81 protein-coding genes and 1 pseudogene are annotated in these 94,481 nt (G+C 59.8%); 43 read left to right on the forward strand and 39 right to left on the reverse strand.

Annotation, left to right across the window (positions count from 1 at the left end):
- Nucleotides 1-105 (forward strand): annotated as a pseudogene (locus tag ACLD1X_RS24310) (co-regulatory protein PtrA N-terminal domain-containing protein); the annotation flags it as partial.
- 278 nt (nucleotides 106-383) lie between these two features.
- Here the strand turns inward: ACLD1X_RS24310 and ACLD1X_RS24315 are convergent.
- On the reverse strand, nucleotides 384-1,340 hold the full coding sequence (locus ACLD1X_RS24315) for a GlxA family transcriptional regulator (RefSeq protein WP_429372044.1): 957 nt from the start codon (nucleotides 1,338-1,340) through the stop codon (nucleotides 384-386).
- 115 nt (nucleotides 1,341-1,455) lie between these two features.
- Here ACLD1X_RS24315 and ACLD1X_RS24320 point away from each other — a divergent pair, with 115 nt between their 5' ends.
- From ACLD1X_RS24320 to ACLD1X_RS24345, 6 genes are all read left to right on the forward strand, one after another.
- A complete protein-coding gene (locus ACLD1X_RS24320; RefSeq protein ID WP_429372046.1) occupies nucleotides 1,456-2,457 on the forward strand; it encodes an SLAC1 anion channel family protein in 1,002 nt (333 codons plus the stop codon).
- A gap of 66 nt (nucleotides 2,458-2,523) precedes the next feature.
- Nucleotides 2,524-2,850 carry a DMT family transporter gene (locus tag ACLD1X_RS24325; protein ID WP_429372048.1) on the forward strand — a complete coding sequence of 109 codons (327 nt, stop codon included), beginning with the start codon at nucleotides 2,524-2,526 and terminating at the stop codon, nucleotides 2,848-2,850.
- Nucleotides 2,851-2,945: 95 nt separating this feature from the next.
- Nucleotides 2,946-5,072, forward strand: a complete 2,127-nt coding sequence (locus ACLD1X_RS24330; protein WP_429372050.1) for a TonB-dependent receptor family protein — start codon at nucleotides 2,946-2,948, stop codon at nucleotides 5,070-5,072.
- 143 nt (nucleotides 5,073-5,215) lie between these two features.
- Nucleotides 5,216-5,680, forward strand: coding sequence for a MarR family winged helix-turn-helix transcriptional regulator (locus ACLD1X_RS24335; RefSeq protein ID WP_429372052.1), 465 nt, complete (start codon nucleotides 5,216-5,218; stop codon nucleotides 5,678-5,680).
- Complete coding sequence (locus ACLD1X_RS24340) at nucleotides 5,673-6,752, forward strand: HlyD family secretion protein (RefSeq protein WP_429372054.1); 1,080 nt, start codon at nucleotides 5,673-5,675, stop codon at nucleotides 6,750-6,752. Before ACLD1X_RS24335 ends, ACLD1X_RS24340 begins: the two co-directional genes overlap by 8 nt.
- Nucleotides 6,745-8,283, forward strand: a complete 1,539-nt coding sequence (locus ACLD1X_RS24345; protein ID WP_429372056.1) for a DHA2 family efflux MFS transporter permease subunit — start codon at nucleotides 6,745-6,747, stop codon at nucleotides 8,281-8,283. Before ACLD1X_RS24340 ends, ACLD1X_RS24345 begins: the two co-directional genes overlap by 8 nt.
- Nucleotides 8,284-8,372: 89 nt before the next feature.
- Here ACLD1X_RS24345 and ACLD1X_RS24350 read toward each other — a convergent pair whose 3' ends face one another.
- Nucleotides 8,373-9,203, reverse strand: coding sequence for an oxidoreductase (locus ACLD1X_RS24350; protein ID WP_429372058.1), 831 nt, complete (start codon nucleotides 9,201-9,203; stop codon nucleotides 8,373-8,375).
- A 130-nt stretch (nucleotides 9,204-9,333) separates the two neighbouring features.
- On the opposite strand from ACLD1X_RS24350, the gene ACLD1X_RS24355 reads away from it, so the two are divergent.
- The 4 genes from ACLD1X_RS24355 (at nucleotide 9,334) to ACLD1X_RS24370 (ending at nucleotide 14,232) form a co-directional block, all read left to right on the forward strand.
- Entirely contained in the window at nucleotides 9,334-10,236 is a 903-nt protein-coding gene (locus ACLD1X_RS24355) for a LysR family transcriptional regulator (protein WP_429372060.1), read from the forward strand.
- A gap of 55 nt (nucleotides 10,237-10,291) precedes the next feature.
- Nucleotides 10,292-11,569, forward strand: coding sequence for a flavohemoglobin expression-modulating QEGLA motif protein (locus ACLD1X_RS24360; protein ID WP_429372062.1), 1,278 nt, complete (start codon nucleotides 10,292-10,294; stop codon nucleotides 11,567-11,569).
- Between the two features lie 159 nt (nucleotides 11,570-11,728).
- Nucleotides 11,729-13,309 (forward strand): DUF3300 domain-containing protein, encoded by a 1,581-nt coding sequence (locus ACLD1X_RS24365; RefSeq protein WP_429372064.1) that lies wholly within the window; start codon nucleotides 11,729-11,731, stop codon nucleotides 13,307-13,309.
- A gap of 80 nt (nucleotides 13,310-13,389) precedes the next feature.
- Nucleotides 13,390-14,232 carry a DUF2950 domain-containing protein gene (locus tag ACLD1X_RS24370; protein WP_429372066.1) on the forward strand — a complete coding sequence of 281 codons (843 nt, stop codon included), beginning with the start codon at nucleotides 13,390-13,392 and terminating at the stop codon, nucleotides 14,230-14,232.
- Nucleotides 14,233-14,244: 12 nt separating this feature from the next.
- Here the strand turns inward: ACLD1X_RS24370 and ACLD1X_RS24375 are convergent, their stop codons facing one another.
- The gene (locus ACLD1X_RS24375; protein WP_429372068.1) at nucleotides 14,245-14,745 is read right to left on the reverse strand and encodes a GNAT family N-acetyltransferase; all 501 of its coding nucleotides are present in this window, start codon (nucleotides 14,743-14,745) and stop codon (nucleotides 14,245-14,247) included.
- 159 nt (nucleotides 14,746-14,904) lie between these two features.
- Here ACLD1X_RS24375 and ACLD1X_RS24380 point away from each other — a divergent pair, with 159 nt between their 5' ends.
- Genes ACLD1X_RS24380 through arsH form a run of 4 tightly spaced genes read left to right on the forward strand, consistent with a single transcriptional unit; the run spans nucleotide 14,905 to nucleotide 17,765 of the window.
- Entirely contained in the window at nucleotides 14,905-15,252 is a 348-nt protein-coding gene (locus ACLD1X_RS24380) for a metalloregulator ArsR/SmtB family transcription factor (protein ID WP_429372070.1), read from the forward strand.
- A gap of 22 nt (nucleotides 15,253-15,274) precedes the next feature.
- Nucleotides 15,275-16,558, forward strand: a complete 1,284-nt coding sequence (locus ACLD1X_RS24385) for an arsenic transporter (protein WP_429372072.1) — start codon at nucleotides 15,275-15,277, stop codon at nucleotides 16,556-16,558.
- Nucleotides 16,559-16,587: 29 nt separating this feature from the next.
- Nucleotides 16,588-17,058 (forward strand): arsenate reductase ArsC, encoded by a 471-nt coding sequence (locus ACLD1X_RS24390; protein ID WP_429372074.1) that lies wholly within the window; start codon nucleotides 16,588-16,590, stop codon nucleotides 17,056-17,058.
- Between the two features lie 11 nt (nucleotides 17,059-17,069).
- Nucleotides 17,070-17,765, forward strand: coding sequence for an arsenical resistance protein ArsH (gene arsH / locus ACLD1X_RS24395; protein WP_429372076.1), 696 nt, complete (start codon nucleotides 17,070-17,072; stop codon nucleotides 17,763-17,765).
- A 150-nt stretch (nucleotides 17,766-17,915) separates the two neighbouring features.
- Here the strand turns inward: arsH and ACLD1X_RS24400 are convergent, their stop codons facing one another.
- The 3 genes from ACLD1X_RS24400 to merR all read right to left on the reverse strand — a co-directional run bounded on the left by ACLD1X_RS24400 (nucleotide 17,916) and on the right by merR (nucleotide 24,066).
- On the reverse strand, nucleotides 17,916-22,313 hold the full coding sequence (locus tag ACLD1X_RS24400) for a response regulator (protein ID WP_429372078.1): 4,398 nt from the start codon (nucleotides 22,311-22,313) through the stop codon (nucleotides 17,916-17,918).
- Between the two features lie 47 nt (nucleotides 22,314-22,360).
- The gene (locus ACLD1X_RS24405; protein ID WP_429372080.1) at nucleotides 22,361-23,518 is read right to left on the reverse strand and encodes an HD-GYP domain-containing protein; all 1,158 of its coding nucleotides are present in this window, start codon (nucleotides 23,516-23,518) and stop codon (nucleotides 22,361-22,363) included.
- A gap of 149 nt (nucleotides 23,519-23,667) precedes the next feature.
- Nucleotides 23,668-24,066: an Hg(II)-responsive transcriptional regulator gene (gene merR / locus ACLD1X_RS24410; protein WP_429372082.1), complete on the reverse strand. Its 399-nt coding sequence runs from the start codon at nucleotides 24,064-24,066 to the stop codon at nucleotides 23,668-23,670.
- 184 nt (nucleotides 24,067-24,250) lie between these two features.
- Between merR and ACLD1X_RS24415 the strand changes: the two genes are divergently transcribed.
- Nucleotides 24,251-24,469, forward strand: coding sequence for a GDCCVxC domain-containing (seleno)protein (locus ACLD1X_RS24415; protein WP_429372084.1), 219 nt, complete (start codon nucleotides 24,251-24,253; stop codon nucleotides 24,467-24,469).
- A 246-nt stretch (nucleotides 24,470-24,715) separates the two neighbouring features.
- Here the strand turns inward: ACLD1X_RS24415 and ACLD1X_RS24420 are convergent, their stop codons facing one another.
- Nucleotides 24,716-25,102, reverse strand: coding sequence for a YkvA family protein (locus ACLD1X_RS24420; RefSeq protein ID WP_429372086.1), 387 nt, complete (start codon nucleotides 25,100-25,102; stop codon nucleotides 24,716-24,718).
- 137 nt (nucleotides 25,103-25,239) lie between these two features.
- Nucleotides 25,240-25,860, reverse strand: coding sequence for a hypothetical protein (locus tag ACLD1X_RS24425; RefSeq protein WP_429372088.1), 621 nt, complete (start codon nucleotides 25,858-25,860; stop codon nucleotides 25,240-25,242).
- A 581-nt stretch (nucleotides 25,861-26,441) separates the two neighbouring features.
- Here ACLD1X_RS24425 and ACLD1X_RS24430 point away from each other — a divergent pair.
- The 7 genes from ACLD1X_RS24430 (at nucleotide 26,442) to ACLD1X_RS24460 (ending at nucleotide 32,078) form a co-directional block, all read left to right on the forward strand.
- Nucleotides 26,442-27,407, forward strand: coding sequence for an amino acid ABC transporter permease (locus tag ACLD1X_RS24430; RefSeq protein ID WP_429372090.1), 966 nt, complete (start codon nucleotides 26,442-26,444; stop codon nucleotides 27,405-27,407).
- A 15-nt stretch (nucleotides 27,408-27,422) separates the two neighbouring features.
- Nucleotides 27,423-28,193 carry an amino acid ABC transporter ATP-binding protein gene (locus ACLD1X_RS24435; protein ID WP_429372092.1) on the forward strand — a complete coding sequence of 257 codons (771 nt, stop codon included), beginning with the start codon at nucleotides 27,423-27,425 and terminating at the stop codon, nucleotides 28,191-28,193.
- A 76-nt stretch (nucleotides 28,194-28,269) separates the two neighbouring features.
- Nucleotides 28,270-29,109 carry a transporter substrate-binding domain-containing protein gene (locus ACLD1X_RS24440; RefSeq protein ID WP_429372094.1) on the forward strand — a complete coding sequence of 280 codons (840 nt, stop codon included), beginning with the start codon at nucleotides 28,270-28,272 and terminating at the stop codon, nucleotides 29,107-29,109.
- A 104-nt stretch (nucleotides 29,110-29,213) separates the two neighbouring features.
- Complete coding sequence (locus ACLD1X_RS24445; RefSeq protein ID WP_429372096.1) at nucleotides 29,214-30,521, forward strand: NAD(P)/FAD-dependent oxidoreductase; 1,308 nt, start codon at nucleotides 29,214-29,216, stop codon at nucleotides 30,519-30,521.
- Nucleotides 30,522-30,548: 27 nt separating this feature from the next.
- Nucleotides 30,549-31,019 carry an Lrp/AsnC family transcriptional regulator gene (locus ACLD1X_RS24450; protein ID WP_429372098.1) on the forward strand — a complete coding sequence of 157 codons (471 nt, stop codon included), beginning with the start codon at nucleotides 30,549-30,551 and terminating at the stop codon, nucleotides 31,017-31,019.
- Between the two features lie 85 nt (nucleotides 31,020-31,104).
- Nucleotides 31,105-31,581 carry a DUF6130 family protein gene (locus ACLD1X_RS24455; RefSeq protein WP_429372100.1) on the forward strand — a complete coding sequence of 159 codons (477 nt, stop codon included), beginning with the start codon at nucleotides 31,105-31,107 and terminating at the stop codon, nucleotides 31,579-31,581.
- A 71-nt stretch (nucleotides 31,582-31,652) separates the two neighbouring features.
- Nucleotides 31,653-32,078 carry a GNAT family N-acetyltransferase gene (locus ACLD1X_RS24460; protein ID WP_429372102.1) on the forward strand — a complete coding sequence of 142 codons (426 nt, stop codon included), beginning with the start codon at nucleotides 31,653-31,655 and terminating at the stop codon, nucleotides 32,076-32,078.
- 184 nt (nucleotides 32,079-32,262) lie between these two features.
- Here the strand turns inward: ACLD1X_RS24460 and ACLD1X_RS24465 are convergent, their stop codons facing one another.
- Entirely contained in the window at nucleotides 32,263-33,666 is a 1,404-nt protein-coding gene (locus ACLD1X_RS24465; RefSeq protein WP_429372104.1) for an MATE family efflux transporter, read from the reverse strand.
- Between the two features lie 113 nt (nucleotides 33,667-33,779).
- Nucleotides 33,780-34,712 carry a LysR substrate-binding domain-containing protein gene (locus ACLD1X_RS24470; protein WP_429372106.1) on the reverse strand — a complete coding sequence of 311 codons (933 nt, stop codon included), beginning with the start codon at nucleotides 34,710-34,712 and terminating at the stop codon, nucleotides 33,780-33,782.
- A gap of 85 nt (nucleotides 34,713-34,797) precedes the next feature.
- Between ACLD1X_RS24470 and ACLD1X_RS24475 the strand changes: the two genes are divergently transcribed.
- The 6 genes from ACLD1X_RS24475 (at nucleotide 34,798) to ACLD1X_RS24500 (ending at nucleotide 41,702) form a co-directional block, all read left to right on the forward strand.
- Nucleotides 34,798-35,859 (forward strand): LLM class flavin-dependent oxidoreductase, encoded by a 1,062-nt coding sequence (locus ACLD1X_RS24475; protein WP_429372108.1) that lies wholly within the window; start codon nucleotides 34,798-34,800, stop codon nucleotides 35,857-35,859.
- Between the two features lie 66 nt (nucleotides 35,860-35,925).
- On the forward strand, nucleotides 35,926-36,924 hold the full coding sequence (locus ACLD1X_RS24480) for a flavin reductase (protein WP_429372110.1): 999 nt from the start codon (nucleotides 35,926-35,928) through the stop codon (nucleotides 36,922-36,924).
- 77 nt (nucleotides 36,925-37,001) lie between these two features.
- The gene (locus ACLD1X_RS24485) at nucleotides 37,002-38,405 is read left to right on the forward strand and encodes an MFS transporter (RefSeq protein WP_429372112.1); all 1,404 of its coding nucleotides are present in this window, start codon (nucleotides 37,002-37,004) and stop codon (nucleotides 38,403-38,405) included.
- An 8-nt stretch (nucleotides 38,406-38,413) separates the two neighbouring features.
- Nucleotides 38,414-38,827, forward strand: a complete 414-nt coding sequence (locus ACLD1X_RS24490; RefSeq protein ID WP_429372114.1) for a GFA family protein — start codon at nucleotides 38,414-38,416, stop codon at nucleotides 38,825-38,827.
- 201 nt (nucleotides 38,828-39,028) lie between these two features.
- Nucleotides 39,029-40,402 (forward strand): DUF1329 domain-containing protein, encoded by a 1,374-nt coding sequence (locus tag ACLD1X_RS24495; RefSeq protein ID WP_429372116.1) that lies wholly within the window; start codon nucleotides 39,029-39,031, stop codon nucleotides 40,400-40,402.
- Between the two features lie 367 nt (nucleotides 40,403-40,769).
- A complete protein-coding gene (locus ACLD1X_RS24500) occupies nucleotides 40,770-41,702 on the forward strand; it encodes a transporter (RefSeq protein WP_429372118.1) in 933 nt (310 codons plus the stop codon).
- A gap of 80 nt (nucleotides 41,703-41,782) precedes the next feature.
- Here ACLD1X_RS24500 and ACLD1X_RS24505 read toward each other — a convergent pair whose 3' ends face one another.
- From ACLD1X_RS24505 to ACLD1X_RS24535, 7 genes are all read right to left on the reverse strand, one after another.
- Nucleotides 41,783-43,261, reverse strand: a complete 1,479-nt coding sequence (locus ACLD1X_RS24505; RefSeq protein ID WP_429372120.1) for a DASS family sodium-coupled anion symporter — start codon at nucleotides 43,259-43,261, stop codon at nucleotides 41,783-41,785.
- Between the two features lie 54 nt (nucleotides 43,262-43,315).
- Nucleotides 43,316-44,263 (reverse strand): lactate/malate family dehydrogenase, encoded by a 948-nt coding sequence (locus ACLD1X_RS24510; RefSeq protein ID WP_429372122.1) that lies wholly within the window; start codon nucleotides 44,261-44,263, stop codon nucleotides 43,316-43,318.
- Nucleotides 44,264-44,880: 617 nt separating this feature from the next.
- On the reverse strand, nucleotides 44,881-45,600 hold the full coding sequence (locus ACLD1X_RS24515) for an amino acid ABC transporter ATP-binding protein (protein WP_429372201.1): 720 nt from the start codon (nucleotides 45,598-45,600) through the stop codon (nucleotides 44,881-44,883).
- A 68-nt stretch (nucleotides 45,601-45,668) separates the two neighbouring features.
- Nucleotides 45,669-46,631, reverse strand: coding sequence for an agmatinase (locus tag ACLD1X_RS24520; RefSeq protein WP_429372124.1), 963 nt, complete (start codon nucleotides 46,629-46,631; stop codon nucleotides 45,669-45,671).
- 26 nt (nucleotides 46,632-46,657) lie between these two features.
- The gene (locus tag ACLD1X_RS24525) at nucleotides 46,658-47,320 is read right to left on the reverse strand and encodes an amino acid ABC transporter permease (protein WP_429372126.1); all 663 of its coding nucleotides are present in this window, start codon (nucleotides 47,318-47,320) and stop codon (nucleotides 46,658-46,660) included.
- Nucleotides 47,310-47,990: an amino acid ABC transporter permease gene (locus tag ACLD1X_RS24530; RefSeq protein ID WP_429372128.1), complete on the reverse strand. Its 681-nt coding sequence runs from the start codon at nucleotides 47,988-47,990 to the stop codon at nucleotides 47,310-47,312. The genes ACLD1X_RS24525 and ACLD1X_RS24530 overlap by 11 nt, the downstream gene beginning before the upstream one ends.
- 15 nt (nucleotides 47,991-48,005) lie before the next feature.
- Nucleotides 48,006-48,857 (reverse strand): transporter substrate-binding domain-containing protein, encoded by an 852-nt coding sequence (locus tag ACLD1X_RS24535; RefSeq protein WP_429372130.1) that lies wholly within the window; start codon nucleotides 48,855-48,857, stop codon nucleotides 48,006-48,008.
- Between the two features lie 128 nt (nucleotides 48,858-48,985).
- Between ACLD1X_RS24535 and ACLD1X_RS24540 the strand changes: the two genes are divergently transcribed.
- Nucleotides 48,986-49,891: a LysR family transcriptional regulator gene (locus ACLD1X_RS24540; RefSeq protein WP_429372132.1), complete on the forward strand. Its 906-nt coding sequence runs from the start codon at nucleotides 48,986-48,988 to the stop codon at nucleotides 49,889-49,891.
- A gap of 167 nt (nucleotides 49,892-50,058) precedes the next feature.
- Here the strand turns inward: ACLD1X_RS24540 and ACLD1X_RS24545 are convergent, their stop codons facing one another.
- The 7 genes from ACLD1X_RS24545 to ACLD1X_RS24575 all read right to left on the reverse strand — a co-directional run bounded on the left by ACLD1X_RS24545 (nucleotide 50,059) and on the right by ACLD1X_RS24575 (nucleotide 58,282).
- Nucleotides 50,059-50,583 carry a hypothetical protein gene (locus ACLD1X_RS24545; RefSeq protein ID WP_429372134.1) on the reverse strand — a complete coding sequence of 175 codons (525 nt, stop codon included), beginning with the start codon at nucleotides 50,581-50,583 and terminating at the stop codon, nucleotides 50,059-50,061.
- A 66-nt stretch (nucleotides 50,584-50,649) separates the two neighbouring features.
- Nucleotides 50,650-51,441: an alpha/beta fold hydrolase gene (locus ACLD1X_RS24550; RefSeq protein WP_429372136.1), complete on the reverse strand. Its 792-nt coding sequence runs from the start codon at nucleotides 51,439-51,441 to the stop codon at nucleotides 50,650-50,652.
- Nucleotides 51,442-51,589: 148 nt separating this feature from the next.
- Nucleotides 51,590-51,940, reverse strand: a complete 351-nt coding sequence (locus ACLD1X_RS24555; protein ID WP_429372138.1) for a copper-binding protein — start codon at nucleotides 51,938-51,940, stop codon at nucleotides 51,590-51,592.
- Entirely contained in the window at nucleotides 51,937-55,107 is a 3,171-nt protein-coding gene (locus ACLD1X_RS24560) for an efflux RND transporter permease subunit (RefSeq protein WP_429372140.1), read from the reverse strand. The genes ACLD1X_RS24555 and ACLD1X_RS24560 overlap by 4 nt, the downstream gene beginning before the upstream one ends.
- On the reverse strand, nucleotides 55,104-56,588 hold the full coding sequence (locus ACLD1X_RS24565; RefSeq protein WP_429372142.1) for an efflux RND transporter periplasmic adaptor subunit: 1,485 nt from the start codon (nucleotides 56,586-56,588) through the stop codon (nucleotides 55,104-55,106). Before ACLD1X_RS24565 ends, ACLD1X_RS24560 begins: the two co-directional genes overlap by 4 nt.
- Entirely contained in the window at nucleotides 56,585-57,841 is a 1,257-nt protein-coding gene (locus ACLD1X_RS24570) for a TolC family protein (RefSeq protein ID WP_429372144.1), read from the reverse strand. The genes ACLD1X_RS24565 and ACLD1X_RS24570 overlap by 4 nt, the downstream gene beginning before the upstream one ends.
- Nucleotides 57,842-57,940: 99 nt before the next feature.
- Nucleotides 57,941-58,282, reverse strand: coding sequence for a hypothetical protein (locus tag ACLD1X_RS24575; RefSeq protein WP_429372146.1), 342 nt, complete (start codon nucleotides 58,280-58,282; stop codon nucleotides 57,941-57,943).
- Nucleotides 58,283-58,629: 347 nt separating this feature from the next.
- Here ACLD1X_RS24575 and ACLD1X_RS24580 point away from each other — a divergent pair, with 347 nt between their 5' ends.
- The 4 genes from ACLD1X_RS24580 (at nucleotide 58,630) to ACLD1X_RS24595 (ending at nucleotide 64,480) form a co-directional block, all read left to right on the forward strand.
- The gene (locus ACLD1X_RS24580) at nucleotides 58,630-59,307 is read left to right on the forward strand and encodes a DUF3313 domain-containing protein (protein WP_429372148.1); all 678 of its coding nucleotides are present in this window, start codon (nucleotides 58,630-58,632) and stop codon (nucleotides 59,305-59,307) included.
- Between the two features lie 417 nt (nucleotides 59,308-59,724).
- Nucleotides 59,725-63,114, forward strand: coding sequence for an Ig-like domain-containing protein (locus ACLD1X_RS24585; protein ID WP_429372203.1), 3,390 nt, complete (start codon nucleotides 59,725-59,727; stop codon nucleotides 63,112-63,114).
- Nucleotides 63,115-63,192: 78 nt separating this feature from the next.
- The gene (locus ACLD1X_RS24590) at nucleotides 63,193-64,236 is read left to right on the forward strand and encodes an SCO family protein (protein ID WP_429372205.1); all 1,044 of its coding nucleotides are present in this window, start codon (nucleotides 63,193-63,195) and stop codon (nucleotides 64,234-64,236) included.
- Nucleotides 64,187-64,480: a hypothetical protein gene (locus ACLD1X_RS24595; RefSeq protein ID WP_429372150.1), complete on the forward strand. Its 294-nt coding sequence runs from the start codon at nucleotides 64,187-64,189 to the stop codon at nucleotides 64,478-64,480. Before ACLD1X_RS24590 ends, ACLD1X_RS24595 begins: the two co-directional genes overlap by 50 nt.
- 184 nt (nucleotides 64,481-64,664) lie before the next feature.
- On the opposite strand, the gene ACLD1X_RS24600 is transcribed toward ACLD1X_RS24595, so the two are convergent.
- The 4 genes from ACLD1X_RS24600 to ACLD1X_RS24615 form a co-directional block, all read right to left on the reverse strand.
- A complete protein-coding gene (locus ACLD1X_RS24600) occupies nucleotides 64,665-65,048 on the reverse strand; it encodes a VOC family protein (RefSeq protein WP_429372152.1) in 384 nt (127 codons plus the stop codon).
- A gap of 92 nt (nucleotides 65,049-65,140) precedes the next feature.
- Nucleotides 65,141-66,259, reverse strand: coding sequence for an S-(hydroxymethyl)glutathione dehydrogenase/class III alcohol dehydrogenase (locus ACLD1X_RS24605; RefSeq protein ID WP_429372154.1), 1,119 nt, complete (start codon nucleotides 66,257-66,259; stop codon nucleotides 65,141-65,143).
- Nucleotides 66,260-66,367: 108 nt separating this feature from the next.
- Nucleotides 66,368-67,336 (reverse strand): ABC transporter substrate-binding protein, encoded by a 969-nt coding sequence (locus ACLD1X_RS24610; protein ID WP_429372156.1) that lies wholly within the window; start codon nucleotides 67,334-67,336, stop codon nucleotides 66,368-66,370.
- Nucleotides 67,337-67,490: 154 nt separating this feature from the next.
- Nucleotides 67,491-68,330 carry a HalD/BesD family halogenase gene (locus tag ACLD1X_RS24615; protein WP_429372158.1) on the reverse strand — a complete coding sequence of 280 codons (840 nt, stop codon included), beginning with the start codon at nucleotides 68,328-68,330 and terminating at the stop codon, nucleotides 67,491-67,493.
- A 109-nt stretch (nucleotides 68,331-68,439) separates the two neighbouring features.
- Here ACLD1X_RS24615 and ACLD1X_RS24620 point away from each other — a divergent pair, with 109 nt between their 5' ends.
- Nucleotides 68,440-69,351, forward strand: a complete 912-nt coding sequence (locus ACLD1X_RS24620) for a LysR family transcriptional regulator (RefSeq protein WP_429372160.1) — start codon at nucleotides 68,440-68,442, stop codon at nucleotides 69,349-69,351.
- A gap of 63 nt (nucleotides 69,352-69,414) precedes the next feature.
- Here the strand turns inward: ACLD1X_RS24620 and ACLD1X_RS24625 are convergent, their stop codons facing one another.
- On the reverse strand, nucleotides 69,415-70,113 hold the full coding sequence (locus tag ACLD1X_RS24625) for a potassium channel family protein (protein WP_429372162.1): 699 nt from the start codon (nucleotides 70,111-70,113) through the stop codon (nucleotides 69,415-69,417).
- Nucleotides 70,114-70,337: 224 nt separating this feature from the next.
- Here ACLD1X_RS24625 and ACLD1X_RS24630 point away from each other — a divergent pair, with 224 nt between their 5' ends.
- Entirely contained in the window at nucleotides 70,338-70,772 is a 435-nt protein-coding gene (locus ACLD1X_RS24630) for a VOC family protein (RefSeq protein ID WP_429372164.1), read from the forward strand.
- 165 nt (nucleotides 70,773-70,937) lie between these two features.
- On the opposite strand, the gene ACLD1X_RS24635 is transcribed toward ACLD1X_RS24630, so the two are convergent.
- Nucleotides 70,938-73,421, reverse strand: a complete 2,484-nt coding sequence (locus ACLD1X_RS24635; protein WP_429372166.1) for a hypothetical protein — start codon at nucleotides 73,419-73,421, stop codon at nucleotides 70,938-70,940.
- 552 nt (nucleotides 73,422-73,973) lie between these two features.
- Between ACLD1X_RS24635 and ACLD1X_RS24640 the strand changes: the two genes are divergently transcribed.
- From ACLD1X_RS24640 to ACLD1X_RS24660, 5 genes are all read left to right on the forward strand, one after another.
- Nucleotides 73,974-74,252, forward strand: coding sequence for a DUF2790 domain-containing protein (locus tag ACLD1X_RS24640; protein ID WP_429372168.1), 279 nt, complete (start codon nucleotides 73,974-73,976; stop codon nucleotides 74,250-74,252).
- Between the two features lie 276 nt (nucleotides 74,253-74,528).
- Nucleotides 74,529-75,176, forward strand: a complete 648-nt coding sequence (locus tag ACLD1X_RS24645) for a hypothetical protein (protein ID WP_429372170.1) — start codon at nucleotides 74,529-74,531, stop codon at nucleotides 75,174-75,176.
- A gap of 106 nt (nucleotides 75,177-75,282) precedes the next feature.
- Nucleotides 75,283-75,489, forward strand: a complete 207-nt coding sequence (locus ACLD1X_RS24650) for a co-regulatory protein PtrA N-terminal domain-containing protein (RefSeq protein ID WP_429372172.1) — start codon at nucleotides 75,283-75,285, stop codon at nucleotides 75,487-75,489.
- 190 nt (nucleotides 75,490-75,679) lie between these two features.
- Nucleotides 75,680-76,132, forward strand: a complete 453-nt coding sequence (locus ACLD1X_RS24655) for a thiol-disulfide oxidoreductase DCC family protein (RefSeq protein WP_429372174.1) — start codon at nucleotides 75,680-75,682, stop codon at nucleotides 76,130-76,132.
- Between the two features lie 227 nt (nucleotides 76,133-76,359).
- On the forward strand, nucleotides 76,360-76,845 hold the full coding sequence (locus ACLD1X_RS24660; protein ID WP_429372176.1) for an adenosine-specific kinase: 486 nt from the start codon (nucleotides 76,360-76,362) through the stop codon (nucleotides 76,843-76,845).
- A gap of 96 nt (nucleotides 76,846-76,941) precedes the next feature.
- Here the strand turns inward: ACLD1X_RS24660 and ACLD1X_RS24665 are convergent, their stop codons facing one another.
- Nucleotides 76,942-78,372 (reverse strand): aldehyde dehydrogenase family protein, encoded by a 1,431-nt coding sequence (locus tag ACLD1X_RS24665; RefSeq protein WP_429372178.1) that lies wholly within the window; start codon nucleotides 78,370-78,372, stop codon nucleotides 76,942-76,944.
- A 124-nt stretch (nucleotides 78,373-78,496) separates the two neighbouring features.
- On the opposite strand from ACLD1X_RS24665, the gene ACLD1X_RS24670 reads away from it, so the two are divergent.
- Both ACLD1X_RS24670 and ACLD1X_RS24675 read left to right on the forward strand, forming a co-directional pair.
- Nucleotides 78,497-79,396, forward strand: coding sequence for a LysR family transcriptional regulator (locus ACLD1X_RS24670; RefSeq protein ID WP_429372180.1), 900 nt, complete (start codon nucleotides 78,497-78,499; stop codon nucleotides 79,394-79,396).
- Between the two features lie 175 nt (nucleotides 79,397-79,571).
- Nucleotides 79,572-80,378 (forward strand): lytic transglycosylase domain-containing protein, encoded by an 807-nt coding sequence (locus tag ACLD1X_RS24675; protein WP_429372182.1) that lies wholly within the window; start codon nucleotides 79,572-79,574, stop codon nucleotides 80,376-80,378.
- A gap of 480 nt (nucleotides 80,379-80,858) precedes the next feature.
- On the opposite strand, the gene ACLD1X_RS24680 is transcribed toward ACLD1X_RS24675, so the two are convergent.
- The 8 genes from ACLD1X_RS24680 to ACLD1X_RS24715 form a co-directional block, all read right to left on the reverse strand.
- Nucleotides 80,859-82,178, reverse strand: coding sequence for an outer membrane protein transport protein (locus ACLD1X_RS24680; protein WP_429372184.1), 1,320 nt, complete (start codon nucleotides 82,176-82,178; stop codon nucleotides 80,859-80,861).
- 151 nt (nucleotides 82,179-82,329) lie between these two features.
- Nucleotides 82,330-84,231 carry an acyl-CoA synthetase gene (locus ACLD1X_RS24685; protein ID WP_429372186.1) on the reverse strand — a complete coding sequence of 634 codons (1,902 nt, stop codon included), beginning with the start codon at nucleotides 84,229-84,231 and terminating at the stop codon, nucleotides 82,330-82,332.
- A gap of 2 nt (nucleotides 84,232-84,233) precedes the next feature.
- Nucleotides 84,234-85,190 carry a fumarylacetoacetate hydrolase family protein gene (locus ACLD1X_RS24690; RefSeq protein ID WP_429372189.1) on the reverse strand — a complete coding sequence of 319 codons (957 nt, stop codon included), beginning with the start codon at nucleotides 85,188-85,190 and terminating at the stop codon, nucleotides 84,234-84,236.
- Nucleotides 85,191-85,330: 140 nt separating this feature from the next.
- On the reverse strand, nucleotides 85,331-86,422 hold the full coding sequence (locus ACLD1X_RS24695) for a VOC family protein (RefSeq protein ID WP_429372191.1): 1,092 nt from the start codon (nucleotides 86,420-86,422) through the stop codon (nucleotides 85,331-85,333).
- Nucleotides 86,423-86,509: 87 nt separating this feature from the next.
- Nucleotides 86,510-87,124, reverse strand: a complete 615-nt coding sequence (locus ACLD1X_RS24700; protein ID WP_429372193.1) for a TetR/AcrR family transcriptional regulator — start codon at nucleotides 87,122-87,124, stop codon at nucleotides 86,510-86,512.
- Nucleotides 87,125-87,524: 400 nt separating this feature from the next.
- Nucleotides 87,525-88,172 (reverse strand): TetR/AcrR family transcriptional regulator, encoded by a 648-nt coding sequence (locus tag ACLD1X_RS24705; protein WP_429372195.1) that lies wholly within the window; start codon nucleotides 88,170-88,172, stop codon nucleotides 87,525-87,527.
- 2 nt (nucleotides 88,173-88,174) lie between these two features.
- On the reverse strand, nucleotides 88,175-89,833 hold the full coding sequence (locus tag ACLD1X_RS24710) for a bifunctional 3-(3-hydroxy-phenyl)propionate/3-hydroxycinnamic acid hydroxylase (RefSeq protein WP_429372197.1): 1,659 nt from the start codon (nucleotides 89,831-89,833) through the stop codon (nucleotides 88,175-88,177).
- 351 nt (nucleotides 89,834-90,184) lie between these two features.
- Nucleotides 90,185-94,481, reverse strand: a 4,297-nt coding sequence (locus ACLD1X_RS24715) for a beta strand repeat-containing protein (RefSeq protein ID WP_429372199.1), incomplete at its 5' end; no start/stop codon positions are given.

Consider the following 94,481-nt stretch of genomic DNA (forward strand, 5'->3'; position numbering starts at 1 on the left):
GCCCGGAAAGTCTCGATGGAAGCCTTCCAGGTTGCCCAGAAACAGAAAGCTGAAGCCGGTGTAGCTCAAAGCAAAGCCAAAGCGGCCGATCGCACCAACAGCTGATCGCTGTAGCGCACCCCGAGGCCGCCAGCAATGTGCGGCCTCAAACCTCAAATGCAGCACCCTCAGTGCTGCTGGCGCTGATTTGAACCAGGTCCTGGTTACCAGAGTCCGCCTGTTGCACCGACCAACTGAATCCACATCGTAAGCAATGCGCGGGAAACCAAAGCCCGCGACGCCAGGCCATTGTCAATCCCCCTGCTCAATGGCAATAACCACGCCCGAACGGGCATCAGACACCGAACAGTCCGATGACCTTTTGACGATGGGCGCCCTGCCCGTCATCCAGATGAAAACCGCTTCCGATAGTCACTCGGCCCAACCCCGAGACGCCGCATGAAGGCCCTTCTAAACCCATCCGTATTGGCATAGCCGACGTTATCGGCCAAGCGCTTGAGCGGTACGTCCGAATCCTCGATCAGTCGCCTGGCCGCATCGATGCGGGCCAGCTCGACAAACTCGGCCGGCGTCGAGCCGGCTTCGGCCTTGAACGTGCGGGCAAAGTTGCGCTCGCTCATGCCTGCGCGAGCGGCCAGGGTGGGTACGCTCAGGTCGGCCTTCAGGTGCTGCACGACATACTCCTGTACATCCCTGATCACACTGCGCTCGGCGGTTTGCGCGGCCAGCTGCGCGCTGAACTGTGATTGCCCGCCAGGTCGCTTGAAGAACATCACCATTTCACGGGCAACGCTGAGCGCCAGCTCCCTGCCGTGATCCTCTTCGACGAGCGCCAGGGCCAGGTCCATGCCGGCCGTGACGCCCGCGGAGGTATAGAGGTTGCCGTCCTTGATGAAGATGCTATCGGGGTCGACGTGGGCATCGGGATGTTCCCTTGCGAGTTTCGCGCTGGAATTCCAGTGAGTGGTGACACGCCGCCCGTCAAGCAAGCCCGCGGCGGCCAGCAGGAAGGCACCGCTGCAGACCGAGCCGATTCGGCGCACTGATTTCGCCTGTTTGCGCAGCCACTCCTGCAGCGCGGGGTTCAGGGCAATCTCGTCGATGTGCGGGCTGCCGGCCACGAGCAACGTGTCAATCCGGCCTTTATAGGTTTCGAAGGTCTCGTCGACGCCGAGCTTCAAACCGCTTGAGCCTTTGATCATGCCTTTGTCGGTACCGATGACTTCAACCCGGTAGGCACGTGGATTGCCAAGTTGTCTGGCGGCCTCGGCGAAAACGTCTGCCGGGCCGACCACATCCAGCAGCTGCACGCGGGGGAATGCCAGGAGGGTTATGCGCATGATGTCTGTCCTCGTCGAATCATTGGCTGAATATGTCGTTACCAGCATATTTCAGCCAACGCCTGTTTGGCTGAAAATAGCTCCAACAGCAAATTCAGTCAAACGGGAGATTGCCATGAACACTGCATACACCCCCAACGTCGCTGCAGCTCAATCGGTACCGACCAGCACGATGTCCATCAAGAACCTGCCCATCAATCTGTTCGGTTCGGTCATGGGCCTGGCCGGTCTGGGCCTCGCCTGGCGCCTGAGCGGTCAGCACTACGGCATCGGTGGCATGCTGGGCGAAGCGATTGGCGCATTTGCCGGCCTGGTATTCGTGTTGCTGACCCTGGGCTACCTGGGCAAGTGGGTGAAGCACCCTGAAGCGGTACGGGCCGAATTCAACCATCCGGTCGCCAGCAACTTTTTCGGCACCGTCACCATCGCCCTGCTGCTGCTTTCCGCAGTGGCAGCGCCCCACAGCCCGTTGCTTGGACAGGCACTCTGGATACTGGGCAGCGTATCGACCGTGTTGCTTGCCGGCCTGGTGGTATCGCGCCTGTTGTCGGGCGGTCAGGATCCATTGAATGCCGTACCCGCCTGGTTGATCCCGGGTGTTGCCACCCTCGATATCGCAGTAACCGGTGCGCACATGCCCATGGCCTGGGCTGGGGAGTTCAACCTGTTTGCGCTTGCCGTGGGTGCGGTGGTGGCCCTGGTTTTCTATACCCGGATCTTTTCGCGACTGGTGCATCAGGCCGCCCTGGCCAAAGGCATGGTGCCTTCACTGATGGTCTTGATTGCACCCTTTGAAGTGGGCTTCCTGGCGTACACCAACGTGTTCGGCGAGATCGACCGGTTTGCCAGCGTGCTGTTCTACTTCGGCCTGTTCCTGTTCGTGGTGCTGAGCTTCAAGGTGTTCCGTCGCGATGTGCCCTTTGCCCCTTCGTGGTGGGCGATCAGCTTTCCCATCGCGGCCCTGAGCAATGCGGCGCTCAAATATGCACATGCCCAGGACAGCATGCTGTTGATGGTCATCGCGGCGCTGATCCTGCTGTTCCTCACTGTGGCATTGAGCGTGTTGACCGTGAAAACCCTGGCCAGTCTGTTCAGCGGAAAATTGTTGGCCAACTGACGTGTTACCTCCCTTTGGCGAGCCTTGACCGGCTCGCTTTTTTTTTGCCATCACAGGTCTTGTCGCATGACTTACACCACTTCCTGGTTACTTCTGATCGTCGCCGGACTCCTGGAAATCGCCTTTGCGGTCGGATTGAAATCCGCAAACGGACTGGAACGGCCCTGGCTGCTCGCCGGCACATTCGTGGTATTGGCCGGCAGCTTGTCCTTGTTGACGATGGCATTGCGGACTCTGCCCGTCGGCACCGCCTATGCCGTCTGGACCGGCATCGGCGCTGCCGGTACAGCCCTTGTCGGCATGTATTGGCTGGGTGACGGCGTATCGCTCGGGCGGTTGTTCTGGATCGGCTTGATTCTGCTGAGTGTCGCCGGACTGCGTTGGGCGGCCTGAACAAAGCAACAACTACAAAATTGCCATGTGTTTCCTTCGTCCTTTCTTGCGTCGCACTGTTCCTTGCCCGTTTCCGTCTGTCTGGAGTTTCCCCAATGCCCTCGCCTGAATACTTGCCCGCCGCGTTGCTGGGCATGGCCCTTGTTTGCCCGGCCATGACCGAGGCTCAGGGCCTGGAACTGGGACAAGTGCTGATCGGGGCCGAAGACCAGAGCGACGAAGACCGGACGATCGAGGACGCCAAGGCTCGGCTGGCCCAGGTGCCCGGCGGCACCAACGTGGTCGACCTGCGCCGCCCGTTGCAGGGGCGCGTGGCCAGCAACCAGGATGTGCTGGCTTACCAGCCCGGGATCTATGCCCAGTCGGCGGGCAACGAGGGAGTGAAGATCTCGATCCGCGGTTCGGGCATCAACCGCGCACCAGGCGCCCATGCCTCGGGGCTGTACACCCTGCTCGACGGCCTGCCGCTGACCGGCCCCGGCGGCACGCCCTATGAATTGCTGGAACCGCTGTGGCTCGACCATGTGGAAGTGCTGCGCGGCGCCAACGGTTTCGACCGGGGCGCGCTGGCCCTGGGCGGGGCCATCGATTACGTCAGCCACACCGGCTACGACTCACCGTTGTTGCAGGTGCGCTACGCGACCGGCAGCCACGGCTACCTGCAGCGCCAGGTCAGCTCCGGGCAAGTGCTCGGCGACTTCGATTACTACGTGGCCATGACCGACGCCAACGCCGACGGCTACCAGGACCATACGGCCAGCGAGAGCCAGGGCGTCATCGCCAACTTCGGTTATCGCCTCAATCCCGACCTGGAAACCCGCTTCTACCTGCGCCACCGCCAGACCGACAACGAGCTTGCGGGGCGCGTGACCAAGCACTCCATCGAGCACGACCCACGGGCGGCCAACCCCGCCTACGTGGCGCGCAACGACCGCCGCGACGAGCCGGGCAGCACGTTTATCGGCAACAAGACCACCTGGTACATCGATGACGATTCGAGCCTCCAGACCGGCCTGGTCTACCACGACTACCCCATGGACTTGAGCGAGGGGCCCAACCGCCTGAAGGTCGCGTACACGGACGTCAGCGGCACGTTCGACTACAAGCGTCGCGACACGCTCTGGGGTCTGCAAAGCCAAAGCACGCTGGGCCTGCGCGTGACCAGACACCTGCCCAATGATGGCGCCAGCGAGTTCGTGCGCATCCCCACCGGCAACACTGCCGGCTACGCGCCGGGCACGCTGATTCGCAACTTCACCTATCAGGGCTCGGACACGGTGCTGCATGCCGGCAACGACCTGGAGATCGCCGACGACCTGTGGCTGACCACCGGCCTCGCCGCGATCTACACCCGCCGTGAAAGCGATGTCACCTACCCGCAGGCAGGCGGCAAGACCAGCCTGCACGACTGGGACTACGCCCCGCGCGTGGGCCTGCGCTATCAAGTGACGCCCGACCTGCAACTGTTCGGCAATCTCAGTCGCTCGGTCGAGGCGCCACACCCGTGGTCGCTGATCTATAGTTCCAATGTTCGCTTCCCCGCCGGCAGCGGCGTTGCCACCGGTGCCCAGCGCGATCCGGTCAAGCTGCAAAACCAGACCGCCACCACCCTGGAAATCGGTGGCCGCGGTGACAGCACCCTGGGGCAGTGGAGCCTGGCCTGGTACTACGCCCAGGTACGCCATGAATTGCTTTCGGTGTTGCCGGACGCCAACGCCACCACGCCCTACGAACTCAACGCCAGCCCCACCGTGCACCAGGGCGTGGAAGCCAGCCTGCTGAGCCCCCTCTGGTCACCGGACGATGGCGGCCAATTGAGCCTGCGCCAGAGCTATACCTTCAGCGACTTCCACTATCGCGACGATGAGCGCTTTGGCGACAACCGCCTGCCGGGCCTGCCGATGCACTATTACCAGGGCGAACTGCGCTACGACTGGCCACAAGGCTTTTTCGCCGCGTTCAATACGCAATGGGTGTCCAAAGTGGCGGTCGATTACGCCAACAGTTACTACGCCGATCCCTACGCCATATTCGGCGCAACCCTGGGCTACAACGCGCCCAAGGGCGACTGGCAGACCTGGCTGGACCTGCGCAACCTGACCGACAAGCACTATGCCGCCACGGTCACGCCGGGCTACGACGACAAAGGACTGGACGCGGCACGCTCCACGCCCGGCGAGGGCATGGCGATGTACGTCGGGGTGTCCTGGAGCCTGCTCTGAGGTAGGGGTTACCCACCGAAAGGCACGTCGAAAAGCAGGTTCACGGGGAGAATCGATTCACCTGAACAATCCCGAAATTTTAGATAGCTTACTAATTACAAGCTAAACTATGATGAGCTAACTCCCCTGCGGCAGATTTCACCATGACCGACGCATTGACCCTTGGTTTTGCCCTGCATGACAGCGCCCGGCTGATGCGCAAGCGGTTTGAACAACGCGCGCGGCATGTCGGCCTCACTCGCTCGCAGTGGCAGGTGCTGGCCATGCTGTCGACCCATGAAGGCATTCATCAAAAAGGACTCGCGGATCTACTGGAGCTCGAATCAATTACCCTCGTGCGTCTGCTGGACAAGATGGCCGAGCGCGGCTTGGTCGAGCGACGTCGCCACCCTACAGATCGACGCCTGTCCCTGCTGTTTTTGACCGAGCAGGCCCATCCGCTGCTGCAACTCATGCGGGATATGGGCCGGGTTACCCGTCAGGAAGCCACGCGCGGATTCTCTGCCGAGGAGGAACAACTGCTACTGCAGATGATGAAGCGGATGAGGTCCAACCTGATCGAAGCCTGCAGTCTTCCTGTTGAAGAACAGGAGCATCGTCATGATTGAGAGACGGCAACTCGTGCGCACCTCGCTCTTCGCCTTGCTCCCCATCGTGCTGGTGGTCGGCGGCTATCTGTATGTAACAGGCGGGCAGATCGTTGCCACCGACAATGCGTACATCCAGGCCGATCATGTCGGTGTCTCCACCGATGTCTCGGGCCTGGTCGCCTCGGTTGACGTCAAGGACAACCAGCGGGTGGTCAAGGGCCAGGTCCTGTTCACCCTCAAGCCCGAGCCCTTTGAAATCGCATTGGCCAGTGCCAGGGCGCAGTTGAGCAATGTGCGCAACCAGATCCTCAACCTCCAGGCCAATTACCAGCAGGCGCTGGCCGAAATCGACCAGGCACAGATCGACCTCGCGTACTACCAGGCCAGCTTCCAGCGCCAGCAAACCCTGGTCAGCGTTGCTGCGGTGTCCAGAACCAACTACGACGATGCCAGGCATGCACTGGACAGCACCCGGCAAAAAATCACCGTGGCCAGGGCCACGGCACAAATGGTCCTGGCGCAACTGGGCGGAAATATCGGCACCCCCGTCGAACAACAGCCTGCGTACCGGGTTGCCCAGGCCGCCGTCGACGAAGCGCAGCGCAACCTCGACAACTCGGTGGTCAGGGCGTCGTTTGACGGTATCGTGACCAACGTCGACTCGCTGCAGGTCGGCTCGTACCTGCAACCACCGCAATCGGGCATCAGCCTCGTGTCGGCCGACCACCTGTGGGTCGCGGCGTCGCCCAAGGAAACCGAACTGACCCACATGAAACCCGGTCAGCCGGTCGATATCAGCGTCGACAGCTATCCCGGCGTGCAGTGGCACGGCACCGTCGACAGCATCAGCCCGGCGTCGGGTTCAAGCTTCTCGTTGCTGCCGGCGCAAAACACCACGGGCAACTGGGTCAAGGTCGTGCAACGGATTCCCGTGCGCATCAGCATCGATGATGCCGGGGGAAAACCGCCGCTGCGCACCGGCATGAGTGTGCAGGCCGAGATCGATACCGGCTCGGCCCGTGGCCTGCCGCACCTGTTCTCGGGGTTGCTGGCGGACAAGGTCTCTGCCCCGGCTCTGGCCCATGAATGACCCGGCCGCGACCGAACCGGTGGCCCATCGCGGGATGATCACCGCGTGCGTCGTGCTGGCGGTGATCATGCAAGCGCTCGACACCACCATCGCGAACGTCGCCCTGCCCTACATGCAAGGCAGCATCTCGGCCAGTTCCGACCAGATCAACTGGGTGCTGACGTCCTACATTGTCGCCGCCGCGATCATGACGCCGCCGTCTGCCTTTCTGGCCCGGCGCTTCGGGCGCAAACGCGTATTGTTATGGGCGATTGTCGGCTTCGTGGTCTCGTCGATCCTTTGCGGCCTGGCGCAGTCGCTGGAAGAAATCATCCTCGCCCGCCTGTTGCAGGGCCTGGCGGGTGCGGCGCTGGTGCCTCTGTCCCAGGGTATTCTGCTGGACATCTACAGCCTCAAGGAGCGCGGTTCGGCCATGGCGCTGTTCGGCGTGTCGGTCATGGTCGGCCCTGTGCTGGGGCCGATGCTCGGTGGCTGGCTGACCGAGAGTTTCAGCTGGCGCTGGGTGTTCTTCATCAATTTGCCCATTGGATTGCTGGCGCTGGCCGGGATCGTCTATTACGTCAGCGAAACGAGCACCGACACCACGACCCGCCTGGACTGGCTCGGCTTCTGCTCGCTGAGCGTGGCGATCATGGCCTTGCAACTGTTCCTGGACCGGGGTGAGCAACTGGGCTGGTTCGCGTCCGGTGAAATCCTCGTCGAAGCGATCGTGGCCGCTGTCGCCCTGTACGTGTTTGTGGTTCACACCTTCACCACCGATGCCCCCTTCATCAGCCCGAAGCTGTTCAAGGATCGCAATTTTTCCATCAGCGTCATCTTCATTTTCATTGTCGGCATTACCTACCTGGCCTCACTGGCATTGATGACGCCCTACCTGCAAACCCTGATGGGCTACCCGGTGCTGACCGCCGGCATGGTGATGGGCCCGCGTGGCCTGGGCACGATGCTGACCATGTTCCTCGCCGGGCGCCTGTTGGGCAAAGTCGATACCCGCCTGTTACTGCTGACGGGCCTGGGGTTGTCAGCGCTGTCGATGGGGCTGATGACCGGCTGGACGCCGGACGTGTCGATGCAAACCGTCATCTGGGTCGGCTTCATCCAGGGCACCAGCCTGGGCATGTTGTTTGTGCCACTGACCACGGTTGCCTTCGCGACCCTGCCAGCCTCCTTGCGCGCCGAAGGCACCGGGCTCTACAGCCTGTCGCGCAATGTCGGTTCCAGCGTCGGGATTTCCATCGTGACCGTGCTGCTCACCCAGAACATCCAGGCCAACCACGAGCAGATCGGTGCCTACATCACGCCCTTCAACCGCGCCTTCGACGCCGCGGTGATCAAGAGCTTCCTGGACCCGATGGCCGCCTCCGGCCGCGCCACTCTCGACGCCATGGTCAACGTGCAAGCCAGCTGGATCGCCTACGTGGACGACTTCAAGCTGCTGATGCTGTTGTCACTGGCGGTCATGCCGTTGTTGCTGATTATCAAGGCCCCAAGCCCGCATTCACAGGAAGAGCCGCCAGCGGTCATGGAATAAACACCGGCGTGAGCTTGCCTGCACAAACGCAAGAACCGGGACTCGCCCGGTTCTTGCGCACCTGTTGAAACCGGCGTTGGGCCGCCGCGTCAGACCTTGAAGTCGGTGGACAGCGCCAGCGCTTTCCACTCACTCAGTTCCGCTTGCACAAAGCGGTTCTTCGCCTCGATTCGAGCCACCGTGTCGCTGCCCAGCGCCAGCCGTTGTGGTGGCTCCGGGGCGTTGACCAGCGCGAGCATCGCTTCGGCAAACTTCACCGGGTCGCCAGGCTGCGCATGGTTGGCGCCTTCGGCAAACTGGCGCATCTTGCCCACGGTTTCCTCGTAGTCCGGCAGTTCCAGGGCGGTCTTGACCAGCGACTGCTCGTCCAGGAAATCGGTACGAAAGAACCCGGGTTCGACAACGGTCGCATGGATGCCCAAGGGCGCCAGTTCCTGATGCAGCGCTTCGGTAATGCCCTCCACGGCAAACTTGGTGGCACCGTAGACGCCCCAGCCCATGTAGGCCTGATAGCCGCCGATCGACGAGATGTTGATGACATGACCGCTACGCTGGCGACGCATGTGCGGCAGCACGGCGCGGGTGACGTTGAGCACGCCGAACACATTGGTGGCGAACAGACGCTCCGTTTCGCTGGCACTGGTTTCTTCCACCGCACCCAGCACACCGAAACCGGCGTTGTTGATCAGCACGTCAATGCGCCCGAAACGCTTGATGCCTTCGGCGACCGCCTGATGCGCTTCTTCCTCGCGGGTGACGTCCAGCCGCACCGCGAGCAGGTTCGGGTGATGACCCAGACGGTCAGTGATGTCTTGTGGTTTGCGGGCAGTGGCGATAACGGCGTCGCCGGCACGCAGGGCGTGTTCTGCGATGAGGGTGCCAAAACCACGGGAAGCGCCAGTAATGAACCAGGTACGCATTTCAACTCCTCCTGTCAGCGACCCGTGCGACATTGCCGGGCCTTCTCGATGAGTTGATGCGACTTTAAGCCCGTGCTACTGATGTGATAATCCCAGCAAATTTACATGGCTTAGTGAAAGGCGCTCACAAATGAAATCCCCCTCCACCGCCGACCTGTCGTTGTTCCTGTGCATTGCCCGGCACCTGAACTTCAGCCGTGCGGCCGTGGAGCTCGGCCTCACGCCTTCGGCCTTGAGCCACTCATTGCGCGCCCTGGAGAATCGCCTGGGCGTACGGCTGTTCAACCGCACCACCCGCAGCGTGGCCTTGACCGACGCAGGGGAACGCCTTTACGCCCGGCTGAAACCGGCCTTTCGCGACATCGACGATGCACTGGAAGACCTCAACAACTTTCGCGACAAGCCCTCCGGCAACCTGCGCCTGACAGCGGGTCGACAGGCCTGCGAGCTGGTGTTGCTGCCGATCGTCAGCCAGTTCTTGCAGGCGTACCCGGATATCCGCGTGGAGATCGTCGAGAGCGACGCCCTGGTGGACGTGGTCGCCGGTGGTTTTGACGCGGGGGTACGCTTTGGCAATCGCCTGGAAGCCGACATGGTTTCACTGCCCATCGGGCCGAACATGCGCTCGGTGGTCGTGGGCTCACCGGCATTCTTCGAACGGCATGCTCCGCCACGCAAACCCGAGGACTTGCATGGCTTGCCGTGCATCCGCCATCGCTTTCCCAGCGGCGCGATGTACCGATGGGAATTCGAACGCGGCGCGATCGCCCAGGAAATCGAAGTCAGCGGCCCGCTCACGCTCGGCGATGTCAGCCTGATGATCGGCCCGGCCTTGCAAGGTGTGGGTCTGGCCTATGTGTTCGAGGACATGGTCAGCGGGCACCTGGCGGATGCCCGCTTGATCCAGGTGCTGGCCGACTGGTGCCCTTACTATCCGGGCCTGCACCTGTATTACCCGAGTCGCCGCCATGTGCCGGCAGCGCTCAAGGCGTTCATCGACTTTGCCCGTGCGGCCCGCCAACTCAAAACGTAACCGCGCACGACGGCTAAGCTTTTGTAACGTCACTTCGTCCCTCAAGGAGCTGTCCATGAGCGCCGCCGCCCTGTCCGAGCTCGATGCCGCCCTGCCCGGCCTGACCCGCAAGATCCGCGTGCTCGATGCCCTGTCCTGGCCGGACGGGGTCGAGGAAGACTTCCTGGCGAAATGGCGCGGCGGGCGGGCGGCGTTACCCAAAGTCGAGTTGCAGCCCCGCGACCACAGCGCCGACATCGCCGCCCTGGAAACCTTTATCCGCCGTTGCGATGTGGGGCATCCGGCCGGCAATTACCTCGCCATGACCGCCCGTAGCTATGCCACGGCCGGGCACATGCTGGGGGCCATTGGCACCCCGGCGTTTACCCACTATTCGTCGGCGCTGTACCGGCGCCCGGACTTCTATTACACGCGCTTGCAACTGAGCATGCTCGACGCGGCGCATTTCTTCCTCAAGACCACCGACGCCCTGCTCGGTGGAGCGCAGATCCCACCGAGCCCGGCCGAGATTCCGGCCAAGGCGTTCGCCGACTGGCTTCGACCGGAACTGGACCGTTTCTTTGGCGTCGGGCAGATCACGGTCGTGCTCGATCCGAACCTGGCCGCCAAGGCCATCGCCGGATCGAGCCGCATTCGCCTGCGCGCCAGCGCACTGTTCACCGAGCTGGACAAGAATCAGCTTTTGCAACACGAGGCCTTCGTCCATGTCGCCACGGCACAAAACGGTGCGCGGCAGCCCAACCTCACCAGCCTGGGCCTGGGAGCGCCCCGCACGACCCAGACCCAGGAAGGCATTGCCACCCTGGCCGAACTGTTCACCGGCAGCATGGACATCAACCGCCTGCGTCGCCTGGCCCTGCGCGTGCTCGCCGTCCAGCAGGCGCTGGAAGGCGCCGACTTCATCCAGGTGTTCGAAAGTTTTCTGGCGGCCGGGCAGTCGCAAGAGGAATCCTTCCGCTCGACCCAACGGGTGTTCCGCGGCGTCGATCTGCGGGGCGGTTCGGCGTTTACCAAGGACGCCGCTTACCTGACCGGGCTGCTCGGCGTGCACACCCTGCTGCGCATAGCCATCCGCGATAACCGGCCGGAACTGATCGGGCATTTGTTTGCAGGGCGCCTCAGCCTGGCGGACACCCTGCGCCTGGCGCCACTGTTCGACTCCGGCTGGCTCAAGGCACCGGTCTATCTTCCGGCCTGGGCCTCGGACCTGCGTATCCTGGCCGCCAACCTGGCGTTCTCGGCGTTCATCGCCCAGATCAAGCTGGATGTGCTGGACCTGAAGGTCTTCATGGCATTCGCCGAGGAACACGAAAGCGATGCCAGCGCACATTGAACAGGATCACACCTTTTTAAACACAACCGGGATCCTTGAAATCAGCTGCTACGCTTAGGAAGCGGTGTCCAGGCTGAGCTCTGTGGCTTGCAAAGCCGGCTTGCACCTGCAAGGGATTGTTCCACTCATTTCAAGCCTGCCTGATCACATGGGGGTGCAATGCACATTCCATTACTTTACGCGCTGTCGGCCGTACTGCTTTTGAGCGGATCGTCCTGCCTGGCACTGGGCACGGAAGGGACCGCCGCCGCACCGGCTCCGACCGGCGCGGCCAATGCAGCACCCGCCACGGCGGCGACCAAGGATCCCGTGTTTACCCAGGAACAGCTGGATCAAATGCTGGCGCCCATTGCGCTTTACCCGGACCCCTTGCTGGCCCAGGTACTGATGGCTACCACGTACCCCGGGGAAGTCGGTGAGGCGGTAAGCTGGTCCAAGGCGCACCCCGACGCCAAGGGCGACGACGCGGTCAAACAAGTGGCAAGCCAGCCCTGGGATCCGAGCGTGCAGGCGCTGGTCGCCTTCCCTCAGGTCCTGGCAACGCTGGGGCAGGATCCCGTCTGGGTACAACGCCTGGGCGACGCCTTCCTGGCGCAGCCCGACGATGTCATGAACGGCGTACAACGCTTGCGTCGTCAGGCCCAGGCCGCTGGCAACCTGGAGAGCAACCAGTATCAGAACGTGACGATTCAGAACGTCGCGGCGCCGGCTCCAGCGGCCACGTCCACAACTCAGGCAGCGGCGCCAGCCCCTGCTCCGCAAGCGGCACCGGCCAGCAGCTCGACCATCATCATCCAGCCTTCCGATCCGCAGGTGGTGTACGTCCCCACCTATAACCCGACGACCACCTACGGCACCTGGCCCTACCCGGCTTCGCCTCCCGTGTACTATCCACCGCCACCCGCCTATTACCCGGGCCAGGCCTTGATGGCCGGGCTGGCGTTTGGTACCGGCGTGGCCATCGTCGGGGCATTGTGGGGGGAATGTGACTGGGGCAATAACGACGTCGACATCGACGTCAACCGCTACAACAACATCAACGCCAACAACCGCATCACCAACAACCAGAACAAATGGCAGCACAACCCGGTGCACCGCAATGGCGTTCCCTATCGCGACAACAAAAGCCGCGAACAGTACGGCCGCCAATTGAACGGTGCCAGCCAGCGTGAAGCCTACCGAGGGGATAATCCCCAGCGCGCCCAGGCCCGTGAAAATGCCCGCAACTCAATGGACAAGCACGGTATCGAACGACCTGCCACCAGCAACCGTGAAGCCCGTGACCAAGCGCGCAAACTCGAGTCCGGAGCCGCGGGCGGCAACCGGTTACAGGCCGGTGCAGACAGACCCAAGGCGGCTGACAGAGGCCAGGGGACTGCCAGGAACACCCGGGACAACCAGCAGCCCCGGAACGCGAACCGTCAGGCCGATCAGCAACCCAGGAACCAGAATCGCCAGGCCAGCCAGCAACCGAGGAACCAGGCCTCCCAGCTCAATCAGCGCAAAGAAGGCGGCGCACAGGCGCGTCAAGGAACCAGCAAACGGCCGGCCGCCAGTGCCGGCAGTGCCCGCAACAACGCGTTCGCTGGCGCGCGCTCGCCGTCCCAGGCCAACCTCCAGGCCAATCGTGGCCGGGCGAGCCAGGCATCCGCCCATCGTCCCAATGCCTCGCGATCGGCCGGTCAACAGATCAGTCGGCCGTCCAGTCCACCAGCGCGTCAAAGGGGGGGCCGCCGTTGAAAAACCATCCTCGAATGAAGGGACTCACGGGATTGCTCCCTCATGTCCTTGCGATATCTGCCGGCCTGGCGTGGTCGTGCATGGCGATGGCACAACAGGCCTTTCCAACGCCGGAAAAGGCCGCGGAAGCGTTCGTTGCAGCACTGGGCACGGAACATTCCGACCAGGCTCGCCTGACCGAACTGCTGGGCAGTGACTGGCACACTTACATCCCGCGTGAAGGTGTACAGCGCGAAGATGTCGATGCGTTTTTGCAGCAATACCGCGAGCAACATCACATTGAAAACACCGGCGACCGCAAGGCCGTCCTGGCGGTCGGCAGCAAGAACTGGACACTGCCCATCCCCATGACAAAAGCCGCTGACGGTTGGCGCTTTGACCTGAAGGCTGGCAGTGCCGAGATCCGTGCACGGCAAATCGGCCGCAATGAACTCGCCGCGGTGCAATCGGTGCTGGCCTACCACGACGCCCAGATGGACTATGCGTCGGTGGATCGAGACGGTGATGGCGCACTCGAGTATGCGCAGAAAATCTTCAGCACCCCCGGCAAGCACGACGGACTCTACTGGGAAGAAGACGATAGCGGCCAGATCAGCCCGCTGGGGCCTTTGTTCGGCAAAGCCATTGCCGACGAAGACTGGCATGGTTACCGCTTCCGCATCCTTGATGGCCAGGGGCCTTCAGCACCGGGTGGCGCCTACAGTTACCTGATCGGCGACAAGATGAGCCGCGGCTTTGCGTTGATCGCCTGGCCGGCGAAATACAACGACACCGGGGTGATGAGTTTCATGATCAGCCATGATGGCCAGGTGTTCGAGAAAGACCTGGGGCCCGGTGGTGAAAAACTCGCCAAAGCCATGAAGCGCTTTGATCCGGATGACAGCTGGAAAGAGGTGGATGAAGATCAGGCGCAGCAGGAGTGACCGGGGGCTTGTCTAAAGCGGCAGGACGAATCGCCGTTCGTTCCCCGTGCTTTTGTTGCAGGAGGGTTGTTCCAGCTGGAAGCCGCACCGATCGAGGACTTTTCTTGAGCCCAGGTTTTCCTTGTAGGCAAAGGCTACCAGTTGCGTAAGCCCCCAACGCACCTGTGCCTGCTCGATCAGATGCCTCAGCGCCAACGTTGCCAGCCCCTGCCCGCACGCGCGCTGATCGATCCGATAGCCCACTTCAGCAGAACCTGACGCCAGGTCGATGTTTTTCAGATTGGCGCGGCCAACGATTGCCTGACGGCAATCCACAATGACAAACGGATGCCAGGCGCCGATGGCAAAGTCGGACAAATAGCCTGCGATATGATCGGCGACACCCTGCAACGAGTAAAAAGCCGGATCGCGCGCGTCAATATGGGATTCGAACCATTCACGGTTACGGGTTTCGAAAGCCAACAATGCTTCAGTGTCCGTTGTTCTCAGCTCGCGAACGCTAAACGATTCCATTGATCACCTCTCCTTTGTCCAGCGCCGATGTGGCGCACGTTTATCTCATACCCGGACAACCTTGCCGAGCCTGACTTTCTCCTTCCAGAGTCCGAACGGCTTGCTTACAACATATGGATAATCGTATATTCGTATTTCCATATGTATCGAGCTTCGCTCATGCTCAATCCTGCCGCCGTATTCAAATGCCTGTCCGACGAAACCCGCGTTCGGGCCACCTTGCTCATCGCCCGTGAAGGCGAGTTATGCGTTTGTGAGCTGGTCTGCGCCCTGGACGACAGCCAACCCAAGATTTCCCGCCACCTTGCACAGCTTCGCGGATGCGGACTGCTGCTCGATCGCCGCCAGGGGCAGTGGGTGTATTACCGGCTCAATCCTGACCTGCCGACGTGGGTTCGTGACGTACTCGAGACAACGTTACAGGCAAACGCCGATTGGCTTGAGGGCAACAGCACTCGCCTGAACGCGATGGGCGACCGTCCTCTCAACACTTCCGCCTGCTGCTAAACCTCATTCGTCGAGACTGTGCATGTTGACTGCATTTAGTATTTTCCTGCTCACCATGGTGCTGGTCATCTGGCAACCCAAGGGCCTGGGCGTCGGCTGGAGCGCCTCCCTGGGAGCCGTTCTGGCCCTGCTTGCGGGCGTCGTGACACCGGGCGATATCCCACTGGTGTGGCACATTGTCTGGAACGCCACCGCGACATTCATCTCTCTGATCATCATCTGCTTGTTGCTCGATGAGGCCGGGTTTTTCCAGTGGGCCGCTTTGCATGTGGCGCGCTGGGCCAAGGGTGACGGACGTCGCCTGTTCGTCTTCACGATACTGCTGGGGGCCGGCGTGTCCGCGCTGTTTGCCAATGACGGCGCAGCGCTGATCCTGACCCCCATCGTTGTGTCGATCCTGCTCGCGTTGCGTTTTTCACCGGCATCTACCCTGGCGTTCGTCATGGCGGCCGGCTTTATTGCCGACACGGCGAGCTTGCCGCTGGTGGTGTCCAACCTGGTCAACATCGTTTCGGCGGACTACTTCGGCCTGGGTTTCAGCGAATACGCCTCGATCATGGTGCCGGTCAATGTCGTTGCCGTGGCGACCACGCTTGCGGTGTTGTACTGGTTTTTCCGGCGTGACATTCCCAGGCACTACTCGCTGGACGATGTGCTGGACCCGCGACGTGCCGTGCGCGATCCCCTGACTTTCCGCGTCGGCTGGATTGTCTTGGCCTTGTTGCTGATCGGGCTGTTTGCGCTGGAACCCCTGGGCATTCCAATCAGCGCAATCGCAGCGGTCTGTGCCGCGATGCTGTTCGCCGTGGCTGCGCGCGGGCATGTGATTTCCACCCGCCGCGTGCTGCGTGAAGCGCCCTGGCAAGTCGTGATTTTCTCGCTGGGCATGTACCTGGTGGTTTATGGATTGAAAAATGCCGGGCTGACAACCTCCATGACCATGGCCCTGAACCACCTGGCCGAATTCGGCATCTGGGGCGCCGCGCTGGGTACCGGCCTGCTCACGGCTTTGCTGTCATCGGGCATGAACAACATGCCCACGGTGCTGGTGGGTGCCCTGTCGATTCAAGCCAGTGACGCCACGGGCGTAGTACGTGAAGCCATGATCTACGCCAATGTCATCGGCTCTGACCTGGGCCCCAAGATCACCCCCATCGGCAGCCTGGCCACCCTGCTCTGGCTGCATGTCCTGGAGCGCAAGGGCATCCGCATTACCTGGAGTTACTACTTCAGGGTCGGCGTGGTCCTGACGCTGCCGATCCTGTTCATCACCTTGTCTGCCCTGGCCCTGCGCCTGAGCGTTTAGCCCCTGAGCGACTGCAAAGAGGAGTCACCATGCGCGTCCTGTTTATGTGTACCGCCAATAGCTGTCGCAGCATCCTGTCCGAAGCCATGTTCAACCATCTCGCCCCGGAGGGTTTTCAGGCGATCAGTGCCGGCAGCTTCCCCAAGGGGCAGGTGCTGCCTCGCAGCCTGAGCACGCTGCAAGAAGCCGGCATTGCCATTGACGGCTTGAGCAGCAAAGGCAATGACGCTTTCGAAACCAACCCGCCGGATATCGTCATCACGGTTTGCGACAAGGCCGCCGGCGAGACGTGCCCCGTGTACTTCGGGCCGGCACTCAAAGCGCATTGGGGACTGGAAGATCCATCAGACATAAAGGGCGATGAAGAAACGGTATCGGCGGCGTTCCACGCGACCCTGGCGCACATTGAAATGCGCTGCCGGGCATTCCTGGACCTGCCCTTTACCCAACTTGACCGCGATGCGCTGAAGCGGGAACTCGACCGCATCGGCACGCTGTAACCGGAGCCTCCATGACCCATCCGCTGCCCAATCTCGACACCTCACTGACTCAACCCATCGCCAATGGCCGCGATGACCAGCACAAGCCGCGCATCCTGTTGCTATACGGCTCCACTCGCGCGCGCTCGTTCAGCCGCCTGCTGGTCGAAGAAGCCGCCCGGTTGCTCGAACACTTCGGCGCCGAGACGCGGATCTTCAATCCATCAGGCCTGCCACTGCCGGACGACGCACCCACCGATCACCCGAAAGTCCAGGAACTGCTCGAACTGATGCAATGGTCTGAAGGACAGGTCTGGTGCTCGCCAGAGCGCCACGGCGCCATGTCCGCCGTATTCAAGGCACAGATAGACTGGGTGCCATTGGCCTTGGGGGCCGTTCGCCCAACCCAGGGAAAAACCCTCGCTGTCATGCAAGTCTGCGGCGGTTCCCAGTCCTTCAACGTGGTCAATCAACTGCGTGTGCTGGGGCGCTGGATGCGCATGTTCACGATCCCCAATCAATCTTCCGTGCCCAAGGCATTTCTGGAGTTTGACGAGGCCAACCGCATGAAGCCCTCGTCACTGTACGACCGGGTGGTGGACGTGATGGAGGAGCTGGTGAAATTTACCCTGTTGCTGCGCGATCGCCCCGATCTGGTTGACCGCTACTCGGAAAGAAAGGAATCAGCGCAGGAGCTGACTCAACGCGTGAATCAGCGGTCGATCTGAAGGCAGGGATGTTGCCCTTGACCCAATAGCCGAAAAAAGCCGCAAACCCCGACGTCTCGGGCCTTGCGACTGTTTGCCAATACGTCCCTCAAGCTCCCGGGACGTATTTTCCGGGTATGCCTGCCGTGCGCATTGCGCAAAGTGCAGGCCTCACTCCTCTACCGCGTCCTGCAACAACGCCAGGGCACGGTCAAAGTCGAAGCGTTCGACCTGCTGCGCCACAAGGCTCAGGCGCCTGGCCAGGTCCAGGTCAAGCGACAAACCACGCAACTCGTCAAGCACAGACACGGCAGCGGTGTCGCTCTCGGCCAACAGGTACTTGAGCCTGGCAAGCCGCCCCTGCAGATCCGCCCCGGCCTGCCGAACCTCAATCACCGGTGCAGGGACTGTTTCACCGAGACGGCTCAGGTCAAACAATACCGGTGCCAGGCACTGCTCCACTTCGGCCAGGCGGGCCTGCACCCCATCGCCGGATTCGCCTGTCTGGCAGGCTGTCTCCAGTTGCGCAGCGGCCTGCGCCACGGCCTTGGCCCCGATGTTCCCGGCGCTACCGCACAAACTGTGGGCCAATCGAGCAGCGGTCGTGGGGTCAGGATCGGCGAGCGCCAGCCGGAACTGCTCGGCGAAATTCGTCTGGGCGGCGTGGAACATGCGCAACAGGCGCAGGTAAAGCTCGCGCTTGCCCATACAGGTGGCCAGCCCGGCAGCCAGATCGATGCCATCCAGCCCGGCGGGCAGCGAATCGCCGGCCACTGGCGCACTCGCCATCGCGGTAATACCCCGTCGCCCGGCGCGCGGGTTGACCCATCTGGCAAGGGTGGCGAACATGCCGGCTACATCCAGGGGCTTGGAAATGTGGTCGTTCATGCCACAGGCCAGGGCCCGCTCGCGATCGCCAGCCATGGCGTTGGCGGTCATGGCGATGACCGGCATCCGGGTGAAGCGCGCCTGCTGGCGAATTCTGCCGGTGGCGGTGTAGCCATCCATTACAGGCATCTGGCAGTCCATCAGCACGCCGTCAAAATCGCTGTCGCGCTCCAATAGGTCCAGTGCCTGCTGACCATCGCAAGCCAGAACGAGGTCGATACCTGCGCCTTGCAATAACTCGCAGGCCAATTCCCTGTTCAACTCATTGTCTTCCACCAGCAACAGGCGCGCACCTTTCAGGCTGGCCAGGTGGCTGGCGCTCTGCATGCTGCGCTCACTGGCCCGGGTATCGGCCTGCCCCCCTCTGCCGAGCACAGTGCCTATGGCTTCAAGCAAAGTGGACGGGGTGACAGGTTTGGTCAGCACCACTGGTAGTAACACGCCCTGGCGCTCGGCCTGCTCGCGAATCTCCTCGCGGTCGAAAGCCGTGACCATGATCACCGAAGGTGTGTGCGTCAGATTCGCGGAGTGCATCCGGCGTACCGTCTCCACCCCATCCATACCCGGCATGCGCCAGTCCATCAACACCAGGTCGTAAGGCAACGACCTCTGCTCGGCTTCTGCCAGCATACGCAGGGCTGCGAGACCGCTATCGGCCACATCCACTTCGACGCCGAAGCTTTGCGCCATGCCCGAGAGGATTTCCCGGGCACTGGCGTTGTCATCCACCACAAGCACGCGGATGCCGAGCAACTCATCGGCGGTAAACATGCGTCGCGGTTGTGCGTCAGTCTGCACACCCAGGCTCACGCAGAAATGAAAGGTGGAACCACTGCCGAGTTCGCTTTGCACCCAGATGCGCCCGCCCATCAGCTCCAGCAGGCGCTTGGAGATAGCCAGGCCCAGACCGGTACCGCCGTATTTGCGCGTGGTGGAACTGTCGGCCTGGTTGAAGGACTCAAAAATCCTCTGGCACTGCTCTTCGCTCATGCCAATGCCTGTGTCGCGCACCCAGAAATGCAGCTCCACCTTGCCCTCATCGCCGCCCTGGTGTTCCACACCCACGACGATTTCGCCTTGCTCGGTGAACTTGGCAGCGTTGTTGCCCAGGTTCACCAGGACCTGGCCCAGGCGCATGGGGTCGCCAATCAGTGCGGTGGGCAGGTCGGCTACCGTGCTGTAAAGCAGCTCCAGGCCTTTTTCCTCGGCCTTCAAGCCAACCATGCCGGCGAAATTCTCCAGCACGTCCTCCAGGTGGAACGGGATGAATTCCAGATCCATCCTGCCGGCCTCGATCTTGGAGAAGTCGAGAATATCGTTGATGAGCCCCAACAGGCTCTCTGCCGAACGATGCACCTTCTCGATGTAGTTGCGTTGGCGGTTGTCCAGTTCGGTACGCAACGCCAGGTGGCTCATGCCGATAATGGCATTCATCGGGGTGCGGATTTCATGACTCATATTGGCCAGGAACTGGCTCTTGGCTCGTGTCGCCTCTTCGGCCACTTCCCGGGCACGCTGCACCTCCGCTTCGGCGGCCTTGCGGTCGGTGATGTCGTAATACCAACTGGCGCTGATGCGCCGCTCGCCAAGGGTCAGCGGTACCGCCGACAGCAGCACATCGAATCGTTTCCCGCCTTCCTGTTGCAGCCTGGCCTCGAAGTTCAGCACCTCCCCCTCAGCGGCAGCGGCCCGGAAGTTTGCACGCGCTTGTGCATCGCACCAAAAGCGACTTTCGTCCACCTCGCCGAGTTGCTCGCGGCCATGGCCGAAGAGGTTTTCCAGCTCCGGGTTGCAGTAGCTGAGGCTGCCGTCATCGTCGCGAATCAGCATGGCCACGGGACTGCTGTCGAGCACCGCGCGCAGCTGCGTCTCGCTGGACTTGAGTGCCGCCTGCAATTGTCGCCTTTCGCTGACGTCGCGCACGGAAGCACAGATGCAGGTGCCGCGCCCCTCCAGCGCCGGCAAGTGCGACAAACCGATCTCCACCGAGAACAGGCTGCCGTCCTTGCGCACACCCTGCAGGTCCTCCAGGTTCGCGCCCATCTGCCGGGTGCTGCCGTGAACGATGAAGCCATCGCGAAACGCCACATGCCGCCGGCGCACCGCCTCGGGAACCAGTCGTTCGACGGTTTCGCCATGCAGCTCCCCTGCGGCGTACCCGAACTGATTATCCAGTTGCGGGTTGGTCATCAGGATTGCGCCGTCAGCGCCTATCACCAGCATGCCGTCCGGCGCCGCCTCGATGATCCCGCGATACCAGGCCTCGGTGGAACGCAGCGCACTCTGCTGAGCCTCCAGTTCCCCGGATTGCTGCTCCAGCCGCAACGCCTGCTCGCCCATTTCATCGGCCTGGCGGCGGGTCTCGATCAGCAGCGATTGCACCGCCAGGTTACGCTCCATGACAGCCATGGTTCCGGCCAGCCGCGGCAATGCTTCTTGCAAAAGCGCCGACTCACGCTCTCCAAGCGCCTGGTAGCCCGCCAGCTCGAGCACGCCGAGCAGGCGCTCACCGCGCAGAATCGGCTGCAGCATCAGATTGCTGGCCGACACCTCGCCCAACTGCGAATGCAACCGGCCGAACGACTGCGCAAGCCCCTGCAGCTCACGCGGCACGCGATCGACTGCGCACTGCCCGAGCAGGCCGGCGCCCAGGGCCACGACCGGTGCAGGCGGGTGCTGCGGATCGGCGGCGTAACTGCCAGCCAGCTGCAAGTTGCTACTGCTTTCCTGCAGGCTATAGAGCACGCCCCGGCAGATGCCGAGCATGCTCGCCATATGTCGCAGGAACACCTGGGCCAATTCATGGGGTGTTTCCGCTTGCGGCAGATCGGCCTGTAGCTGTGCCGTCTGAACCTTGATCCAGCGCTGGCGCTCCAGCTGCCGGGATTCTGTCTGCAGCAGGGCAATGGCACGGGCCAGGTCGCCGGTCTCGTTCTGCAGATCGGTATGGGGAATAGTCTGCTCCAGCTGGCCGGCCGCCAGCTCGTCAATGGCGGCGCGTATCCGGTCCAGCGGCTGGCGAATCGAACGGCTGACCACCCAGGCCATCAGCAGTGCCAGCGTCAGGCCGCCCAGCAGTAACACATAGGTGAGCGTGGTGCTGTGCTGCGCGAACTCGGCGATCTGCTTGGCCGTGTCATGGATGGAGGCTTCCTTGACCCGGGCTATCTGCCCGAGCAGCTCATCCCCCTGCTGATCCAGCCCCTGGAACTCGTCACTGTCGAGTAACTGCAAGGCCTGTTCCTGATGGCCCTCGCCAGCCAGACGCAGTATCTGCTCGCCCTCGTGCTGCAACTGCTCCTGCAGCACCTCGAACCTGGCGAGCCGCACCTGATTCTCCTGACGCCAGAGCGTCGGTTGGGCCTGGGCCAGGGCTTCCTGAAGGCGCTGCTGAACATCGCGCAACCGGGCAACCGCCTCGACGCGAGTGTCCCCGTTGCGGGTGCCGACGGCACGCTGCAATGCCTGCACCCAGTGCGGCATCTGCACCCTCGCCTCGTGCAGCTGGGCGATGCCGACCAACTCCTGCCGATACAGCCGCTGCATGTCCCGCTTCAACGACTCCTGGGTACGCAGGCTCTGCGCTCCAAGCACCAGGATCAGCACCAACAGCGTGACGAAACCCAGAATCAGCTTGTACCTCAAGGACAAGCGTTCCAGCAGGGCGAACACTTTGCTCATTGCAGCTCCCCGTTTACGCAAAACTTGCGTGATAGCGCTTGAACCGCTCAGGGCTCCCGAGCGATGCGCTCCATCGCGGCCAACTGCCTGGCCATGTCCTGATCGCTGTCGGCAAAGCGTTCGGCAATGGTGCGAAACTGCTCGGCGCTGCTCAGGAAGGCATCACAAATGTCCGGATCGAAATGTGAAGAGCGCCCTTGCCGGATAATTTCCACCGCCTGTTCGTGCGACATTCCGGCCTTGTACACGCGCCGACTGATCAGCGCGTCGTAGACATCCGCCACCGCCATCAGCCGGGCACTGACCGGAATGTCGTCGGCGGCCAGCCCTTCGGGATAGCCGCTGCCATCCCACTTTTCCTGGTGGCTGTAGGCGATTTCCTTGGCAATGCGCAGGAAACCCACCGAGACGCCCAACTGATCCTCGGCATGCTGGATAGCATCGCGCCCCAACGTGGTGTGGGTCTTTATGACTTCAAACTCCTCGGGGGTGAGACGTCCCGGTTTAAGCAGGATGTGATCAGGGATGCCGATCTTGCCGATGTCATGCAGCGGCGCCGACTTGAACAACTGGCGGATGGTTTCATCGTTCAGAAAGTGCCTGAAGCGCGGGTGATCACGCAGCAGTTCGGCCAGTAGCCGAACGTAGTTCTGGGTACGACGGATGTGGTTGCCAGTCTCGTTGTCACGCGTCTCGGCCAGAGAGGCCATGGCCTGGATGGTGACGTCCTGGATGGCCATGACCTCTTGGGTACGGCGCTGAACCTCCTGCTCGAGGAAGTCGTTTCTATCGCGAAGGAAGTCGGCAGCCGCCTTGATCTTCAGTTGGGTCTCCACCCGCGCCAGAACGAGCGGTGGGCTGATGGGCTTGGTGATGTAGTCAACCGCGCCCAGCTCCAACCCCTGGATTTCATCCTCTATCGACGCCAGGGCGGTGAGAAAGATGATGGGGATATCCCGAGTGCGCGGTGCTCCCTGCAACTGCTGTGCGACCTGATGACCCGACAACCCCGGCATCATGATATCGAGCAGGATCAGATCCGGCAGCGGGTCACCCTGCAGCACGCGCAGCGCCTTCTCGCCACTGTTGGCGGCCTTGACCCGATACCTGTCCTTGAGCAGGTCTGTCATCAGCATCAGGTTGTCTGGCGTATCATCGACCACCAGAACAGTGGCCACCGGATAAACGTCTGGTTCGCTTGCCATGGCTATCGGCTCCCCGTCCCTAAGAGGAGAGGCCGTACAATGCCGCTCCATCGCATGGAAGCGTAGCTCTTATAATCGTTATCGCTCAGTGGAACGCTTGCTGACAGGATCAACGCGTCCGGTAGATCCTGTTCCAGGCAAGCCCCCCATCAATCCCTGTTCAGTACATCGATGATCGGGCAATCGGACCCGCCGTCGCCTGCATCGCATTGCTCCACCAGCCCGCCCAGCACCTGTCGCATGGCGACAAGGTCGGCGATCTTGCGCTCGATCAGGGCCAGCTTGCGCACGGCCAGTGCCCGAGTCTCGCTACAAGTGCAGGCCGCATCCAGTGTCAGCAGAGCCCTCACTTCATCCAGCGTGAAGCCCAGCGCCTGCGCCCTCTTGATGAAGCGCAACCGTTTGACCTGCTCCGGCAGATAGCGCCGAAAACCGCTGAGGGGCTTTGGCGGCTCATCCAGCAAGCCACGTCGCTGGTAATAGCGAATAGTCTCGATGTTCACCCCGGCAGCTTGCGCCAACTTGCCGATACTCAGCCCTGTCGCCATCGCACGCCTCTTGATCCTGTACCCGGGTACGGAGTGTAGAGTGACTCTAGGTTAGATCGATTCGATGGAGAAGGCGATGGCTCGGGCTGGCGCAGAAACCATCAAGGTCGACCTGCCCGGGAAATGGCCATTGCCACCTTTGCCCCCGATAAAGCCGCCCCCACCGCGTACCAGTGAGGCCACCATGAGCACCGTCATCCTCGAATCCGTCCTGACCTGCCCACGTTGCGGTTTCGCCAAACAGGAAGTGATGCCCACGGACGCCTGCCAGTTCTTCTACGAGTGTCGCAGTTGCAAAACCCTGCTACGCCCGAACCCCGGCGACTGCTGTGTGTTCTGTTCGTTTGGTACGGTGAAATGCCCGCCGATTCAGGAGCAGCGCGGATGTTGCGGTACGGCTTGACCTGGGTTCATTCGGTTTCAAGACGCCCTGACGCGCCTCAAACCGCGCTTATGGGAGGTTAGTGTCATGTGGAACTACGCTCTGATGCTCGTGGTGGTCTACCTGGTTATCACCCTCTTCATCGGTTGGATATATACCATGGCGCTCCTGCATTGGCTTTGATCCAACAGGAGAAGTGCTACTGCAACCACTCACCAAACTGGAGAAGACAGCTTCGCTCCCCCCCTTCCATTGATCCTTTGCCAATCACCCCCACGCTCGCCATACACCAATAGCGGCAATGGACCACGTCAGTACGATGAGCACCGCCGCCAGCTTGTTGACCGGGCGCTGCAAGTCCCTGGCCTCCCACTCGGCCGCCTTGAGCTGACATTCCTGCAGCACCGCGATCGGCATCAGCCGCAAGGCAAGCAGAATGCCGAGCGGCAAGATAATCACGTCGTCCAGGTATCCAAGCACGGGAATAAAATCGGGAATCAGGTCGATTGGACTCAGCGCGTAGGCCACGACAAAAACCGAGACCCACTTGGGTAGCCAGGGCGTTTGCGGATGCCGATAACAAAACCAGAGCACCATGGTTTGCCGTTTCAGCTGTCTGGCCCAGCCACGCAAACAACGAAGTAAGCGGTTCATGTCGTTGTGATCAGTGCGTGAAGGGTGTGATCGCCAGCGTAATGCCATTGGACAGTGGCTGCCATGGGTTGGTCAGCAGGCGTTCGGGGCAGGCAGGTTTCCACCTCACGTAAATAGCTACGTATTCCACTGCGAGATCAATTGCCAGAGCCATCCACCAAGATACCGTCGATCAAATCTCCAAATGCCTGGCTCTGTATAGCCGAAGCCATTTTAGCTCGTGCCTCATCCATACCTTTGGCCCAGCCTTGCAGATTCAGGTAATGCCGATTGATGGTTTCGTAGCGTTCCTCCAGGAATCCATCTCCCGCCTGACAGCCTGTTTCAGACCAGAGATCGAAACGCTCAAGGAAGTGGTGAACCAGCTCATTGCGCAGTTCGACCAACTCCTTGAGGGCGACTTTCGTTGCCTCATAACGCTCGGCTGGCATTTCCAGGAGGTATCGATAGCTGAACCAGATCTGGCCACCGGCATCGGCTTCCGTCGGTGATTCTTCATTTGGGGACGGCGGCGTCAGCAAGTTTTCGGTCAGCATCCTCATCAGCGTGCCCATGGTCTTGTTCTGGGCACATGTGATCTTCTGCTCACGGATAATAGGCAGCCGATCCACAGGGCCGCTCAACTCGCCATGCGCGACTATGGCTTTCAACTGCCGTTCGTATTGCTGCAAGCGCAACAGGCAACGTCCGAGTTTGCGCTGCACAATTGGTTGAAGGTCAGGTACATCATCCGCGGGCATGGTAGCGATTTCACTCATGAATAACGACTCAGGCATAAGTGGCAGGGCTAGAGCCGATTCACTGCAGTACGCTTGCCCTGCCAAGAGGGTTTGCAACGCGTATACCAGACTCTTTTCAAACTCAGTGTAGGTTGAAGTTATCCGCTCGGACCTTTTCAACATCATCGGCCAGGAGCGGTCATTCAATGCGACCCATAGTCCTCATCCGACAGTGCATCCTCCTCCCGTGTGGCACCAGTGACAGAAGTGCAGAGTCTCTTACCGTGAATCAGGCATTTACACTGCCCGCCTCCGACGAATGAGCCTATTGAAATGGAAGTCATCTATCCAAAAACCTGGCCAAACTGGATTTCCAATCTTTCGAGAATGCCTATGGGTTGTGGATTCAACCGGTCAACAATAGATACCCCCGCCCAAGCTCGACCTGCCCTCCTTCCCCTCCACATTTGCCACCCGATTCCAGCATTTGTATGGGTCATACCCACCGATATGCCAGTAAAAATTGCTACATCCAGCATATTGCCGGGTGCCGGCCGGCATTTCGCCCACCCATAATGGACTTACAACAATAAAGGGGCTCACCCCGAGGTACGCAAGCCATGTACAAGGACCATATCGTCAAGGCTCGTATGACTGACAACGTCATATTCATGGGGATGGTCGCCGCGGTCATTTTCATCATCACACTGGCCTGCGGTGTGGGCGAAGGCCGGCTTTCCAATCTGATGGGGCCGATCGTTCTTGACTTGAAGGCGCCTCTGGCGCGCGACATCGCGGTCGGCGGCACTTTCACGATTACGGTTGTCCTGAACCTGTTCATCCTTGGCCGGTTTCCGTTACGGGCGCAGATCATTACGGTCTGGTGCGAACTGCTGGTGCTGTTCCTTTTATTCTTCGATACCTTCAATCTTTCCTACAGTTTCATCGCGACCAAAGTGGGCTTCATGATTACCCAAGGGGTGTTCACGACCGTCTATGTGTCCGCGATTTCCATTGCCATTGCATTCGTCCTGGCCTTGTTGGGGGCGACGGCCCGGTTGTCCTCCAACGGTTTCGCCATTGCCATCGCCAGCTTCTACACCTCGTTTTTCCGCGGTGTTCCCTTACTCATCCAGATCTATCTGATCTACCTGGGCATTCCTCAACTCGGCTACGTGGTCGGCGCCGTTCCGGCAGGGATACTCGCGCTCTCGCTCTGCTATGGCGCCTACATGACCGAGATCTTCCGCGCCGGGATCAGCAGTATTTCGCGGGGTCAGTGGGAAGCCTCCCGGGCGATTGGCCTGAATCCGCTCCAGACGATGACGCGGGTGATTCTCCCGCAGTCCATGCGCCTGATCATTCCGCCGACGGGCAACCAGTTCATCTCGATGCTCAAGGACAGCTCGCTGGTTTCCGTGATCGGGGTCTGGGAGCTGATGTTCCTGGCGCGAACCCAGGGACGCGCCGAGTTCCGGCACCTGGAAATGCTCATCACCGCCGCCGTTCTCTATTGGCTGCTGTCGATCGTGCTGGAAACCGTGCAGTCCCGCCTGGAAAAGCACTTCAATCGCGCCCATCGCTGAATCAGGAGCATAACGATGAACCCGCTATCAGTTGCAGCAGCCCCTGCCCCGTATCCGGCCATTTCGATTCACGACATGCACAAATGGTATGGCGATTTTCATGTGCTCAATGGCATCGACCTGCACATTGCCAACGGCGAAATCGTCGTCGTTTGCGGCCCGTCGGGTTCCGGCAAATCGACGTTGATTCGCTGCCTGAACCTGCTGGAAGACTTCCAGAAAGGCAGCGTGTTCATCGACGGAACAGAGTTGACCCGCAATGCCGCCTGCGTGGCCGGCATCCGCCGCCAGGTCGGCATGGTGTTCCAGCAGTTCAACCTGTTCCCGCACATGACCGTCCTGGAGAACCTCATGCTCGGGCCGCGCCTGGTGGGCAAGCTCAGTGAATCCGAGGCGCGCGAACTGGCCTGCGAATACCTCGATCGGGTGCGCATCGGGAACCAGGCGGACAAATACCCCAGCCAACTCTCCGGCGGACAGCAGCAACGCGTGGCCATTGCCCGCGCACTGTGCATGCGACCCCGCATCATGCTGTTCGATGAGCCCACCTCCGCGCTCGACCCGGAGATGGTCAAGGAAGTGCTGGATGTGATGGGCGAACTGGCCCAGGACGGCATCACGATGGTGTGCGTCACCCACGAAATGGGCTTCGCCCGGCGGGTCGCCGATCGGATCATCTTCATGGACCAGGGCTGCATCATCGAGCAAGCCAGGCCCGACGAGTTTTTCGACAACCCGCAGCACCCACGCGCGCGGGAGTTTCTTTCACAGATTCTCAGCCACTGAGAAGCATCGCCGTACCTTCGGAAGTCATCGACAAGAACAACAAAAAACCGCACTCAGCACACCTGGAGGCTTACCCATGATCTCGATTACCCGCCTGTTCACCGCAGCCGCTGTCGCCACTGCCGTCACGCTCGCCACGGGGGTCGCCTGGGCTGGTTCGACCCTCGACCGCATCCATGAAAACAAGGTGATCAAGGTGGCCACGGCCGCGAACTGGCCACCGCAATCGTTCCTCGGCCCGGACAACAAGCTGCAAGGTTTCGACATCGATGTCGCCAACGAAATCGGCCGGCGCCTGGGCAGCAAGACCGACTTCGTGACACCCGAGTACGGGATCATCACCGCTGGACGCTGGTCCAGTCGCTGGGACCTGTCGGTCGGCTCGATGACGCCAACCACCGAGCGCGCCCGGGTCCTCGACTTCCCCGCCATCTACTACTACACGCCCTACGTGTTCGCCGTGCACAAGGATGCCGCCGGAGCCAAGGCGGCGGATTTGAACGACAAGATCATTGGCGTCGAAGCCGGCACGACGTCGGAGGACTACATCAATCGTCGACTCAAGATCGACGCTGTGGATGTGCCCGCGTTTACCTACGACGTCACGCCGGGCGAGGTGAAGACGTATGGCGACAGCATGGGCCCCCTGGATGATTTGCGCATGGGCAACGGTGTCCGGTTGAACGCCACCCTGTCCGCGCTTCCCACCGTCGTTGCCGCCGTCAAGAACGGCTACCCCATCGTAAGAGTCGAAGGCAAACCCGCCTACTACGAACCCTTGGCCATCGCCGTGGATAAAGGCGATGAGGCGTTCAACAGCGCGCTGACCAAAATCGTTGCCGACATGAAAGCCGACGGCACGCTCAAGCAACTTTCCGAAAAGTGGTACGGCGCCGATCTCACCCGGATTCAGTAAATCCAGGCGCAGTAAATCCGCTGCAATAACCCCAGGCATTACAGGCGCCCGTTCTAAACGCGGCGCGCTGTATGCCTGCGCCGCAAAAAAGGACAACGGACTTCATGCACACCTACAACAACAACTACTACACCGCCACGATGAACGTCACGGCGCAGCGCGCGGCACTGTCGACCAACGCCCAGGCCGACGTGTGCATCATCGGCGCAGGCCTGGCGGGGCTGAGCACGGCCTGGGAACTGCTCTCGCGGGGACGGTCCGTGGTGCTGCTCGAGGCAGGACGTGTGGCCTGGGGGGCTTCCGGCCGTAACGGCGGTTTCGTCCTTCAGGGGTGGTCCGAGGGCTTGTCAGCCATCGAGCGACGCTGTGGCAAACCGACCGCCGCCGCGCTGTTCAAACTGTCCCTCGAAGGCGTCGACACTGTGCGAGACATGATCGCCCTTCATCAATTGCCGGGGTGCGCGCCAACCCCTGGAAAGCTGAGCGTGGTGCGCTACGAGGATGGCGATAATCTGCAGCGCATGCGCGACAGGATGGCGAAGGATTTCGACTTTCACCTCGAGTATCTGGATCGCCAGGCGGTGCGGGCAAAGCTCAAGACAGACCGATATTTCCAGGCGCTGCGCGATAATCATGGTTTTCACTTCCACCCCTTGAACTATTGCCTGGGCCTGGCCGGGCTGATCGAGCGCAGCGGCGGCAGGATTCATGAACAGTCGCCCATGGTCCGGGTCGAGAGCCGGGATGGGCGACACCGGGTCAGCACCGACCGGGGCACTGTCGATTGCGCCGATGTGGTGTATTGCTGCGGCGGCTATGGCGGCCCCGAGTTCGGCAAACTGCGCCGTGCCTTTCTGCCGATCGCAACCTACGCCGTGCTCACCGAGCCTCTGGGCGAGCGCCTGGCAGACGCGGTACGCACCACCGATGCCGTCGGCGATAATCGCCGCGCGTCAGACTATTATCGAATCGTCGAGGGTGACCGCCTGCTCTGGGGTGGCCGTATCACCACCAGGAACCTGCAGGATGAAAAACGCCTGGGGCAGTTGCTGACTGAAGACATCCTCGACGTCTACCCACAGTTGCGCGGCATCAGGATCGATAAAGCCTGGTCCGGGCTGATGGGCTATGCGCGGCACAAAATGCCCCACATCGGCCCGCTCGGAAAGGGACTGTGGGCGTGTACATCATTTGGTGGCCATGGTATGAACACCGCCCCTATCGGCGGACGCGTGATTGCCGAAGCCATTTGCGGCGAGACTGATCGCTACCGACTGTTCGATGCCTACGGCCTGCAATGGAATGGCGGCCCTCTCGGCCCGGCGGCGGCGCAAACGGTATACGCTGGCCTTAAGGTGATGGACCTGTTCCAGGAAACGCGTTCGCAACGCAGGGCGACGCAAAAAAACTGAATTCCCAGCGAGGTCAAGCACGTGTTGATGGATGCGCAGAACCCCGGTCCGTTGTTTAACCTGACTGACAAGGACAGGCAATTGCTTGGCCTGCTGCAGGCCAACGCACGCGAACCCACCGCCTCACTGGCGCGTAAACTCGAAGTCTCGCGTTCCTCGGTGCAAGAGCGGATCGCCCGCCTGGAAAAGGCCGGTGTCATCACCGGCTACAGCGTGCGCATCGACCAGAACAGACTGCAGCAGATCATCAACTGCTTCACCATGACCTCCTGCACCAACAAGAGTTATACCGATGTCATGACCGCGCTGCGCAAGATGGATGCAGTGCAGGCGGTGTATGCGGTCTCGGGCGAGTCCGACTTCATCATCCACCTCGCCACCTCGACCCTGAGCGAACTCAACGCCGAACTCACCCGGATCAACATGATCAAGGGCGTGGCGCACACCGCTTCCCATATCGTGATGGAGACCAAGTTCAGCCGGAAGCTGACGGTGTAGGGCCAGGCGACAACAGGCGGTTTTTCAGCAGGAGCGCGTCCGAAGATTGATCTAGGCTTGAATGACATCCTGCGGGAGAAACACCATGTCCCTCGCTCTCGGAAACCTGTCCGTCCTTGCCTTGGGTGCCTTCTTTTGCACAGTCGCGTACAGTGCGGACTCCATCGCCCCACCGGCGATACTGCCATTGCAATCCGAATCGACGCCAACCCTCGTCGCCTATCCGCCACTTGCCGAGCCGCTCGCTCGCGGCGTTGTGATCATCCAGTTTCGAACCGAGCACGCCAGGATCATGCCGGTGTTCGGTAAAGCGGCAGTGGAAGTATCCCCCCGCCTCGGCCACCTTCACGTGACCGTCGACGACTGGAACGGTACATGGGCGCACACCAGTGAAGACCCGATTATCCTGGTCGGACTCAAGCCCGGCAGTCACAAGATTCTGCTGGAAGTGGCCGACCCGAATCACAAGATCCTCACCAGCACGACAGTGAGTTTCAGCGTTCCGGAAAAGAAACCGGCCGACGCCCCTCACACTGACGATGGTCACGCAGCAAAGCCATGACAAAACTCCCTCTTGGGTGACAGGAATGGGGTACCTTGGCGATCCGTTCCTCATTGCTCAGGGAGAGCAGCATGTCTGTGAAAATCGAACGCTCGGAAACTGTGACTGAAGCGGAGCGCCTGGCAATCCTGACACCATTGCTGGCCCACAACCTGGCCAACGGCGGTGACGACGCCCATGAAACCTTCGCCCTGTTGCTTCGGGACCCTGACGGCAACGAAGTCATTGGCGGGCTGTACGGGAAGATCTCCTATCGATGGCTGCTGATCGACCTGGTCAGCGTCCCCGAGTCGATGCGCGGCCAAGGCATCGGAGAACAGCTGATGCGCCAGGCTGAAGACATCGCACGGGAAAAGCAGTGCGTTGGCATCTGGCTGGAGACTTTCAGCTTCCAGGCGCCCGGGTTCTATCAAAAACTTGGCTACGTTGAATTCGGACGTCTGGCGGATTATCCGCCGGGGCATATGCGGTTTTATTATCAGAAGAAGTTGGGCTGATGTAGGGGTGGGTTTTGGGGGGATAGCTGCGCTTTGTAGTGGGCAGCTATCGGCCAGGAGCCGTCATTCAGCACGACCAGCGCCCGACGAAAGTTGCCTCCCACTACAGGGAGCTGTCGAAAAACTGCCGGTGAAAAATAGCCAGAACCCGATCAACAAGTGCGGTCGAGGCATCAAGCAACGATCAGGTCGGCTGGATGTGCCGCATCAAAGCGGCAGTGCTTCGCGGCCAACCTGCGCGTCCAAACCACGCACCGCCAGCGATCGCTGTAGTGATGACCAGCCCATACACCACGAACGCGGCGCCTTGTGCGATGAATACATGCACCAGGTTGCCGCCCCAACGCAAGGCAAGCCATCCTCCGAAACCGGCCACGCCCAAGCGTGCGAGGTTGCCAGCCACAGGCCAGAACAGGCGCCCAGCCCCTTGCGATGCGAAATGCAGTACCTGCCCCAGCCCGAAGAAACCGTACAACGGTCCGACCACCTGAAGGTATTGGATGCCGGCCTCCAGCATAGCGGGCTCGTTGCCAAACAGCAGCAGCCAGGATCGTGGGAAGATCGCCGCTGACAGCCCGATCGTTTCAGTGATTGCAAAAGTGATCGCGGCACCAACCCATGCGGCCTTCAGGGCACGTGCTCTATCGCCGGCTCCGATGCAGGTACCGACCATGGCCAGCAGCGGCGCACCAAAGCCAAATGCCAGCGGCACCAACAAATACTCAAGGCGTGCGGCGGTACCGTAGCCCGCAATCGCGTCCGGGCCGAATTGCCCCGACAGCGTCGTCGCGATGCCAATCGACAGATTGGTTGCCACAGTTGCAATCATGCCGACCATGCCAATGCGCAGGATGTCGCGAAACAATGGCCAGCGAAGCCGTACGCCCATCAGCTTCGGCTTGAGCAGGCTGCGTGACGAGCGCAGGTATATCCACAGCGCGACCGTACCACCGAGGTAATAGAGGAGCAGCGCCGCAGCGCCACCGGCAATGCCCATGCCCGGAATCGGCCCCCAGCCAAAGATGAGCAAGGGTGACAGCGGTATAAGCACTACAGCACCCGCGACCGTCACATTCGCGGGTACGGCCATGTTGCCAGTACCACGGATCAGTGCGGATAGCGCGTTGAAAAGCCACACCAGCACGGAACCTGCAAATACCCAATGCGAATAGACCAGCGCCGCCTCAAGCGACGCCCCGGTGCCTCCCATTTGCGCATACAACCACCGCCCTCCCAGCAGCAGTGTGACCGTGAATGCAACGCCAAAACCGAGCGCAATGACAATCGCGTGAAGCACCAGCGCATCAGCGTCGTCGCGGCGTTGTGAGCCGAGGGCTCGCGCAATCGACGACGCGATACCACCGCCAATTGCGCCTGCGGAGCTCATCTGCATCAGCATGACAATGGGAAATACCAGTGCCATCGCGGCCAGTGCATCGCCGCCAAGCTTGCCGACAAACCAGGTTTCGATAAGGCCGACGCAGGCCTGGATGATCATTACCACCACGTTGGGCGCCGCCAGTCGCAAGACGGTTGGCACGATAGGCGCTTCCAACAGTCGTCGCGTGCGCGGATCAATCGCAGTCATGTTTGTCCCCTTGTACGTTTTATTGTCTGGGTTTTACCTCCATTGGATCGATTGAAATACCATGAGTAAAATGAACCGTTTAAATTTCGCGTATTCACATCATGCATACCATCCTAAGGCATTGCTTCAGGGCGGGTGACCGCGCATTCCTTTATCAACTGACGCAACCATTTCAAGCCTGGATCTGCATCGAACCGGGCGTGCCAGTAGGCAATCAATTCGGGTTCAGGGAAGTCGACTGGCGGCTCGTGGCAGCTAAGGCCGAAAGTCTCTGCAAACGCCTCTGCAATCGGCCCCGGCAGATTGCAGACATAGCCCGTTTGCGCGGCGATCACTGGCATCGCCATGAAGTTCTGCACCAGTACGCCAACACGACGAGCCAGCCCTTGGGCCTGTAGGGTCGTGTCGATAATGTTGCCCTCCCGTTGGTGCATCTCGATCATCACTTGTGGCCGCTTCAGGTAGAGGTCGAGCGGAAAGCGTCCAGGTGGCAAGCCTTCGCGCTGCCAGATCAGCGTGAGCAGTGAAACCGTGGTGATCGACTCCTCGCGCAGACCAGCGCCCAGTTTCATCGGCGTGCTGATGACCAGATCGATTTCGCCATTCTCCAGCAGCGCCGGCAAGGCATTGTTCGGCGGCAGCGGCACCACCTCAATCATCACGCCAGGTGCTTCACGGGCGATGTGCTGGATCAGTCGCGGCAAGATCAGGAGCTCGACGAAATCGCCGGAGGCAATTCGAAACTTGCGCTGCGCCGTTGCCGGCACAAATGGCGTAGAGCCTTGCAACACTTCGTCCAGACGACTCAGTGCTTCGCGCACAGGACCGATCAGTTCGGTCGCACGCGCGGTCGGCACCAGGTTATGGCGCCCAATGACGAACAGTTCGTCGCCCAGACGCTCGCGCAGTCGGCGCAGTGCATGGCTGACCGCCGGCTGGCTAAGCGCCAGGCGCTCGCCGGCGCGAGTGGCGTTCTGCGTGTCCCACAGGGTCGCGAAGACCACCAGCAGGTTCAGGTCGAGCGTACGCGTATTTATATTGTGCATACCTGAAATTCTATCTATTCATTTCCCTCACTGTACAGGCTTTGATGTAGTGGCTCCAACGTTCCCTCGGTACAAGAGCCCACGCATGAACAATAAAAAATCCCTGCAGATGGGTTGGTTCATTCCAACCATTGGCGACACCACTGCCTTCAGCGATCCGAGTAAAAGCATCCCGCAGTCCCTCGAGCATTTTGAACGGGTAGCCGTCGCCGCCGAACAGGCAGGATTCGACTACGTGCTCGTCCCTGTCACCCCATTCTGCTGGGATGCGTGGGTGACTGCCTCCTTCATCATCGCCCGTACCCAAAAGCTGAAAGCCTTGGTGGCGGTGAAGCCCGGCTTCATCCACCCGGTTGCCCAGGCCAAGATGTTCTCCACCTTCGACCAACTGTCCAAAGGACGCATCTACATCAACCTGATCGCCGGCCTCAGCGAGAAAGATGCCTACGCCGAGGGCCAGATCGCCTCCAAGGAAGAGCGCTACGAGCAGTTGGAAGAAGAAGTCGAACTGATGAAACGCCTATGGACCGAAGAAGGCGTGGAGTACGAAGGCAAGTATCACCAGGCACACGGTCCGAAAGTCATACCAGCCCCCTTCCAGCAACCCCACCCGCCGTTCTTCCTTGGCGGTGGTTCGGAGCACGCAGCAGAAATTTCCGCCAAGCACTCCGCCGTGCACTTGTTCTGGGGCGACTACCCGGAACGCATTGCCGAACAGATCAAGGAAATGCGTGAACGGGCTGCCAAATATGGCCGCGGCGAAGCCATCGAATTCGCCATGCGCCTGCAGATCATCTGCCGGGAAACCGAAGAGCAAGCCTGGGCCGCGGCAGATACCCTGGTCAACGGCGCCGATCCAGCCTGGACCGAACACGTCAAAACCATGATGGCCGAGTCCGTTGCCAACCAACGCATGAAAGAACTCTCCAAAACCGCCGGACGCAAGATGACTCCGCACCTGTGGACCGGCATTACCGAAGTGCGTCCCGGTGCCGGTATTGCCGTGGTGGGCAACCCGCAACAGGTCGCCGACCAGTTGCTGGCGTTCGTCGATGCCGGTTGCAGCGGCTTCTGTCTGTCCGGCTACCCGCACCACGAAGAAGCCGAGCGCTTCGGCCGCCTGGTCATGCCGCTGCTCAACCGCTGAGCCACAGCACTCCTGCCCAATAACAATCAGCCGCCGGCACGCCCGGCGGCAACTGGAGTCTCCATCATGAACACCACCCCATTCGATCCCAAGCAGTTCCGCCAGGCGCTTGGCGCCTTCACCACCGGCGTGACCATCGTCACCACCCGCGGCCCGGATGGCCAGGACTACGGGTTGACCGCCAACAGCTTCAACTCGGTATCGATCGACCCGCCGATGGTGCTGTGGAGCATCAACAAGGATTCCTCGTCGGCACACGCCTTCACTGAAGGCTCGCACTTCGCCGTGCACATCCTGGCAACCGATCAGGAGCCGCTGTCCAACCGCTTCGCCAAAAGCGGCGCTGACAAGTTCAGCGGACTCGACCTGCAACGCGGCCCCAGCGCAATTCCGCTACTGGATGGCTGTTCGGCGCGCTTCCAGTGCAAGACCACCTATCAGTACGAGGGTGGCGATCACATCATCCTGGTCGGTGAAGTGTTGGCTTTCGATCGCTTCGACAGGGCGCCTCTGGTATTCCACAGCGGCGGCTACCGACGCTTGGTGCCTGCCGCCGCGCGTGGGCAGGAAAGTGTCATCTACGGCGAAAACTGGCTGGGTTTCCTGCTTGGTCGCGCCTATTACCAGCTGCAACTGCCAATTCGTCAGCAGCTCAAGGCGATGGGCATGCAGGACCAGGACTTCGAGCTGTTGGGCATCCTCAGTTTCAGCGAAGGCCGGACTCTGGACGAGTTGTTCCAGCTGTTCGAGTTCACCGGCAAGGTGCTGGCCGAAGATCAGTTGGCGCTTTGGCTGCATAAGGAGCTGCTGACGCTTGCGGACAGTCGCGTGCTGTTCACCGACAAGGGGCGCCAATTGGCGATCCAGTGGCTGTCGTTCGCCAAGGCCGCCGAGATGGCCGCCCTGCAAGTGCTCTCCTTCGACGAGGCACAGCAACTCAAGCTCTTGATCGGCCGCGTGATACAGCACACCGGAACCGAGCTGCCGGCGCACTGGCGCAAGGAAAATATCTGGCAGGACAACAACCTCTGGCAGCAACCCGACGCCATCGCGTCGGCACGCTAAAGCAGCGCCGCGCGGCGCGGCGATGCGTGCACCGCGCGACCTCGACTACAAGAACAAGCCCAAGAGGTAAATCGTCGATGACGAGTACAACAACTATCAAGGTCACGGCCATGCCCTGCGCGGCACGATTAGCGCCCAGCCGTGGCCAGGCCAACTACGCCCTCGGCGTGCTGCTGCTTGCCTACGTGTTCTCGATCATGGACCGGCAGGTCCTCAGCCTGCTGGTGGGGCCGATCCAGCAATCGCTGCACGTCAACGATGCCTGGATGGGCATGCTGCATGGCTTCACCTTCGCCGCCTTCTACGCATTGGCCGGCCTGCCGATCGCGCGCCTGATCGATCGTGGCAACCGACGCCTGATCATCACTGTCGGCATTGGCCTGTGGTGTCTGGCCACCGCTGCCAGCGGCCTGGCCAGTGAGTTCTGGCACCTGCTGCTGGCACGCGTCGGTGTGGCGGTCGGCGAGGCGGTGCTGCTGCCGGGTGCCGTATCGCTGATCAGCGACCTGTTCGTGCCGGAGAAACGCGGCCGCGCCCTCGGTGTGTTTGGCGCCGGCGGCCCGGTCGGCGTTGGCGGTGGTTTGCTCGCAACCGGCCTGGTGCTCGGCTACTTCAGCGCCCATCCACTGACCCTGCCTTTACTTGGCACTCTGGCCCCTTGGCAAACCACATTGATGTCGATCGGCCTGCCGGGCCTGATCGTTCTGCTGCTGATGTTCGGCGTGGCAGAACCGCGACTGAGTCGCGCCGGACGGGCGACGCCGACCTCAATGGCGCCTTCTGGCGTGCCACTGGATGAAGTGCTGGCGTTCTTGCGCACCAACCGGCGCACTTTCGTCGCCATTGTGGTCGGAATGGGTTGCTATAACGCCGCGGTGTACGGCGGCGGCGCCTGGGTCCCCAGCTACCTGGTCCGCGAGTTCGGATGGACTTACGCCAAGGCCGGCACGGTGATGGGGCTGATCATGTGCGTCAGCTCGCCGCTCGGCGTGCTCGGTGCCAGTTGGCTGGGTGAATACTGGCGCCGGCGCGGCGTGACCAATGGCAACCTGCGCGTGGCGATCTGCGCCAGCATGGTTCTGCCGCTGTGCGCCACACCGCTACTGCTGGCGCCCAGCGCTCCGCTGGCGCTGCCGTTCCTGGCCCTCTGCGCCGCCCTTTGGGTCTGCCTGTTCGGCATCGGTCCGGCATTGATCGTCGAAATAGCACCCGCGCCGATGCGCGGACAGTTCATCGCCCTGTTCACCGGTGTCCTCAATCTGCTCGGTGTTGGGATCGGCCCGCTGGCTATCGGCGTGATCACCGACTACGTACTGGTCGACCCCAGCGCCATTCGCTATTCGATCCTGATCGTCACACTGATCGCCTGCATCCTCGCCTGTCCGCTGCTGCTCTGCGCCCGACACAGCTTCAAGCATACCGCCCTGCGGGCCAGTCAGTGGCAGCCCGCGACCTCGACCCTGAACGCTTCCAACCAATGAGAGCACTCATGAACACGATCAAAGGCAGCTGCCTGTGCGGCGGCATCCACTACTCCAGCCACCTCGCCCCCCTGTCCACTGCGGTCTGCCACTGCAGCGACTGCCAGAAGCAGACCGGCAGCGCCTTCTCGGTCAACCTGCTGGTGCAGGCCGAAGGTTTCCTGGTCGAAGGCGCGGGCCTCGGTTGCTATGCCAAGGCCGGCGGTAGCGGCCTGCCGGTTCGACGCTACTTCTGCACCCGATGTGGCTCGGCGCTGTACACCGAAATCACTGCAATGCCCGGCGTGTTTGCAGTGAAGGCCGGCACCCTGGCCGACCCGGCCAACACCCTGCCGAATCTGCACCTCTGGTGCGCCTCGGCACAACCATGGGTGGTCATCGACCGCTCACTACCCTGCTTCGAACAGGCACCCACCGAGTGAAATACCAGCACCTGGCCGAGGGCCTGCCGAAGCCGATCGAGCACGAGCAGTCGCCCATGATCACCTGGGGCGATGAATTGACCCAGCCCTGCACTTGATTCTTCGGCAGTACCCGTAACTGACACCCCACCCGATCGCAACGCTGTTGCGCTCGCGCAGGTGTGCATCCCCCAAGCGGTTCCAAAACTTGAGAGCGACTACATGAAAACAACAAAAATACTCGCGCAATCCGGCGTCCTGGCGCTTTCGCTTCTGGCCACGGCCGTTATGGCGAAGGTGTCTCCCGAGGAGGCCGCGCAGCTGGGTACGACACTGACGCCAATGGGTGGCGTCAAGGCCGCGAACGCCGACGGCAGCATTCCGGCCTGGACCGGAGGCTTGCCAACAACGGCCGGCACTGCGGACAGCAAAGGCTTTTTGAGTGACCCGTTTGCCAACGAAAAACCCTTGTTCGTCATCACGGCAGCCACCGCCGAAAAGTACAAGGACAAGCTGTCGGCAGGCCAATTGGCGATGTTCAAGCGTTACCCGGACAGCTACAAAATCCCGGTCTACCCAACCCATCGCACAGCGGCAGTACCCGCAGACATCTATTCGGTCATCAAGGCCAGTGCGGTCAAGACCGAAGAAGTTGATGGCGGCAACGGCCTGGCCGGTTTTTCCGATACCCGTTACTACGCTTTCCCTGTGCCCAAAAATGGCATCGAAGTGCTGTGGAACCACATGACTCGGTATCGTGGCGGTAACGTCAACCGCCTGGCTACCCGCGTCCAACCGCAAACTGACGGGTCATTCAGCATGATCCAACTGGAGGACGAGATCTCCTACCCTCGTGAACTGCCTGACCTGGACAAGAGCAAAGCCGAAAACATCCTGTTTTACTTCATCCAGCGAGTTACCGGCCCGGCCCGCCTGGCCGGTAACGTGTTGCTGATCCATGAAACCATCGATCAGGTCAAGGAACCCCGTGACGCCTGGCTGTATAACGCCGGACAGCGCCGCGTTCGCCGTGCGCCACAGGTTGCCTATGACGGCCCGGCCACTGCCGCCGATGGCCTGGCTACGACGGACAACTACGACATGTTCAACGGCGCACCTGACCGGTATACCTGGGAACTTGTCGGGAAAAAGGAGCTGTACATCCCATACAACAGCTACAAACTCGATTCACCGACGCTCAAGTACGCCGACATCCTCAAGGCCGGACACATCAACCAGGACCTGACCCGCTATGAACTGCATCGTGTCTGGGAGGTGGTGGCCAAGGTCAAGCCAGGCGAACGTCATATCTACGCGACACGACGCATGTATTTCGATGAGGACACCTGGCAACTGGCGGAAGTGGACCATTACGACGGACGCGGCCAACTGTGGCGCGTGGGTGAAGGGCATGCCCAGCAGTACTACCACAAGCAAGTGCCTGGTTATACCGCTGAAGCCCTCTATGACCTGCAGTCCGGCCGCTATTCGGTACTGGGCCTGAAAAACGAAGAAAAGCGCAGCATTGAATTCGGCGCCGTAGCCTCGGCGAACAATTACACCCCGGCCGCGTTACGCCAGGCGGGCGTGCGCTAGTCTCATGATCTACGTTGCATCGGGTGTTGTTTTGGCGGCTATCCGGCCGCCTTTTTCAATGATGGCCGTTCTGAACCGGCCTTGAGGAAGCGTGGTTCATCGCCCCTCAAGAACCTCGATTCTGGTTGACTGACTTCCTCAGGACGTGAAGCTGCCCGTCGATTTCGTCTTGGAAACCCGGTCGATCTGTCTCCTTCAGCGCCTTGTTACAGGAGTTCGAGTTGTCCACGAAACCAGGGAGGCAACCCTCATCCGATCAAACAGCAAGCACGATCACACAATGCTGGCGGCAGCTGTAAGTGCTAGACAAATGCGGATGCGCTACAACAATACATAGAACCCTGAGGTCCTGACAGGAAGCGAGCGAATGTGGATGAAACACAAACTCTGCGTTGTCAGGCTGGCCCGGTTCGCATCCGCTTCGCTCATCGTGGTAGCGCCCAGTGCAGTCGCAGAGGATCTCGAACCCAGGTCCTACGCCAATACGCCGGTCGGTATCAATTTCCTGCTCGTGGGCTACAGCGATCTCAATGGTAACGTGACGGCCAACCCCTCAGTCCCGCTCCAGGATGCCAAGCTCAACATCAAGACTGTGGTGTTTGCCTTTGCCAGGTCCCTGGACGTCTGGGGCCGCTCCGGGAAGTTCGATATCGTCGTGCCCGAAGCCCGGTTGACGGGTTCGGCTCTGTTCGCCGGTGAACCCAGGGAGCGAAATGTCAGCGGGCTGATCGATCCAAGATTCCGCTTCTCGGTCAACTTGTATGGCGCCCCGGCGATGTCCCTGGCTGAGTTCCCCAGCTATCAACAGGATGTGATTATCGGCGCCAGCCTGGCAATTACGGCGCCACTTGGCCAATACGACTCCAGCAAACTGGTCAATCTCGGCAACAACCGCTGGTCATTCAAGCCCGAACTCGGGATTTCCAAGCGCCTGGGCCCCGTAACCCTGGAATTATCCGGTGCGGGAACCTTCTACACCGACAATGACCAATACCTTGGCGACCGAACATTTACCCAGAACCCGACTTACCAGGTACAGGCGCATCTTATCTATGCCTTCAGTAACGGTGTCTGGGCTTCGCTGGATGGGACCTACTTCGCGGGCGGGGCGACTTCGGTCGATGGCATCGGTAACCACGACTTTCAGGAAAACACACGTTATGGGGGCACCCTCTCGCTGCCATTGAACCGAAATAACTCGCTAAAGCTGTTTGCCAGTGAGGGTGCGCATACCCGTACCGGCAGCGAATACGATGCTATTGGCGTAGCCTGGCAGTATCGCTTCGGCGGGGGGCTTTGACAGATAGCGCACCCAGTGTCGCAATGCGCTACCGCTCTTCTCAATCAGGTGGCTGACTCTTTTTCTTCTCCGCTGCCGCCTCACACATGCCCAAGCATCTGCCACCAAAGCGGACCGACGACCAGCCAGATAACCAGGTAGATGAGGCTCATCAGGAAGCCGGTCTTCCACCATTCCCCCTGGGTGACGTAGCCGGCGCCGAACATGACCGGCCCGGAACCGATGCCGTATTGGGTCAGGCACCCGTTGACGCTGCTCAGGATGCCGAGTGCGACCGCTGCAGTGAATGGCGGGATGCCGGCAGCGACCATCAGCGCCATGCAGAGGGGAAAGAGCGCACTGATATGTGCCGTGGCGCTGGCGAAGAAGTAATGGATGTACAAATAGATCGCCGCCACCAGCATATAGACAGCCAGCCTCGGGAAACCCTCCAGGTGTGCCCCGAACTCCTTGCCGAACCAGGAAACCATGCCGTACTCATTGAGTTTGGAAGCCAGCATGATCAGCAGGCCGATCCAGATCATGGTGTCCCACGCGGACTTCTCATTAAGGGCATCCTGCCAGGTCAGGACGCCGGTGATGAACAGCAACGAGACGCCGAGCGCCGCCGCCAGCGTCGCCCCGATTTTCAGGTCCTCACCGAAAATCCACAGCACCAGCAAGCCAACGAAGATCACCGCCATGATGATTTCCTTGGCCGAGATTGGCCCCATCGCTACGAGCTCCCTCTGTGCCAGGGCCTTCGCATCGGGTGTCTGGCGAATCTGCGGCCGGACAATCCACAGCAAGGCGACCGGAATGAGCGCAAGGCACAGCAAGCCGGGAACCGATGCGGCCACCGCCCATTCCAGCCAACTGATCGAGACGCCCTGGTCGGCGGCCATCTTGACCGCCAGGGGATTGCCCGCCATCGCCGTGATGAACATGCCTGCGGTGATGATGTTCGCGTGGAAGGCACAGAGGATCAGATAATTCCCCACCTTGCCGCGCGACTCAGGGTCATCGGCATGGCTGCCGAGGACCTCCGACATCGCTCGGGTAATCGGCAGCATCACCCCGCCGGCGCGAGCGGTGATGCTCGGCATGGCGGGCGAGATAAGCAGTTCAGTCATCACCAGTCCATAACCCAGCCCCAGTGTTCGCTTGCCCAACAGCCGCATGAACAGCAGTGCGATGCGGTGCCCCAGTCCGGTCTTGATCACGCCCCGGGAGATAAAGAAGGCGAGCATCACCAGCCAGACGAGGTCCGTCCCCGTGGATTTGGTGACGTCGGCAAAGGACACGACGCCAACCAGCACGCCCACCGTGGCGCTGATGATGGCGACCGCCGACATCGGTAGAGGGGCGGTCATGATGCCGGCGATGGTGGCGACGAACACGGCGAACATGTGCCACGCCTTCATATCGAGGCCAGCCGGCGCCGGCAGGAACCAGAGGACGATACCCAGGCCCACCGGGACGAGATATTTCCAGGCGTTCTTGAGATGTCCTTCTGCGGGCGACGGTTTCGCCGTGGCCGGGCTGGCAGGTTGCGAATCCTTTGCGGGTAATACAGCCATGATATAAACCTCTTGGCGGCGCTGTTCGGTTTATTCAGAGCGTGCGCAATGTCCTTAACGGTCGAGAAGCACGCTGTCGGTTGCCTCTTTGACGATGCACGCACTGCGCTGCAGGGCCTCGCGCTCGACGGGGCCGAGTTGCGGATAAGCCAGTAACTGCGCGCCCCTGCCATTGACCAGCATCGGCAGCGACAGACACACCTCCGGTACGCCTTCGACCTCGGCATGCACCACAGCGACCGGCAGGATGAGGTCGGTGTCATGCACGATGGCCTGGCAAATTCGCCCGATCGCACTGGCGACGCCATAGTGGGTGGAGCCCTTCCCTTCCTTGATGAGCGTGGCGGCCTCGTGCACGGAGCGCAGGATCAGATCGCGGCTGGCAGGCCCCAACTCTTTGCCGCTCCTGGCCAGGAACACATCGAGGGGCATGCCGCAGACCGTCGCACCGGACCAGTCGATCACCGCGGACTCGCCGTGCTCGCCGAGAACGTAGGCGTGTATCGCAGGCGCCACGACGCCCAGCCGCTCGGAGAGCAGCGACCGCAGGCGCCCGGTATCGAGGGAAGTGCCCGTGCTGATCACGCGCTCGCGCGCGCAGCGCAGGCGGTCAAAAACGACACTGGTCAATACATCGCAGGGGTTGGTCGCAATGACGTAGATCGCATCCGGGGCCAACGGTGCAGTGCGATCCACAATGTCCGCGGCGATGGTCGCATTGGTTCTGGCCAGGTCCAGACGAGTCTGCCCTTGCTTCAGACCGACACCCGCGGTGATTACGATGATGTCCGCGTCGCGCGCATTTTCGTAATCACCGGCATAGAAGCGGTTGTGTCCCCACAATGCTGCTGCGTGGGTAAGGTCCAGCGTCTGCCCTTCGGCCCGTACTCGCGCGACATCGACGATGACGATCTCGGCACTCGGAATGGCCACGGCCGCAAACAGGGCTGCCGATCCGCCAACCAACCCTGCGCCAACGATTACGATCTTGGGTTGCCGCATCGCATGCCTCCCTTCGCGCCAGGAGAATTGGACACCTTGACCAGGCATCAGTCCGTGGACAGTCAACCTTGAAGTGGAGCAAACCTGCCTGGATTGGACAGGCTTTGTTAACGGCTAGCCGCCCATGGCGAGTTCCTCATTCGGAACTGGCAGGAAAAGAGTAGCTCAACATCGACTGGGTGCATGACCGTGAATTTTGAAAAAAATCGCACGCCCGGGTGTTCCGGGTAATCGTAACGATCACGGTAGAGCACAGTATCGGTCCTGAACAATTCGAAGCGCTTGTGGAATGCGCGGCGTTTGTGAATTGGCGAATCGTCGCTGCTGGCGCCCTCCTCTACTGGCACTTGCTTTCAACGTTCAAGTGCTCGCACAGAATTTAGTTGTGTTGCACCGACCGGTTGAATCCACAGCCAATAGCTGCCCTTGCAACAGACTTCCATCTGAAGTGGATATCCGCATTAAGGTTGTTTAACTGTCTGTAGTAGATCCTGTTACACGATGCGAAGCAGATCTAATACGAAATGCATCAGCCAGCAGAGTAATCCATTATCGATACCTGCTGACTGAGCTTTAATTGACTGACTCCGTGTTCAACGCTGAATACATTGTGGGACTTAGTGCCCCAGTATTTTCGACAGGAAGAGCTTCGCCCGCTCCGAAGACGTCCCGTTAAAGAACGCTTCAGAGGTTGTGTCATCAATGATCATCCCCTCCTCCATGAAAACCACCCGATCTGCCACGCGCCGAGCAAATCCCATCTCATGAGTGACCACCATCATCGTCATGCCGTCCTTGGCTAGCGACACCATCACGTCCAGCACCTCGTTGATCATCTCAGGGTCCAGCGCCGAGGTTGGCTCATCGAAGAGCATGATGACCGGATCCATCGATAACGCCCGGGCGATAGCAACACGCTGCTGCTGACCTCCAGAGAGCTGTGCCGGATATTTGTGGGCATGTGCGCTGAGGCCCACACGTTCAAGCAATGCCAGACCTTTGGCTTTCGCATCGTTTGCCGGACGATGGAGCACCTTTGTTTGTGGCAACGTGAGGTTCTCGATGATTGACATATGGGGGAACAGTTCGAAATGCTGAAACACCATACCCACCTGCTGGCGCAACCTTGGCAGGTCAGTTTTTGCATTGCCGATCGACTGCCCATTCACCAGGATTTCGCCTTTCTGAAAAGACTCCAGACCGTTGACCGTCTTGATCAATGTGGACTTGCCTGAACCTGAGGGCCCGCACACCACCACAATTTCGCCTTTACTAACGTGCGTTGAGCAGTCTTTGAGGACTTGCAAATTTCCGTACCATTTATTTATTCCGCGCATTCTGATGCAGTGGGGCTGAACATCTGCAGCGAAACGTGAAACCGATGACACAGCGGCTTTAGTCTGAATCATTTGTCGAAATACCCCGCGCGAATAGAGGCGCCGATCAGGTTGACAATCAAGCGTCCGGCAGTCACGCAGGTGAGGTTGCTTGCGTTGTCTTTGCCCGGCTGGATTTCAACGATATCCATACCAACGACCCGTCCTTTTTTCACCAATCCGTGAATGAGCTTGCGTGCCTGTAAGAAAGTCACGCCACCTGGTGCCGGACCATCGACAGCGGGCATGATGGTCGGATCGAGACCGTCGGCATCAATGGTCAAGTAGTAGTTTCCACCATCGGGAATACGCGAAAGCACCGCATCCATGCCAATCTCATGCAATTCGTAGGCACTGATCAACTCCGCACCATACTCGCGCGCGACCTCGAGATCTTCGGGGCGTGCGCTGCCTTGAGCACGCAATCCGATCTGGAAGATACGGCCGACATGGGCCATTTCAGAGGCTCGACGTATTGGACTGGACAGCCCCTCCTTGATCCCGTTCACGTCGTCGCGCCAGTCAAGGTGCGCATCGATATGGATGATGGTGATCGGGTCGAGACCGTCGTAGGCCCGCAAAACGGGGGTGGTAATTCCGTGATCACCGCCAAGGATGACTGGCAACGCTCCTGCTTTGAGAAGCTGGCGTACGGCCTGCTCGGCACGCTCATAGTGCTCACCCGGTTTGGCGACATCGGGCAATACATCGCCACAGTCAATGAACCGGATATCGCTACGACCTTGCAGCAGCGGGCCATCGATATCGAAATCGTAATGTCGCGGATCACGCACCATGCGATCAGTGAGCTGACGTATTGCTTGCGGCGCATTGGTCTGGTCATTGGTGTATGAGCGTGGGCCGTATGGCGCACCAAAAGGCATGCCAAGTACCGCAATATCCGCCTGTTGAAGGTTTTCCAGATCGGTCATCAGTTCTGAATAAAGCAGGGTCTGATGGTTGGTACGTGGAGCGACGGTCAGATTCTTCATAAAAAACTCCTAAATGATGGGATTTTCTAGCGATGCCGCCAGTGTCTTTCACGGGCTTCCAAAGCTTGGCCAAGTGCATCGAGGACAATGCTCGACAGCCAATAGAGCAATGCAGCGGTGCCAAGCACTTCGAGATATGCGAAGGTGTCAGCGGTCATCAGATTGCTCTGATAGGTCAGTTCAGGAAGACTGGTTACCGAGAAGATCGCGGTGTCCTTGAACATCATGATGATCAGGCTGGTAGTAGGCGGGATCAGGTAGCCAAAGCTCTGCGGCACGACTACGTAGCGCTGAACCTGCCAGACGGAAAACCCCAGTGACCGCGCTGCGCGCGCCTGACCGGCCGGCACGCTCTTCAAGGCGGCGCGTAGAATTTCGCTGAAATACCCGGCCGTATAGAACGCAGTGGCACCAATGGCGATCGCAAAGGATGAGGCTTGCACTCCCAGTTGCGGCAGGCCAAAAAACAGCAGATACACCACGATCAGGAACGGTACATTTCGGACAAGTTCGACATAACAACGGGCAAACAGCCTTGGCAACCGATGCTTGGAATCGGCCATGTAAGCGAACAGAGCACCGATCAACATCCCCAGCGGAATACCTATGGCACTGACCGTCGCGGTGATTTTCAGCCCCTGCAACAACGCAGGGATTGCGTGGCTGATCACATCAATATCAATGGGCATTTGGCATCACCTTGGCAATGCGGCGCTCGATAAGTCGCGAGATCGACGAAGCGCACAGTAGAATAAGGAAGTAAACGACCGCTGCTGCGCTGAACACTTGCAGCGGCAGATCGCTTTGCAGCGTCGCATTGCGAGCCACGGTAGCGAGCTCACTGACGGCAATGATCGACAGTAGTGATGAGGCTTTGAGCAGTACGGTGTACTCGTTGGTCAGCGGAGGAATGGAGCGATGGAACATCTGCGGCAACAGCACGTAACGCCACTTCTGATGAGCGCGCATCCCCAATGCCTGAGCGGCTGAAACCTGCCCTTGAGGAATCGAAGTCAAAGCGCCCCGCAGGATTTCACTGATGTAGGCCGCCGTGTTGAAAGACAGGGCCAGGATCCCCGCCTGTAGTGGTGTCAGCGAAATACCAATCAGGCTTGGCAAAACGAAATACGTGATAAGCAACTGAATCAGCAACGGAGTGCCACGGATGGCACTGACGTAGACCATCACTGTGTATCGACCAATCGGTCCTGCTGCGACTCTCAGGAGAAGTAAAAACACACCCAACCCGAGCCCAATGAGAAAAGCCAGGCTACTTGCGATAAGTGTCGTTGCCGCACCTTGTAGCAGCCCATCGAAAAACGGTCCCAACGCGGTGTGGGTACTTATCCAGCTCGTCATTATCGGACCCTCCACTTAGAGGGCCGCTTCAGGCAGGTACCCTGAAGTCGGTAATGTCAGTGTTTCGCCGAACCATTTTTTCTGCAGCTCGGCCAACTTTCCGGTAGCACGCATCTCATCAAGCGTTTCGTTGATAAAGGTGCGCACTTCCGGATTTTTGGCATTGACTACCCAAGCCAACAGCTTGGCATCGCCAACCTCGCCAATCGTTTTATAAATGTCCGGCTGACGGCGCATTTGCACAGCAAATACGTTACTGGGTAGAACACCCACATCGATGGAGCCATTGGCGATCGCCAGACCGACATCGGGATAGCCCTGGAATAGCTTAAGCTCAGCGTAGCCCTGCCCCTTGCTGGCTTTGAGTTCTCGCTCGTATTCCTGCAGTGCTTGTTGGGCTGAAGAACCCATCTGGGTCCCCACCACTTTGCCTGCTACATCCTCGGGCCTGCTGACAGTGGTGTTGTCCGCCTTGACGACGAACAATGAGCGGACGATACCAATGGGCTGACTGAAAGCGAACCGTTTGGCACGCTCAGGTGTGATCCCGACGGAAGTGGCCACGAAATCAAATTTGTTACTCATCAAACCGGGAAGCAAACCGTTGAACGGCAAGTTCAACTGCTCCAGCTCAACGCCGAGTTTTGCGGCCATTTGCTCCAGAATATCGTGGCCGTAACCCACAACCTTACCGTTTTCAACGAATTCATAAGGTTCGTAAGCGGCTTCGGTTCCCACTGTCAGCTTGCCACGCTGCTTGATGTCGGCAAGCGTGCCTGCCTGAGCTAATGCGAAAGTGGAAGTACAGATAACCAGCGAGGTCAAGAGCACGGCTTTGACGATGCTTCGGCGACTGGGTGTTGTCATGATGCGGTCCCCCCATTTCTTGGAGTGTTGTATTTGTGAAGGTTGCTGAAACCAAATTAGCCAGTGCGAAAGCGCAAGTAAAATCACTTTATTGGCAATATGGTCTTGGAATCTGATACCTTTTCCCCATGAACCGATTCGACCTTACCGAGCGTGACTTACGCTCTCTGCGTATTTTCTGTGCTGCCGCCGAAGCCGGGGGGTTTGCTGCGGCTGAACGCCGGCTAAATATGACCAAAGCCTCCATCAGCAGGCATATCAAGGAGGTAGAGGAACGTCTAGGTGTACGACTGTGCGAGCGAGGTCCGGCAGGTTTCAAGCTGAGCGCGGCCGGGAGAGTGGCACTGGAGTTGACGACTAATGCACTCAATTCTCTTGAACGAATCAAGCCTGAAATTGATGCGGTACGTGCAGTGATATCCGGCACCGTCTCGATTGGAACTGTCGAGCATATGCTCGCTGATCCAAATTGCCGGCTGACCGAAGCGCTGAAAGAACTGAGACGAAGGGCTCCGAACGTTCAGGCAGAAGTAGCCGTGATGACCTTTGCCAATTTAAACCAGGCGCTGCGCGAGCGCCGGGTACAGGTGGCCATTCGCGGGATGTACAAGAAAGAGCGAGCCTTCCATTACCAAAAGCTATTCGTTGAAGAGCATCGCGTATATGTAGCGAAACAAGCGCCGGGCGAGAGACGGCTTCGTCCTCAACTGGTTTATCGGCCGCATCCCTTCGTCGAAGAAGCGCTGGCTACACATGGTTTTGAACGAGGACCCGAAGCCGCAGGGCTGGAAGCGATCGCAATGCTCGTTGAAGGTGGAGGATACGCCGGGTTACTACCGGAGCATTATGTCGAGCTCATCGCCCCGCGTTTCGACTTGTGGGAGTTACCGGACAGCCCCGTGTTCCATAACACCATTTGCGCAATAACCGAGGCCTCTCGCCCTCTGTCACGAAGCGCAGAGCTTTTTCTAGAGATCCTTGAAGAATTGCATGTAAGCGACTCCTCCATCTCGAATCGAAATAGCGCCAGATAGAAAACGAATGGTTCCGGCACAATGAGCCGTTCCAAGTTTCGTAGATGCCTGCCACAGGCGGCTTCGGGTCGATTGTTGCCTGTCGCCAATAGCCACCTTCGGCCAATCATTACCTGCAATTCCTGGGTCGAATCACCCAACGTCCGCACCTGCACAGCAGCGATAATTTATTTGACCTCCAATGTCAATTTAGGCTTTGCGGAGCGGACAAACAGGGCAAAAACCCTTTTTTTATCAGGATAAAAAGCAACGTTCGCCTTGGCCCCAGGATGCGCTGCGCAATAATTCAAGATATCTGAAATCAATAACTGAGCCAGCTGAAGATTGGATACTCGATAAAAATTTATATTGAACCCATCACGCCCGCCGCGATCCAACATCACCTCTGACTTAAGACACTCCTCCTCATTACGACAAATTCCACTATCCACATATCGCCCCACCAATGCAGCCGACAACTCCGGTCTTGATTCGGAGGATTCCTTTGCTGCGTAAGCTGTCTGCCACATGCCGCATAACATTAATAAGGAGCACAGCAAGCGACTGGTCAATCGCCAATTCATCTGCCACCTCAAGCTTATTAAGTTTTGAGAAATAACCGAAAAGAAACAGCGTCCATGCATGTTTGCCACCGCCCCTGCTGTTTGCCATACACCAGCGTAGCTGACTAAACCCCGGGCACGGGTGCTCAATGCTGAACACGATTCTCATATATATCGACAGAGTCACCCAGAATCAGTCATTCATCAGTGACTGATTCAAAGGAACCGACCAACCGCATCCAGAACGACATCAGGGGCCTCTCGATGGGGGACGTGATGACAATTTTCCAGTATCCGGTATTCCCCGGTGGCCGTCGCCAGTCTGGCGATGCGCTTGGGATGCAGAACCGATCCGTACTCGTCGTGCTCACCATGCAGCGCAAGCAACGGGCAGTGAACCGCGTCGATGGTGCCTTCAAGCGTCCAGCCGCTGAAGGCCTCCGACAGCCAGGTGTCCGTCCAGGCAAACAGCACCCAAGGCGCTTTGTTGCCATGATATTTTTCCAGACGCGCCATTTGCCCTGGCCCCTCAAACTGTACTTTGGCGTCCCGAATGCCACGCAGTGTCTGCTCTTCAACGAACGCTTGCGCTGAAACGGTGATCAATGCAACGCAGTCCTGCGGGTACAACGAAGCGCAGACGGTAGCCATCGCGCCGCCCACGCTATGGCCCATGGCGACAAACCGATCGAGCTGGAATTCAGCCCTTATGAACGCGAAGAAGCGCTCGGCTTCGTCGCGAATGAAATCCATGGGCAAGCTGCCCGGGTACGGATCCGACTGCCCGAAGCCGAGCCGGTCATAGGCGATCACCTCGCGCTTTGTAGCCTGACAGAGCCGCTCCGGGAAATCGCGCCACAATTCAACGCATCCCAGGGAGTCATGAAAAAGAATGATCGGCGGTTTTACCGGGCCGTGCTCCACGTCTGCCGGGAACCAGCGTCGAGTAAACAGTCGCCCCTGTGGCGTATCGATCCAAAGCGTTTCGGCACAGACAAGCGATGACATTGAAATCCCCGACTGATCATTCAGGCGGACAAGAGTAAACGAAGTGTTGCGGTCGCGAAATTAGCGTTCAGATTGAAAAGCCCGCCGTCGAGCGGGCTTTTTTTACCTTTGGCATCAGGCCGCAATCGGCCAGAAGCACATCAGCGCTTCATTTTTTTATGGACACAATCGTGGCCCTGCCGCCCTCCAGCTTAAAGGAAAACGATACATGGTCTCCAACGCTCAGCCCTTTCAGCTGATCTTGCGTCACTGCAAAGGCCATGGTCATCGGCGGCCACTGCACCGCTGGTACGGCGCCGTGAGCGAGGGTCACCGTATGCTTCGCGGGATCGATGGCCTTGATCGTGCCCTCGGCGCTGGCGACTGGAGCCTGCTTGGTTTCCTGCTCCATCTTCATGCCTTCCATACCGTCCATTTTCATGCCGGGCATGTCCTCTGCCAGGGCAGAAAAAGACAGCGTAGCCAGGGTGCTTGCAACTGCAATCAGGGTCATTTTCATACGACTTTTCCTTTGTGGGTGAGTGGTTCGACAGAGAGCTGCCGACGACGCATCAAGCGATAGGCCGCCGGAATGACAAACAGGGAAAGCAAGGGCGCCGTGACCATGCCGCCGACCATCGGCGCGGCGATGCGGCTCATCACCTCACTGCCGGTTCCGCTGCCCAACAGGATGGGTAACAGGCCAGCGATGATCACGGCCACGGTCATGGCCTTGGGGCGAACCCGCTGCACGGCACCTTCACGAATCGCCGCTACCAGCCCGCGTTCCGTGCTGTCGCCGAGGTCTTCTCGTTCGGCCCAGGCATTCTTCAGGTAGAGCAGCATGATCACGCCGAACTCGGCGGAAACGCCGGCCAATGCAATGAACCCGACCCCGGTGGCCACCGACAGGTTGAACCCCAGCAGGTAGAGGAACCATGCCCCGCCAGTCAGCGCGAACGGCAGAGTGGCCATGATCAACAAGGCCTCGTCGAAGCGGGCGAAGGTCAGGTAGAGCAGCACGAAGATGATCAACAGCGTGGCCGGCACCACCAGTTTGAGGCGTGCGTTGGCCCGTTCGAGGAACTCGAACTGCCCGGAGTAGCTCAGGCTCATGCCCGGTTGCAACTTGACCTGTTCATTGACGGCCCGCCGCAGATCGGCAACCACCGAGGCAATGTCCCGACCGCGCACATCGATGTACACCCAGCCCGAAGGTCGTGCGTTTTCGCTCTTGAGCATCGGCGGGCCGTCGCTGACCTTGACCTTCGCCACCGTGCCCAGGGTGATCTGACTGCCCAGCGGGGTATAGATCGGCAGTTGCTCCAGGGCGCCGAGCGAGTCGCGCCACTCTCGTGGGTAACGGACGTTGATCGGGAAACGGGCGAGCCCTTCGATGGTCTCGCCGACATTTTCACCACCGATGGCACCGGCGACGATGGCCTGCACATCGGCGATGTTCAGGCCATAGCGGGCGGCGGCATTGCGGTCGATATCCACATCGATATAGCGCCCGCCGGTCAGCCGCTCGGCCAGCGCCGAACTGACACCGGGCACGTCCTTGGCCACCCGCTCGACGGCTTGGGTGACCGCATCGATTTCCGCCAGATTGGTGCCGGCAACCTTCACCCCGATCGGACTCTTTATGCCCGTCGCCAGCATGTCGATCCGGTTTCGAATCGGCGGTATCCAGATGTTGGTCAAACCGGGAGCCTTCACCACGCGATCCAGTTCCTCCACCAGTTTTTCCTGGGTCATGCCCGGACGCCATTGCCCATGCGGCTTGAATTGAATGGTGGTTTCGAACATCTCCAGCGGTGCCGGGTCGGTGGCGCTTTCGGCACGACCGGCTTTACCGAAAACATGTTCGACCTCCGGTACGGTCTTGATCAGGCGATCAGTCTGTTGCAGCAGTTGCGCCGCTTTCTGCGCCGACAATCCCGGCAGGGCCGAAGGCATATACAGCAGGTCGCCCTCGTCCAGCGGCGGGAGAAACTCGCCACCCAGGCGGGACATCGGCCACAGCGCACTGACAAAGACCAATAGCGCCACCAGCAGGGTGATCCTTGGTCGACGCAAGACGGCGTCCAGGGCTGGCTGATAGATCCGGATCAACCAACGGTTCAACGGGTTCTGTTGCTCGCTGGGGATTCGTCCGCGAATCCAGTAGCCCATCAGCACGGGCACCAAAGTCACCGACAATCCCGCCGCGGCGGCCATGGCGTAGGTCTTGGTGAACGCCAGCGGACCGAACAGGCGCCCTTCCTGAGCCTCCAGGGTGAACACCGGAATGAACGACAGGGTGATGATCAACAGACAGAAGAACAGTGCCGGCCCCACCTCTGCCGCCGCTTCGGTCATCACATGCCAATGACGCTCGCCCTTCAGTTCTTCCCCTGGATTGGCCAGGTGCCAGGCCTCGATCTTCTTGTGGGCGTTCTCGATCATCACCACGGCGGCATCGACCATGGCGCCGATGGCGATGGCAATCCCGCCCAGGGACATGATGTTGGCGTTGATGCCCTGGTAGCGCATGACGATGAAGGCCATCAGCACCCCCACCGGCAGCGAAATGATCGCCACCAGCGATGAACGCAAGTGCCAGAGAAAGATCCCGCACACCAGCGCGACAACGATGAACTCTTCGAGCAGCTTGTGGCTGAGGTTCTCCACAGCGCGATCGATCAGCTTGCTGCGGTCGTAGGTGGTGACGATCTCTACGCCGGCCGGCAGGCTGCCTTTGAGTTCTTCAAGCTTGCTCTTGACCGCGGCAATGGTCTGGCGAGCATTCTTGCCGCTGCGCAAAATCACTACGCCGCCGACCGTCTCCCCTTCGCCGTCGAGTTCGCTGATGCCGCGGCGCATTTCCGGTCCCGTCTGGATCGTGGCGACATCGCCGAGGGTCACGGGCACGCCACCGGAACCGGAACCGGAACCGAGCTTGAGCGGGATCGCCCGAAAGTCATTGAGCGACTTCAGGTAACCGGAAGCCCGCACGATGAACTCGGTCTCCGCCATCTCCAGCACCGCGCCACCCGTTTCCTGATTGGCCTTGCCGATAGCCTCGGTCACCTCAGCCTGAGTGATGCCGAGGCTGGCCATTTTGAGCGGATCCAGCTGCACCTGATACTGCTTGACCATGCCGCCGACGGTCGCCACCTCCGCAACATTGGGCAGGGTCTTGAGTTCGAACTTGAGGAACCAGTCCTGCAAGGCGCGCAATTGCGCCAGGTCGTGTCCGCCACTGCGATCCACCAGTACGTACTGGTAGATCCAGCCCACTCCCGTCGCATCCGGCCCCAATGCCGGTTTGGCACTCGCCGGCAGACGGCTTTGTATCTGGCTCAAATACTCCAGCACCCGCGAGCGCGCCCAGTACAGGTCGGTTCCGTCCTCGAACAGCACATAGACAAAGCTGTCGCCGAAAAACGAGTAACCGCGCACTGTTTTAGCCCCCGGCACCGAGAGCATGGTGGTGGCCAACGGATAGGTCACCTGGTTCTCGACGATCTGCGGTGCCTGCCCCGCGAAGGGGGTACGGATGATGACCTGAACATCGGAGAGGTCCGGCAACGCATCGATGGGCGTGCTCTGCACCGACCAGATGCCCCAGGCCGTGACGAACAACGTCGCCAACAACACCAGGAAGCGGTTGGCCACGGACCAGCGTATGAGCGCGGCGATCATGGCTGGCCTCCGGTTTTTTCCAGGCGCTCGACCCGCAGGCCATCGTCAGTCTGGCTCACCGCAACGCGAACCCTGTCGCCCGGCTTGAGGCCCTGCGTCAGCGCCGGATTGGCGAGAGGGAACGTCATCGTCATACCCGGCATACCCAGCGTCTTGAAAGGACCGTGGGCCAGCGTGACTTCCTTGTCGTTGATCTCGACGACTTGCCCCTCCGCTTCATGCAAGCCGGAGGCTGCTGCGCCGGGTGGCGACGCTTGCTCCGGGCTGGCAACAATGCCCTTCAGGCTGGCCTCCGAGTCGAGCAGGAACTGGCCGGACGTCACCACCTTCTGGCCTTCTTCCAGGCCATTCAATATCTCCGTTTTGCCATCGCTTTCCTGCCCGGGTTGCACTTCCACCGGCCGGTAGCGGCCCGCGTCTTCGGCAAGCATCACCAAGGCACGTCGACCCGTGCGGATGACGGCCTCGCTCGGCACCCACAGCACACTCTGCTGTGTTGAGCGGTTCAAGCGTACCTGCGCGGTCAAACCCGGCCTGAGGCGTCCGTCCGGGTTGGGCAGTTCCACCCGCACACGAAGGGTGCGGCTGTCCGCATTGGTCTCCGGCAGAATGGCGCTGACCTTGCCACTGAGCTTTATCCCCGGGAAGGCGGGCAATTGCGCTTCAACCGTTTGACCCACGGTGATGGTGCCTGTCTGCGACTCTGGAACGGCCACGGCCATCCAGACATTGCTCAAACCATTGACGCGAGCCAGCGTCTCGCCCGCTGCTACGGTCATTCCCGTGCGGACATTCAACTCTTGCAGCACACCACCAATGGGGCTGGTCAGCGTCAGGTAGGGTTGGACCTTACCGCCCCGCTCCACCTGAGTGATCAGTGTTGCCGGCATCCCAGTGAGCTGCAGTCGTTGGCGTGCCGCAGCGAGCAAGTCCGCATCACCGTTGCGCTTGAGCGCCAGGAACTCGGTCTGGGCGGCGACCCACTCGGGCACCAGGATATCCGCCAATGCCGCGTTGGCTTGCAACACATCACCAGGAGCATGGGCGTAGACCCGTTCCACAAAGCCGGGAGTGCGGGCCTGTATCACGGCAACATCCCGTTCGTTGAATGCCAGGACACCGCTCACATCGAGACTGGAATCAAAGGTCCCGCGACTGACAGTCGTAAACCTTAGACCGAGATTCTGGGCCAGGCCCGGATCGATGCTGACCGTCGCACGGTCGCTACCGCCACCGGCGTATTGCGGGACCAGTTGCATGTCCATGAAGGGCGACTTGCCCGGCTTGTCGAACTTTTGCTGCGGGTACATGGGGTCGTACCAATACAGCGCCTTGCGCTCGCCCGGTGAGTTGAGGTTTTGCTCAGGGGCAGTACCGGTTGCGGCCCTCATGCCCTGATGAGCCAACCAATAACCACCGGTAACTCCCAATGCCAGCGAGATGCCCACCAGCAATGCCCCCTTCGATTTTTTCAGGATCATTGGCCGGACTCCCCATAGGCAAAATAGAGTCGCGCGCTGGTCAGCGCTCGTTGCTCTTCCACGTCGATCTGTTTGAGCCGGGCTTCGACAAGTTCACGTCGGGCGGCAACAACGGCATTCAAGTCGCCTTTGCCGGCACGATAACTGGCCATGCTCAGTTCGACCTTCTCCCTGGCCAGCGGCAACAGGCTTTGCTGGTTGCGCTGTACCGCACGATTCAGGCGCTCGTAGTCGGCCAGTTCGCTCTCCAGTTGCTCGGTATGCTCGCGTGACAGGGCTTCGCGCTCGGCCTCAAGCTGGCTCAGCTCAGCCTGTTTGGCGGCGATTTTGGGATTCTGGCGAGTGTCAGGAAAGAGCGGCAGATCCCAGGAAAACTGCACACTGACCATGTCGCCGAACTCACGGCCACGGTGCTGGTAATCCACTTCCCAGCTCCAGTCCGACCGCTTCTGCGATTCGGCCTCACGCACCTTGGCTTGCGCTTCGCGGGTCATCGGCGCAAACGCTGCCAACTCGGGATGGTGTTGCAGTTTATGCGCGTAGCTGGAGGTATCGACAGGCCATTGCGGCAGGCTGCCCACAGGCTTGTCGTTGGCGGCGGGACCAATCCAGCGCTTGAGGGCCGCGCGTGCCTGCGTTCTCTGGCGAATCAGCTCGTCCTGTTGCTCCGCCAGTTGCACCGCTTCCTGTTTGGGCGTCACCGCATCGGCGGGTTGAGCGCGGCCACCGGCGATCTGCGCCCGGACGGTGTCCGCCAGCAGGCGGTTTTCCTTGTACAAGTCCTGGAACAGCGCATCCTTGCGCTCGACCGAGTAGCTGCTGATCCAGGCCAATGCCGTGGATTGGCGAACGTTCAGGCGTTCGACCCGACGCTCTGCGGCAGCGCGATCAATGGCCGCATTGGCCACTTCAATGCGCGCCTTGCGCTTGTCGCCGTTGGGCATCTCCTGCCGCACCCCGACCATTTGCATGGTCATGAAGTCCTGGTCGATGCTCCAGCGATCCGGACCGCCAACGGGATAGTTCTGCACCCCCAGCAGCAGCTTGGGGTCAGGCAGTTCACCGGCTGGAATAGCCGCGCTGGCGGCAGCCTGAATTTTTGCGTCCTGTGCCGTCAGCGACGGCGCATTGTTTTCCGCCAGCCGCAACGCTTCGTCGAGTGTCAATGCGCCAGCGAAGCTCGGCAATGCCAGTACGCTTGCCGCCAGGCCGGCCACGAGCGGCCAGCCTGTGCAATAGCACTTGGAGTTCATGTTTACGATTCCTGTGATCATCCACTGCACGCATCAAACGACACGCGCACAGCCATGCCATCCCGCTAAAACGGAACGACGCTCAATGTGGGTCAGGAATCAAACGCGGGGCGGTCGCCATACCCCGGACGGGGTCGAGACAGGTACGGAATCGCTGATGAGGGAAAGCACTACAGGACTGAACAAGGTAACAGGAGGCTTGATGATCGAGACTTGCAACATGCCGCCCGTCTTGCATTCCTGGCCCGGCTTGCAGGGTTTGCCGTGCTCGGTCGGGCTTTTCATGTCGTTGCAGCAGTCCATCCCCATGTCGTCCATCATCGCCATGCCCATTGTCTTCATCGGGCACGGTTCCGTCGGCGCCTGAACACCCGCCATCCCGCTGAGGGGAAGCGCCAGGCTGATCACGAAAATGAGGCAAAACCGCAGGTAGCGTTTCATGGGGTTGGAGTGTAGCCGCCAGAAATAGTACTAACAATCAATTGAACGCACGCTCTCGATTGCCTTGCGTCAGGCGTCGATTGCGCGTGATATCAGCGAGTCAGGATTAAGCCAGCATTACTGATACGAAAATAGAGCGCCGGTAATACAGGTGTGGCCTCGCCGCGCCGTATCGGCCAGCAATCGCAGCGTTATGAAACCTGGTGCAGGGTCACAGAAGCTATCTATGCTCTGGATCAGGACACCGATATCAACGTCAGTCAGGCCAAGGCCTGGATTCAAGCCGTGACTTGGCGCCTCTGACTCACTGTTGACGGAACACGACCTAATCCCGGAGTGAACCCACCATGACCCTGGCTCATAAGCTGCTCGTTGGCGTCGCACTGGCCAGCCTGCTTCTCGGCGGTTGCACCTCCCAGGTCACTGAGCGCGAGCAGTACTCCGGTTTCCTGTCCAACTACAAAAACCTGGAAGAAGTGACCACCACCACGGGTGAGAAGACACTGCGCTGGGTAAGCCCGTCGTGGAACCCGGATGCGTACGACACCATAGCGTTCAGGACGCTGGAGTTTTATCCCGCGCCAAAACCCGATGAGCGGGTCAATCAGCGGACGCTGGCCGACCTGCAAGACTTCATGTCCAGAAAGGCCAAGCTCGTGCTGGGCCGCAAATACCAGAGGGTGTCCAACGCGGCCGCGGCACCGGCCGGGTCACACCCCCTGATCCTGCGTGCGGCAATCACTGGCGTCAGCGCGTCGAACGAAGGCATGAAATGGTATGAAGTGATGCCGATCGCGGCCGTTGTCGGAGCGACACAAGCCGCCACCGGACACCGCGATCAAGACACCAATCTGTTCATCGAAGCCGAATTCATTGACGCCAGAACCCATCAGACCATGGCCAAAGTGGTGCGCAAGGTATTCGGCAGCCAACTGGAGAACGAAAGTCAGCGCATTACCACCAAGGACTTCAAAGCCGCTATCGAAAAACTGAATACCGATCTCTGGACGTTCGTCAGCAGGTGAACTGACTGCATTGGGTTGGATACGGCCTCTGATGAGGGGTAACTGTCGGTTGATTTCGGTCAGTCGCGACAGGCAGCTAACGACCAGAAGCAGCCCGTCGCGATTGGCACCAATCGTCCCCATTTACCCCGGAACCCGGTCCGGGCCTGTTGACCCACCATCCCCGACTCAGGGGAATCCCCCCCAATTTTCATCTTTCCATTCGACGCCATCGAAGCGGCCTCGATCGCCTGCAGAACGTCAGTTCCATGAGTACACCTGGAAGTTTCACAGTCGTCTCCCGCGATTGGCATGGACTCTGCTTACGGCCAAAACCAAGGGCAAAGTGCTATCGACACAACGCGTGTCTGGCTCATCACCATGCTGGGAGGCAAAAACATGAAGGCCAATAAAACTACTCTATCTTGCGCACTCTTCATGCGGCCGGACATGGCCTCGGCGATATTGTTGGCCCTCTGCGGGGCGGATGCCGGCGCTTCGCCAATGGACGATGAGAGCCAGCCATCGCCCACCGACCCCTCCTACTATCGTCCCCAGCCTGCGGACCCTGCGGCCGCATTGCTGGAAATCCGCACGATGCCGGAGGCCAACCACGGCTCGCTGTCCCTGCCCAATGGTGGCCAGGGTAACCGCGACACGCCACGGACCGACAACGTCCTGCCCCCTGCCCTGCAGACCTCGTTCAACTTCCCCACCAACGGCAAGCCCAGCCCGCTGTTTGGCGCAGAAGCCTTTACCCAGCAGCTTGTGCTGTTTGAGGAGTTCGGCCCGGAGAAGCTCGACCCGCAAACGCCTGCGGCGCAAATGACTTTCCCCGTACCGACGGTGGGTCCGATGCCCGGCCAGGACCCTAACAACGTGGCCCGCAGCGGCCCCTCGGGAACTGCGCTGGAAGCCTTCCTGCGGCAACCAGGACTGACGCCGTTCCCGACTCAGTACTCCAACGTGCTGGACCGCAACCCCTGGAAGGCGCAGATCGAAGCCTTCCTCAACCGCGCGCCGGTGGGCTCCCCGGCCGAGGGACGGCCAGGCGGCAAAGCCTGGTCGCACCAGCGCTGGAACGAGTTCTACCCGCAAGCCGCGTTCAAGACCGTGCAAGCGGGTGCACGACAAAACCTCGGCCTGCGCGACAGCAAACAGATGCATGGCTACACCAAGGGTGAGTTCGGCCCTGGCGGGCTCTATCACAACACCGCCGGCCTCTCGAACACCAAGGGCACCACCAAGGGCATCGACATTCGCATCCATCCGAAGATGCCGATCCAGAACCACAACTCGGTGTGGACCTTCGACGGCACCCTGCCGCCCAAACTCCTCATGGTGCGCTACGGGCAACCGCTGCTGATGCGTCACTACAACGCCCTGCCCATCGACCCGGCCGCCAACAACGGTTTCGGCCTGCACACCATCAGTACCCATGAGCACAATGGCCACAACCCGGCCGAGAGCGATGGTTATGCCAACGCCTTTTTCTTCCCCGGCCAGTACTACGACTATCGCTGGCCGGTGCAACTGGCCGGCTACGACACCATCAACACCAAGGCCGAGGACCCAAGGGCCGCGTTCCCCTGCTCGCCGGGCGAGACCCTGTGGGTCAACGACATGGCCCCTTCGCGCAAGACCTGCGAAAACGGCACCATCAGGATCCGTGGCGACTGGCGCGAAACCATGAGCACCCACTGGTTCCACGACCACATGCTCGATTTCACCGCCCAGAACGTCTACAAGGGCAACGCGGTGATGATGAACTACTACAGCGCCATCGATCGCGGCAACGAGGCCGTCGAGGATGGCATCAACCTGCGTCTGCCCAGCGGCAACGCCCTGCCCTGGGGTAACCGCGACTATGACGTCAACCTGGTGATCGCCGACAAGGCCTGGGATGCCAGCGGCCAGTTGTGGTTCAACCCGTTCAACACCGACGGCTTCCTCGGCGACCAGATGCTGGTGAACTGGCAGTACCAGCCATTCATGAACGTGCGCGCCCGTAGCTACCGCTTCCGTATCCTCAACGGTTCGGTATCGCGCTACTTCAAGCTGGCCGTGGTCCGTGAAATCAAGGGCACGGGCGGCGAATTCCCCGGGCCGGCAGGCTCCGGCGTGTCCTATGCACGGGTGCCGTTCCACATGATCGGCAACGACGGCAACATCATGGAACACGCCATCCCCTTCGACGGCAGCATGGACCTCGACGGCGACGGTGACTTGAAGGACAACAACGCCATCCTGCCGACCCAGGCCATCGCCGAACGCTACGACATCATCATTGATTTCGCGAAAAACGGGATCAAGACCGGGGACAAGATCTACTTCGTCAACCTGATGGAACACAAGACCGGCAAGGGCCCGGAGAAAGACGAACTGTCCCTGGCCGACGTGCTGTCCGAGAGGTACAAGGCCGTCCTCAAGCAAAGCAGCAAGGGGCCGCAATGGGACAAGGGCGATCCTGTGGTGGGCAAGTTCCTGCAACTGATCGTCAATTCCTATGCAGGCCAAGACCAGAGCATGGACCCCACCGCCTATGAGCCGGCCAAGCCTGGCAAGGCGGCAGGCAAGAAAATGATTCCGTTGACCATCAACCGCGACGACGTGGCCGACAAGGCAAAACTCGACCAGGCTCGTCATCGCAGCTTTACCTTTGGCCGTTCCGACGGCACTGACCTCGCGCCCTGGACCATCAAGACCGATGGTGGCTTCGGCTACAGCATGGACCCACGACAGCTCAGCGTGGCGGCGCAATTGTCCACCGGGCCGACCGACGCCGGCTTCAGTGGCGACGGCACCCTCGAGGTGTGGGACATCAAGAACGGCGGCAACGGCTGGAGTCACCCGGTGCATGTGCACTTCGAGGAAGGGGTGATCCTTAGCCGCGATGGCAAGGCACCGCCGGACTGGGAAAAATGGGCACGCAAGGATGTGTTCCGCATCGGGCCGGAAGTCGACAGTTCCACGGACGTGTCCATGGCGATTCGCTTTCGCGAGTTTGCCGGGACCTACATGGAGCACTGCCACAACACCCAGCACGAAGACTCGTCCATGTTGCTGCGCTGGGACGTCGAACACCCCGGCCAGTTCGAGCTGATGCCGACGCCGCTACCCGGCTGGGATGGCGTCGAATATGTGGCTTCGGCCGCGCTGCCCACCTTCCGTACGGGTGGCAAGGGTAGCGGCAATGATGACGATGACGGGGATGATGGCGACGACAACAGCACCAACAAGCAGCCGGTTGCCGGCCCCGACAGTGCCAGCACCACGGCCGGCGTGGCCGTCACCCTCAACGTCCTGGCCAATGACAGTGACCCTGACAACAACATGCCGCTCACTGTGGTCGGCTTGAGCCAGCCGGATTCCGGCATGGGCGCGGCCACCACCGATGGCACCCGGGTGATCTACACGCCGCCGGCCACCCTCACCGAACCTGCCACCGCCACCTTCACCTATGAGGTGCGCGACGCCAAGGGTGGCGTCTCGGCAACGCCCGGTACTGTGACCATCGCAGTGGCGCCGGCGGTGACCAGCAACGAGGACCTGCAAGTGACCAGCGCCACTGTGGCGGTGCGCAGCAACAACCGTTACACCTGGGATCTGGCCGGGACCACGTCACAGACTGGCACGGTCCTGACGGGTTCCGCAGCGACCACCGGCGGGCCGCTCGTCCTGGGCACGGCGACGATGACACCAACAGCCACCGGCGCCCGCTGGCGGATCTCGATGAGCACCACAGGCAACGGACCGGCATCCACGCCGACCGTGACGATCAAATCATCTTCCGGTCGCTCGGTCACGGCGCCCCTCTCTGTCCGTTGACCGGTATCACCTTGCACTCCAGCCCGTACAGCTGGAGTGCAAGGCATCCATCAGTACTCTGCACAGGACGCAATCATGATCACTTCACACTGGACCCGGCCGATCAAACTCCTTCGCCTGCTGTTCCTTTTCACCCTGGGCATCACCGGATGGTCGGCAGCCGCTGCCGAAGACAGCGACACCGGCACCCCTTGGGGAAAGGACTATTTCCCCAATACCGAGCTGGTCAATCAGGATGGCCAGAAGGTGCGTTTTTTCGATGACCTGATCAAGGACAAGGTGGTGGCGATCAACTTCATCTTCACCTCCTGCACCGACTCCTGCCCGCTGGAAACCGCACGCCTGCTACAGGTACAGAAAGTCCTCGGCGATCGGGTCGGCAAGGACATCTTTCTCTACTCGATCAGCATCGACCCGGAAACCGACACACCGCAAGTGCTCAAGCAATACACCGAGAAATTCAAGATCGGTCCCGGCTGGCAATTCCTCACTGGCAACAAGGACGACATCACCGCCTTGCGCAAGAGCCTGGGCCTGTTCATCGACGGCATCGACAACGGCCGCAACAAGGACCACAACCTGAGCCTGATCATCGGCAACCAGAGCACCGGCCGCTGGATGAAATCCTCACCCATGGAGAACCCCTACATTCTGGCCGACCGCCTGGGCAAAACCCTGCAGAACTGGAAACAGGCCAGCACCAGCAACCAGGATTACGCCAGCGCCCCGACCGTGCGCCCGCCAAGCGCCGGCGAGCAGATCTACCGTACCCGCTGCTCGTCCTGCCATACCCTGGGCGACACCCAGAACGCCGGCATACGCGGCATCGACCCGGACCTGATCGGCGTCACCCGCCAGCGCGACCCGCAATGGCTGAAACGCTGGATCAAGGAACCCGATCAGGTGCTGGCCGAGAAAGACCCACTGGCGATGCAGTTGTACGAGCAATACAACCGCCTGGCGATGCCCAATCTGCGCTTGGGTGATATAGAGGCCAATGCCGTACTGACCTATCTGGCAGAAGAGACTGAACGGCTAAAGCCTGAGGCACCGATGGCGCAGGACACGCATGATGAATCTCACCAGCACGCAGGCCATCACATGCAGCAACAAGGCGGTTGAAGCCGATCCGTTCACAGGGGCACTCTGCGCAAGTGATCACCAAGAGTGCTGCCTCTATCGCCTGTCCAACGCAACGATCGGGCGATATGAGCTGGGCCAGGGTCTTGGTTATATTCACTACACCGGCGCGAGTGTTGGAGTCGTGGCAGTGATACCGGGCAGCATGACGGTGGACGAGGCCACAAAGCTGGCAGACCGCGAGATGTATAAGGTGAAACAGCAGCGAAATCGTCAACGATTGTAGGCATGCAGGAGGTCGGCCATAGAGCGATTGCCGCCCTTCGTGACAGGCTTAAAACGGCCAGAAGCTGTCGTTCGAACACCAAGGTTAAACGGGCTTGTTCAAGCCACCGTTGCAACCTTACAGTTACTAATCCTTGCGAATAAGGACTAATGACGAAGCATCCAAGGATGCCTCGTCTTGACGCTTAGGCTGGCTTGAAACAGTACGCGGCCAGTTTGTTCCCATCGAGATCCCGCGCGTACGCCGCATAGGCGTCAGGTGCCCAACCTCGCGGACCCGGTGCACCTTCGTCGGTGCCGCCACTGGCCAGCGCCGCGGCGTGGAAAGCGTCAATGGCGGCACGATTCGGCGCCTCGAAGCTGATAGTTACACCATTACCCACGCTGGCCGGGGCGCCGTTCGCCGGTTTCAGAACGAAGAAGGACGGAGCGCTCTCACCCCAGATCGAGCCATTCTCGTCCAGATCAGCGATGCGTTTCTGGCCCAGGGTACCCAGGACATTATCATAGAAGCTGCGCGCTTTTTTCAGGTCGTTGGTACCGACAGTCACATGAGTGAAAATGGTCATCTTTGTGCTCTCTTTGGTGTAGATACGGTGGGTTGATGTTGCAGGTTTTCGCGCCTTTGACTCGCCCTGACGGGCTTCGCCAGTCTGTTGAGTCAGCGATCGAAATGGATAACGGTGCGGATGCTTTCGCCCTTGTGCATCAGGTCGAAGGCTCTGTTGATCTCCTCCAGCCCCATGGTGTGGGTAATGAAACTGTCCAGCGGAATTTCGCCCTTTTGCGCGTTCTCGACATAGCTGGGTAGCTCGCTACGTCCTTTCACACCGCCAAATGCCGAGCCGCGCCAGACGCGCCCGGTCACCAGCTGGAAAGGACGGGTACTGATTTCCTGTCCTGCGCCGGCGACGCCAATGATCACCGACTCGCCCCAGCCCTTGTGGCAACACTCCAGGGCGGCGCGCATCAGATGGACGTTGCCGATGCATTCGAAGGAATAGTCCACACCGCCCTCGGTCATCTCGATGATCACGTCCTGGATCGGCCTGTCATGATCCTTGGGGTTGATGAAGTCGGTAGCGCCCAGTTGCCTGGCAATCTCGAACTTGGCCGGGTTGATATCGATCGCGATGATTCGGCCGGCCTTGGCCATGGTCGCACCGATAATGGCTGCCAGCCCGATGCCCCCCAGACCGAAGATTGCCACGCAGGCTCCCTCCTCCACTTTCGCAGTGTTGAGCACCGCGCCAATGCCGGTGGTCACACCACAACCGAGCAGGCAGACCTTCTCCAGTGGCGCATCCTTGGGGATTTTGGCCAGGGAAATTTCGGGAAGCACGGTGTATTCGGAGAAAGTCGAGGTGCCCATGTAGTGAAAAATGGGCTGTCCTGCATAAGAGAACCGGCTGGTGCCATCGGGCATCAATCCCTTGCCTTGAGTGGCACGGATCTTTTGACAAAGATTGGTCTTGCCGGATGTGCAGAATTTGCACTCGCCACATTCCGGGGTGTAGAGCGGGATCACATGATCGCCCACCGCCAGTGACGTTACCCCCTCGCCAACCGCTTCGACGATACCGCCGCCTTCGTGGCCAAGAATGACGGGGAAGATCCCTTCGGGGTCGGCACCAGATAACGTAAACGCATCGGTATGGCAGACACCTGTCGCCACAATCCGTACCAGCACTTCGCCAGCTTGCGGCGGCGCGACATCGATTTCGACAATTTGCAGAGGCTGGTTCGCCGCGAAAGCGACGGCCGCTCGTGATTTGATCATGTTCATGATTCCCGGACGCAAAGAGACGCCGTTCCTGTGTAGAAACAGTCAAGAGATTGTGTTCAGAGGGGCGTAGCAGAGGGCGGGCGTCCTTGCCCTTGAGGCCGATTAGAGCGATGCCTCGATCTTTTTTGCTGCGGCTTCGTCGACCCAGGCATGCCAGACTTCCGGGTGTTCCTTGAGGAACATCCTGGCCAGCTTCGGCGATTCGATGCGCTCGCGGGTCATCCTCGCCAGGTTCTGATTCAACAAATCGATGGGAATGTTGACCTTCTCCAGTACCCTGACCAGTTCAGGAGCCTGTTCATGAAAGGCCTTTGAGAGTCCCACCATGGTAATGACGTCTTTGTTGACGCCGGTCTTTTCCTCCAGCCTTATCGCATCGATCTGCCCCATCAGCGGCGTCGGTGACCAGTAGTAGAACAGTACCGGTTCACCGCGCTTGTAGCTGGACAGGACAGCCGCATCCAATGCCGCACCGGTACCTGGACGGAAGTTCGTGAAGGTGCTTTCAAGACCGTACTCTTTCAGCATCTCGGTATTGTCCTGCTCACAGATCCAACCCGCAGGACAGTTGTAGAAACGGCCCTTGGACGGTTCCTCCGAATCGTGAAAAACACTCGCGTACTTGCTCAGGTCAGCGACTGTCCTGAGGTCAGGCGCCTGCGCTGGCCGGTTACGTTTAGCGTCCCCTTCAACGACATAGCGCGGCACATACCAGCCCTGAGTCGCACCAATGATCGGAGCGCCAACCCCGACAACCTTTCCGGCTGCCGCCGCTTTTTTCCAGACTTCGCTGCGCTCCATCCACTCTTCGCCAAACACCTGAATGTCGTTGCCGGCCAGTGCGGTCTCCAGAATGATGGTGTTACCCACCAACTGATCCGTTGCACAACCATAACCATCCTTGAGCACGATCATCATGATGTCGGTAAGGAGCATCCCGCTCTCCCAGTTCAGCCCGGCAAATTTCACCGACTTGCCCGATTCACACCACCCGGACGCCTGGCTTGAAGCACTACCGACAAGCAAGCCAAGGGTGAGTAAAGAGGCCAACAAACTCTTCCTGTTTTTCATGATCAGACGCTCCGAATCATTATTATTGGGGGCAGCGAACTGTTGTGTGCGACACAGGAACAAACGAGTCCATCAGATTCAGTATGGACAAGTGCGTGCGCAAACACGTGAAACAAAGGCGTGAATCAATTGCTTTTATTGTTATGGGCGAGACTCAAGCCAATGGTTCAACAGAGGTACGCCCGTAGAACAACTGGCGCGCATAGGCACTGAACTCGACATCGGGCTGGTCCACGTACGCAAACACCGCGTTGAGCCTCAGCCTGTCCCCTTCCACCGGCGTGACCCGGTGCAATGAATAGCGGCCGCGGAACAATGTCAGGGTGCCAGGCACTTGAGGCAGAACCTCTACCTGCTGTGTCTGCGAGTCATCGAGAAATTGCCGGACTGCGTCATGGCAATCGTCGCTTTCATTGCGCAGCATCCGCACATACTCGAAATCCCCACCGGCGCTCGCAGCCTGAAGGGACAGCGTGACGCTGAAGTCGGAACGATCAAAGTGCCACCCCAACTCCTGTCCTGCCGTGAAGCCCTGCAAGTTAAGGGCGGCCAATGGATCGGCATGACGATAGAGCCTGTCCAGAGCCAGAACATCTTTGATGAAAGCAAGGACGTCGTCCGATCCATAGATCTGCCGGATCAAATGGTCGGCAGGAATATCGGCATAGGCAACGGTATCTTTTGCCGTGTTCATCAAGCGTCGAAGCGGATGTTGCGGATCAACGCTTTCGTCCTGGGGTTTGAAATAAACCGTGTGGTTCTCCCGAAAATGAAACATGCGCGAGTGCAGTGCAAGTGTCTGCTGTGCCATCGCGACAACCGATGGATTGCGAACAAAACCCGGAAAGATCGCAACGCCCTCTTGTGTCAGCAACGACTGACTGTGAGTGACCAGTGCGAGATAAGCCGGGCTGGTGCGATCGGTGATCGGGTAACGCTCGAGATCGACGAGATCGCCCAGGGTTAACGCAGGTGTGAAAGGCAGGGTAGTCATTGTTGTTGGTCTCCGTTGGCTCTGCTGGATTCAGATTGCATCGGCACCAAAAACAAGTCACGCTCATAATTTTACGCAATTTTGTGAATTATTTTCAGGTCCGATAGCCATGAGACTGACACTGGATCACTTGGTGATGTTGCAAACCCTGTCGGAAGTCGACTCGATAACCGCCGTGGCCGAACGTTTATGGCTGACACCTTCGGCCGTCAGTCACCGCATACGCGAAGCCGAGCGGCGGCTAGGCGTGAGCCTGACGGAAAGATCAGGAGGAAAGCTCAGGCTCAGCCCTGCCGGCGTGCGCCTGGAACGGGCCGCCAAAGACATCATCGCCATACTCAATGAGGCTGAGTCCGAGGCCCGGTCCATGGCCGGTGGCGTCACAGCGTTTGTCCGTATGGGTGTCACCTCCTACGGCCCGTTTCGCTGGATTCCAAAGTTCATCAAGCACTACTCAAGTCTTCGGCCGGACATCGAAATCACACTGGTGACCGTGCCCCGTAACGACGTTTACGCGAGCCTGATGCAAGGCAGACTGGATGTGTCCATTATCGATGACGGCATGGTGCCTAGTGGTGTCGCCAGGTTGCCGCTTTTCCGGGACGACCTGATTGCAATCATGGCAACCGACCATCCCCTTGCGGGAAGGAAAAATATCTACGCGCAAGACTTCAAGACATACAACCTGGTGACGTATTCGACCGATCGCGCCAGTGGCTGGGAGTATGACCGTTTCTTCGCCCCCGCCAGCATCTTGCCGCGCCGCATGATCACGGTGGAGTTGATCGAGGCCATCGTTGAACTGGTCCGTTCAGGATACGGAATCAGCATATTGCAACGGGATTTGGTCACCCCCAGTCTTGAGCGCGGTGAACTTGCGTGGGCGGCCCTGAATGACGGCCTGGATATCGCCTGGAACGCAATCGTTCGCCCCTCGGAACGGGAAGATAGCGAGGTCAGTAAAATGGTTACGGAGCTTGATACCTGGATAAAAAACGCAGGAAAACCTGAACTCGGCTAATCGCGACTTAGCGCTCGAAAATGTTTTTCTGGATGCCCGCAGGTGGCTCAGGCAAGTCGAGCGTCACCGGGTCTGATTCGACGGATAAAGACCGGCAAGTCGCGCGATCACGACACCCACATAAAAGACCCCGGAAAACTCTTCGACCATCACAAGTGAGCGGGCGTGGTTGGTCAATGGGATAACGTCACCGTAACCGGTGGTGGTGAGCGTCGTGAAGCTGAAATAGATCAGCTTGAAGAAAGTGCCGGGCTGTGCGAAGTCGAGGCGGCCAGGGCCGAATGAGCCAGCGCTGGAAATCTCGACCAGGGCATAGACGAAGGACCAGACGAAGGCCAGCATGATGTACCCCGCAAGCGCGCCATGCAGCTTGTCGGCGGTAATGGGGCCGCGCATGAGAATATAGCGAAGCACCCCGCTGAACGAGACGGCAAGAGACGCCGCATAAGCGATCCCGGCAAGGTCAAGTATCGCGATACTCTCAGCCCACAATGCCGCCCATTGCAGGCTAACCCCAAGCAATGCCAGGGCCAGTTTGAAGATGAACCCCCGCCGAGTCTGCCGGGTGGCAAAAGCGCCCACGAGCAGCACGATTGAAAACAGAATGCCAAGCAATAGGCGGGAAAATATGCCGTCCTCAAGAAAGGGGAAAAGCAGAATCAAACCTAGCAAGAGCAACAATAGATGAGTACAGGGCCCTCGCCCTATGACCATCTGGGCCAGATCTTCGTCGGACTCGGCTTTATCTTGCGGATTTGTCATACGGGTTTCCCATGGACCGAAACAACGCTTAAGACCTGACGCTGCGGATATGAAATCCGGTCTGGCTGTAGAAGTGTCGACAGTGGGATTCTAGTCGCGAATGCATGTGAGAGGATGAGCCGGACAGCTAACGCTCCACCGGTTGAATCCACAGTCGATCAAGGCCACTCGCGCTTGATAGCGATCGACCAAACGCGACACCGTTAAATGAAGGATCCAGGCCCATGACAATCAAGAGAATGGACAACATCCTGATCGTCGTCGACGATCTCGAAGCGGTAAAAACGTTCTTTATCGAACTGGGCCTCGAACTCGAGGGCCAAACCACGGTTGAAGGGCCCGCTATCGGGAGCCTCATAGGGCTTGGAGATGTCCGGTCCACGATCGCGATGCTGCGCACGCCCGACGGGCAAGGCATAGAGCTGGACAAATTCCACACGCCAGATGCCGTCAGGTTCGGCCCCGTAGATGCACCGGTGAACACCTTGGGGCTTCGTCGCATCATGTTTGCCGTCGACGGTATCGATGCCGTCGTGGCGCGAATGCAGGCCCGTGGCGCCGAACTCATTGGCCAGATGCAGTACGAGACATCGTACCGGCTCGCCTATATTCGCGGGCCCGAGGGCATTATCGTCGGGCTTGCCGAGCAATTGGGCTGAGGCAGTCGCCCTGCTCATCTTCAACCTCGCCTCAAACGCATCCAGACCCTAGGGTCTTCGCCTGCCGTGCCTCGTGCGCAGGCGGCAATACACTGCTGGTGAACTTCAACTGAACGGTTTTCACAGATATCTGAACGTACAAATGGAAGTCCCGCATAAACCATTTTATGCCGCATCTTTGGACACCATGCCCTCCCACGCATCCACTACATCCGCCGGAGAAAAGTCCACCACCGGTCGCTGGCGGACCACCGCCACTACCACAGGCTTGAGATAAAAATTGGCCATCGCACGACGCTGGTCTTTAGCTGCAAATATCACTTCGAGGCTTTTCTGCGTTAGAGCTTTGTCCAGGTTGGCGTTGACACTGTCGATCTCTTCTTTGGCAAGCATGAAAGCGATAGCCAGATATTCCAGTTGAGCCTGGATGATGCCGATGATCAGCACGCGATCTTCCTGAACCAGTTTGCCCATCAACCTGGTGGAGACTGCGGTGGCAACGATGCCGCCGATAATGCCGCCCGCTGTACGGCCAACCATAGCGCCTATCGGCCCCAGAGGTGCCGCGAGAATCCCGCCAGCGATAGAGCCCACCGCACCACCGGCGATGCCTGATGACGCAACAGCAAGGTTCTTCGCAAATTGCGCTTTAGAGATACGACCACGGGCCAGCTTGACGAGGTCTGGACCCGTAGTGACGGCAATCACCGCAATGGAGCTGATCAGTGTTCCTCTCAAGGCTTTGTTCAAGCCACTCTTGCTTACCCCCATACCTTGAGCCAACAACCCGCGTGTGCTCGGCGCCAGGCTCGAAACATCAATCAGGGTCAGTGAACGCTGGATAAACTGGACCCGGTGTAGTTGCTGGGCCGCAACATATACAGTCAGGCTGCGACCAAAGCTTTTTCCAGCCTGGACAGATGCCACTCGCAACGCCTGCTGACGATCTTGAGTCTTCAGATAGAACAACGTGGCGCTGACCCCGAAGCTGATACCGCCTGCCACTGCCCCTACCACCACACCCTCGGTGATGTCATAGGCAATGGACTCGAAAGTACCGAACTTGGTGATACTGCGTGCCTGGCTATACGTCAGATGGCCTTTGCGGATCAACCTGACGGCGTCTTTCGGATCCGTGACACCCCGAACTTTGCCCTCGCTGATCTTTCGCTGCAGCGTGCGTACGGCATCGGCGTACTGATCTTTAGGCACCTCGATCTGCATGGGGCGCCCTTGCTGGTCGAAATACTTGTAGTCGCCCTGCTGCCCGTTGAAAGCAGCCCCCACACTACGAGCGCCTGTCGCACAATATTTCGTCTGGATCATCTGACCCTGAACCAGCCGGTCAGCACCATTCTTGGCATTGTTGTCGCCAAGAATCTCTGCATTACGTCCCATCATGCGGTCAACCCGATGGTTAGCCTTCTCGGCGGCAAATCCATGACCTTGTCCGCCTGCGGCGAACAGCTTGTGATTCGCGTCCCAAGCACTTCCGGTCGCCATAAGCACAAAGCCATTCGCGGCTGCGTCGGCCAGGAACTCCTCTTGCGGCTTGTCACGAACACTCAGGCATACCTGCTCGGTTTCAGCACAGATCGTGGAGCAGAACCACTCTGCGTCATTCGCACTGCTGCGAACTTCAGCAAGCCCGCAAGCGGTGCAGCAGCTAATACGTTGCGATAAGGCAAAAGCGCACCAAAAGCGGCCGTCACGAAAATCCTGAAACTGACCGAAGCTCATTTGACGCTCTATAAAGTCTTGCGCAGCAGAGCCCTCAAACCCAAACGCGCTGCGCACAATCGCGCCTAGCGCCTCGGAGCGATGACGAACCTGCTTGAGCAGCACGCCATGCAGTGCCTTATACCGATTTCGGTACCAACTTTCGGCAAAGACCCAGCGCTGCCCGGCCACCTCCAGTTCGCGCAAGGTACCTGCGGCGACCAGATGGGAAAGACATCCGTTGAAAATGGTCTCGACCTCTTCGGCATCAAGCAGGCTGTCGGCAGTCAGGTCTTTGAGTGCCTGGCTGACATTGAGCGAGGTCCGCACTTCCAGTGCTTCGCCAATGCGAGATTCCAGCCTGGTGCGGGCATGGTCCTGACTGATGGAATAAAGCTGCACTAATAACGCAGAGCCCCAGTAGGCGTAGGCAGCAACCCCAGCGACAGGCCAGCGCAGCAGTTCAAACATTCCTGGTACCGCTGCGGAAACTGACAACAACGCGAAAGCGCCGTGTATACAGCGATGGAATTCCTGATCCTTCTTCAGCAACCACTCCTGCGCCAGGTTATTGGCCAGGCTGCGCTTACGCTTGCTGTGGACGACCAGCATTACCACGAACAACACGGCAGGCAGTCCAAACTTCAGGCTCGCGACAGTGCCGGGGGGATAGTCAGGGTGCCACCCCAGTACCCCCCAACAGAAAGTTATCGTGAACGTTGCGACAGCAGTCAGCCAAGCTAAACAGGAACGAAGCCTGAGCTGCTTGCTGATGGCCTCCATAGCGATTCCATAGCCGGCAGGCAGACCTAAAGCAATCAACCCGGCCAAACCAAGAGCGAACTGAAGGGCTACCCCGATGAAACGAAGCAATTTGGCCAACAGTGCCAGTGCGATGAGGACAACGATGATACCGACAATTATCCCCATCAGCTTTCAACCGACAGGGTGAGAGAAACGATTGGGAGTCGCGAGCTTCCTTGCAGTGGCATAACGCCCTCGATAAAGGTCCATGAGGGCGCGATTGATATCATATGGACACTATTTGAGCCAGTACCAAAACAGCCCGAAGAGATCTCGATCCACCGGCATCATTTACATGCGGACGCTTCGAGTTGAATTTGCAGAATCGCAGGGTTTCGATTGATTTCGGCAGACCGGAACCGGCCAATACCCGATACCTCTCCCCCGACCCGATACCTGGCATTTTTTGTCCTCTCGCTGTCACATTCACTACTGAGAAACCTTCGCAAAAATCCGTCATGACATGTTATGACCTCATCAAAAAACACCGTTTGGCCCAGCAAATACGGCGTTTAATGGACGAATGGTCGAAAGGCGTCAAGCGCGGGGAATACCCGGGAGCCTGAAGCCACTACAGGCGGCTCAGATGGGTGCGTTCGTCGCGGTATAGTGAACTTCACTTTCATCACGTGTCACATTAGGTCCCCGTCAAGTGAACTTCAGAAGAGGTAAAACGTAATGAACATCGCCACAGTAGTCAGTGCCGTAATTTCCAGTCTTGCACCAAGTGTCTTCGACCAGAATGGTCTTCAAGAACCCGGTGCACATGTTTCCGCCGTGGAATATCACTACGGAATGGAAATCGATGTGAAGCGGGTACTGCAGCGCACCGATACATCCGACAAGACCGGTATGGTACCGGTGACCCTGGTCTACGAAGATAGCGAAGGTGAAGTCCACAAGATTCGTTTCTTCGAATGGGGCGGAAGTCCTGCCAGTCCTACCACCGTTGCCTGATCCACTTGCCGCCAGGGTTGCGGGCCACGCCCTCCCCTAGACACGCAAGTTAAACATCATATGCACCCAGTGCGAATTGATGTGTTTGTTACCTGAAAATTGACATGATCGAATGATTAAAAGTTCATTCGCGAAGATCGCTATTATCTTGAGCGCCTAATGCCTCAAAATTAATTAATAGTGATTACTGAATTCTGATTGCAATCAGCAACGGCAAACGGCAATCAAGCCGTGTCGAGCATCATGCTGATTCACTAATGAAGCCAAGAGGTCACCATGGAACTTAGTATGTTTTCTTCGTCCACCGTGGAATATGTTCGTTTGGGCGTTGTATATTTCCACCTAATCGCCTGCTGTGTGGCAATCGGCCTGGTCTTGACCAGTGACGTTGCAATGGTCAAACAACTCCTGAAGGGAGATGCGTCGGGTCACCATGATGATGCGCACATGGAAAGCCTGCAAAAAACCGTAGTACTTGCACTTTGGGCGCTTTGGATTACCGGCATCGGTATTGTCGGGATCGATTATGCCGGCAAGGGGATGGAGTATTTCCTCAATCCCAAACTGCAAGCCAAGATCGGCATCGTTGTACTGTTGACCTTCAACGGCTTCCTGTTGCACAGCGCTGTATTGCCGGCACTGAAAAAAGCCGGTTCGATACTTGATCTGTCCTTCAACCTGCGCATGCTCGCACTGTTCTCGGGCGCTCTCTCTGCCGTGTCGTGGTTCTATGCCGCCATGCTGGGTGTTGGTCGCCCGCTGGCCTGGAAATACTCGCTGGTGGAGTTGCTGGCAGCCTATCCGGTACTCATCGTCGGTGGCTTCGCGATGATGGTAATGCTCACTGCCTATGCAAAAAACAAAGGCACCGAAGGGCATCTGGAGCAAGGCACCGGAACAGTACGAAACGCCGCCCTGGCTTGATGGTAAAGCCAGGTTGAACAGGCAGATTCTGCTTTAGCAAATAAATACCGTTATTCGTTATTTACAAATTTTAGTTATTTACCAATTCTCACTTGAGGAAATCCAAATGAAATCCATGAAAGTTCTTTTCGTAGTCGCCGCTCTGACCGCTTCTTCCCTGGCCATGGCCACCGGTGGCGGTGACCGGACCTTCGCCCGCATGGAATCGGCCCGGAAAGTCTCGATGGAAGCCTTCCAGGTTACCCAGAAACAGAAAGCTGAAGCCGCTGTCGCTCAAAGCAAAGCCAAGGCGACCGATCACGCCAACAGCTGATCTGCGCAGCGCACCCCAAGGCCGCCGGCAATGTGCGGCCTCAAACCTCGAATGCAGCACCCACGGTGCTGCATTCGAGGTTTAACCTGAATCGCGCCTACACTAAATCCCGTGTGTTGAATCCTCAGTCACAAACAGCCTTTCGCGAAGCGTTGCTTGCCGATACCCAGGCTCCCTTGGAACCACACTTATGTCAGCCTCGCATACCCGCCCCTCACCCGCGCCACTGCTCAAACCCGGAGAGACGGTCGTCTTGTTCGACGGTGTCTGCAAGCTGTGCAATGGCTGGGTAAGCTTCCTGATTCGCAATGACCGCCAGCGGCACGTGCGGTTGGCGGCGGTTCAGTCTCACGAGGGACAGGCTCTGCTGGCGTGGGCAGGTTTACCCTTGGATCAATTCGACACCATGGCGGTGATCCGCGACAGACACTACTGGGAACGTTCGGAAGCATTTTTCGAAGTGATCGCCCGACTGCCCGCACGTTGGCGCCCCGTGAGCCTGTTGCGCATCTTCCCTCGCAAGCTTCGCGATTGGGCATACGACCGCATTGCGCTTAACCGTTATCGGCTCTTCGGGAAATACGACACTTGCCTGTTGCCGGATCCTGACCATGAACAGCGCTTTTTGAAAACACCCCTGTGAACGCCCTCAAACGTATGGACTGAATCGCCCGTGGGGGGTTGTAGCTAGCTCCGCCACCGACAGCCAGACTCCCGTCCAAAGTATCTTTCCAATTACTCGCATCCTGCCCACCCTGACAGGCAGAAATCGGCCAAATGCAGCCCATGTGCGAAGCAACAACCAACGAGTAGCTATGCTTGATGTGTTGCCAACCCCTGATAGCAATATCGCGAAAGGAGGTGTTTGAGATGCAACTCATCACGGTGAAAATCGACAAGCCCGATGCGACCAACTTCATTCTGGGCCAGACCCACTTCATCAAATCCGTCGAGGACATCCACGAAGCGCTGGTCAATACCGTGCCCGGCATCCAGTTTGGCGTGGCCTTTTGTGAAGCCTCCGGCCAATGCCTGGTGCGATGGTCCGGCACCGATACCGCAATGATCGAACTGGCTCAGAAGAATGCGAAAGCCATCGCCGCGGGCCATGGCTTCATCATTTTCCTGGGCGACGGCTTCTATCCGCTGAACGTGTTGAACACGCTCAAAATGGTCCCGGAGGTGTGCCGTATTTTTTGTGCAACGGCCAATCCAGTCGAAGTGGTTCTCGCCGAGACGGAACAGGGGCGAGCCATCCTGGGCGTCGTGGATGGCTTCTGTGCCAAAGACATTGAATGCGATGAAGACATCCTGTGGCGCAAGAACCTGTTGCGGCAGATTGGCTACAAGCAGTGAATGCAACCGGTGGTGGATGTCCGGTTGAATCCACAGCCATCAGCGGGCGCTGGCTGCCATTCCCGTCCGGTGCTCCCGGACAGGAACCCGACCCGGTCATTTCAACGGGTCATACGCAATCAGCGTTTTCGGCTCCAGATACGCGCTCATCCCCCACTTGCCCATTTCGCGCCCAAGACCTGAATGCTTGAACCCACCGAAGGGGGCACGCGGCTCGTGGGCCAGGGTGTTGATGAGCACGCGCCCCGAATCGATCCGGCGAGCGACGTTCATACAGCGTTCGGCACTCTTTCCCAGCACCAGGGCGCTCAGCCCATAGTCCGTATCGTTGGCAATGCCGATCGCATCAGCCTCATCCTCGTAGGGGATGATCGTCAGCACGGGGCCGAAGATTTCCTCACGTGCGATGCGCATCCGGTTGTTGGCATCCGTGAAGATCGTCGGCTTGACGAACCATCCGCTGTGCAAGCCTTCCGGGCGACCCTCGCCACCCGCCAGCAACCTCGCGCCCTCCTCCTGGCCGATACGGATGTAGCGCTGCACCCGTTCCCATTGTTTCTGGCTGACCATCGGGCCGATGTCGGTGTCGGCGTTGCGCGGATCGCCCGATTGAAACTTTGCGACGCCCTCTTTCGCGACCCGCTCGAACTCCGCCAGCCGGCTGCGCGGCACCAGGATGCGAGTGCCCGCGATGCACGCCTGGCCGCTGTTGAGAAATCCGGCGTGCAGCACCAATGGCATCACCGCCTGGAAATCCGCATCGTCGAGCACCACCGTGGGCGACTTGCCGCCGAGTTCGAGCGTCACGCGCTTCATGGTGTCGGCACCGGTTCTTACCAGGTGTTGGCCGACAGCGGATGAACCGGTGAACGAGATCTTGGCCACGTCGGGATGACGGGCGATTTCCTCGCCAACCACATCGCCCCGCCCGTTGACGATATTGAATACACCCGGTGGCAGCCCCGCTTCATGCAACGCCCTGACCACGACCTGCGTCTGCAACGCGCTCATCTCGCTGGGCTTGATGACTGCAGTGCAGCCTGCCGCCAGTGCGGTGGCCAGCTTGTTACAGATGAAGCCGGCATTGCTGTTCCAGGGTGTGATCAGGCCGGTAACGCCCACGGGCGTCAGAATGACCCTGGCCATGCCGACCTGCTCCTCGAAATCGAACGCCTCCAGTGCATTGATCGCTTGCGCAATCACATCAGCCGGATAAGTCGCCATCCAGCGCCCGCGGACCGCAGGTGCGCCGTACTCCACGAGGATGGCTTCCAGCAGCTCTTCCTCCCTGGCCGCCACCGCCTGGTGCATGCGTTGCAGTGCTGCAATACGCTCCTCCCGAGTGGTACGGGACCAGGCCGGGAACGCAGCCTTGGCGGCTGCGATGGCACGCTGTGCGTCCAGAGCATCGCCCAGCCGAACCTGACCGAAGACTTCCTCGGTGCTCGGGTTATGGAGGTCAAACCATTCCTGACCGTGGGGAATGACGAACTCGCCGTTGATGTAGATGTGTTCAATGCGTTGCATGGCAATTCCTCGCTCAAAATGGCTCGCCTGAATCGAGCCTCTGTGATGCGAAGTCTAAGAAGGGTTGATTATTCCGATAAGCTATCCTTTGTCTTATGAAGTATCCGTATTTTCAGGACAATCCATGCACAGAACAGGAATGACCGAGCTGGAAGTGGTGCTGGCCGTTGCGCGCCGCAACAGTTTTCGAGGCGCGGCACAGGAGTTGGGCATGTCCACCACCGCCGTGAGCAGTGCGGTCGCCGGCCTGGAGGCGCGCCTGAAAGTGCGCCTGTTCAATCGCTCCACGCGCAGCGTTGCCCTCACCGACATCGGACAACGCTATGTGGAGCGCATCGCCCCTGCATTGGCGCAGATCAAAAGTGCCGGCGAAGAGGCCAGTGTCGGCCCCGACGAACCCAGCGGCACATTGCGCATCAATGCACCGCATGGCGCGGCCTACCTGCTGCTGGAGCCGCTGTTCAAGCAGTACGCTCAGCGCTATCCCGAGGTGCGCATCGACATCGTCAGCGAATCAGGCATGGTCGACATCGTCGCCGGAGGCTTCGACGCCGGGATTCGCCTGGCAGAGTCCGTGCCGCAAGACATGATTGCCGTGGCATTGTCAGGTGACATCCGCATGCTCGTGGTGGCAACGCCCGAGTACCTCGAGCGCCACGGCGTGCCCGAGCACCCGCGAGACCTGCTCACCCACCAGAGCATCGGCATGCGCATGGCCCACGGAGGCCTCTACCAATGGGAACTGGAGCGCGACGGCCAGAAGTTGCAGATGGACCCGCCGGTGCGCCTGGTCTCCAACGAGTTGCTGGCCATCAAGCAGGCCGTGTTGTTGGGCCTTGGCATCGGTTTCATTTCCGAGTGGTTCATCCAGCAAGAACTGGCAAGCGGCGCCCTGGTGCCGGTGCTGATGCCGTGGTGCCCGTCGTTTGGCGGATTGAGGCTTTATTACTCGGGCCATCGCTTCGTGCCGGCACGATTGCGCGCACTGATTGAACTGGCGCGCGAGTGCAACTACCCCGGATGAGTTCGGCCCGGGCGGATAACGCCGGCAGCCCGTACGTCAACGCAAGTTCCAAGGCCGGTTACAAGGGGTATAACTATCAGAACAAAAGGCGAGTCACCCGGAACAGGCCCTCCAAAGGCTGCGCCCGGGCCAGGCGCCCCAGGCCTGATCGGCGCCTGCGGCGCGGAGCGATGTGATGAATTCCAGAGCATGGCGATGGGCTCGCAAGAGCCTTCCTGGCTGCATCGGGCTGGCCCTGCTGGTCACTCCACTGTGCGCCAGCGCCATGTTCAGGTGCCAGGCCAGGGACGGAGCCATCAGCTACACCAGTCAAGCCATCGCCAACGCCCGCTGCACTCGCCTCAATGGCAAGGCGGACGCCGATGTCAGCGCCAAGACAAAGCCCCAGCCACGGCTTGTGCGGGACGACGACCCGGACGCGGTGCGGATTCGGGTGTGGACCTTCATCCACAAGGGTGTTCGTCAATTTGTGAGCCGACGCCCCGTCGGGATCTCCGCACGGGTCGATGTCCTTGAGCTCTATTACATCAAGGGCTGCTACCTGTGCATGGCGTCGAAGGATTTCAAGGTCGCCTCACTGCGCCTGGACACCCACTCCTATCGGCAGGAGATCGAAGCCGCTTCAGATCATTATGGTGTCGACAAGGCGCTGATCCGCGCAGTGATGCATGCCGAATCGGCGTTCCACCCCAACGCCATTTCCGAAGCCGGCGCCCAGGGACTGATGCAGTTGATGCCCGCCACCGCCGAGCGTTTCGCCGTGGACAATCCGTTCGACGCGCGACAGAACATTCGTGGCGGCGTGCGCTACCTGGCCTGGCTGCTCAAGCGCTTCAACGGCAACCAGATGCTGGCCCTGGCAGGTTACAACGCCGGCGAAGCGTCCGTGGTCGAGTACAACGGGGTGCCTCCCTTTGCCGAGACGCAATCCTACGTCACCCGTGTGCAGTCCTTGACCGAGCGCTATCGCAACCATCGCTAGTACCGTAGGGCGCATAGCCCCGAACAGGTCATACGCCGGGCGGGGAATGGTTCAACCGAACTTTCACGCTCACCGGTTGAATCCACAGTCGATTGCCGCCCTTGGTGACAGGCAAAAACAGGCCAAAAGCTACCTTTCACATAAGTAAATCCTGGCAGCCTGGCAACCCACACCTCCAGACTTTGATTTGCTGATGCGGCGGCGTCATGCCGAACTCGCGGAGCGCGAGTTCGGAGTCTTCCAAATCGCCACGGATAGTGACGACTCTCAGACAGGCGCAGAAATAAAACAGAGACCCTCTTGTGGAGAGTGCACCGACAGTAAGGAGCCTGGTAAAGCGCCTCGCTCAGGCATGGCTACTAACGCCGTGGAACGGCGTAGCGTCCGCCCGCTGTAAAGAGCCCCGATGACAAGTTCAGTAATGGGCGCTGGAAAAACCATTCAATCAATTCGTAGTGGAAATGCTCTGGAACAAGCCGATCAGTACCGATAGGTTGCCTGCACTGAAACTCCATTCGCACTGTTTTCGTAACTGCCACTGTATGCCGGTTGAAGACCGGAGTTGTTCTCCTGATTTACGGAAACTTTGGAATCCCAGAGATAACCATAAGCAAAGTCTATCGTCAGATCGGCATTCGGCGAGTAAGCACCACCCAAGGTCACGGCCTGGCGATTCCCGACCGGAACGCGCACGCTGCGATCGGCATTGCTGATGGGCGACGGATCATAGGCGTAGCCTGCGCGCAGCAACCATTGCTGGTTCAATTGAAAGGATGCGCCTACGGCGGTGGCCCAAGTGTCATGCCAGTTCATTTCTTCGGTCACGCTTCCCAGGCCAGCCGCCTGGCCCAGGGGGGAAAGTGCGCTGTTGACGGCCTCGACCTTCTTGATCCGGCTCCAGCGTTTCCAGGTGGTCCCCAGGTATCCGGTCCAGCGACTGTTGAAATGATGGGTGATGGACGTGTCCACGGATTCGGGCATCGTGATGTCTATCTTGTTGTCATACTTTCCGTCCAGCGGGACAACGCTCGGGGAGCCACTCACCTCGGTATGCCCTTTGAGTTCATAGTCCACCTTCGAGTGATAGTTGATCCCCCAACGGGTCGCATCACTCAAGTCAAACAAAACCCCGACGTTGTAGCCAAGTGCGGTGTCATCGCCCTTGATCGTGACATGCGTGTCCTCGCCGTTGTTCAGGGCGCCGGTGGCCAGGTCGTTCTGAAGCTTGGCGTTGAAATGGTTGATGGTCGGTCCGCCACCAATGGACACGCAATCATTGATCCGCCAGGCAATGGTGGGCTGAAGGGTGACCTCTTTGGTCGTGCTGTAGGAGCCATGGTAGCGGCCCTGAAAAGTGCTCTCGTAATCATTGATCAGGCCACTCGGCGCATAGAGGCCCAGGCCAATCGAAAAACGATCGTCAAGCGGCGTCGACAAATAGGCGAAAGGAACGACCCCCAACGGCACCGAGTCCCCCTTGTTCGTTCCCGGGGCACTGCCCTGGGCATCACTGATGTCGTCGCTCACCGAGACGACCGCAGCCCCGCCGGAAATCTCGCTACGCTTCAATTTGGTCAAGCCCGCTGGGTTGCCAAAGATGGTGCTGGCGTCCAGCGCGGAAGACGACCGTCCCGCATAAGCGGTTCCCGCGCTGCTTGCACTTTGTTCGTTCAGGGCAATGCCATTGGCCCCCGCGCTTGTGCAGGTGCCGAGTATTACCGCGGCACCTGCGAAGTTGATCCAGACAGACACCTCTCGCACCGCAAAGAGACACGGAGTTGCACGCTTGCTCAGTTTCATTTCCCACCTCGAATTGTTTTTATTTATTGGTGTGCAGGCAAAGCTTCGCCTTCCGGTGCACTTGGCAGTGCCGGTTGGAATTCATCGAAGTTGTGAAAAGGCCCTGGCTGATAACGACCAGGACCGAGGAGCCGAACTTACGAAGTCAGGATCATTTGAGCCACTCCACCTGAAAGCTATAGCGACCTAGAAGCAGGGCCAGGGACTCCTGGTCGCGCCCGGCCCGGATGCACGCGACCAGCCCACGTTGTTCGTGCTGAATTACCTCGACCGCAATGTCCTTCAGGCACATGCGCTCCACTTCCTGCCGAATGACCCGGGCCACCTCGCGCTGCTGCAAGGCGGGCTTGAAGATCTTGCCAACCGCCGTCAATGGCAACGCCTCGAGGATTTCGATCCGTTTGGGAATGGCCGCCCGCTCACTGATGTGGCGCCGGGCAAACTGCTCGAGTTCTTCGACGGTACAGTCGTGGTCTGGTCGCAGTTGCACATAGGCGACCGGTACCTCACCCGAATAGACGTCCGGGCTGCCGATGGCTGCCGCCAGGGCCACCGCTGGATGGGCTTGCAGCGCCTCCTCGATTTGCTTGGGATCGATATTGTGGCCGCCGCGGATGATCAGCTCCTTTTTGCGACCGGTCAGCCAGAAGTAGCCATTTTCATCCTGGCGCCCCAGATCGCCCGTATTCAGCCAGCGCCGGCCATTGATTTCGATCCACAGGCCCCGGTCATGGCTCTCTTCAACATAACCCTCGAACAGGTTCGGCCCCGTGAGGGTGATCACGCCGACTTCGTCGGTGTCGGCGTCGCGCAGATACTCTCCAGCGTCATCGAGCATGACTGCGCGCATGTCCTGGTAGGCAATCCGTATACCGATGGAGCCGATATGACGCTCGCCATGGGGTGGATTGACCGAGGAAACGCACGCGCCTTCGGTGAGTCCATAGCCTTCGAGGATCTTTACCCCGGTCCGGGACTCGAATTTCCTGAAGAGCTCAACCGGCATAGGTGCAGCACCACACATGGCAAACCGAAGGCTGGACAGGTCGCGGCCTTCCAGCTCGTTTTGCAACAGTGCGGCATAGACAGTTGGAACGCCGGAGAAGAAGTTGATGCCGAAGTGCTCGACCATTTCCCAGAAGCGTGGGATCACACCCTCACCGCGATAACCTTGCGGCGTGCCGAGGATGACATGATCACCCTGGGTCCAGGGCATCAGGCCTGTCACCAGTTGCGCATTGACGTGAAACAGCGGCAACCCGCAAAAAATGACCTGGCCACTTCCTCGCGGTTGCATGTGCGTGGCCATGGCCCACGCGTTGAAGACTTCCGCCCCATGGGTACGCATCGCAATTTTCGGCAGCCCGGTGGTACCACCGGTGCAGAAGTAAGAGGAACGATCCTCGGGGCGGAACAGCCGGGCACTCTTCAGGTGTGTGCCTGGCTGAGCCTCCATCAACGTCCGTAATTCGTGAATCGTGGCCCCCCTGTGCAACTCACGTTCTTTCTCTGCCAGGGATGCAAGGGATTCACGCTGAGTGACATCGACATAGGGACCCATGCCCACCCAAACGACGTGCTTGACCTCGGGAAGTTGATCCAGCTGCGAGGCCAGCTTGGGCCACAGGTCGCTGCCCGGCGTCGGTGCGAGCGTGACCACCACGCTGGCCTTGGCGGCCCGTAGCAAGGACGCCATCTGCTTGGCCTCTTGCAGCGGATTGATCGCCATGACGACACCCGCCGCTTCGCCCCCCCAGATGGTGAAGTGGGTTTCCGGCAGGTTGGGCAGGATGAACGCCAACACCTCACCCGGGGTAATGCCCAGGTCATGGAAGGCATTCGCCGCGCGAGTGATATCGTCGACGAGTTCGGCATAGCTCCAGTGGTGGGTGTTCCTGAAGCTGGCAGCGTCGGCGAAGAAACTCAGTGCGCTCGCATGGGGAGAAAGCCCGGCCGTACGCGCCAGTGCTTCATAGGTGCTGCAAGCCAGGCCACGCTCCGCCAATGGAACCTGCTCGATACTTTCAATGTCGTTCAGAGATCGCACTATCATCTTCAGGCTTCCTCGACGACCCGGTTGCGTTGCACACCCAGGTCGATCACGCCATCGGCACTGCGAATGCGCGCTTCGACGACGTCACCCGCCTTGAGATACTGCGTCCGCCCTTCCTGCGCCTTGAGGAAAAGCTTCCACTTGGTGGCTTCTGGCATCAGGGCCGCAATGCGCTGTTTGGCGGGCGAAGGGATGGTCAGCGCGCATCCCGCCGGCGTACCGGTGGCGATCAGGTCGCCGGGGGCGAGATCCTGGACCGAGGAGAGTTCGGTCAGGGTTTCAGCGGGGCCATACACCAGGTTGGCCGTGCTGTCGCTTTGGCGGACTTCGCCGTTGACCGTCAGGCGCAACTGCAATGCTTTCAGGTAATGCATGTCCTGGGCACCCAGCAGGCAAAGGTAGGGGCCGACCGGGCCAAACGTGCGGAAACTCTTGCCCTTGTAGAACTGCATCTGCGGGATCTGGATGTCGCGAGCCGAATAATCATTGACGATGACCACACCAGCAATGAACTCGTGCAGGTTGGCGTCAGTGACGGTCACTGCGCCGCTGATCACGCGTTTCATCACCAAACCAAGTTCAATTTCATAGTCAAGGAAACGGACGTTGCGCGGCTTGATCAGGGCGCTGTCTGCGGCCACCAGGCAACTGGTCGCCTTGGTGAACATCATGTTGTATTTCTTCGCATCCGGGTCCATGCCCGACTCGATCATGTGCTGTCGGTAGTTGGCCCCCTGGCAGACGAACTGCTGGTTACGGGTCACCGGCGACAACAGCTTCACTTTGTGCGCTTCCAGCTGAGTACCGTTCAGTTGAGCGAGATCATCGATACTGTTCTGGCAGATGAAGTCACCCGTGGTCTCAAAGGTACCCGGGACAACGGTGATACGGTCCTGGCGAAGCACGCCCCAGTGGATACCGTTCTCGAACTCAAAGCGGACTACATGTACAGCAGACATTGAAGGTACTCCTGGAGCAGTGTTTGTTCCGCGCTCGATGGCGCGAGAACTGTGGTGTTGTTCTGAAGGTGAGTTGGCAGCGCTGTGGATCAATGGGCCGCCGGCCATACCGTGTAGCGGTGGCCGACATGGCGGCCGCTCTACCCGAACATCCGCATCAGCGTGATCAACTTGCGAATCGTCAAGTCAGGGCTGCGTCGCAGGTTGCGAACGAGCGCCCGGACGTTGCTGAAGCTCATCCTGGGTTTGGTAAAACTCTTGGGCATGCGCTGCCCCCACTGCGCCATTGCCTCGGGACTCACGGGATGGATGCCCGTCGGCTGTATGGCGGTAAAGATATCCCCGTCGCAGTAGTGCTCGTGCTTGTCGCCCCAGGGGTCTTGCCAGTAATCGAAGATCTGACTGCCCAGGATGTGTCGGCCGATGCCCCATGAATGCTGCCAGCCTCGCTCGCGCAGGACCCGCTGCCCCATGCCCACCGCGTCGGCGTCGACAACCTCATAGGCGCTGTGGCTATAGGTCGCCATGAACCCCTGCGCGATCGCCAGCGTATGGTGATCCGCAGGCTTGTCACCAAGATCAAGGCGCATGAAAGTGACGATCGGGGTGCCGTCGGGGAGTACCTGCACATCGCTGGGAATGAACCCGAAATGCTCGGTGTACCAGGCACAGGTCGCCTGATAGTCGGCCACTTCAATGACGATGTGACCCAGTTTGATGACTTCAGGCGGTGCAATCGGTGTGCGCTGCGTGGCGTTGATTCGCGGTTGTTCTTGCGCCAGATTCCAGGGAAGCGGAGCCCTGTGTTCCAGGTTTTTACCGGGCACCTGGTCGCAAACAGCCTCGACGATAAAGCCGGAAGGATCGGTCAGTCTGACGCAGAGACCGGCGCCTGGGTGGGTCGAGGCCTCGATTGAAGATGCACCTGGAATTTGCGTCAGTTTTTCCAGATCCCTGGGCGATCGCACTGCCAGGCCGAATCCGATAAAGCCTGCCTTTCCTGCACGGTGCACGCGGTAACAATAGGCAGTGGGTGCTGCGCCGCGCAGATAGAGCATTTCGGTGTTCTGATGACTGACGGTCAGGCCGAAGTCAGTCAGGAAATGCGCGGCCTCATTCAAGTCCGGCCTTTGAAAAATCAGGTGGGTCAGGCCTTGGGCCTTCACCGTCGGCTGCCGATGCCTGGCAGGCTGTTGCGTTGCCAATCGGGGCATTTCATTTTTGCTGTTCATTGTTCTTGTTTTCCGGTTTTTCAGGGCAAAGCGATCCCCGAACCCCTGAAAAATCCAGGGGTTTGTTCGTAGTGTCGGTTATTGCGCTTAGTCGATCGGAGGAAGCGGCGGCAACTCTACGGTCGCCAGCGCTCTAGCCTCCTCGAGAGGCACACCCAAGGCCCGCAACACGAGTTCGGCCGTATCGGCTCCCGATTCGCGCCACGTTCTGTGCCCTTCCAGAACCAGGAAAATGGACCCCAGGACACTGCTCGATATCAGCGTCAGGACCGAGAGCAATTGCTCTTGCTGAAACAGGTACCGACCGGTGGAAAGTCCACTCAGAAGATCCGTCGTCGCCTGGCTGGAAAACATTTCACGCAGCGAAGCGTTGCTCATGGCGAATTTATGGATGAAGGCCCCCCACCGGGAGTCCTCGTGCGCCCGACGGATGAAGAAGCGAATGCCATTGGCCAGGCGCTGAGCCGGATCGGAGAGCGAATTGAAGCTCTTGTTGACGCGCTCATGCATCTCCCTCGCGAGATGGCTGGCGACCGCCTCGAACAGGTTTTCCATGCTGTCGATGTTGCTGTAGACCGTTCCGCGCGCCACGCCGGCCTCTTGTGCGAGGTCGAGAATGTTCACTTGAGAAGTGCCTCTTTCAGCGAACAGGCGAAAGGCAGCTTGATGAATGCGGCGCTGTGTTGGATTCAGGGATTGCACGGTTCTCTCTCCAGGATTACCTTATTGCAACATTGAACACCTGTGTTCAATTGACGTCAACAGCGTTTATTGAACAAAACGCGTACATCTCGAATAAAACCGTTATATACCTGGAAGCCCTGGTGATTAGAGGGGTTCTATTTGATCGATGAACAGCTTTACGCACCACAACAAACGAACACATATGTTCAGTTACCTGTAGTGGTTATGGCGCGACTTATCGGCAGGCCATCAACAACCTGAGCAGGCACTGCCAGACGGTGTTCGAACGATATGAGCCTTGGCGATGGCTGGCTGCATGTTCATGGGCTCAAGGACAGAACATGAACGGCTCAAAGCGCTTCAGCCCGCTTCGATGGCCAGAGTCTTGAATGAGCGGCAGGTCGGCAATGGCATCAGATCACGCGGGCAGCGGCTTGCCGGCAATTTTCCTGGCTTTGGCAGGTGTTACGCCCAGTGCCCTGAGAATCATTTCGGCAACCCGCAGATCGTGCTCTGCCACCCCCCGCCCCTCGACAACCGCGCGCATTGCCCCGGTTGTGCACGATACGACCATGTCCAGGGCGATGCCTTCGTCCTCGTAGTCGAAAATGCCCCCGCGCAGGCCTTCACGCAGGTCGCCAAGCACATGGTCCGCCAGACGCGAGCGCATGGCCCGGTCGAAATGGATGATACGCAGCAGTGCGCTGGCCCATTCGTGGTCCTCGGCGGCCCGGCGTACGAACATGCGTACGCCGATCGAAAGCCGCTGCGCGCCACACTGCACGTCCGCGCTCAGGGTGGAAATGGCATCGGAGAACTCGGCGGCCATCGCAATGCCAACGGCCTCGAGCACTTCGTCGCGAGTTCGAAAGTAGTTGTAGATGGTGCCGTTGGATACCGCTGCTTCCTCCGCGACCTCAAGCAGCGCGATCTCCCCCACTTCCTTGCGTGCGACCAGACGCAAGGCTGCGTCCACCAGGCCGCGGCGGGTGCGCTCACGCTTTTTGTGGCCTCGAGTGAGAGGCTCTTGCGTCGTTGCTTCTGAAGGAAAAGTGGAGGAAGGCATCTTCAGGCTCTTAATCGAGGGGGCTCGTTGATGGTAATGGAAACGCGTTCATGAGTGGCGTCTGCGCTAGCCAGCAGCTCCCTGCAGTCGCGAATGAGACTGTCGGCCTCTGCGCCAGGCGCGTGGTGCATGACGATACGGTCGGGGCGAACGGCGACGAGCGTTCCTTTGGCAGCCAGCGGCAGGATGTCATGATTCATGTCTTCGATGAAGTCACAACTGCCGCCGCAGCGTTGGCCACGTGTCCTGACCTCCAGGAAGTGACCGCCCATCTTCTCCCAGGCAACGATCTGCTCAGTGGTGAGCAGTGCCAACGGGTCGACACCGAATCCAACCAGGGTCAGGTTGTCTCCCAGCGCATCGTCGCTCAGCCTGATCTGCTTTTGCGGGGTGCGAACCCAGGCCTGGGGAAACAGGCTGCCACGTACCAGCTTGTCGCCCCGGCGATGTTGCACGAACAGGCCTTGCCTGAAGGTGTTCTTCGGCTTGATGTCCAGCTGTTCGAAGTACCTCCTGGTAGCGGGAGTCAAGGCGAGCATGCGCATCAGGCCGTGGATGAAGAACGCTGCGACCCGGTTCCTGGGCATCACCAGGCGGCCCATCATTTTTGCCAGATTGATCATCGCCTGGGCATGCGGGCGGCGCTCCATGTCATAGGTATCGAGTATCGCCGGCGCAGCGTGGCCATGAAGGACCCAGGCCAGCTTCCAGGCAAGGTTGGCGCCATCACGCAAACCCGCTACGAGCCCCTGCCCGACGAAGGGAGGGGTAATGTGCGCGGCGTCGCCGACGAGGAAAGTACGTCCCTTGCTGAACCGTTTACAGCAACGCGCGTGGAATCGATACACCGCCTTGCGCTCGATTTCCAGCTCCTGCGGATTGATCCATGGCGCAATGAGCCGGGCGATGCTTTCCGGGCTTTCCAGCTCCTCCCGGGATTCGCCGGGTTGCAGCATGAATTCCCAGCGCTCCCTTCCACCCGGGGCCGGCATGTGCGGCGTGGGTCGCTGCGGATTGCAGATAAACTCAATGTGATCAATGGCTGACTGATGCCGGTTTTTGGCATCGACGATCAACCAGTCCTCTGCATAGGTTTGCCCTTCGAACTCCTGGCCAATCAGTGCCCTGACCCTTGAGCTTGCACCATCTGCACCGACCAGGTACTGGGCGCGAACAGCATGCGATTGCCCATCTTGGTCCCGTACGGTGGCGACCACGCAATCGGCCTCCTCAACCAGACCCTCCAGCTCGAAGCCACCCAGGCTGGTCACTGATTTCAGTCGGGAAACCTGGCCACGCACCGCTCGTTCGAGGTCGGGTTGATAGAAGGTCACAAGCTTGGGATGGCCGTCGATACACCCCTCGGTGTTGGCTCGACCGAATTGCCCGAGGACCGGAGAGTGCATCTTCACTTCAGGGATCACGATCTTTTCGAAAGCGTCTTCCGACAATCCGGCCAGTTGCAGGATGCGCAGGGCCTCGTTGTCCAGCGCAATGGCACGGGGCATCAGTACGATTTCATGGAGTTTGTCCAGCACCAGGGTCGTAACCCCGTAGCGGCCGAGCAGCGCCGCGATTGTCGCACCTACCGGACCGTAACCGACGACCAGCACATCGACGGCGGAGGGAGGCAATTCGGAAGTTTTCTTGTTGTTGTTCATCTCGAGCCCTTGGGTGATTGAAGTCGTGAGGCGCGCAGGTCTCATCGTCAGGCGTCACCAAGGTATTCAATATTGAGATACTTTTCAATATTGACGTTTCTGTCATTATAATCTCGATCGTTGCCAAGTCACAGGAAGAGGCATTCCGGAGCGCTGGTCAATGCCGTGCCCCGTATCCGGTTTGGCGTGGCCTCTCGTCGAGACGGAACAAGGGCGAGCCATCCTGGCGGTGCATGTTCAGTCAATCGAAGCGTGGAGTGACGAGAAAAACACCTCGCGCAGAGCCCATCGCGAATTTATCCGCGATGGGCTCTGCAACCGCGCAGTCGTGTGCGACCGGCAGCAAACGCATCATGCCGTCAGGATAAAGTCCGCCTGATCGATACCTGCACTGTTAACACCGACAAGGCGAATAGAGTCCATTCCGATCCCGATCAGCGTGTCCGCCCCGTCAGCCGTAATGCTCACGTTGGCAGCGAACGTCTCGCTGCTGATCCCCAGCCCCGCGATATTGAGCAAGTCCTGCCCTCCGGCCGGATCGACGTCGAAGCCCTGGATCGAGTCGTTGCCGAAGCCTGCGGCAGCAAACGCGAAGGTATCGTTGCCGAGGCCACCATTGAGCATGTCGTTGCCCAGCCCACCGAAGAACAGATCGTCACCCGCACCGCCGACCAGAACGTCGTTGGCCAGGCCGCCCAGCATCGTGTGGTTTGCCGCCGCTGCATCGTAGGCCAGTTCACTGCCACTGCCCTCGGTGTTCGCCTGCAAACCCGCCGCCGCGTATTGGCCATTCAGCACGACCTGCGTCGCATGCGCACCGTCGTTCACGATCAGCAGACCGCCGGTGCCTGTGTCATTCGCTGCATAGGTGATCTGCGTATTGGCGCCGAACGCAACATCGCCAAAGTCCAGCTTGTCACCGGCGGCAAAACCGCTGACGCTGCCACTGAACGCCGTCGACATATTGAGCTTGAGCGTGCCTGCCGCGCCGCTGTCGAACGTCACATGCTGATCGGAGGCAGCACCGAACTCCAGCATTGCCGAACCGCTGATAGTGGCGTTTCCTGCGCCGCTGGTGTCGCCATGGATGATGATATTGCCATCGTTCGCCCACAGGCTTGCGCGGTTGACGAGCGCACTTTCAATCACCAATCCGCCGCTGCCGCTCGCTTGCAGCACGCCAGTGTTGGTGACGGCGTTGCTACCGGTATCGATCACCAGCGCATTGACGCCGCTGGCAAGAATCAGACCGGAGTTGACCAGCGTCATCTGCCCTGCCCCCAACTGGCCGGCACCCGAGATGGTGTTGTCCGCATTGGTGAGCACCGTGTCTGCGCTGCCACCAAAGATCAGGTTCTGCGCGCTGTCGGACAGAACCACTTGCCCGCCACCGGTCAATGTCGCGCCACGGAACAGAATCTCGAGTTCGGACCCGCTGCCGGTGGAGCCGAGCGCTATGGTGCCGCTGTTGTCGATACGGCCACCGAACGGCATGATCGCGCCGTCGGCAATGGTGATGGTGATGGTACCGGTATTGGTCGTGACCGGGTCCACATCGAACATCAGGTTGGCCCCACTCAACGCCGCCGCATCCACGCCGTGGACAGTGATGGTCTGGTCAGCGCTGATGCTGAGCACGGCATTGCCGTTCGCGTCGTTGACGATACTCACATCCGCAGAATCGTTGACACCCGTGAAGCCGATCAAGTCAATCTTGTCCACCGCCGCGTCGAAGCCGTAAATGACGTTGTTGCCGATCGGCTGGGCGAACACGAAGGTGTCGGCACCGGACGAACCGGTCAGGTTGTCGTCGGTGGACAAGGCGAAGACCGGTGCGCCTGGGGCATAGATTTCGACGTTGTTGAACACGTAGGCGCTTGCGGTGCCGCCGTCGCTGTTGCTCCAGTACATGTTGACATCGAGCACCAACGCACCGGCGAATTCGCTTGGAGTTGTCACCGTCAATGCGCCGGGATCGCTGGTCTGCACGGTCCAGCTGCCATCGCCGTTGTCGGCTCCTGCATTGAACACCCACCCTGAAGGAACACCGCTGATGGTCACCGTCACGGGGCCGCTAACATCGGCCTGTGGAACGTTGAGGGCCAGATTGACGGGTTCGCCGGCAACGCCTGCCGGAAGGTTTGCACTGCTCCCGGCCGCACCAGGATTACCCGCCAGGTCGGTGTAGCTGTTCGCGGCAACGTCGACTTTTATGCTACCGCCCAGCGTTCTGGTCAGCGTTGCCGTGTAGGTATCGCCGTCAACCTGGGTAAAGTTACTGAAGGTTCCGCGTGGCGTTCCGCTCGTTGTCGTCACTGCCACATCAGACAGGTTGAAACCGCTCACCGTCTCACTGAACTGGAATGTGACCGTCGACGTTGAACCCACCGCACTCCCTAGGGCGGTCCCTGTCACTACCACCGTTGGCGCCACGGTATCAACTGGCGTCTCAACAACGTTCTGCACGTTCACCGTAATCGTCTGCGTATCGATTCCGCCATTGCCGTCGGATACCTGAACGTCCACGACGTAGGCGTTGTCGCCGTCAGTACCGCCGACATCCTGGGCATTCTCGTAATCGGGCGCTGAATTGAACGTCAGCACCCCGCTCGAACTGATCGAGAACTTGCTGAAGTCCGTCCCGGCCGTATTCAGGAGCGAGTAGCTCAGCGTCTGCGCCGGCAGATCGGCATCGGTCGCCACCACCGTCGTAACCGCCGTGGTGTTCTCCGCCACATTGACCGAAGCCGTCGCACCACCACCGTTGGAAGTGATCGTCGGTGAGTCGTTGCTGCCGGCGATATGCACGGTGACCGAAGTGAGAGTGCCGTCGGCACTGCTCACCGCGAAGGTGTCGGTGTAGGTGGTGCCGGCGGCGAACTCATTGTGGGCGGAGTTGGCGACGTAGGTCCAGGCACCGCCGGTGCCGATGGAGAACTGGCCGTAGCTGCCGGTGGTGTTGGTTTGCGCGACGAAGGTGGCGGCGCTGTCGACGTCGCTGATGGTCAGGGTGCCGGTGGTGGTCAGCGCTGCATTGGTCTCGGTGAGGTTGGCGATGCCTGTGGACAGCACGGCCGCATCGTTGGTGCCGAGGATTTGCACGGTGACCGACGTGAGGGTGCCGTCGGCACTGCTCACCGCGAAGGTGTCGGTGTAGGTGGTGCCGGCGGCGAACTCGTTGTGGGCGGAGTTGGCGACGTAGGTCCAGGCACCGCCGGTGCCGATGGAGAACTGGCCGTAGCTGCCGGTGGTGTTGGTTTGCACGACAAAAGTGGCGGCGCTGTCGACGTCGCTGATGGTCAGGGTGCCGGTGGTGGTCAGCGCGGCATTGGTCTCGGTGAGGTTGGCGACGGTGGCGGACAGCACGGCAGCATCGTTGGTGCCGAGGATTTGCACGGTGACCGACGTGAGGGTGCCGTCGGCACTGCTCACCGCGAAGGTGTCGGTGTAGGTGGTGCCGGTGGTGAACTCGTTGTTGGCGGAGTTGGCGACGTAGGTCCAGGCACCGCCGGCGCCGATGGAGAACTGGCCGTAGCTGCTGGTGGTGTTGGTTTGCGCGACGAAGGTGGCGGCGCTGTCGACGTCGCTGATGGTCAGGGTGCCGGTGGTGGTCAGCGCGGCATTGGTCTCGGTGAGGTTGGCGACGTTGGTGGACAGCACGGCCGCATCGTTGGTGCCGAGGATTTGCACGGTGACCGACGTGAGGGTGCCGTCGGCACTGCTCACCGCGAAGGTGTCGGTGTAGGTGGTGCCGGCGGCGAACTCATTGTGGGCGGAGTTGGCGACGTAGGTCCAGGCACCGCCGGTGCCGATGGAGAACTGGCCGTAGTTGCCGGCGGTGTTGGACTGTGCCTGGAAGCTTTCCGGGCTGTCGATATCGCTGATGGTCAGGCTGCCGCCGGTGGTCAGCGGAGCATTGGTTTCGCTCAGCGTAACGCTGGCCGAGGACAGCACGGCGGCGTCGTTGCTGCCGGTGACGGTGACGGTCACCTGCTGGGTGGCCACGCCACCGAGGCCGTCGCTGACCTGCACGCTGAACACTTCGTTGTGAGTTTCGCCGGCCTTCAGCGACTGCACCACGCTGGCAACGCCATCGGTGCCGTTGGCCAGGGTGTAGGTCCATTGGCCGGTGGTGTCCACGGCGATCGTGCCGTAGGTACCTGTTGACGAGCCATTGATGCTCCAGCTGGTCGTGGCATCGTGATCGATGTCGGCCGAGCTGAACTGGCCGCTGACGCTGAGCACGGTGTCTTCCTGCACCGCGCCGGCCTCGTTGCCGGTCGCGAAGCTGAGCACCGGTGCATCGTTGCTGCCGGTGACGGTGACGGTCACCTGCTGGGTGGCCACGCCACCGAGGCCATCGCTGACCTGCACGCTGAACACCTCATTGTGAGTCTCGCCGGCCTTCAGCGACTGCACCGCGCTGGCAACGCCATCGGTGCCGTTGGCCAGGGTGTAGGTCCATTGGCCGGTGGTGTCCACGGCGATCGCGCCGTAGGTGCCGGTATTTGACCCGGCAATACTCCAAGTGGCGGTGGCATCGTGATCGATGTCGGTCGAGCTGAACTGACCGCTGACGCTGAGCGCGGTGTCCTCCTGCACCGCGCCGGCAGCATTGCCGGTCGCGAAGCTGAGCACCGGCGCGTCG

Source organism: Pseudomonas sp. 18173, from assembly GCF_050432945.1.
Taxonomy (GTDB): domain Bacteria; phylum Pseudomonadota; class Gammaproteobacteria; order Pseudomonadales; family Pseudomonadaceae; genus Aquipseudomonas.

Excerpts from the sequence above, each read along its gene's own strand:
- ACLD1X_RS24620 (WP_429372160.1), top strand. The coding sequence starts at position 68,440 with ATGAGACTGACACTGGATCACTTGGTGATGTTGCAAACCCTGTCGGAA.
- ACLD1X_RS24580 (WP_429372148.1), top strand. The coding sequence starts at position 58,630 with ATGACCCTGGCTCATAAGCTGCTCGTTGGCGTCGCACTGGCCAGCCTG.
- ACLD1X_RS24335 (WP_429372052.1), top strand. The coding sequence starts at position 5,216 with ATGACCGACGCATTGACCCTTGGTTTTGCCCTGCATGACAGCGCCCGG.
- ACLD1X_RS24540 (WP_429372132.1), top strand. The coding sequence starts at position 48,986 with ATGAACCGATTCGACCTTACCGAGCGTGACTTACGCTCTCTGCGTATT.
- ACLD1X_RS24485 (WP_429372112.1), top strand. The coding sequence starts at position 37,002 with ATGACGAGTACAACAACTATCAAGGTCACGGCCATGCCCTGCGCGGCA.
- ACLD1X_RS24440 (WP_429372094.1), top strand. The coding sequence starts at position 28,270 with ATGATCTCGATTACCCGCCTGTTCACCGCAGCCGCTGTCGCCACTGCC.
- ACLD1X_RS24355 (WP_429372060.1), top strand. The coding sequence starts at position 9,334 with ATGAAATCCCCCTCCACCGCCGACCTGTCGTTGTTCCTGTGCATTGCC.
- ACLD1X_RS24660 (WP_429372176.1), top strand. The coding sequence starts at position 76,360 with ATGCAACTCATCACGGTGAAAATCGACAAGCCCGATGCGACCAACTTC.
- ACLD1X_RS24565 (WP_429372142.1), bottom strand. The coding sequence starts at position 56,588 with ATGATCCTGAAAAAATCGAAGGGGGCATTGCTGGTGGGCATCTCGCTG.
- ACLD1X_RS24450 (WP_429372098.1), top strand. The coding sequence starts at position 30,549 with ATGGATGCGCAGAACCCCGGTCCGTTGTTTAACCTGACTGACAAGGAC.
- ACLD1X_RS24445 (WP_429372096.1), top strand. The coding sequence starts at position 29,214 with ATGCACACCTACAACAACAACTACTACACCGCCACGATGAACGTCACG.
- ACLD1X_RS24705 (WP_429372195.1), bottom strand. The coding sequence starts at position 88,172 with ATGCCTTCCTCCACTTTTCCTTCAGAAGCAACGACGCAAGAGCCTCTC.
- ACLD1X_RS24500 (WP_429372118.1), top strand. The coding sequence starts at position 40,770 with ATGTGGATGAAACACAAACTCTGCGTTGTCAGGCTGGCCCGGTTCGCA.
- ACLD1X_RS24655 (WP_429372174.1), top strand. The coding sequence starts at position 75,680 with ATGTCAGCCTCGCATACCCGCCCCTCACCCGCGCCACTGCTCAAACCC.
- ACLD1X_RS24615 (WP_429372158.1), bottom strand. The coding sequence starts at position 68,330 with ATGACTACCCTGCCTTTCACACCTGCGTTAACCCTGGGCGATCTCGTC.
- ACLD1X_RS24650 (WP_429372172.1), top strand. The coding sequence starts at position 75,283 with ATGAAATCCATGAAAGTTCTTTTCGTAGTCGCCGCTCTGACCGCTTCT.
- ACLD1X_RS24475 (WP_429372108.1), top strand. The coding sequence starts at position 34,798 with ATGAACAATAAAAAATCCCTGCAGATGGGTTGGTTCATTCCAACCATT.
- ACLD1X_RS24390 (WP_429372074.1), top strand. The coding sequence starts at position 16,588 with ATGCGCGTCCTGTTTATGTGTACCGCCAATAGCTGTCGCAGCATCCTG.
- ACLD1X_RS24560 (WP_429372140.1), bottom strand. The coding sequence starts at position 55,107 with ATGATCGCCGCGCTCATACGCTGGTCCGTGGCCAACCGCTTCCTGGTG.
- merR (WP_429372082.1), bottom strand. The coding sequence starts at position 24,066 with ATGGCGACAGGGCTGAGTATCGGCAAGTTGGCGCAAGCTGCCGGGGTG.
- ACLD1X_RS24525 (WP_429372126.1), bottom strand. The coding sequence starts at position 47,320 with ATGCCCATTGATATTGATGTGATCAGCCACGCAATCCCTGCGTTGTTG.
- ACLD1X_RS24645 (WP_429372170.1), top strand. The coding sequence starts at position 74,529 with ATGGAACTTAGTATGTTTTCTTCGTCCACCGTGGAATATGTTCGTTTG.
- ACLD1X_RS24690 (WP_429372189.1), bottom strand. The coding sequence starts at position 85,190 with ATGTCTGCTGTACATGTAGTCCGCTTTGAGTTCGAGAACGGTATCCAC.
- ACLD1X_RS24600 (WP_429372152.1), bottom strand. The coding sequence starts at position 65,048 with ATGACCATTTTCACTCATGTGACTGTCGGTACCAACGACCTGAAAAAA.
- ACLD1X_RS24595 (WP_429372150.1), top strand. The coding sequence starts at position 64,187 with ATGAATCTCACCAGCACGCAGGCCATCACATGCAGCAACAAGGCGGTT.
- ACLD1X_RS24515 (WP_429372201.1), bottom strand. The coding sequence starts at position 45,600 with ATGCGCGGAATAAATAAATGGTACGGAAATTTGCAAGTCCTCAAAGAC.
- ACLD1X_RS24385 (WP_429372072.1), top strand. The coding sequence starts at position 15,275 with ATGTTGACTGCATTTAGTATTTTCCTGCTCACCATGGTGCTGGTCATC.
- ACLD1X_RS24480 (WP_429372110.1), top strand. The coding sequence starts at position 35,926 with ATGAACACCACCCCATTCGATCCCAAGCAGTTCCGCCAGGCGCTTGGC.
- ACLD1X_RS24550 (WP_429372136.1), bottom strand. The coding sequence starts at position 51,441 with ATGTCATCGCTTGTCTGTGCCGAAACGCTTTGGATCGATACGCCACAG.
- ACLD1X_RS24430 (WP_429372090.1), top strand. The coding sequence starts at position 26,442 with ATGTACAAGGACCATATCGTCAAGGCTCGTATGACTGACAACGTCATA.
- ACLD1X_RS24575 (WP_429372146.1), bottom strand. The coding sequence starts at position 58,282 with ATGAAACGCTACCTGCGGTTTTGCCTCATTTTCGTGATCAGCCTGGCG.
- ACLD1X_RS24465 (WP_429372104.1), bottom strand. The coding sequence starts at position 33,666 with ATGACTGCGATTGATCCGCGCACGCGACGACTGTTGGAAGCGCCTATC.
- ACLD1X_RS24555 (WP_429372138.1), bottom strand. The coding sequence starts at position 51,940 with ATGAAAATGACCCTGATTGCAGTTGCAAGCACCCTGGCTACGCTGTCT.
- ACLD1X_RS24585 (WP_429372203.1), top strand. The coding sequence starts at position 59,725 with ATGCGGCCGGACATGGCCTCGGCGATATTGTTGGCCCTCTGCGGGGCG.
- ACLD1X_RS24505 (WP_429372120.1), bottom strand. The coding sequence starts at position 43,261 with ATGGCTGTATTACCCGCAAAGGATTCGCAACCTGCCAGCCCGGCCACG.
- ACLD1X_RS24380 (WP_429372070.1), top strand. The coding sequence starts at position 14,905 with ATGCTCAATCCTGCCGCCGTATTCAAATGCCTGTCCGACGAAACCCGC.
- ACLD1X_RS24325 (WP_429372048.1), top strand. The coding sequence starts at position 2,524 with ATGACTTACACCACTTCCTGGTTACTTCTGATCGTCGCCGGACTCCTG.
- ACLD1X_RS24375 (WP_429372068.1), bottom strand. The coding sequence starts at position 14,745 with ATGGAATCGTTTAGCGTTCGCGAGCTGAGAACAACGGACACTGAAGCA.
- ACLD1X_RS24455 (WP_429372100.1), top strand. The coding sequence starts at position 31,105 with ATGTCCCTCGCTCTCGGAAACCTGTCCGTCCTTGCCTTGGGTGCCTTC.
- ACLD1X_RS24345 (WP_429372056.1), top strand. The coding sequence starts at position 6,745 with ATGAATGACCCGGCCGCGACCGAACCGGTGGCCCATCGCGGGATGATC.
- ACLD1X_RS24640 (WP_429372168.1), top strand. The coding sequence starts at position 73,974 with ATGAACATCGCCACAGTAGTCAGTGCCGTAATTTCCAGTCTTGCACCA.
- ACLD1X_RS24365 (WP_429372064.1), top strand. The coding sequence starts at position 11,729 with ATGCACATTCCATTACTTTACGCGCTGTCGGCCGTACTGCTTTTGAGC.
- ACLD1X_RS24670 (WP_429372180.1), top strand. The coding sequence starts at position 78,497 with ATGCACAGAACAGGAATGACCGAGCTGGAAGTGGTGCTGGCCGTTGCG.
- ACLD1X_RS24630 (WP_429372164.1), top strand. The coding sequence starts at position 70,338 with ATGACAATCAAGAGAATGGACAACATCCTGATCGTCGTCGACGATCTC.
- ACLD1X_RS24635 (WP_429372166.1), bottom strand. The coding sequence starts at position 73,421 with ATGGGGATAATTGTCGGTATCATCGTTGTCCTCATCGCACTGGCACTG.
- ACLD1X_RS24470 (WP_429372106.1), bottom strand. The coding sequence starts at position 34,712 with ATGCACAATATAAATACGCGTACGCTCGACCTGAACCTGCTGGTGGTC.
- ACLD1X_RS24625 (WP_429372162.1), bottom strand. The coding sequence starts at position 70,113 with ATGACAAATCCGCAAGATAAAGCCGAGTCCGACGAAGATCTGGCCCAG.
- ACLD1X_RS24415 (WP_429372084.1), top strand. The coding sequence starts at position 24,251 with ATGAGCACCGTCATCCTCGAATCCGTCCTGACCTGCCCACGTTGCGGT.
- ACLD1X_RS24535 (WP_429372130.1), bottom strand. The coding sequence starts at position 48,857 with ATGACAACACCCAGTCGCCGAAGCATCGTCAAAGCCGTGCTCTTGACC.
- ACLD1X_RS24460 (WP_429372102.1), top strand. The coding sequence starts at position 31,653 with ATGTCTGTGAAAATCGAACGCTCGGAAACTGTGACTGAAGCGGAGCGC.
- ACLD1X_RS24435 (WP_429372092.1), top strand. The coding sequence starts at position 27,423 with ATGAACCCGCTATCAGTTGCAGCAGCCCCTGCCCCGTATCCGGCCATT.
- ACLD1X_RS24420 (WP_429372086.1), bottom strand. The coding sequence starts at position 25,102 with ATGAACCGCTTACTTCGTTGTTTGCGTGGCTGGGCCAGACAGCTGAAA.
- ACLD1X_RS24370 (WP_429372066.1), top strand. The coding sequence starts at position 13,390 with ATGGCGATGGCACAACAGGCCTTTCCAACGCCGGAAAAGGCCGCGGAA.
- ACLD1X_RS24695 (WP_429372191.1), bottom strand. The coding sequence starts at position 86,422 with ATGAACAGCAAAAATGAAATGCCCCGATTGGCAACGCAACAGCCTGCC.
- arsH (WP_429372076.1), top strand. The coding sequence starts at position 17,070 with ATGACCCATCCGCTGCCCAATCTCGACACCTCACTGACTCAACCCATC.
- ACLD1X_RS24710 (WP_429372197.1), bottom strand. The coding sequence starts at position 89,833 with ATGAACAACAACAAGAAAACTTCCGAATTGCCTCCCTCCGCCGTCGAT.
- ACLD1X_RS24610 (WP_429372156.1), bottom strand. The coding sequence starts at position 67,336 with ATGAAAAACAGGAAGAGTTTGTTGGCCTCTTTACTCACCCTTGGCTTG.
- ACLD1X_RS24405 (WP_429372080.1), bottom strand. The coding sequence starts at position 23,518 with ATGGCAAGCGAACCAGACGTTTATCCGGTGGCCACTGTTCTGGTGGTC.
- ACLD1X_RS24315 (WP_429372044.1), bottom strand. The coding sequence starts at position 1,340 with ATGCGCATAACCCTCCTGGCATTCCCCCGCGTGCAGCTGCTGGATGTG.
- ACLD1X_RS24570 (WP_429372144.1), bottom strand. The coding sequence starts at position 57,841 with ATGAACTCCAAGTGCTATTGCACAGGCTGGCCGCTCGTGGCCGGCCTG.
- ACLD1X_RS24685 (WP_429372186.1), bottom strand. The coding sequence starts at position 84,231 with ATGATAGTGCGATCTCTGAACGACATTGAAAGTATCGAGCAGGTTCCA.
- ACLD1X_RS24400 (WP_429372078.1), bottom strand. The coding sequence starts at position 22,313 with ATGAGCAAAGTGTTCGCCCTGCTGGAACGCTTGTCCTTGAGGTACAAG.
- ACLD1X_RS24520 (WP_429372124.1), bottom strand. The coding sequence starts at position 46,631 with ATGAAGAATCTGACCGTCGCTCCACGTACCAACCATCAGACCCTGCTT.
- ACLD1X_RS24605 (WP_429372154.1), bottom strand. The coding sequence starts at position 66,259 with ATGATCAAATCACGAGCGGCCGTCGCTTTCGCGGCGAACCAGCCTCTG.
- ACLD1X_RS24340 (WP_429372054.1), top strand. The coding sequence starts at position 5,673 with ATGATTGAGAGACGGCAACTCGTGCGCACCTCGCTCTTCGCCTTGCTC.
- ACLD1X_RS24495 (WP_429372116.1), top strand. The coding sequence starts at position 39,029 with ATGAAAACAACAAAAATACTCGCGCAATCCGGCGTCCTGGCGCTTTCG.
- ACLD1X_RS24530 (WP_429372128.1), bottom strand. The coding sequence starts at position 47,990 with ATGACGAGCTGGATAAGTACCCACACCGCGTTGGGACCGTTTTTCGAT.
- ACLD1X_RS24490 (WP_429372114.1), top strand. The coding sequence starts at position 38,414 with ATGAACACGATCAAAGGCAGCTGCCTGTGCGGCGGCATCCACTACTCC.
- ACLD1X_RS24330 (WP_429372050.1), top strand. The coding sequence starts at position 2,946 with ATGCCCTCGCCTGAATACTTGCCCGCCGCGTTGCTGGGCATGGCCCTT.
- ACLD1X_RS24680 (WP_429372184.1), bottom strand. The coding sequence starts at position 82,178 with ATGAAACTGAGCAAGCGTGCAACTCCGTGTCTCTTTGCGGTGCGAGAG.
- ACLD1X_RS24350 (WP_429372058.1), bottom strand. The coding sequence starts at position 9,203 with ATGCGTACCTGGTTCATTACTGGCGCTTCCCGTGGTTTTGGCACCCTC.
- ACLD1X_RS24320 (WP_429372046.1), top strand. The coding sequence starts at position 1,456 with ATGAACACTGCATACACCCCCAACGTCGCTGCAGCTCAATCGGTACCG.
- ACLD1X_RS24360 (WP_429372062.1), top strand. The coding sequence starts at position 10,292 with ATGAGCGCCGCCGCCCTGTCCGAGCTCGATGCCGCCCTGCCCGGCCTG.
- ACLD1X_RS24510 (WP_429372122.1), bottom strand. The coding sequence starts at position 44,263 with ATGCGGCAACCCAAGATCGTAATCGTTGGCGCAGGGTTGGTTGGCGGA.
- ACLD1X_RS24675 (WP_429372182.1), top strand. The coding sequence starts at position 79,572 with ATGAATTCCAGAGCATGGCGATGGGCTCGCAAGAGCCTTCCTGGCTGC.
- ACLD1X_RS24665 (WP_429372178.1), bottom strand. The coding sequence starts at position 78,372 with ATGCAACGCATTGAACACATCTACATCAACGGCGAGTTCGTCATTCCC.
- ACLD1X_RS24425 (WP_429372088.1), bottom strand. The coding sequence starts at position 25,860 with ATGAGTGAAATCGCTACCATGCCCGCGGATGATGTACCTGACCTTCAA.